The organism is Dickeya sp. Secpp 1600 (assembly GCF_003049805.1).
Taxonomy (GTDB): Bacteria; Pseudomonadota; Gammaproteobacteria; order Enterobacterales; family Enterobacteriaceae; genus Dickeya; species Dickeya fangzhongdai.
Genome location: NZ_CP023484.1, coordinates 1,554,875 through 1,670,217, shown reverse-complemented (window position 1 = coordinate 1,670,217; position 115,343 = coordinate 1,554,875). Strand labels below are relative to the sequence as shown.

Below are 115,343 nucleotides of genomic sequence, written 5' to 3'. Positions count from 1 at the left end.
GGATCATCGCACGAGCCAGCATCGGCCCAGTGCATGCACCCAGCGCCTGAAAGATACGCCAGAAAACAATCTGCGAAATAGTCGTTGAAAGTGCGCAGCCCACGGAGCCGATGATAAATAGCGCCATACCAATAAACAGCGGCGTCCGTCGCCCCCAGTGGTCGCTTAATGGCCCCCAAATCAGCTGTGCGATGCAAAAGCCGATTAAAAAGCCAGTAATGGTCAGTTCCACATCACCCTGTAAATCCTTCCCCATGATCGGCATGGCAGGCAGGTAAATATCTGTCGATAAAGAAGTAAACGCCATCAGGGCGCTAAGAATGGCAATAAAAAATAGCTCTGGGATTTTTTTCGATCGCATCTGGGGTTGAGTCATATCCGTCATGTAAGCGTAAATTCTTTGCGCTATATTACCGGCATTGAACCCGATGATAATCATACGCTACAGAATGGCTTTATGAATAAGACTCATGAATCAGGCATTACTGAGCAGCCCTGGCATCCAGGATAATAAAAGATGGCGCTATGACCACAAATTACAGGCCCAGTGAATTTAGAATTCCGAAACAAGGCCGCGGATCATAGCGCAATAATACTTAAACGGAGATTGACTGAACAATACCCCTCCACATCGAATAGATATATAAGGAGTATTTACTACCTCAACACGGCCCGCTACCAGCCGCAAACATTAGTTTCCTCGTCTGACTCGTAGCCTCGCACAATATTAATCAGTTCTTTGACGGCATCGGCGGCAATAGCCGGGTCTTTCAGTTCAGAAAGAGCAGCGAAATCTTTATCTACTGACACGCCATTATTTTGATTGGTAACGGTCAGCACAAAATCTTTACCCTTTTGACTTGTTTCCGACAGTTCGTCGATCAGCGCGGCAACCGCCTGAGCCGCGACGTCCGGCACATATAAAGACATGGGTTTCAAAAAAATCTTTTCTTTTTTTTCACTATTATCGCGATTAGCTATCGCTAAGGAATACCCTTTATTTTCGCTTTCCATTATTAACACCTCAGCCTTCGATCAAAATTTTTGGATCGACATAAAAATCAACGTTGAATAGCGTATCATCAGATAATGCTTCTATTCGGTGCCATTTTTCGGGCGGGAATACGCCAAACTGCCCGGCTTCTATCGTCAAGGTGTCAACAGGATCAGGGCTTGTCTCATCAGCGTAACCATAATAACGGATAGCCCCTTGCATCACGCATAAACGCGGGTAAACGCCCTGGCGGGTACCCGCATCCAGGTGTCGCTGCCAAATAGACGCAGGCGCAGTGTCCCTGGTCCAAAAAGGTGTTGTTCGTGTATGAACATAATTAGCAGGTATTACGATTCGTTGCATGTTTTAACCTCATTTTTCCCAGTTTAAAAGTGATGGGAGGATAAAGTCATATGATGCATATCATATACCTCTTTTTGGGTTTGTGGATTATTTTTTTCCGATCTATTTTTCACAGCAGCGCAACACGCATACCCCGTAAATACTCAATTGTGGTTATTGTTAAAGACAAGCTGGAAGAGTAGAAATGGACGCCATCTAAGCCTTCACATAATGGGTTCCATGCTGAAATGAAGAAGAATGTGAAATTAAGTTCATTTTATTACGGCTTCCCGGTTTTTCTTGTCACCACGACAGACAGCCGTAACGGAAATACCAATATCGCCCCCGTCTCCTCTTCGATCTCTCTTGGCGATAAAATTATTATCGGGGTCAGCAAAGGCAGCAAGACGCACAGCAACCTAATATCGGGGTCCGATGCGGTCATCAATATCCCTGATTCTACGCTTTGGGAAAAAGTGGAAGAAATCGGTAAGCTGACAGGTGGAGATACGTTATCTGAAAGCCAAATCAAATGGGGCGTTCAGGTATGTCACGATAAATTCGCCAGAACCGGGCTTCACATGGAAGAATCAGCCGGAATTGCACCACCGCGCGTAGTTGAATGCCCAATTCAGGCGGAATGCAAAACAGTAAGCACAACGGACAAAGGGCGTTTTATACTCGTTGAGCTTGATATTCTGAATATCTGGGTGGAAAGCCATCTATTGGGTCACAACGACACCATTGATTCGTCAAAATGGAAGCCGTTGATATATAACTTCCGCGAGTACGATACCACTGGCGATGCGCTAGGCTTTAATTTTAAATACGGTCACTAACCATGGCGCATTACCCCGACCAGACGCTATCAATGCCGCGCGCTGGTCGGGGATCTTCCGTCAGGAAATAAACTTCACGCCTTGCTTTAATACGATATCACACGCTTTGGCTTTGACTTTTTCCGCCAGCGGGGTATTGCCCAACGTACTCAGGTTTACCTGTTTCCCCTCCCCCGTATTCAGCAGGCCGGCCAACCCTTGCACATAATCGGTCTGTTTCTGCTGCTCCTGTTGCGAGCTCAGGCCCAGTTTATTCAGCAACTGGTTTTTGACATTTTCGGTGTTTGTCGCCGAAACCAGCTTCTGTTTCAGGCAATATTGCAGGATACCCGCCGCATTGTTCATGCTGCCGGCGCTCAACGACTGAGTTTCGCCATTAAGCAAGCCGGTCAGCCCACTCAGGTTGCCGGATGAAGCGCCGTTCTGGCTTAACTGGCTGGCAGCGCTGGAAAGGGAATCCTGCCAGCCGGCCGCCTGAACGTAACTCGCTGCCGTTATCAGAGCGGCCACACCCACGATGTTCACTGCACGTTTGATTAATGTCATAACACGCTTACTCTTTTGTGATCGAAAACTGCGATGCAGTATACCTTCGCAGCCATCAGGCACCATCCGATAAAACCGAAATCGCCCGCTGAAACAGCGCCATGATTATCCGATGCACGGTTTTCGCAATTCGGCACGCCAGCGCCGGTCCCATGCACATAATCGCTCCCCTTCATTACTGCACGGTGTTGCGCATTTCAATCGACTGAGAAATGGTGTGCAGTAAATCCGGTATATCCATCTTAGGTAAAACCACCTCGATAAACGACAGGCGATGTTCTCCCTCAATGTCGGCCAGAACCTGAGCCAGTTGGTCTGGCGTACGGGTTTGCTTGATGAACACCTTGCCTTCATCGCAGCCAAGCGCCATCGGAAGCTGCGTCCAGTTCCAGGCCGCGATGTCGTTATAGCGCTGTTTCGGGCCGTGTATCGCCCGTTCGACGGTATAGCCCTGATTATTCAGCACAAACACCACCATGCTGAGTTCGTTGCGAATAATCGAACCGAGCTCCTGCACGGTAAGCTGGAGAGAGCCGTCGCCAATCAGCAGGATGACCCGGCGATCGGGTGAGGCGGTCTTGGCGCCAAGCGCGGCGGGCAACGTGTAGCCTATCGATCCCCATAACGGCTGGGCAATAAACTGGCACCCCTGCGGCAGCGTGAGCATCGCCGCCCCGAAGCAGGAGGTTCCCTGCTCGGCCACGATGATGTCGCCGGGGCGAATGAAATGCTGAATTTGCAGCCAGAACTCGCGTTGGTCCAGTCGGTTTTTCGCCTGCGGGGAAGGCAGCGCCGGCGGCGTAATAAAGCCGGGGTTCCAGCGGGCCGCTTGCGCCGCGGTGATCGTTTCCAGCGCGTCAATCGCCTTCAGCATCGGAACGGCAGGAAACGTCTGATGCCCTACCCGTGCGAACGTCGGCTGAATATCAATGTTTTTTTCCGCGGGAATTCGGTGGCTGAACCCGGCGGTAATGGTATCGACAAACAGAACGCCGACGCTGATGATGACGTCAGCGTCTTCAATGCGCGACCTGACGCTTTCACTGCTGCCGCCCCCGGCATACGTGCCGATAAAGCACGGATGCTGCTCATTCAGCGTGCCTTTTCCCATCAGCAAGGTTGAATGCGGTAACGGCACACGCTCCAGCCAGCGTTGTAAGGCAGCCGACGCGCCAAAGCGGTGCGCCAGAAAATCCGCGAGCAGCGAAACCGTCCCGGCGCGGTCCAGCAGCGCGGTTGCCGCCGCGATGAACGCGTTCAGCGAAGCCTCATCGCACCAGGGGTCCGGCAGAGCCAGCGGAGAGGGGCGATCGTCGGTTGGCGCCGCAGCCACGTCTAACGGCAAAAACAAATAGACCGGACGGCGAAGCCTGAGCGCGGCGCTAACAACCCGATCGATTTCTGCCGTGGCGTTGTCGACGGTCAGGCTGGCGCTGACTGCGGTGACTTCGGCCGCCATGCGCAGAAAGTGGCGGAAATCGCCATCCCCCAGCGTATGGTGCATGCGTTCGCCTTTTTGTTGCGACTGTTGTCTCGGCGCCGCCGCGATATGAATGACGGGAACGTATTCGGCATAGCTGCCGGCAATACCGTTAATCGCGCTCAATTCTCCAACGCCGAACGTCGTCAGTAATGCCGCGGCGGATTTGCAGCGGGCGTAGCCATCGGCGGCATAGGCGGCATTGAGTTCATTGGCGCAACCTACCCAGGAAATAGCGGGATGGCTGATGACATGATCAAGAAATTGCAAATTGTAGTCACCGGGAACGCCAAAAAGATGCTGAATACCACTCTGCGCCAGACGATCCAATAAATAATCGCCAATTGTATAGTTTCTATTCGTCACGTTATCTTCTCCATGTTGTTCGTCCTGTTTACTGGAAAGTATTAACGATCAGATAAAAACTTCTCATATTTTTATTGCATGAGATGAATAAGACACGCTAAATATCGGATATTATGTCGTAAAAAATCACGACGGAAATTACTTTAACGTAAAAAATACATAGCCACACGGAGTAGCATTTATGACCAAAGCGGTTAAACGCAGAGACTTATATATCACTAATATTTACTGTTATCCCTCTACTAATTAGTCGCCACCCGGTTATTACCGCCGACTGGCAACGCTCCCCTTCCCCAGAGGAATAATGCAGATTCACTGTTTATCTTTTATTTTCGATCAAACGGAACATAATATTCCACCTCAAAATAGTCTTTATCCATCCCGCCTTGCGCGTCTTTCCTGCAATGAATAACCTCCAGATCGCCGCCATTCATGCGGGTATAAGACCGGCCGGGTAAAATATGATGGTAGATCGTCTTCAAAAACGATGTATATTCCTCCACATCTCCGGAAAACAGAAAGCGCAAATAGCGCTCTGTCGCGGCCGGCATTTGCCTGTAGTCATTATCAGCATCGACGCTATTGTACGGGTCGACGGCGCTAATATGGTATTCCATTCGCACATGGCGGTTAACCCGATTGGCATCCGGAATAAAGGTTGAAAAAGAATAGATCACCACCTCCGGTCCGCTATATCGACGACAGGTCTGTTCCCATAGTTTTATTCTTTGCGGAATATCGCTTGCCGAAATAAAGTCATCAATACTTTGGGTATGCTCAAAAAAGGAGGTGTTAGCCGGTCTGGCAGGTAAATCAACCACTTCGGGAATCGGCAGCCAGTCCACGCTAGCGTCTAATGACGGTTGCAGGCCGGTGAAATCCCAACGTAAAGCTTTACGATAATGCCCGGGCGACATCCCAAAATGTTTTTTAAAGGTACGGGTAAATGACTGCTGGGAATCAAAACAGTAACGTAGCGCCACGTCCTGAATGGTTTGATTGGTCAGCTTTAGCTCGACTGCAGCCCTGCTCAACCGCCGGCTGCGAATATACGACCCCAGCGAAACGCCGGTTTCTTTCTTGAATATGCGCTGCAAATGCCATTTGCTGTAGCCCGACTTCGCGGTGACGTCATTGATCATCAGCGGGCTTTCAAGATGGCTCTCTATCCAGCCAATTAGATCGGCGGTAAATCTCATCATGGACGGCATCGTTGATAACATCATGGCAGAACCCCCTTGCTGAACATCAGAAACATCGAAACTCACGCCGATAACGAACCTGCACCGGCATTAATTCACCCATCGGCGCCGCCGCAGACTAATGCCCGGCGGCGGCCGGCCCTGTTTTGGTAAACGGCGGTCTGGCGAACCAGATGATCACCACCAGCCCCATAAACCCCCAGCCCAGCAGATGGAAATAATCGATGGTGGACGCCATCCACGCCTGCTGCTGCACGGTTTTGTCCAACTGCGCCAGCGTGGTCTGACTGATGCCGCCCATCCGATTGAGGTAATCCACCGCCGCCGGGTTGTAGACGGAGACGCTTTCGCTCAGCACCGCGTGGTGATAGATCTCGCGATGCGACCAGATCCAGGTGGTGAGCGACGACGCAAAACTGCCGCCCAGCACGCGCAGAAAGGTCGCCAGCCCGGAACCTTCCGCCACATCCTTGCCGTGCAGGCTCGACAGCAAAATGGAGGTCAGCGGCACAAAGAAGAACGCTACGCCAATCCCCATAAACAGCTGTACGCCGGCCACCGTCATGAAATCGACGTCGATGGTGAACTGGGCGCGCATCAGGCACGACAGCCCCATGATCACAAACGACAACGTGGCGAGCAGGCGCAAATCGACCCGGTTACCGTAACGGCCGATAATCGGCGTGAGCAGCATCGGCAACATGCCCATCGGCGCGGCCGCCAGTCCTGCCCAGGTCGAGGTGTATCCCATCCAGGTTTGCAGCCACTGGGGCAAAATCACATTGATGGCGAAAAACGCGGCGTAGCCGAACATCAGCGATAGTGTGCCGATAGTGAAATTCCGATCGGCAAACAGCCTCAGGTTGACCAGCGGGTCGCGCTCTCCCAGCTCCCAGAGCACAAAGGACACCAGCGCGATGGCGGAAATCACTGACATCGTCACGATATCCGAAGAGGCAAACCAGTCCAGGTCGTTGCCTTTATCCAGCACCACCTGCAGCAGGCCGACCCCGAGAACCAGCAGGCCAATGCCGACGTAATCGACGCGAGCGCGCTCCGTCGAGTCCTGCCAGTCGCGCAGCTGCGCCATCACCACCCCGGCGGCGAACAGGCCGATCGGCACGTTGATGTAAAAAATCCACGGCCAGGCGTAGTTGTCGGTGATCCACCCGCCGGTAATCGGGCCGACAATCGGCCCCACCACCGTCACCATCGCCAGTAACGCCAGCGCCATGTTGCGGCGCGATGGCGGGAAAATCATCAGCAGCAGCGTCTGGCACATGGGGTACATCGGCCCGGCGAAAAAGCCCTGCAAAGCCCGGAAAACAATCAGTTCCGTCATGCTGCGCGAGAAGCCGCACAGAAAAGAGGCCAGGCTGAACAGCAGCACCGAAACGACAAACAACCGCCGTTGACCGACGATACGCGCAAGCCAGCCGGTCAGCGGCAGAGAAATGGCGTTACACACGGCGAACGACGTAATCACCCAGGTGCTCTGATCCGAACTGACGCCGAGGTTGCCGGCAATCGTCGGCAGCGACACGTTGGCGATGGTGGAATCCAGCACCTGCATGAAGGTCGCCAGCGATATCGCCAGCGTCGCCAGCCCCGGATTCGGCGGCGTAAAGGCGGCTTTATCGTTCATCACCGCCGCCTTAGCCACGCGAGCTCGTCAACGGCTGACTGTTGTCGCGAAGAATTTTCGCCACCAGTTTATCGGCCTGCAGGAGCGGATCGTCGTACACATCGGTGCGATAGCGCGGCGCACTGTTCGGCGCGGCCGGCAGCAGTTCGCCCTGGGTGTTGTGCAGATCCACGCTAGCCAGCATCGACAGGCCGATACGCAGCGGGCGCTGTTTCAATCCTTCCGGGTCCAGCGCGATGCGCACCGGCAGACGCTGCACGATCTTAATCCAGTTGCCGCTGGCGTTCTGCGCCGGCAGCAGCGAGAACGCACTGCCGGTGCCGATCCCCAGGCTCTGAATGGTGCCGTGGTATACCGTTTTGTCGCCATAGATATCCGCCGTCAGGGTCACCGGCTGCCCCAGCCGCATTTGCAGCATCTGGCTTTCCTTGAAATTGGCGTCCACCCATACCTGATCGAGCGGCACGATCGTCATCAGGGTCGCGCCGGAACTGACGCGCATCCCGACCTGAACCGCGCGTTTGGCGACATAGCCGCTGACCGGCGCGACGATGGCGCTGCGCGCCCAGTCCAGATATTTACTGCGCAGATCCGCCACCGCGTTTTTAATGTCGGGATGGTCGTCCAGCACGGTATTATCGACCATCGCCTGATTGGTGCGCAGCGCCTGTTCGGCCGCATCCAGCGCGCTGCGGGCGCTGTTGACCGCATCCTGATAATGCGCCAAATCCTCGGCGGAAATAGCGCCCTTCGCCACCAGCCCTTTGCGGCGGTTATAGTCGCCAATCGCCTGTTGCAGCGCCACCTGTCTGGACGCGACCTGCGCCTGATAGTTATCAACGGTGCTATACAGGCCGCGCACCTGACGCACGGCGCTAGCCAACTGCGCTTCCGATTGCTGCAACGCGATGAGGGTATCGCTCGGGCTGAGTTGCACCAGCAACTGCCCTTTTTCCACATAGTCGCCGTCGTCCACGCTGACCTGGGTTACGGTACCGCCGACCTGCGGCGTCAGCGTGATCAGATTGCCGCCCACATAAGCATTGTCGGTGGTTTCGTAAAAACGCAGGTAAAGCTGGTAATAGGCCCCGCCGCCGGCCGCGGCCAGCAGCAACACCAGCAGCAGGATGGCGAATTGACGTTTACGGCGGCCGTTGCGCGGTGCCGATGGCGTGGAGGAGGTATCCATGTAAGTCGTGGCCTTTGTTATTGTGGGTAGGTTAAGTGAGGGGAATAACGCGCTATCACGTCATCCGGCAACATCTTGATAAGCAGCCGCATCAGCTGCTCCGCTTCCTGATGAGTCAGGCGCGCAGTGGTTTGCGCCAGCACAATCCGCATCCCCTCCTGCTCGAAATGCTGGCAGATCGCCTGCCCTTTTTCGGTCAGCGCCAGAATCACCTGACGTTTGTCGTTGGGATGAGGCTGCCGCAAAATCAGCTCCCGCTTCACCATCCGTTCAATCATGCGACTGAGCGCGCCGCCGTCCATCATCACGTTTTTGCTCACATCCACCGGGCTGGTGAAGCCTTTATAGATACTGATCAAGACCTTGAACTGGTGCGCGGTGATGTCGCTGTCGGCAAAATAGTCATTCAGCAGGTTATCTTTGAACTGGTTTGCCAGGTGGATCAGCAAGCCAATCGGGTAAAGCGTGTCATTGACGGTATTGTTCATCACATAAAAACCTGACTAGGCATTAATTGAAAATGAAATTAATGCCTAGTCAGTAAAATGTCAATATCGATTCTTATTCACGCACATTCTCCCCACCGAAACGCCAACGCGGCGTGCCGAAGCGGCGATGCCCGGTCCGGTGATTCTCTGGCAGGGTAATTCTCTGGCAAAGTGAGCCGTGGCGCTGCCGGCGTGCAGGCGTCATGCGGCCGACATAACGCCATCACGCGTTAGCGAAAGGTCATGACCGCTTGCAGCAGCGATGCTGAGTATGGATGGGAAACCGTGGATAAATCGTTAACGGCGCAGGTTTCAACGATTTCGCCTTCGCGGAAAAAAATCACGTTATTGCACAGGTACGCCGCCGCCTGTATATCATGCGTAATAAACAGGCAGGAAAGGTTAAACCGCTTTCTCAGGTCGATGAGCAGATCCAGAATCTGCACCTGCGAGGACACATCCAGCGCGCTGATGGCTTCATCCAGAATCAGCAGTTGCGGATGCGTCGCCACCGCCCGGCAAATACAGACGCGCTGAATCTGGCCGCCCGACAATTCATGGACATAACGCCCGCTGAATTCCGGCGCTAACCCGGCCAGTGCTAATAATTCGGTTATTCGGCGATCCCGCCCGGCCCGGCCGGTGGTTTTCTGCAGCAGCAGCGGTTCGGACAGCGCCTGATACACCGTCATCAGCGGATTAATCGACGACGTATAATCCTGAAACACGGCGCTAATGCGGCGCCTTCTGTTTTCGGGGGAAAAGACCGGCTCGCCCGCCAATAATATTGCCCCCCGGTCGGGCCGTTCCAGCCCGCTAATCAGGCGAGCCAGCGTACTTTTTCCGCCGCCGCTTTCGCCGATAACGCCGAGACAATCGCCGTGCTCAAGCGAGAACGAGACATTTTTTATCACCGTGCGTTTTCTTTTCGAGAAAAACTGTCCGCGGTTTTCCCAATAGCTTTTTTCAACCTGCCGAACCTCAAGCAACATGCGTCATTTCCCCATCACCTGATTGAATGCCAGACTGAGTCGTCTGCGGGTATCAATCAGGCCGCGCGTATAATCCTGTTCGGGGTGGGCGAATACCCGTTCGGTTTCACCCTGCTCAACGATCCGGCCGTCTTTCATCACCACCACATACTGCGCCAGCGCCCTGACCAGCGCCAGGTCATGAGAGGCGAACAGCATGGCGCTATGACTGCTTTTTTGCAGGCGGATAAACTGCTGCACGATGTGATACTGGGTAATGCCGTCAAGCGAGGTGGTCGGTTCATCCGCAATAATCAACGCCGGTTGCGACGCCAGCGCGATGGCGATCATCACGCGTTGCAGCATCCCGCCGGACAACTGATGAGGATATTTAGCCAGTAATTCGGCCGCATCACGCAGCCCGACGTTTTCCAGCATCTCTTTCGCGCGGGCCCGGCGCTGCGCGCGCGTTAACGGGGTATGCCGTTTCAGGGTTTCATCAAGATGGTTGCCCACCGTATACAGCGGATCAAACGCGCTGACGGCATCCTGCATGATCAGCGCGATCTGTTTGCCGCGAATGGTCAGCCACGCGTTGGACGAGAGACGTTGCAAATCGCAACCGCGGAAAACCGTTTCGCCGCTGACGCGCAGCCAGGGCGGCAACAAGCCGAGCACGCTTCGGCATAACAGGCTTTTTCCACCCCCGCTCTCTCCCACGACAGCCGTACAGCAGCGTTCATGCAGCGTCAGGGTAATATCGTTGAGCAGGATGCGGCCTTTTCGCGTATCGGCAACCGAGAGCCGGTTAATCTCCAGCAATACCGGCGGCGTCATCGTGGTTCACGCTTCACAGCTTCTGCGCGGCTGGCATAACCAGTGGGATCCAGCGCGTCGCGCAAAAAATCGCCGACCACATGGCAGGCGGCGACCACCACGGCAATGGCGATGCCGGCGGGCAACATTTGTATCGGGTGAGTCAGCATGACGTTTTTCGCCTCGCTGAGCATATTGCCCCATTCCGGCAGCGGCGGCTGAGCGCCCAGCCCCAGAAAAGAGAGCGCGGAAATCATCAATATCACGCTGCCGATATCCGCGGAAGCCAGAATAACCAGGTCGGCGGCGGCGGCCGGCAATAAGTGCCTGCGCATGACATAGGCGGAAGGCGCGGCAATAACACGCGCGTAATTGACATAGTTTTTACTGCCGTACCGCAGCGTCATCCCTCTGACCATTCGCGCATACCAGGCCCATTTCGCCAGCACCACCGCCAGCAGGATATTTTGCATCCCCGGCCCGATAATCCCCACGATGGCGAAAATCATCACTTCGCCGGGAAAAGAGAGCATGGCGTCGCAAGCGCGCATCAAAAACCCGTCGATTCTACCTTTGCAATAGCCGGCGATCAGGCCGACGATAGCGCCGGTCAGCACGGTCAACATCATGGCCGCTACGCTATAAAACACCGTGGTTCTCACGCCAAAGACCAGACGCGAAAACACACACCGGCCCAGGTTATCCGTGCCGAGCGGATAGAGCAGGCTGGCGCCCTGATACTTATGCCTGACCGACGTCAACGCCGGATCATGCGGAGCGATATACGGCGCGAAGACACCGAAAATCAACACCGTCAGCAGCAACAGACAACACAGCAAAGCCAGTCGATCCTGCGTTATTTTTTTTCCGATATTCCACGCCATGATTAGCGTTCACCCTTGATGCGCGGGTCAAGTTTGACCTGCAACACGTCGGTCAAAAAATTAAACCCCTGGAACAGTAGCGCCATCAGCAACATGTAGGCTTGAATCATCGGATAGTCACGATTGAAGATGGCGGAAAGGCACAAGCGGCCGACGCCGGGCCAGGCAAAGATATTTTCGATCACCACCGTGCCGGCAATGAGTTTCGGAATGCTCATGCCTATCGCCACCAACGCCGCGTGCAGCGAGTTCACCAGCACATGTTTACCGATAATCAACGGCGCAGGCAGCCCCCTCGCTCTGGCGTACAACACGTAGTTTTGCTGCAAATTACCGATCATGCTGCCCCTGATCAGGCGGATATAGGTGCCGATGTATCCCAGCATCAACGTGCATGACGGCAAAATGACCGATCGTTCTTCCTGCATACCGCCGACCGGAAACAGGTCCATGTTGACCGCCAGTCCCCACATCAACAGCAAACCAATCCAGTAATTGGGGATGGCGACCGTCAGGAAAACCACGCTGCGGACCCCTTTATCGAACGGGGTATTTTCGGTTACCGCGCAGGCGATGCCCAACGTCAGCGACAGCGTGACGATCATCAACAGCGACACCGCGGCCAGATACAGCGTGGCGGGCAGCGCCTGCATAAACTCATGCCACACCGGCTGTCGGGTGATGAACGAGGTGCCGAAATCAAGGTGCAGCACCTGCCAGAGCCATAATAAATAGCGCTGGAGAAAAGGCCGATCCAGCCCTAACTCATGACGCATCAGTTGCACCGCCGCGTCGGTCGGCACGATGTCATTCACGCGCAAGGCCACTTCGGCCGGGTCGGAAGGCGCCAGATTCAGCAGCGAAAAAGCCAGAAACGACATCACCACGGCCAGCGGCGCCGTCATGAATAATCGTTTGATGAAATAAGCACGCATCAGATTCATTTTCCTCTGCATTGCCCCGGCGGGGATATCGCCCGGCGCTCAGAAATGCATGTTCTCAAAGGGAATCTCATACTGTGATGAGTTAAACGCCACCCCTTTCAGCCTGGGCGAATAGATGGCTTTGGTTCTTGAATAGGTCAGCGGGATATACACCGCTTCATCGGTCAGCAAGGTGAATAATTGTGCATAGCGATCCTGACGCTGTTTTTCATTCGGCGTCAGCAATATTTCGCCAATCAGGTTATCGATGTCCGGCTTGCGGCGTAATCCCTTCTGCGCCTGATAATCCGCATGGGCGGGAAGACGAAACGACGAAATATACGAAGCCGGGTCGTAAGGCGTTCCCCATGACAACGAATATTGCAGGTCAAAGTCGCCCGATTTTTGACGGTCCAGAAAAGCCTGCTTTTCTTCTCCCAGAATAGTCAGCTGCACGCCGACTCGCTTCAGGTCATCCTGAATCAGCTCGGCAATTTCCCTTTCCGCCGCGTTATTGCGGTTATAGGACAGCATCAGCGCCAGCGCCTTGCCCTGCTTTTCCCGCACCGTTTTTCCCACCGCCAGATGCCAGCCGGCCGCCTCCAGCAAGGTGCCTGCCTGCTGCGGATTAAACCGATAAACCGGCAAATCGATATCACAATAGGGCACACGGCGGGACAGCAGAGTATCGGCAACGCTCTCGCTATTGCCCATAATCCCGCTGGCGATCGCCGCTTTATCGATCGCGTACTGCAACGCCTGACGCACCGCTTTATCCCCGGTAATGGGACGAGCGCTATTCAGCGCCAGCGCGCGGGAGGCAACCGGCGGGCTCATCAACGTCTGGTATTTTCCCGAGGCCTGCAGCGCGGCGAAGCTGTCCATATCCAGCATATCGCCGTCGGCGCCGAAGATGAGCTGGACCGTTTCTTTTTGCAACGCCATCAGCATGGACTGCCGATCGGGCATCACGCGCCACACGACGCTATCAAGACGCGGCCGGGTTCCCCAGTAATCGGGGTTGGCGACAAACCGCGCGTATTGATTAGGTTTATGCTCCGCCAGCACCCAGGGGCCGGTTCCCACATAACCCGTTATCCCGTCTTTGGTTTTACCGCCGATAAACGCCCGGGGCGACACAAAACGGAACGGTCTGGTCAGCCCCAATTCGATTAGCGTCGGGTAATAAGGATGTTTAAGCGTGATGTCGACGCGGTAACGCTCCAGCACGGTGACCTTATCGATCTGCTGCACCAGTTCAAGCCAGGCATGGCGCTGATAATTGTCCAGCACCGCGTCAATGTTCTGTTTGACGACATCGGCCGTCAGCGGCTCGCCATCGGTAAACCGAACATCGCGGCGTAAATTGAAAATATAGTGTTTGCCATCGGGAGATATCGTCCAGCTTTCCGCCAGCCAGGGTTTCACCCCGTCGGGGGTATTGATGACCAGCGATTCAAACACCATATTCTGGGCGGCCATTTCGCCGGCGTAGAGATGAGGATTAATATCACGAATATCTTTGGTGCTGGCGTACGCCAGTTGATTCTCAGTCGCGCCGGCGCACGCCGGGAATATGCCGGAGAACCAACACAGTATTAGCCCCACCAGCGTTATTGGCCGTATCCTAAACATCACCCTCACCCTGAAAATAAACAAGAAACGCCAACGCGCCTGCATCTTGAATTATGACGGGCATAGCCGTTTTATTTTTCCGCAACAACCATAAACATCGGCGTAGACGCGTAATTAATTTTCTCTTCGTCATCCCATAGGTTTTCGGCAATATTTTCATCGATGAAAACCTGATTAAAACCGCACGCCAGCAGGGTATGTCGATCCCACTCCGGGCGTATTTCCCGGCTCAACGGCAGTGCTCTGGCAATATTCTCCATCGCTACCGTGTCCGTGTTTGCATAGTGGTCATTAATCTTCAGACGGCGAGCATTCTGTCGATCGCGCAAATAGCCGTCACGCGCGTCGGCATTAAAAAGATGCGCGTACCAATTGGCATCGAAATTAATCAACCGACCGCCGGGCGCTAATACCCGCCGCCATTCCTGATAGGCGGCCAGCGGTTGTTTCAGATTCCAGGTGACATTGCGCGTCACCAGCACATCGAAATGATTATCGGGAAACGGCAACGTATGAACATCCGCCGTCGCTAATGTGATGTCGACGCCATAATAATCGGCATTATTTTTAGCCTGCGCCAGCATGGCGGGCGTGGCATCCACTGCGGTAACGCGATGCCCCGCCATCGCCAGCGTGACGGCGAAAAAACCCGGCCCGGTGCCGACGTCCAGTATCGTTAATACCGGCTTTTTCGGGGCGTGATGTAAAATAACGTTCTGCCATAACAGGCGTTTGCCGCCGGTTAATTCAGCGACATTAACATCGTTATATCCTTGCGCCCTTTTGCTCCAGTAATGCTTTACCTCATTGAGTAAACCATCACACGTAATATCATCCGTTAATAGTGTCACAACAGGTAGCCCTATTATTACGACAAGTGAATCTCACCCAGAAAAAGCTGCGACTGCGTTCCGCCTTTATTTAATTACGCCCTACGCGCAGAAAGAAATAGTACACCGTGAAAGAAAGGCATACCCGCCCCGCGTATGAACTTTTATAAAAATCTCATACTTCATTGAGGTAGATCATGAAAGCCAATACGCGCCAACGCCGGCAAATGCGACTACCGGCGCGGCTAACGGCAATGATTTAGCGCCTATCCCAATAGGCTCTTATTGGGTGAGCGCGTCTGGCGCAATATCCATGTGGCGCAGCACGTCGCCCATGATGTGGCCGAAGACCGGGCCGGCGACCGACCCGCCGAAGTGTTTGCCGGCGTCGGGATGGTTGATCATCACCACCAGCGCCACCCGTGGCTGACTGGCCGGCGCCACCCCGGCGGTGTAGTTGACGTAACCGCCGTCGTATTTGCCGTCGGGCCCCATTTTCTCGGCCGTACCGGTTTTAATCGCCAGACGATAGCCGGGAACGGCGGCCGTTACCCCGCTGCCGCCGGGCAGAGCATCGCTCTCCATCATATGTACCACCGTCCTCGCCACATCCTCGTCGATCACCCGGGTGCCGAGCACCGGCGGCGTCACTTTGGTGATGGAAACCGGACGGAAGACGCCGAATGACCCAATCGTGGCGTACTCGCGCGCAATCTGCAGCGGCGTGACGCGCAGCCCGTAGCCGAATGAAAAGGTCGCGCGTTCAATGTCGGACCAGCGCTCACGATGCAGCGGAAAATAGCCGCTGGTTTCACCCTCGATCCCCAATCCGCTGGCAACGCCGAGCCCAAAGCGATGATAGAGATCGACCAGCACGCTTGCCGGCATCGCCAGTGCGATATGCGACACCCCGATATCGCTGGATTTTTGCAAAATGCCGGTGATGGTCAGCCGGCTCCAGTGCCCGACGTCTTTAATCAGGTGTCCGTTGACCGGATAAGGCGTGGTGTCGATGACCGAATCGGGCCGGATCAGATGACGTTGCAGCCCCGCCATCACCACCAGCGGTTTGACGGTCGACCCCGGCTCGAAGCTGTCCGACATCGCCACATTCCGCATGTTCTTCTGCGGCTCGCCTTCATAATTATTGGGGTTGTAGGACGGGTAGCTGGCCATACCGAGAATCTCCCCGGTGTTGACGTCAATCAGCACCGCGGCCCCGGAATCGGCCTTGTTCAGTTGCACGCCGTCACGCAGGTGCGAATAGAGAACGAACTGCAGATAACTGTCGATGCTCAGGGTCAGCGTCGGCGCCTGCTGCGCCGGATCGTCGGCCATCAGGCTGACCACGTTGCCGTAACGATCTTTGCGGTAAACCCGCAATCCCGGCTTGCCCAGCAGCAGCTTGTTGAAACTCCGTTCAATGCCGTCCAGCCCCTGCCCATCCAGCCCGACGATGCCGATAAGGTTGGATACCGCATCGCTCATCGGGTAGTAGCGGCTGGCATCGGCCGGGGTCGAGATGCCGCCGATATGCAATTGACGCACGTAATCAGCTATCCCAGCTTCGACCCGGCGTCCGATATAAAGAAAGTGACGGTGCGCATTCTCCTGAATCTTGTCTTTAATGGCGCTGAGCGGCAGCGATAACGCGGTAGATAGCGCGTTCCACTGCGCACCGGCCAGCGTCGGGTCGCTCTCCAGCACATGAATCGGATCGGCCACCACGTCATTGGAGGCCACGCTGACCGCCAGCGGATGACCGTTGCGATCGGTGATGCTGCCGCGCAGCGGTTGCATCACCAATTCACGTAGTGAACGCTGATTGGCTTCTTTCTCAAGTTGCAGGCTGGCCACTACCTGCAAATACCCGACGCGGGCCATCAACAGCACCAGGCAGACACTGATACCGACACACAATAAAACAAAGCGACCCTGAAAATAGGTCACACCCACACCTGTAGAATGTCTTTTGAGCATAAACCGCGCCAACTGAAATGAGGCTGTGTCCGCAGTGAAATCATCACCAACGATTGTCACGCCGCATTAGCGGACGCAGCCCAGAGTAAAAATACCGATTGATCGTGTGGCCGCACTATAAATGACATCGGCAAACGGTACAGAAGCAGGAAACATCCCTACGTAATTCATTAATCATTGAAATGAAAGATACAGATGAAAACAAACGCTGCCGGAAAAGCATACGCTGCCTCAACGCCGTACCCGCACAACATCCCTGGTTCCCGGCGGCCCGGTTTGCCATGTTACGCGCCTGCATACCGAGTACTAACAATTGCTTTACTTATTAATCCTCACGGTTAAATAGCTACTATCTATCACAATATTCATGTAATTCGATTTCATCTCTGACCAGACGCTGACTAAGATGAATAGTGAATTTCAACCGAAGGACGCGAAGAACCTATCCCAATAGGCGTAATCGGCACAGCCGGTTTGGATGCGGGAAGCCGCGCAGTACGTGAGGATGTCGAGCACTGTCCGGATCCCAAATGGCAAGTAGCATTGCCTATTGCGATAGGTTCTGAACCACGGATTGGCGAACGAGAATTATCCGATGAAATTCAAATTATTGCGTTAGAAACTGACGCAGCACCCAATGCCAGCATTACGAGCAATTTCCTGTCCACAGCTCACTACCCGGCGGTTTTGTTCGGCCGGGTCGATGGGGACACATGAGCATGAGGTAGAGAACGCATGACAACTGAAAGCAAATGCCCATTCCATCACCAGAGTACGCCGGTTACCGCCAGCGGTAGCGGCACCGACAACCGGGACTGGTGGCCGAATCAACTGAATCTAAAAATTCTGCACCAGCACTCTTCCCTGTCCGACCCGCTGGATAAGGGCTTCAACTATACCGAGGCGTTTAACAGCCTCGACCTCGATGCGGTTAAAAAAGACCTTCATGCCCTGATGACCGACTCGCAGGACTGGTGGCCGGCGGACTTCGGTCACTACGGTCCGTTGTTTATCCGTATGGCCTGGCACAGCGCCGGCACCTACCGCACCGGCGACGGCCGCGGCGGCGCCGGTGCGGGTCAGCAGCGTTTCGCACCGCTCAACAGTTGGCCCGATAACGTCAACCTCGACAAAGCACGCCGCCTGCTGTGGCCGATCAAGCAAAAATACGGCCAGAAAATTTCGTGGGCCGACCTGATGATCCTCACCGGCAACGTGGCGCTGGAATCGATGGGATTCAAAACCTTCGGTTTTGCCGGCGGGCGTCCGGACGTGTGGGAACCGGAAGAAGATGTGTACTGGGGCTCGGAAACCACCTGGCTGGGCGGCGACAAGCGCTACTCCGGCGAGCGCAGTCTGGAAAACCCGCTGGCTGCGGTGCAAATGGGCCTGATTTACGTCAACCCGGAAGGCCCGAACGGCAACCCGGATCCGGTCGCCGCCGCGAAAGACATCCGCGAAACCTTCAGCCGCATGGCGATGAACGATGAAGAAACCGTGGCGCTGATCGCCGGCGGCCATACCTTCGGCAAAACCCACGGCGCGGGCGACGCCGCGCTGGTCGGCCCGGAACCGGAAGCGGCCAGCATTGAAGAACAAGGTCTGGGCTGGAAGAGCAAATTTGGCAGCGGCAAAGGCGGCGACACCATTTCCAGCGGCCTGGAAGTGACCTGGACGCAAACGCCGACCCAATGGAGCAACTACTTCTTCCAGAACCTGTTCGGCTACGAGTGGGAACTGACCAAAAGCCCGGCCGGCGCCCATCAGTGGCAACCGAAAGGCGGTGCGGGCGCCGGTGAAGTGCCGGACGCACATGACCCGTCCAAACGCCACGTGCCTACCATGCTGACCACCGACCTGTCGCTGCGTTTCGACCCGGCGTACGAAAAAATTTCCCGTCGTTTCTACGAGAACCCGGAACAGTTTGCCGACGCGTTCGCCCGCGCCTGGTTCAAACTGACGCACCGCGACATGGGGCCGCGCGCCCGCTATCTCGGCCCGGATGTTCCGGCCGAAGAGCTGATCTGGCAGGACCCGATCCCGGCGGTTAATCACACCCTGATAAGCGAGCAGGATATCGCCACCCTGAAAGCCGGGGTGCTGGCTTCCGGTCTGAGCGTTTCCCAGTTGGTGTCGACCGCCTGGGCCTCGGCGTCCACCTTCCGTGGCTCCGACAAACGCGGCGGCGCCAACGGCGCGCGCATTCGCCTCGCGCCCCAGAAAGACTGGGCGGTCAACCAGCCGGACCAGTTGGCGAAAGTCCTGAGCACGCTGGAAAACATCCAGAACGAGTTCAACCGCGCCCAGTCCGACAACAAGCAAGTGTCGCTGGCCGACCTGATCGTGCTGGCCGGCGCCGTCGGGGTGGAACAAGCCGCGAAAGCCGCCGGTCATGCGGTCACCGTGCCTTTCACTCCGGGGCGGATGGATGCGTCGCAGGAACAAACCGACGTCGAGTCTTTCGCGGTGCTGGAACCGATCGCCGACGGCTTCCGCAACTACCTGAAAGGCCATTACAGCGTAGCGGCAGAAGCGCTGCTGGTGGATAAGGCGCAGTTGCTGACGCTGAGCGCGCCGGAAATGACGGTGCTGGTAGGCGGTCTGCGCGTACTGGGCGCCAATGTCGGCCAGGCATCGCACGGCGTATTCACCACTCAGCCCGGCGCGCTGACCAATGACTTCTTCGTGAACCTGCTGGACATGGGCACGACGTGGAAAGCGGCGGCAGGAACGGAAGGCGTGTTTGAAGGGCGCGATCGCGTTAGCGGCGACCTGAAGTGGACCGGCACCCGCGTCGATCTGATCTTCGGTTCCCACTCGCAACTGCGCGCGCTGGCCGAGGTCTACGGCAGCACCGACGCGCAGGCGAAGTTTGTACACGACTTCGTCGCCGCCTGGACCAAAGTGATGAACCTAGACCGTTTCGATCTGGCGTAATCATCACCCCGCCCCGGCGTTTTCCGCGCCGGGGCACACCAGACGACTATGTCTTAATAGCTAATATGACTTAACGGGCTGACGGCCATGCCGCCAGCCCGTTTGTTACGCCGGTCATAAGGTAAAACCGCGGGCCACGCCGTGAAAGGTTTCTGCGCCCGGGGTTAACGTATCGCGCCCCACAAATTGTCCAGACGCGCCAGCGGCCGCCTGATTTTCCGGCACAAATCCAGATAGCTGTATGCCAGCTTGATCTGGTGCTCGTCGCTGAAATCCTCCGCCCACACCGCCGCATCCGCCACGGAAAAAGGTTTGGGCTGCGCGCACCGGAGCGCCGTATCCGGCAACCGGTCATTCAGCGCCAGCTGCACAGCCAGTTGCGAGGCGGCCTGTGTCGCCAGTTCGTCATACCCCAGCGCACTGAGCAGATAAATGGCGTGCGCATGGGTGATACCGTGAATTTTCTCGCCGGTCAGAAAATACCCGTCGGCATCGTGATAGACCTGATGGGTGCTGCGCTTCACCGCCAGCACGCACAGCGCCTCGATATCCATCCCGACAGGCTCCGGCAGCCGAAACGTGCGGTAATCGGCGATCCCGGCGTAACGATCCCACTTGTCGCTGGCGCAGTTATCGATCAGCCGGGCGATATTCGCCACCGCATTCTTCGTCACCGCCACCGACGTGCGCTGCAACGTATCCAGCAGCAGCGCGCCGTAAATTACGCCGTGACCGGAGCGGCTGAGTTGCCGGGTGTTGCGCGCGATCGCGTTCAGGATCAGGCTATAGTCCGTGGCGACATCGCTGGCTGGCAACGGCGCCAGCAGCGCACGGTATTTTTGCTGCTGGCGTTCCAGCCGGGTTCTCAGGCTGTCAGCCGCCGCCGGCGGCAACAGGCCGCTCTCCAGCAAGGCGGCGCCAGCCAGAAACGACGCGCCGACATGCCCCTGAAACCAGCCCTGACCGTCCTGTTCCACCACGTTGGCTAATGCCGTTACTCCGCTTTCAATAAACATCGTCATTCCCTCACTCCATGCGGCAGGCATGTACCCCCAACATAATGTAACCGATTGATAGCGGCCGTCAGCGAGAAACCGCCTATAATTCACGATTCACGATTCACGATTCACGATTCACGATTCACGATTCACGCGTCGCACGACAGCCGGGTTATTCCGGCAGCGCCGACACCGTACTCCATTTTACCGAACTGATATTTTTTTCCAGACTGATGCGGCAAACGATAGCTTCAATATCTTTCTGCGACGAGGTTCTGGCGATAATTTCCGCGCTGACCTCCATTAAATTCTTATCCATATCCGAACTGCGTAATGAATGCAGATGCAGCGATACCAGATTAATCGCCTGTAATATCAGCGCACGGATAATAATTTCATCCTGCGAACCACAAATCGCTTCGACCCGATACCGGGTTTCCCGATCGGCTTCCGGCGGTTGTGGATGCTGATTCATGCGCTGAGCAAACTCACGCAATAATATATTGGCGCACAGAATAATCATGACTGCAATTACCGCCTCCCAATACAAACTTAATCCGCATAACAAACCAATCGCCGCCGAACACCATAATGTCGCCGCGGTATTCAGCCCCCGCACATTCATGCCGTCGCGCATAATCACGCCCGCGCCCAGAAAACCGATGCCGGAGACAACCTGGGCGGCAATCCGCCCGGCGCTCACCGGCTCAAACGACAGAGAGCAGAGAATAAAAGCGGCAGCGCCGGTGGCGACCAGCGCATTGGTGCGCAACCCCGCCATCCGCTGACGCCACTGACGTTCGGCGCCGATAATAGCGCCCAGCGCCATCGCCAACAGTAAGTTCAATGCGAAAATAGTCAGGTTCATGTTTATTCCCCCTGAAATTAAAATGCCACTAATGTTATTCGCCAAATCCGTTAATTCCCTGCGGATTCATGAAAAATTCATTAGAAATACAAACAAACATCATCAAAACCGTTCCAGCTGAATATCATTAAGGTAATGCTTAGCGAAAACCGCCATAAAACAAAACCATTCATAGCGATAAATCAGCCGGGAATAAGACTAAAAGCCATCCACTGCTATTTCAATTATGCAATCGTCTCACTGGAATATACTTTGGTATAGATGGCCTATACTTTTTAATCATGGACGCACCTTAGCGCTTATTATATTTTTCGCCATCATTCATCAGCGAATAAAACCGACCGATTGTTGTATTGCGACAGCGTATTGTAATGACCGTGCATTATTTCGGAAACATGACACGACGTCTGTCGCAAGACATTTTTCCGGCTAATGCCTGACATTACCGCGAGGAAAATCATGCATCATCCACTTCAGAGCATTATGACTGACCAGGCCGCGCGCCCTATCCGGCGGCATGCCGCGCCGTCCTATCGGGCGGACATGCTGTTTTTCACCCTGCTGGCGCTGGTGGCCGCACTGGTGGTGTACGGCATGGAACAAATGAGCCTGCCGCTCTCCATTCTGGATGCCAGCCCGGTCAGGCTCGATATCGCCCTGCTGCCCGAATACGCGCTACGCACCACCCTACGCATGTTCGTGGCGCTGGGGGTGTCGTTGCTGTTCACGCTGGTCATCGCCACGCTGGCCGCCAAGAGCCGCAAGGCCGAGATGGTGATCATCCCGGCGCTGGATATCCTGCAATCGGTGCCGGTGCTGGGGTTTCTGACCTTCACCGTCACCTTTTTCATGGGGCTGTTTCCCGGCCGCCAGCTAGGGGTGGAGTGCGCCGCCATCTTCGCCATTTTCACCAGTCAGGCCTGGAATATGGCGTTCAGTTTTTTCCAGTCGCTGCGCACCCTGCCCGGCGATCTGAGCGAGGTCAGCCAGCAATTCGGTTTCTCGCCCTGGCGGCGGTTTATCCGGCTGGAGTTGCCGTTCGCCACCCCCGGTCTGGTGTGGAACATGATGATGTCGATGTCCGGCGGCTGGTTCTTCGTGGTGGCGTCGGAAGCGATCACCGTCGGCAACACCACCGTCAGCCTGCCGGGGATCGGCTCCTGGCTGGCGCTGGCGATCGCACAGGAAAACCTGACCGCCATCGCCTGGGCGGTCGTCGCCATGACCGTGGTGATTGTGCTTTACGATCAATTGCTGTTCCGGCCGGTGGTGGCCTGGGCGGATAAGTTCCGTTTTGAGCAGACCGCCTCGCAAAAAAGACCGCGTTCCTGGGTCTACGACCTGATCCGCCGCACCCACATTTCAACGGCGATCGCCAGAGTAGTTAGCTGGCCGTTGCACGCGCTGGTGGCGTTGCGCTGGCCGCCGATGCCACGGTTTTTACGCCACACGCCCGGCCCCCGTTACAGCAAGATCACCGACCGGCTGTGGCTGGCGCTGGTGGTTATCGGCGTGCTGGCGGGCGTGGTGCAGTTGGTGCAATACATCGGCGCGTCGCTCGGCATGGCGGACGTCATCGCAGTGTTCGGCATGGGGCTGGCGACGCTGGCGCGGGTGGTGGTGCTGATCGCGCTGGCCAGCGTCATCTGGCTGCCGATCGGCGTGTGGATCGGTCTGCAGCCCAGCGTCGCCGAACGCCTGCAGCCGCTGGCGCAGTTTCTGGCCGCCTTTCCGGCCAACGTGCTGTTTCCATTCGCGGTCATCATTATTGCCGGCTTCAACCTCAATCCGGATATCTGGCTGTCGCCGCTGATGGTGCTGGGCACCCAGTGGTACATCCTGTTCAACGTGATCGCCGGCGCCGCCGCCCTGCCGACCGACCTGCTGGAAGCCGCGCGCATTTACGGTATCCGGCGCTGGCAGTGGTGGCGTCAGGTGGCGCTGCCCGGCATTTTTCCCTACTACGTGACGGGCGCGCTCACCGCTTCCGGCGGTTCCTGGAACGCCAGCATCGTGTCCGAATCCATTTCCTGGGGGAAACAGCATCTGGAAGCGACCGGCCTTGGCGCTTACATCGCCAACGCGACCACCGCGGCCGACTTTCCCCGGGTCGCGCTGGGCATCGCGGTGATGTCGGTATTTGTGATCGCTTTTAACCGCCTGCTGTGGCGCCCCCTGTACCAATTTGCCGAACGCCGTCTGCGTCTCGGGTAAGGAGAACCTCATGACTGCCCATCAACAACACTGCCTGGTGAAGGTGCAACACGTCCGGCATCTGTATGGCAAACCCGGGAGCGCCGAGCGGCTGGTGCTGGACGACGTCAACCTGACGTTGGACAACAACGAGATCGTCGGGCTGCTCGGCCGCTCCGGTTCCGGCAAGTCGACCCTGCTGCGTTCGATCGCCGGGCTGCTCACGCCGAGCGCCGGTCAGGTGGATTTTCCGCCGGGGCCGGACGGCAGGCCGACTACCGTCAGCATGGTGTTCCAGAGTTTCGCCCTGTTTCCCTGGCTGACGGTGCAGCAAAACGTCGAAGTCGGGCTGGAAGCGCAGAACGTACCGGTGGAGCAGCGCCGTAAACGGGCGCTGGCGGCCATCGACCTGATCGGCCTCGACGGGTTTGAAAACGCCTATCCCAAGGAGTTATCCGGCGGGATGCGTCAGCGCGTCGGGCTGGCGCGCGCGCTGGTGGTGGACCCGGACATCCTGCTGATGGACGAGCCGTTTTCCGCGCTGGACGTGCTGACCGCCGAAACCCTGCGCACCGACCTGCTGGACCTGTGGGGCGAAGGCAGAATGCCGATCAAGTCCATCCTGATGGTGACGCACAATATCGAAGAAGCGGTGCTGATGTGCGATCGCATCATCCTGTTTTCCATCAACCCCGGCCGGGTGGCCTATGAAATCCGCGTCGACCTGCCGCAGCCGCGCAACCGCCAGGACCCGGCGTTTCGCGCGCTGGTTGAAGACATTTACGTTAAAATGACTTCAGATAACGGCGCAGGCGCCGCACGACAGGGGATTTTCCCCGGCGCCGGGCTGGGCATGGTGCTGCCGCTGGTGTCCACCAACTCGCTGGCCGGACTGATCGAGGCGGTGCACGCTGCGCCGTATAACGGCAAGGCCGACCTGCCCGAGCTGGCGAATGCGTTGCAGTACACCGCCGATGAACTGTTCCCGGTGGCGGAGATCCTGCAATTGCTGCGGTTCGCCGAGCTGCAGGGCGGCGACATCCGGCTGCTGCCCGCCGCCGGCCGCTACGCCGACGCCAGCGTGGACGAACGCAAGCAGCTGTTCGCCCAGCATTTGCTCAATTACGTGCCGCTGGTCGCGCACATCCGACGGGTGCTGGACGAACGTTCGTCGCGCACCGCCCCAGCCCGCCGCTTTCGCGACGAACTGGAGGATTTCATGTCGGAAATCGACGCGGCGCGAACCCTGAATTCGGTCACGCAATGGGGACGTTACGCGGAACTGTTCGCCTATGACGAAACCCACGACCAGTTCAGTCTGGAAAACCCGTCGTAATCACGCGCCGCCGGCGGTGGGATCGACACAGAAAAGGGTCCTTGACGATGAGTGAGAAAACGCGCGTCGGCCACGCTGCCGCAACGCTGCGGGTGATTCCGCTGGTGCTGATGGCGGTGGGTATCGCGGTGGTGGATACCCTCACCAAGCTGGAGATCGCGGTGGGGGTGTTTCAGATCGCCATCGTACTGCTGGCGGTGCGCGTTCTGACCCCGCGCGGCGTTACCGCCATCGCGGTGCTGTGCATCGTGCTGACGCTGCTTAGTTATAAGCTCAGCAAGCCCGACGGCAGCGAATCCAGCCTGATCAACTGCGGCATCAGCCTGCTGGCGATCACGCTGTCGACCTATCTGGCGTTGAAAATGTCGGCCGCCATCAACGCGTTTCATGAAGCACGCGCCCAGTTGGCGCAGATCTCCCGCGTTAATCTGATGGGCGAACTGACCGCGTCGATCGCCCATGAGGTTAACCAGCCGCTGGCCTCCATCGTCACCAGCGGCAACGCCTGCCTGCGCTGGCTCAACGCCACGCCGGCCAACCAGGCGCGCGCGGAACTGGCGGTACAGCGCATCATCAACGACGCCAACCGCGCCAGCGAAATTATCGCCCGCATCCGCGGATTCGCCAGCCGCACGCCCCCGCACAAGGCCTGGCTGAACATCACCGATACCATCGACGAAATGCTGCTGTTGATTCGCACCGAACTGATACAGCAGCGTATTTTGTTTAGCTTCAACGTGACGGAAGGGCTGCCGCCCATTCTGGCGGACAAGATCCAGATTCAGCAGGTGCTGATGAACCTGATCCTGAATGCGGTGGATGCCATCGACGCCGCCAATACCGAACAACGCGCGCTCTCGGTCACCGTGGACCGCGATAACAGCGGTGATATCCGCTTTGCGGTCTGCGATCATGGCGTCGGGTTCAAACCGGAAGAAAGCGAGCGGCTGTTCGACACCTTTTTCACCACCAAATCGACCGGCATGGGCATGGGCCTGACCATCAGCCGATCAATCATCGAAACCCACGGCGGCCGGATCTGGGCCAGCGCCAATACCGACGGCGGCGCCACCTTCTACTTCACCCTGCCGGGGACGGAAAAAAAGCACCATGAACAACACCATTCTGAATGAACACGCGCCGATCGTGTATATCGTCGATGATGACGCATCGGTGCGGGCCGCGTTGGAAGACCTGCTGGCATCGGTCGGGCTGGAGAGCCATGCGTTCGAGTCGCCGCAACAGTTTATCAGCGCGCCCCGCCCTGACCGGCCGGGCTGCCTGATTCTGGATGTACGGATGCCGGGCATGAGCGGGCTGGATTTTCAGGATGACATGCACCGCCACGGCATCACGCTGCCGGTGATTTTTATTACCGCCCACGGCGACATTCCGATGTCGGTGCGCGCCATGAAAGCGGGCGCGCTGGAATTTCTGACCAAACCGTTTCGCGAGCAGGACCTGCTCGACGCCATCCAGAAAGGGCTGGAGCGGGATGGCGAACAACGCCGTCAGGCCGATATTCAGGCCAGACTACAGGCGTGCCACGACAGCCTGACCGCCGGCGAACAGCAGGTGCTGGAACAGGTGGTGACCGGGCAGTTGAACAAGCAAATCGCCGCGCAACTGGGCGTCAGCGAGGTGACGGTGAAAGTGCGGCGTGCGGCGGTAATGCGCAAAATGAACGCCGACTCGCTGGCCGAGCTGGTGCGGCTGTACGATGCGCTGAAGAAGAACGCACAGGGGTGATTTGGCTTTATTGCTTATCTGTCTTTATTTCGATAAACATCGTCCTGATTTGACAATACCAGCCACAGCGGAAGGCGCGATAATCAACGCCGTTATCCATTCACCTTCATCCGCTGGCAGACAATTTCATGCGTACGTTCATTACCCGCTTCTGGCACCAGGCCCGGGCGTTTTTACTGATTTATGCCTGTTTATACCTTGGTATCGGCGTGTCCGCCGTGTTGCCCATCACCTTGCCGGGCAGCATCATCGGCATGCTGATCCTGTTTCTGTTGTTGTCGTTGCAGATTATCCCGGCGCAGTGGGTCAAACCAGGGTGCCATGTGCTGATCCGCTATATGGCGCTGTTGTTCGTGCCGATTGGCGTCGGCGTGATGCAGTATTTCGACCTGCTGCGCGCCCAGTTCGCGCCGGTAATCATTTCCTGCGCCGCCAGTACGCTGGTGGTGCTGATCACCGTAAGCAGTTGCTCGCATCTGATCCACGGGCGTAAACCGGCTCGCCATCAGGCCGATGCGGAAAAAGGAGCCGACCATGCTGCATGATATCGTCTGGTCGCTGCCGCTGACGCTGCTGGTGTTCTTTCTGGCGCGCCGCCTGTCCATGCGACTGAATACGCCGTTGTTAAACCCGTTGCTGGTTTCTATGGTGGTGCTGATCGCGTTTCTGCTGGTCAGCCACATCCCTTACGAACGCTATTTCCGGGGCAGTTCGGTGCTCAACAGCCTGCTGCAACCGGCGGTGGTGGCGCTGGCGTTTCCGCTGTACGAACAACTGCACCAGATTCGCATGCGCTGGAAGTCGATCATCACCGTTTGCTTTCTCGGTAGCGTAGTGGCGATGGTCACCGGTACCTGGATTGCGCTGCGGCTGGGCGCGACGCCGGCGATTGCCGCCTCGATCCTGCCCAAATCGGTCACCACGCCGATCGCGATGGCGGTGGGCGGCAGCATCGGCGGCATCCCGGCCGTCAGCGCGGTGTGCGTGATCTTTGTCGGCATCCTCGGCGCGGTGTTCGGGCACACGCTGCTCAATGCGATGCGGATTCACACCAAAGCATCGCGCGGGCTGGCGATGGGCACCGCCTCGCACGCGCTCGGCACCGCCCGCTGCGCCGAACTGGATTATGAAGAAGGCGCGTTCAGTTCGCTGGCGCTGGTGATCTGCGGCATTATCACCTCGCTCATGGCGCCGTTGCTGTTTCCGCTGTTGGTCGCCCTCGCGCGCTAATCCAGCAGGTGGGGCTGTTAACAAACAGCCATGTTGTCTTATGAACGGTGAATGTTGTCCGGTAAGTGAATAGTTTCGTGCGGGATAAACGGTGTCATTTCTCTGCCATTGCATCGCTCGCACGACAAGGAGAGGTTCAGACGCCACCTCTCCTTGACCACTGGCTGAGGGCTAAACTGTGCCGCTTCGCGGTCCCTTCGGCGTTCGCCTTCGCTGTTCGGGCCGCCCGTGACGCGTTCCCGACGCGACACGAGCTTTCGCGGCATCCATGCCGCTCACCCGGCGAAGTCGCACACCTCAGCACAGTTTTAACGCCGGAAAATCCCTTTATTTTAAACTCATAGGGTTTGTCAGCGGTCTGACCGCAGACCGAAAAAGCGGGAATTAATAGCGCGTCGGCGGCACGCCGAACATCTGACGGAATGCGAAGGTAAACGAGGCGGTGCTGGCATACCCCAGTTCCAGCGCCACCTGCGTCACGCTGCGGTTGTTCTTTAGCATCACCACCGACTCCAGCAGCCGCATGCGTTTCTTCCACTCGCTAAACGCCACCCCGGTTTCCTTTTTGAACCGGCGTGAAAAGGTGCGCACCGACATCCCGGTGCGCGCGGCCCATTCCTCAATGCCGTGAGCCGCATCCGGCGTCTGCTGAATATCGCGGCATACCCGCATCAACGTGGCCGAATACGGCCACGACAGCGAAAACCCGGCATCCGGCAGCTGTCGCAGCAACGTGGTCAGCACCCGCACCAGCCTGGCGTCATCGCCGTCGTGGTCGTACTGTTCCGGCACATGCCCGGTGGCGTAGTGGATAAACTCACGGATGAAATCGCTGACCAGCACCACCTTGCAGCCGCTGTGGTCGATAGCCACGTAATCCGGCTCGATATACAGACTTTCCAGCAGTACGTCGCTGCTCGCCAGAACGCGGTGCGGCACATGCGCCGGAATCCAGACGCCGTACAGCACCGGTACGATCAGCGTCTTGCCTTCAATCTCCACCCGCATTCCCCCTTCCCGCGCATAGAGAAATTCGACAAACGGGTGCTGATGCAGCGCCACTTCCGTCTCCTTCGCCAGCGGGTAGGTGCGAAAGTAGACCGGCCGCGGCAGCGTGAGCAATACCGGCGCGGGTTGCCCGGCCACCGGCAAACGGGGGGGAGAAACAAACGAACGGGACATGACAGACTGGCCTCTACTCGATGAAGTTTGTCTCAATAGGGTAACGCAGGCCAGCCCGATTTGCCCGATAATCAGCATCTATTCAGCAGGCGCCAGCTCATGACCTGATGAACAAATTCTCTGTGATTGTACGATTTTTCAAACCAGAAAATGGATTGAGGAATAACTCATGGAAGCGACATTATTTTTATGTCACGGCCGTTCGCCGTTTTCAGTCACGCATTGTCCGTCTTTTGATGGAATACGTCATTTTGCCGACAGCAGCACGATGTCATCCGAAACAACAGTACCTCAGTAGTCATTAGCATTAGCGATAACCAATTGAATTTACTGTTAAGGGAGACATCATGAGTAATGTATGCATCGTTGATGATATCAGCGAGAAAAATGATTGGCGGCGTATTGCGCAGGAATTATTGAATCAGGCCGGCATTACCATTAACGGCGCCGAACCCTGGGATATTCAGGTTAACGATTCACGCTTTTTCAAACGAGTATTACAGCAGGGTTCTCTTGGTCTGGGCGAAAGTTACATGGAAGGCTGGTGGGACTGTCCGCGGCTCGATATGTTCTTTCACCGCATACTCACCGCCCGGCTGGATGAACAACGCCCGTCACGCTGGCGCGATCTGATGCGCATCGCACTGGCACGGTTGGTCAACCTGCAATCCCGCAAACGCGCCTGGCAGGTCGGCAAAGTGCACTACGACCTCGGCAACGACCTGTTCAGCCACATGCTCGACCCCTACATGCAATATTCATGCGGCTACTGGAAACAGGCCGACACGCTTGGCGACGCCCAGCAGGACAAACTGGCGCTGATTTGCGAAAAACTACAGCTCAAACCAGGCATGACGCTGCTGGATATCGGCTGCGGCTGGGGCGGACTGGCGGTGTACGCCGCCCAGCATTACGGCGTAACCGTACATGGCGTCACCATCTCCGCGGAGCAGAAAGCCTTTGTGGAAGCGCGCTGTTGCGGGCTGGATATCCATATTCTGTTGCAGGATTACCGCGATCTGCGCCAGCAGTACGACCGCATTGTCTCCGTCGGCATGTTTGAGCATGTGGGGCCGAAAAATTACGCTACCTATTTTGAGGTGGCGGATAGGTGCCTGAAGCCGGACGGCCTGTTCCTGTTGCATACCATTGGCTCGAATAAAACCGCTCATAACGTTGACCCGTGGATTAATAAATACATTTTTCCCAACGGCTGCCTGCCATCCATTAAACAGATTGCCAACACCAGCGAACCCTATTTTGTGATGGAAGACTGGCACAACTTCGGCGCCGATTACGATAAAACCCTGATGGCCTGGCTGGCTCGTTTTACCGAAGCCTGGCCGCAACTGGCTGCCGATTATTCGCCCGCATTCCGGCGTATGTTTAGTTATTACCTGACCGCCTGCGCCGGCGCTTTTCGGGCCAGAAACATTCAGCTATGGCAAGTCCTCTTTAGCCGGGGCGTCACACACGGGTTGTGCGTACCGCGCTGAGTGTTCAGGCCGTAGGTGCGGGCCAGTGAACTCATGACGATAAGCACCATACTTATTTTTAAACCGCTTGTTTAAACCGATACGTCGTTAACCCATACAAACTGGAAGCTAAAACAACATGAACGTTAATTTCTTTGTCACCTGCATCGGCGATGCGCTCAAATCGCGCATGGCGCGTGACAGCGTGCTGCTGCTGGAACAGCTCGGCTGTCGCGTTAACTTTCCCGAGCGGCAAGGCTGCTGCGGGCAGCCTGCCATCAACAGCGGGTATATCCGTGACGCGCTGCCGGGCATGAAAACGCTGATTGCCACGCTGGAAGAGAACGATGACCCGATTATTTCGCCCGCCGGGTCCTGCACCAACGCCATCCGCCATTATGCCGACTGGCTGACTGAAGAGCCGGAGTGGGCCCGCCGCGCCGAACGGGTCGCCGGCCGGATGGTCGACCTCACCTCATTTATCGTCAACCGGCTCGGCGTCACCGATGTCGGCGCCCGCCTGCCGGGCAAGGCGGTCTATCACCCCTCCTGCAGCCTGTTTCGCAAAATGGGCGTGCGCGAAGAACCGCTGACGCTGCTGCGTCAGGTGCGCGGTCTGGAACTGCTGCCGTTTCATGCGCAGGAAACCTGCTGCGGCTTCGGCGGCACCTTTTCCGTCAAAATGGCGGAGATCTCCGGTGAAATGGTGAAAGAAAAGGTGGCGCACATCATGGAAGCCAAACCGGACTACCTGATCGGCGCCGATGTCAGTTGCCTTATCAATATCGGCGGACGGCTGCGGCGTGAAGGGCACGCCGTTCAGGTATTGCATATCGCCGAAGTGCTGATGAGCCGTTAAGGAGACGCCATGTACCTCAAAACCAGCAACCTGCCGTTTCGCGAGCGTATCCGTCAGCAGATCGACGACCCTATCATGCGTCAGGCGGTCGCCAACGCGCAGGAACGCATCGGCGCCAACCGCCAGAAAATGGTCGATGAACTGGGCCAGTGGGATGTCTGGCGCACGCGGGCGGCGCAGATTCGCGCCCACGTGCTCGATAATCTCGATGCCTACCTGTACCAGCTGTCGGAACAGGTGACCGCCAACGGCGGCAAGGTCTTTTTTGCCGCAACGCGCGAAGACGCCACCCGGTATATTCTGCAGGTGACGCAAGCCAAACAGGCCCGCAAAGTGGTGAAATCCAAGTCCATGGTGACCGAGGAAATCGGCATGAACGCCGTGCTGCAGGACGCCGGGATCGAGGTGGTGGAAACCGATCTGGGCGAGTACATCCTGCAACTGGACAAAGACGCGCCCTCCCACGTAGTGGTGCCCGCCATCCACAAGGATCGCCATCAAATTCAGCGCGTACTGCAACAGCGGCTGGGCTACGACGGCCCGGAAACGCCGGAAGCGATGACGCGCGTTATTCGCCAGAAAATCCGTGCAGACTTCCTCAGCGCCGAGGTAGGGATCACCGGCTGCAACTTCGCCGTAGCGGAAACCGGCACCGTCAGTCTGGTGAGCAACGAAGGCAACGCCCGGCTATGCACCACCCTGCCCCGCACCCACATCGCCGTCATGGGGATGGAGCGCATTGTGCCCACCTTTGACGAGCTGGACGTGATCCTCACCATGCTGGCGCGCAGCGCGGTCGGCGCCCGGCTGACCGGCTACAACACCTGGCTGACCGGCCCCAAAGGCAGCGGCGACGTTGACGGCCCGGAGGAGTTTCATCTGGTGATCGTCGACAACGGCCGCTCGCAGGTGCTGGGCTCGCCGTTCCACGACATTCTGCGTTGCATCCGCTGCGGCGCCTGCATCAACACCTGTCCCGCCTACCGCCATATCGGCGGCCACGGCTACGGCTCTATCTATCCCGGCCCGGTCGGCGCGGTGCTGTCGCCATTGCTGGGCGGGTATGAGGATTTCAAACACCTGCCTTACGCCTGCTCGCTGTGCACCGCCTGCGACGACGTCTGCCCGGTGCGTATTCCGCTGTCCTCGCTGATCCTGCAACACCGGCGCGTACTGGCGGAACAGGGCATGACGCCCGCCGCCGAGCGCCGCACCGTTCGGTTGTTCAACTACGCCAACCGCCATCCGGGGATGTGGAAAGTCGGCATGGTGGCGGGCGCGCACGCCGCGCGCTGGCTTATTCGCGACGGCAAGATGCCGTTTAACATCGGCGCCATCAGCGAATGGACCGCCGCCCGCGACCTGCCGGACGCCGACGGCGAAAGCTTCCGCAGTTGGTTCAAACAGCATCAGCGCCAGACCAAGGAGAAACGCTAATGGAAAACCGCGACGCCTTTCTATCGACCCTGGCCCGCCAGCTCGGCCGCGAGCCACGCCAAACGCCGCCGCCGTTGCCGCCGCTGGACAACGACCCGGCCCGCACCCGCCTGACCGAACTGACGCCGCAACAACGCTGCGACGCCTTTATCGACTACGCCGGCAACGTGATGCAGGCGCATTGTGAGCTGACCCCGCAGGCAGAGGTGGCGCAGGCCGCCGGGCGGCTGTGCCAGCGTTATGGCGGCGCGCCGGTGCTGGTCAGCGGCGACGCGCGTCTGGCGGAGCTGGGCGTAACCGACCACCTGCGGCAGCTGTATCAGGCGCAGTGTTGGGACCCGACGGCCGGCGAGGAAAATCTGCGGCTGGCGACGCAGGCCCGCATCGGCGTGGTGTACGCCGAGTACGGGCTGACCGAATCCGGCGGCGTAGTGTTATTCTCCACACCGCAACAAGGGCGCGCCATCAGCCTGCTGCCGGAGTCCACGCTGTTTATTGTGCGCAAAAGCTGCCTGCTGCCGCGCGTGGCGCAACTGGCGCAGCATCTGCGCCGGCGGGCGCAACAGGGCGAACCGCTACCGTCGTGCATCAACCTGATCGCCGGCCCCAGTTCTACCGCCGATATCGAACTGATCAAGGTAGTGGGGGTACACGGGCCGCTGAATGCGGCGTACCTGATTATTGAAGACTGCTGATAACCGCGCCGCGTGACTCATCAGGCTGACCGCGAAGGGGTATGCGAGATTCACCTCCCCATTATTGCCCCCTCTAACGAGGGGGCAAGGTCAGATTTACTCCAGCCCCAGCCGCGCGTTAAGCCGGTCGATCTGCTCACGCCATTGCGCCTGCAGCGCTGGTTTCTGGTGTTTTGCCTTACGCGCCAGATCCTCGGCCAGCCGGTTTTCCAACTCAACCAGTTGCGCCAGCAGCACGTCTGCCGCATCGCCATGCTCCGGCTGCGCCGCTAACGGTTGCGCCGAACGTACCGCCGCGTCTTCGGGCTGTGCGCCCAGACGCTGATAGACCTGATCCAGGTCGTGCCACTCGCTCAACTCGCCCTGCTCAACCAGCCAGAAACGGTTGCAACTTTGGCTAATCAGCGCCCGATCGTGCGTCACCAGCAGCACGCCGCCGCCAAAGGTTTGCAGCGTGTCGGCCAACGCTTCTTTGCCCTCCATGTCCAGATGGTTGGTCGGCTCGTCCAGCATCAGCAACCCGTAGCGCGCCAGCGACAGCCCGACGAACAGTAGCCGGGCGCGTTCGCCGCCGCTCAGGGTCGCGACCGTCTGCTGATGGCGCGACCACGGAAAGCCGGCGCTAATCAGCGCCATCTTGCGGTCCTGCGCCAGCGGAGCGAACGGCGCCAGCGCATCAAACAGCGTATCGTCGTCACGCAGTTGATGCAGCGTCTGGTCGTAATACCCCAGCCGAACGCGCGGGTGCAGGCGAATCGCCTCGTCCGTCGTCGGCTGCTGGTACTGCCGCCACAGCAGACGCAGCAACGATGACTTACCACAGCCGTTGCGGCCGATAATCGCCACCCGGTCGCCGCTTTTCACCCGCTGCAACGGCAGGGTAAACAGCGGCGGGCACGCCGCCGCCGGGCTCACCGCCAACGCCGTCATTTCCAGCAGGCGATCGGCGGCCAGCGCTTCGCCGTGTAGCGCCAGCCGCCACTGGCTGCCGGCGGTCAGCTCGGTCTGCTCATCCTTCAGCCGTTCGATGTGCTTTTCCATCTGCTTGGCTTTGCGCGCCAGATCTTCGTTATCGTAGACCTTGCCCCAGATGGCCAGCCGTTTGGCGCTGGCGGTAACACGGTCGATTTCCTTCTGTTCCGCTTTGTGGCGCAACGCATCGCTGCGATCGCGCTCCGTCAGCGCTGCCCGGGCGGCGCTACAGGGCAGCGCAAAGTAATGCAACTGCCGGTCGCGCAGGATATAGCTGCCGTTAGTGACGTTATCCAGCAGTTGGCTGTCGTGGGAAACCAGCACAAAGCTGCCGCTCCAATGTTGCAGGAACTGCTCCAGCCACAGCAGCGTCGGCAAATCCAGATGGTTGCTCGGCTCGTCCAGCAATAGCAGGTCCGGCGAGGTGATCAATGCCCGCGCCAGCAGCAGCCGGGTGTGCTGGCCGCCGCTCAGGGTGCCGGCGCAAAGCAGCCAGTCCCGTTCGCCGAATCCCATCTCCGCCAGCAAGGCTTCGGCCCGCCAGCGATCGCTGGCGCGTTCAGCCTCGGGCAGACGGGCCAGCACCGCCTCCAGCATCGTCAGCGGATGCAACGCCGCCGGCAGATGCTGCTCAACGCGCGCCAACAGGCAATGATGGGCTTGCGTTACGCTACCGCGAACCGGCGTCAACGTGCCGTCCAGCAGTTTTAGCAGCGTGCTTTTGCCGCAGCCGTTATGGCCGATAAGACCGAGACGGTCGCCTTTGTTCAGGGTAAAAGAAACGTCGTTCAGCAGAGTGCCGAAAGGAGTATCCACGCTCAGGGCGTGTACTGTCAGTAAAGTGCTCATTGCTTACTCAAGAGTTATAGGCATAAAAATGCCTCGTCAACACATCGCTGACGATAACCCGGTAAGCCCGAGGGAAGGAGAAATGCGGTTTGCTTCGCTCAAGCCACCGTTATCGCAGCACGATATCGATAACGCTTGAGCAGCGGCGATCGCCAAAAGGATGTGAAGTGTTAAACATTTCACAGCGCAGCATGATGGTCCTCCTTATGTTTATCCGTAGGTTAATCGATGACCGGATTGTAGCGGCAACGGGCGGCCTTCGCCACCCGTCAGACGCCGTTCCCGCACGTTATTTCGTCACCAGCATCACCAGCGCCACGCCCACCAGCACCAGACAGAACGCCAGCCGCAATACCGCCACCGGCAACTTATGCGCCAGCGCCACGCCCCACGACACGCTCAGAATGCCGCCTACCGCCAGCGGGATGCCGGTCGCCCAGTCGACATTGCCGGCCTGGGTGTAAGACACCAACGCCGCCAGCGCGCCGGGCACCACCAGCGCCAGCGCGATGCCCTGCGCCTGCGTTTGAGTGAAACCGAACAGCGTCACCAGCGCCGGCACCACCACCAGCCCGCCGCCGACGGTGAAAATTCCGGACATAAAGCCGCTCGCCACGCCGAGCGCCGGCAGGTAGCGCTTGGACAATACCGAAGTCGGCGTACGGCTGCGCTGGCTGTTGATCCACTGCCAGATGTAATACGCCGCCAGCACCAGCAGGAAAATGGCGAACGCCTTTTGCAAATTATCCACCTGAATGGCCGAGGCGATATGCGCGGCGAGATAGGCCGACACCGTGGCGAAGGCGCACAGCATCAGCGTCATGCGGGTATCGATCTTATTGCGCTGCCGGTAGCGCAGAAAACCGATCAGCACGTTCGGGGTAATCATGATCAGCGCCGTTCCCTGCGCCAGGTGCTGGTTCATGCCAAACAGCATCCCCAGCACCGGAATGGCGATCAGCCCGCCGCCAATTCCCAGCATCCCGCCGCACACCCCAAGTCCCATCCCCAGAATCAAACACAACACCACATTAGTCATCAGCAAACTGGTCATAAACAGCAACTACATCCTGTTACATCGTTTTTAGAAATCATGAGTTGAATAAAACGCGTCTTCTATGATCAAACCACGTCATGGCGGAGATATTCCGCCATTTCGATCAGATTCAGGTCAGGGTCGCGCAGATAAACCGAGCGGATTTTCCCGGTCGCGCCGGTGCGCTCCACCGGCCCTTCGATAATCGGCCAGTTGCAGCGCTGCAAATGCGCCATCACCTGCTCCAGCGGCTCGCTGGCGATAAAACAGAGATCCAGCGCGCCGGGCGCCGGCACATGAGCGTGCGGCGCAAACTCCGCTCCGCTGACGTGGACATTGATTTTCTGCCGCCCGAAGCAAAACGCGATGCGGCCGTTGCCGAAGGTTTCCTGCCGCAGTTGCAGCACCTGAGTATAAAAATGCTGCGTCGCCGCCAGATCCACGCAGGTCAGCACAATATGGTCAATATGACTAATCAACAACGCGTTTCCTGTAATTGAGACAATATGATGACATCCTAGGCGCAGGCGACCCTTTTGATAATTCCTCAATCGTCAATCACCCTTTCCTGACAGGAAAGGGTCGCCGGTGTGTTACGCTGTGATGCCTGTGCTTTCGAGGACCGTCGCCTTCCCATGATCAATCCCGCGCATTTTGACCTGCAGTCATTACGCCTGTTTTTGCAGGTCGCCAAAATCGGCAGCCTGACCAAGACCGCCGAAGCCTTCCACATGACGCTGTCGGCCCTGAGCAAACGCATGGCGGAGCTGGAGCGCACCGTCGATTGCACGCTGTTCATCCGGATGCCGCGCGGTCTGGCGCTGACGGCGGCGGGAAAAGAGCTGGTGCACCACGCCCGTCAGGTGCTGAGCAGCGTGGAGCGCATGGCCGGCGAGATGCAGGATTACGCCGCCGGCGTGCGCGGGCATGTGCACATCTGGGCCAATACCTCGGCCATCATCGAATTTCTGCCGCAGGATCTGGCGCATTTCCTGCAGCGCCATCCGCTGGTGCGCATCAATCTGGAAGAAAAACTGAGCGAAACCGTAGTGACGGCGCTGCTCACCGGGCAGGCCGATCTCGGCATTTTCGCCGATAATGTGCCTTCCCCCGGCGTGGAAAAGATCCCGTACCGGGAAGACCAGTTAGTGGTGCTGGTGTCGCCCCGCCATCCGCTGGCCGAACACCGGGAAATCACCTTTGCCGACACCTTGCCGTACGATTTCGTCGGTCTTAACAACGGCAGTTCGCTGCTGAAACTGTTGCAGGACACCGCCGAAGAGCACGGAAAAATGCTGCGTCTGCGCATTCAGGTCAGCAGCTTTGACGGCGTGTGCCGCATGATCGAAGCCGGGCTGGGCATCAGCATCCTGCCCGAAGGCGCGATCCGTCCGGAAATCCTCGGCGTGGGGCTGCACGCGATCCGTCTGACCGATAGCTGGGCCACCCGCAAGCTGTGGCTGGGCATCAAGTCAGGCGCCACGCTGCAGCCCGAAGCCGCCAATTTGCTGGCGCACCTGCGCCAGCCGGTTTGATCCAAACCGGCGGTCAGTCGGCTGCCACGTCGGTATAAAAATCCGCGATCGCTCGCCACATCGCCACCGGGTTGGCGTACATCGGGAAATGGCCGCACTGGGGGATTTCCGCCAGCCGTACGCCGTGGCGCGCGATGTGGTCCAGATAAGACAGCGCCGTGGCCTGGCTGAAAGCCGGCGCGTCGCTGCCGTCAGACCGTCCCTGATGGCCCGTTAACCGATTGTCCGTTAATCGATTGTCCGTTAATCGATTGTCCACTAACCGATTGTTCACCGACCGATTGCCCACCGTTCGACGGTTCACCGATCGATTGCTCACCGAGCGGTTGTCCACTAATCGATGACCCACTGGTCGATGGCCCACTGGTCGATGGCCCACTAATCGATGGCCCGCCGGACGACAGTCCGCTGATGCGGCCGGCCGCCGGCCAGCGCAGCTCGAACAACGCGCCGCCGGATGGCGCGGGACGGCAGCTCGCCTGACCGCCGTGCGCCTGAGCAATCGCCTGCACCACCGCCAGCCCCAGCCCGCTGCCTTTGCTGTTGCCCGCGCGCGACTGTTCGCCGCGCTGGAACGCCTCAAAAATCTGTTCGGCTAACTGTGGGTCGATGCCGGGGCCGCCGTCTTCGACGCTCAGGAACGCCCGCCCGCCATCCACGCCCGCCCGGACGCATAACCGGCCGGGGTCGGCATGTTTCTGCGCATTCTCCAGCAACGCCAGCAGCGCCTGACGAATCCGCACCGGGTCGCACTGCACCATCTGGTCTTCCAACGCCAGCGACAGGGTAAATCCATCGCCCTGCAGCGCGGGTTCGAACGCGCTCACCACCGCCGTCACCTCGTCAGACAGGCGGGTTCGCGTCCAGCGAAGCTCCAGATGACCGCTTTCCGCCAGCCCCACCACCCGCAAATCCTCAATCAGCCGCCCCAGCCCTTCCACCTGCGTCAGCAAGTTGCGGAACAGCCCGATGTCAGGTTCGAACACGCCTTCGGTCAACCCCTGCAACCGGCCGCGCAAAATGGTGACCGGCGTGCGCAGTTCGTGCGCGATGGCCGCATTCCAGAACGCCCGCTCCTGCGCCATGCGCTCCAGCCGCTCCGCCATGGTATTAAAGTCACGCACCAGCAACGCCGCTTCGCCCAGCGAATAATCGTCGGTTTCAGCGCGCGCGTTCAGCTCGCCTTCGGCGATTTGGCGCAGGCTGTGCGCCACCGAATTCAACGGCACCAGAATGCGGCGCGCCAGCCGGATAGCCAGCACCACCGCGATAACCAGCGCCAGCAGCGTGGTGCCCACCATCCAGAACCATTCCATCGTCGTCGGCATCAACTGATCGTTCAGCGACAGACTTTCCGGCGAAATGGCCAGCATCAGCGAATAGAAGATGTAGGAACCAACCACCATCAGCAGGGTAACGGACAGCGCCAGCAGCGTCATGGAACGCACAATCTGGCGGCTCAGGCTGCCCATCGGCTTCATGTCGCCTCCCCCAGCCGGTAACCGACGCCGCGCACGCTGGACGGTACGCCGGTCAACCCCAGCCGCTCCAGTTTCTTACGCAATTTGCTGATGTGGCTGTCCACCGTACGCTCCAGCGAATCCCCTTCCGGCAGGCAGGAAACCAGCAGTTCCTCACGGCTAAAAACCCGGCGCGGCGCGCGCGCCATATGGGCGATCAGCCGGAATTCGGTCAGCGTCAGCTCCAGCGGCTGGGCGACGCCATTGAATTCCACCACCACCTCGTGGTTTTCCAGATCGATCTGAAAGATGCCGGTGCGCAGGAAGCGCTGCGGCTGACGCTCGGCGCGCAGGCCGGCGCGGCGCAGCACCGCCTGTACCCGCGCCACCACTTCGGCGGGGTTGAACGGCTTGACCACGTAATCGTCGGCGCCAATCCGCAAGCCCGTCAGCTTGTCGATATCCTGATCCAGCGCGGTCAGCATGATCACCGGGGTATCGCCGCGAAGACGAATCCCCGCCAGCACTTGCCAACCATCAACCTGCGGCATCTGCACATCCAGCAGCACCAGATCCGGTTTCATGGAGAGATGGAGCTCCAGCGCTTTGTGTCCATCCGCAGCATGGAGGGTGCGTAAACCACTGCGTGTCAGGTAAGCCCGGAGAATATCGGCGATTTCTGGCTCATCTTCGGCGATAAGCACCAATCCATGAGTATCGTCAGCCATCGGCATGGATTGTGTATGAACGGTCATCGGTCAGCTCATAATAAAAAAATGCAGGTCCTCCATCATATCTCCATCTTTCCCCAACGGAAACCGCACACAGCGGGCGCACACTCCCGCAGTCTGGCCTCCCTATGGCCGGTAAACAGGGATTACGAAGTGATATGAACACCAAGAAACCGTATCAATACCCGGCCGCCTGCATTTTGTCGGCCCTGCTTCTGGCAACGCCCGGTCAGGCGGAGCCGAACGGCAGAAACGCCCGTCTACCCGTTTCACTGAAACAACTGTGTCGCCACGGCGTGATACTGGCGCTGGTCGGCATGCTACTGACCGGCTGCGATCAAGCCGACGTAGCGGTCGAACCGCCGCCGGCGCAGGTCACCGTACTGACCGCCACGCCCGCGCCCATTACCCTGACCGACGATCTGCCCGGCAGGGTCGCCGCGGTGCGAACGGCGGAAATCCGCCCGCAGGTAGGCGGCATCATCCAACGCCGGTTGTTTGAACAGGGCGCCGAGATCCGCGCCGGACAGCCGCTGTTCCAGATTAACCCCGCGCCGTTCAAAGCCGACGTCGATACCGCCGGCGCGGCGCTGCAACGCGCCCAGTCGGTGCTGAACCGGGCGCAAATTCAGGTCACCCGTCTCAAGCCGCTGCTCAGCACCGGCGCCATCAGCCAACAGACCTACGACGATGCGATAGCCCAACGCGACCAGGCCGCCGCCGATGTGGCGCAGGCCCGCGCCACGCTGGCGCGCCGCCAATTGGACCTGACCTTCGCCACCGTCGAGTCCCCGATTGCCGGCCGCATCGATCAGGCGCTGATCACCGAAGGCGCGCTGGTCAGCACCAACGACAGCAATCCGCTGGCGCGGGTCCAGCAGATCGATCAGGTGTATGTCGATGTGCGGCAACCGGCCTCTTCGCTGGAGCGACTGCGGGAGATGCTGACCAGCCGCGACCGCGGCGGCGACGGCGTACCGGCGGTGATCCTGCGCAGCGACGGCCAGCCCTACCCGATGTCGGCGCGCATTCTGTTTTCCGGCGTAAATGTGGACGCCGGCACCGGCGACGTGCTGCTGCGCATTCTGGTGGACAACCCGCAGCGGCAACTGCTGCCGGGCATGTTCGTCCGCGCCCGCGTCCCGCTCGGTCACCACGCCGACGCCCTGCTGGTGCCGCAACAGGCGGTAACGCGCAACGCCGGCGAGGCCAAAATCTGGGTCATTGATGAGCGGAACAAGGCGCATGCCGTCGCGGTCGAGCTGGGCGAGTTGGTCAACCGGCAGTATCGCATCCGCGCCGGACTCAGCGCCGGCCAACAGGTGGTGATCGAAGGCGGGGAAAGACTGAGCGACGGCGCCTGGGTGACGACCCAGCACTGGAAAAAGGTGCCGTCCGCCACTGATGTGGCGTCACGCTAACCGCAAAGGAGCCATGCACCATGCCGCAATTTTTTATCCATCGCCCGGTATTTGCCTGGGTGATCGCCCTGTTCATCGTGTTGCTGGGAACCATCGCCATTCCCCAGTTGCCGATCGCCCGTTACCCGTCGGTGGCGCCGCCGACGGTGTCCATCACCGCCTCTTACCCCGGCGCGACGCCCCAAACCATGAATGATGCGGTGGTTGGGCTGATCGAACGTGAACTGTCCAGCGTCAAAAACCTGCTCTATTTCGAGTCGTCGGTAGACACCTCCGGCTCGGCGCAGATCAGCATCACCTTCAAACCGGGCACCGACCCGGAGCTGGCGCAGGTGGACGTGCAAAACCGCATCAAATCGGTCGAACCCCGGCTGCCGCAGACCGTCAGGCAAAACGGGTTGCAGGTGGAGTCCGCCTCATCGGGCTTTCTGCTGCTGGTCAGCCTGACCTCCGAGAACGGGCGCTTCGATCAGGTGGCGCTGAGCGACTACATGGCGCGTAACGTGGTCGAGGAACTGCGCCGGGTCGACGGCGTCGGGCGCGTCCAGCTGTTCGGCGCCGAACAGGCGATGCGCATCTGGGTCGATCCGAACAAGCTGTTGTCCTACGGCCTGACCATGAACGACCTGTCGACCGCCATCACCCAGCAGAACGCGCAAATCGCCCCCGGACGGGTCGGCGACGCGCCTTCTCTGCCGGGACAGCGGGTAACCATTCCGCTGACGGTGCAAGGGCAGTTGGAAACCCCGGAGCAATTCGCCGCCATCGTGCTGCGCGCCCGGGAGGACGGCTCGCGGGTGGTGCTGGCCGACGTGGCGCGCGTCGAACTGGGCGCGCAATCCTACGGCTTTTCCGTGCGTGAAAACGGCAGAGACGCCACCGCCGCCGCCGTCCAACTGGCGCCGGGCGCGAATGCGGTGCGTACCGCCGCCGCGATCGCGCAGCGTATGGCCGAGCTGAAACCGTCCATGCCCGCCGGGATGGGCTATTCGCTGCCGTTCAACACCGCGCCGTTCGTCAAAATCTCCATCGAGCAGGTGGTCAGAACGCTGGCCGAAGCAATGGTGCTGGTGTTTCTGGTGATGTACCTGTTTCTGCAAAACGTGCGTTATACCCTGATCCCGGCGATTGTCGCGCCTATCGCCCTGCTCGGCACCTTCACGGTGATGCTGGCGGCCGGTTTCTCCATCAACGTGCTGACGATGTTCGGCATGGTGCTGGCGATCGGCATCATCGTGGATGACGCCATCGTGGTGGTGGAAAACGTTGAACGGCTGATGGCGCAGGAACGGCTGTCGCCCAAAGCGGCGACTATCCGGGCGATGAAGGAGATCACCGGCGCGATTGTCGGCATCACGCTGGTGCTGTCGGCCGTATTTATCCCGATGGCGTTCGCCAGCGGCTCGGTGGGGGTCATCTACCGGCAGTTTACCCTGTCGATGGCGGTATCGATCCTGTTCTCGGCGTTTCTGGCGCTGACGCTGACGCCCGCGCTGTGCGCCACGCTGCTGACGCCGGTTGCCGACGGTCATCATGAGAAACGCGGCTTTTTCGGCGGCTTTAACCGCCGCTTCGAACAGCTGACGCAGCATTACGCCGCCGGCACCCGCGCGCTGTTGCGCCGTTCCGGCAGCATGTTGCTGCTGTTTGCCGCGCTGACCGGCGCGCTGGCGTGGATCTTCCGGGAATTACCGTCCGACTTTCTGCCGGAAGAAGATCAGGGATACTTCATGACCTCGATCCAGTTGCCGTCGGACGCCACCGAAGCGCGTACGCTGGAAGTGGTCAAAAGCTACGAACAGCATATCGCCTCGCGCCCCGGCATCGCGTCCAACATGTCGATTCTCGGCTTCGGCTTCTCCGGTTCCGGCCCCAACGCGGCGATGGCGTTCACCACGCTGAAAGACTGGTCGGCACGCGGCGGCGCCACCGCGCAGGGCGAAGTGGCACAGGCTCAGCAGGCGATGTCGCAGATTCGTGAAGGTACCGCCATGATACTGATGCCGCCCGCGATTGATGAACTGGGCACCTCGTCGGGCTTTACCCTGCGCCTGCAGGACCGCGCCGGTCAGGGTTACAACGCGCTCAAGGCGGCGGAGGCCAGGCTGCTGACGCTGGCGGCGCAGAGCCACATCGTCGCCGGCGTCTACCCGGACGGCCTGCCGCCCGGCAGCACGGTGCGGCTGAATATCGATCGCCAAAAAGCGGAAGCGCTCGGCGTGTCGTTCAGTACGCTCAGCGATACGCTGTCCGCCGCCATCGGCTCACTGTACGTGAATGACTTCCCGAACGCCGGCCGCATGCAGCAGGTGATCATTCAGGCCGACGCGCCGGCGCGTATGCAACTGGACGATGTGCTCAGGCTGTATGTGCGCAACACCGCCGGCGGCATGGTAGCGCTGAAAGAAGTGGTGACGCCGGTCTGGAGCGACACCCCGCTGCAACTGACGCGCTATCAGGGTTTTCTGGCGGCCAGAATCTCCGGCAGCGCCGCGCCGGGCGTATCCAGCGGCAAGGCGATGGCGGAGATGGAACGGCTGGCGGCGCAGCTGCCGCCCGGCTTCACCGTGGAATGGACCGGGCAGTCGCTGCAGGAACGGCAATCCGCCGCGCAGGCGCCGATGTTGCTGCTGCTGTCGATGGTGGTGGTGTTTCTGGTGCTGGCGGCGCTGTATGAAAGCTGGTCGATTCCGCTGTCGGTAATGCTGGTGGTGCCGCTGGGGCTGCTCGGCGCGGTGCTGGCGGTCATCCTGCGCGATATGCCGAACGACGTGTTCTTCAAGGTAGGGCTGATTACCGTCATCGGGCTGTCGGCCAAGAACGCCATCCTGATCGTCGAGTTCGCCAGACAGCTGCGCCAACAGGGGCATGAGCTGGTCGACGCCGCGGTGACGGCGGCGCGTCTGCGTCTGCGCCCGATCCTGATGACCTCGCTGGCGTTTGCGCTGGGGGTGGTGCCGCTGATGGTGGCGTCAGGCGCCAGCGCGGAAACCCAGCACGCCATCGGCACCGGCGTATTCGGCGGTATGGTCAGCGCCACCGTGCTGGCGGTGTTCTTCGTGCCGGTGTTCTTCGTGGCGGTCATGGGCGTGCAGGAACGCTATGACCGCTGGCGCGAAGCACGCCGGGCCATGAAAACGCCGACGGCGTCGGACGAAGGCTAATCCACGGCGGCGACGGTGGTCTGTCGGCACAACCGGCAGGCCACCGCACTGGCAATAACGCGGAAAACGGGGCATCGGTTTTATCCCCCAACCGTATGTCCCACCGCACTGACAAGGTGACGGAAAGAAATCATGCATAAAGAAACCATGCATAAAGAAATAACGGATAAACAACTATCAGGTAAAGCATGCACCGTTAAACATCATTTAATCTGCATAAATAATTCGGGCGGCGGGAAGGCAACAACGCGGCTTGCCGTGCCCCCATTAAAGCGCAAAGCTCATGGATGGACGCGGAATAAAACCAATACGCCTGCAACTTGAAGTATGACGGGTATATATTAATTTTATAAAGGATAACAACATGTCGCATAATACACGTTCCCCGCTTCGTCGAAATCATTTACGCTGTGATTCCTTTGCCCTGACGCTGAACTGAAAAAATCATGGATAAATTTTTTCGTCTGCCACGCTGGCTGTCCATTACCTGTGCCATCGCGTTCACCCTGCTCAGTTTTCTGCTCTATCAGAACTATTACAAAATACGGGAAGAGAAAGTCACTATTCCTACCCCGACGCAACCGCTGAACGCCATTCTGGCGATGCCGGCCACGCTGCCGCCCGGCCAAAAGCCGGGGGTGGTGATTTTCGTGCACGGCGACGGGCCGATTGAAGCGACCCACGGCGGTTTTTATCGCCCGATGTGGGAAGCGATCGCCAAAGCGGGCTACGCCAGCCTGTCGTGGAACAAACCCGGCGTTGGCGGCGCGCCGGGCAACTGGCTGCTGCAAAATATGGACGACCGCGCCAACGAGGTGATGGCCGCTATTCGCTGGGTGCAAGCCAACCCGCAACTGGACGGCACGCGCATCGGTTTGTGGGGCGCCAGCCAGGGCGGCTGGGTGTTGCCCAAGGTCGCGCGCCTCGACCCGGCGGTCTGTTTCATGATTGCCGTTTCCCCCGCCATCAACTGGCTGCAGCAGGGGCAATACAACACCATCGCCAGCATGAAGGACCAGCACGCGTCCGCGCCGGCGATTGAACAGGCGGTATCGCGCAATGCGATCATTCTGCGTTATTTGCAGCAGGGAAAAACGCTGACGCAATATCAGCAGGATATGCCGGGAAAAATTGATTTAACGCCGGATCGCTGGACGTTCATTCAGAAAAACTTTCAGGCCGACGCCACCGACGACCTGAAAAACATACACACCAACGTATTATTAATGCTGGGCGGCAAAGATATTAACGTGGACGTTAATAACACCCGCAACACTTATCAGGCGTTATTAACGCGACCGGGACAGCTGACGGTAAAATATTACCCGCCGTCAACCCATAATATGGTCGACAAATCGGTAGAAGCGTCGCTGATAAAATCCTGGACGCTGGGATTATTTTTCCCGCGCCAGATTTTCACCGCCGGTTATCTCGCCGACCAAACCCGTTTTATTGCCGATACCCGCTGCCCGCAATAATAAGGGCAGAGGCAATAAAGACTGAGGCGCAATAGCGCCTCAGATTGCTGACAACCCGCTTAAGTAAAAACGGATGACAAGGCCGGGTTGCCACTATCAATACCAGCGAAAAATTCGCTTGCCGACCGCGAAGCTGACCAGCCCGATCGCCGACAGCACGGCGGCGGCCGGCAACACGGCGACCACATCCGCGCCTTCGATGAACACCCGGCGCATCATGTTCGCCAGCATGGTCAGCGGCAACAGGTCGATGAGAGCGGCGCCGGGAAAATTCTTGTAGCTGAAGAAAATGCCGGATACCAGCACCTGCACCAGAATGATCACTTCCAGCAAGCCGTTGGCTGTCTGCGCTTTTTTGGCGCGCGACGCCGCCAGCACCGCTATTCCCGAGAAACAGAGATTACCGGCCAGATTCAGCAGCAGGAACGCGCCAAACTGCCCCTGAATGCTGACATCGAAATAGATTTTGGCGAACCAGTAGATAATCAGGATCTCGATAAAATTGATAATGAAGCAGGATAGGATGTGCGCCAGCAGGAACATGGACGGACTCATCGGCGTGATGCACATCTGCCGCGTCACCCGCGTGATGCGTTTCTCCACCAGCGCCCAGCCGACGGCGATCAGACAAGTCTCCATGATGGCCATCGCCAGTAATCCCGGCACCAGAAAATCGATGTACCGCAAGCCGGGGGTATCCAGCACCGACAGATTCTGCGCCACCGCCTGACCGAACGCCTGTTCCGATTCATTCAGCAGGTAGTAGGTCAGCATCGCTTCGCTATTCTGCGGATCGAGATAATACAGACGGCGTTGCGTCTGGTCCTTATCCGTCAGCGTTTCCACGATAATCTGAATATCGCCGCGCTTGAGCGCCAGAATGATGTCGTTGTAATCCTGATAGTAATTAACGGTGTACTTGATTTTGACCGTATTCTCCCGCTTCACCTCCGCCCGGTTGACGATCGAGGCGATTTCATGCGGTTTTTCCGCCAGCGTTTGCCCCCAGGCGCGGATCTGCGCCTGTTGCCCGGCATCCTTCGGCAACAGGATGCCGATATGCCGTTCCGGAATGTCCTGCATCGAGAACGACACCCCCAGCAGCCACACCAGCAGCAGTGGAAACCCGAACGACCAGAACAGAATCTGGGGTTCGCGGAAGTACTGCCGAAACTGCGTCAGCATCAACGAAAACAGTGCATTATTCATGGAACCCCCTGCCCGCCAGCGTCATGAAAAGGTCATCCAACGTTTTTTTCCGCACCACCAGTTCGATGATGTCGGTACGCGCTTCGCTCGCTATCGCCAGTAAATCGCCGAGAAACTGGGTGGCGTTAAAGGTCAGCAAATTGATGCGATGCGTCGTGGCGTCATAGTGGTAACGCAGCACTTTGGGGTGCTGATGCAACGTCTGTAAGCGTTCCGGATGCGAGGCCCGGCATTCAATCACCTCACCCACGCAGTGTTTCCTGAGCAGTTCGTCCATAGTGCCGTGGGTGAGGATCTCCCCCTGATTCATGATGCAAATGCGGTCGCACAGGTATTCCGCTTCCTCCATGTAATGCGTGGTCAGAATCATGGTGGCGTTATTCTCTTTGTTCAGTTTGCGCAAAATATCCCAGGTGTCGTGGCGAATACGCGGGTCCAACCCGGTGGTCGGTTCGTCCAGGATCATGATTTCCGGTTCATTGAGAATGGCGACCCCCAGCGCCAGCCGCTGACGCTCGCCGCCGGACAGCCCTTCCACATAGGTTTTACGTTTTGCCGTCAGTTCCACCATCTCCATCACGTCTTTCATGCGCTGGCGGGAACAACGGTAAAAACTGGCGAACAACGACAGGGTTTCCTCTACTTTCAGCTTGTTGATGAACAGGGTTTCCTGCAGTACGCCGCTCAGGCGGTGGCGCAGCCAGTCTTTGTCCCTGCTCCAGCTCTTGCCCAAAATCCTGACCTTGCCGCTGTCCGGCTGTTTCAACCCTTCAAGAATTTCCACCAACGTGGTTTTGCCCGCGCCATTCGGCCCCAGCAGGCCGAGAAACTCGCCGCGGTAGACATCCAGCGAAACCCCCTTTAGCGCCTGATGGTCTTTGTAGGTTTTCACCACCTGATCAAACTCGATCACTTTCTCTTTCTGTTTCATATCCATTGAATGTCCGGCTCATTTAACCAAGGGAAGAGAGCTGTTGACGGAGCAGCTGTAAAAAACGATCCATGCCGTCCTGATTAAAACAGCAGCACGTGATGTGCAGTTTTAACTGCCGGTCGGCCCCGCGGGTAATGTAGATATTGATGGTGTCGCTTTCCCAGCGGGTGGCGATGTCGGCGTCGGTAAAATAGTCCGACTCCCGGCAGTGGCGGATAGCCAGGGTTGCCGACTGCGCCTGCGGCGCGTCGGTCTTGAAGGCATCCTGCAACACGTTGATGTTGATCAGCGGGTCGGCCACGCCTTTGGCCCGCCACGCCGGATCGCGCGCCCACCACCAGCGGGGCGGTTTGGGCTCCATGAACAGGAAATCCGCCAGAAAGCGCGGATAGAGCCGGGCCTTGCGGGCGATGCCGCAATAAAGACGGCTCAACCATTCGATGCCGGTCACCAAAAAGCGGGGGCTATGCGACCAGCGCTGGCGGGCCAGAATGCCGATCGGCAGGCTCCACGAGTGCATATGCTCATAGGCTTGCAGCACATTCTGCCTCACCTGCTCCAGCAGAGAGGCGAGATCCGGCTGGCGGCTGAAATCCATCGGCACCGGCATGGCGCGCAGCTGCGGCGCCATCAATGTCTCGGACCCCGGCTGATTACGCCCTTCCAGCACCGAATTGAGGGCAAAACGCGACTCGCCGCTCAACTGATGCACCACCTGCCCGACGATCGCCAGCAACACCATCTGCACGCTCATGCGGTGCTGGCGCGCCAGTTGCTTTATGCGTTCCATATCGCTGTCTGCCAGCGGGATATCGCACTGGTGGTCAATCAATTCCCGCTGGTTGATCAACGACAGCGGAAAGTGGGCGTAGCGATAGCCCGCCAGATGCTGACGCCAGAACGCCAGCTCGGCCTGCAGCGCCTCGTCGCTTTGCACACGCTCCTGCGCCACCCACTGCTCAATCGGCGTCGCGTCCTGATTATCGTGCGGGGTGCGGCCGGCGTTCAGCGTCGAGTAAACCTGCCATAATTGCTGCTCAAACAAGTGAAAGGCGCCGCCATCGGCAATAATGTGCGGCATACTCAGCAGCAGCAGGTAGCGTTGCGGCTGCAACTGGAACAGTTGCGCCCGCAGATGGGGCGGCTTGTCCAGCGCGAACGGCTGCGCCATAAACCTTGCCGAAATGTCTGAAACACGCCGACGGCGTTCCTCTTCGCCGCACCCATCCAGCTTGATCACCGACAGGTCAAAACCGTGGAACGCCCGGCATTGTTGCACCGGCGTCCAGTGGCTGAAGGCCATACGCAAACTGCTGTGACGGTGGATCAGGCAGTTCAGCGCTTTTTCCAGCAGTTCCGGCTGCAGGTCGCCTTCAATCAGAATACCGGACTGATTGTTGGCGGTGTCCCCCAGCGTCATCGCCACAAACCAGAAGCAGTGCTGGGCATACACCAGCGGCACCGCCGCCCCTGAGGCCGCCGCGTTCACGACATGCTCCGATGACGCCGAAAACGAATTCAGGCTATTCATACGCTCGCCTCCAGCGCCGGTTCCTGACGCAATCGCGCCTGCCCGGCCAGTTTGGCGATGGTGGGATAGTCATAGATAAAACCCACCGGGAACGCCACCTTCAGCTGTTGCTTGATCTGGGCGATGATTTGCACCGCCATCAGCGAATGGCCGTTCAGTTCGAAGAAGTCATCGTCAACGCCAATCGGCCCCAGCCCCATTTTTTCCTGCCAGATACGGGCAATGGTCTGCTCGATGTGGTCACGGGGCGCCAGATAGGCGTTGCTGAGCGGCGGACGCGGGTACAGGCTGGTTTCCTGCCCGGTTTCCTCCGCCGGCGCGTCGTCCTCAGCCGGGGTATCGGCGTCAGGCAGCGGCAACCCGCGCGTCGATATCACATACTGCGGCGCCTGACGAACCAGCAGCCGGGCCAGCAGTTCGCAGCCCTCTTGCGGCCGGATGCCGTGACGGATCACGGCCTCGGTGTCGCCGCTGTTCCATTTTTTCAGGCTGTCCACCGCCATCCCGACTTCCTGCCAGGAGTCCCAGCCGATGGAAAGGTAACGGGTGTGCGTCCTGCGACGACTGCGGGCGGTGGCCCAGGCATCCTGATAGGCGTTGGCGGAACAGTAGGCGACCTGGCCCATCGGGCCGACCGCCGCCGCCAGTGACGAACACTGCACAAAAAAATCGAGCGGGCGGCGCTGGAAGTAGCGCTCCAGCACCAGCGTGCCCCACACCTTGGCCTTGAACACCGCCAGCGAATCCGCCGGGGTACGCTGCTGAATCAGGCGGCCATCCGCCACCCCGGCGCAGTGAAACACGCCATGAATCGCGCCGTGGGCATGAGTGACCGCTTTCAGCGCCTGGGTCACCTGACGGGCGTTACCCAGATCGGCGGCGATCACCGTCACCGTGCCGCCCAACTGCTGAATTTTCTGTAGCTGCCTGATTTTCAGCGATTTCTCATTACTGTCGTCGTGTTCGTCCAGCCATTGCTGCCAGCGCGACTGTGGCGGTACGTCGCCGCGCCCCAGCAGGATGACGTGCGCCCGGTAGTGCTGCGCCAGCCACTGCGCCACCGTCATGCCGATGCCGCCGAAACCGCCGGTCAGCAGATAACGGCCGTGAGTCAGCACCGGCAGTTGCGCCTCGTCCGCCGGTTCGGCCACCACCTGCTCCAGACTCGGGATATAGCGGACCCCGCCTCGCAACGCGACAAACTGCTCGTCGCCCGGCGCGCCCAGCTCCGCCAGCAGCGGCGCCAGATTGCGGTCAAAGGCCGGCGCAAACAGCACGCGCGACGGCGCATCGATGTCGATGCTGCGGCACACCACTTGCTCGAACTCTTTTTCCAGCACCCGGCAAGGCCCCACCAGCAGCGAACGCGCCGGGTCGCAACGATCCGTCGGCGTCACCGCATGCAGCCCATTGGACACCACATGCAGCAACAGCGGCGTCTGGCGCTCGGCGCCGGCGAACTGGCGGGCAATGCTCAGCAGGGTTTCGTAGTGACCGATGGCGGTATGCACCGGCAACGCCCGGCGCGACACCGGCCAGCACAGGATCAGGTGATCCAGCGGGAATTTCTGCTTCTCCAGCGAGGACGCCAGCGCCGCCAAATCCTGCGGCGCGTTGGGTTCGATCACCCAATTCAGCGGATTTTTACGGCTAAAGCGTTTGCCCGCCGTTACCCGGCACACCCGCGCGCCCTGCTGTTCCAGTTGCCCGGCCAGCCGTTCCGCCATCCCGGTTTTATCCATGAACAGCACGATGCCGCGACCGCGCCACGTCACACGCTGCACGGCGTTGAGCGGTTTCTGATGCCAGCAAGGCTGGCTGGCCCACTGCTCCAGCGGCAGGCGCTGACCGGCCGGAGCGGCCTGCGACGACAGCGTTGTCGCCGGGGCGGCAAGCCGGGACAGATCGTACACCTGACGCTGGAAGGCATAGCCCGGCAACGGGATACGGCAACGGGACTGGTGGCGGTAGAACGCTCGCCAGTCCGGCTTGACGTCCCACTGCCACAGTTGCCCCAGCGCGCTCAGCAACTGGCGATAATCGTTCTCGCGGTGGCGAAAATCGGGCTGCATGCCCAGCACGCGGCTATCCGAGCGCTCGCCGTCCAGTTGCAGCGTCGCCAGTCCGGTCAGCGCCTTGCCGGGGCCGACTTCCAGTAGCAGCGACGGGCCGTAACCCAGCAGGCTGGCAATCCCTTCGCTGAAGGCGACCGGTTCGCGCAGCTGGCGCACCCAGTAATCCGGGTCGGTCGCCTGCTCATCGCTCACCCAATCGCCCGTCAGGCAGGAGATAAACGGCAGCTGCGGCGCCTGCAGGGTCACGCTGTCGAATGCGCGCCGGAATGCTTCCAGACAGCCGTCCATCATCGGGCTGTGGAAGGCGTGGGAGGTATGCAGCCGTTTGGTTTCAACCCCGCGCGCTTCCATACGCTGCGCCATGCGGTCGATGGCCTCGGCCGGGCCGGACACCACGCAAAACCCCGGCGCATTGCTGGCCGCCAGCGTTACGCCGTCAATCAGCGCCTCACGCGCCTGCGCCGCCGGCATCGAGAGCGCCAGCATCGTGCCGGGCGGCATGGCGTTCATCAGTTCGCCGCGACGGCTCACCAGCGTCAGCGCATCCTCCAGGCTAAACACCCCGGCCAGACACGCCGCCACGTATTCGCCGATACTGTGCCCGATGCAGGCGGTCGGCACGATCCCCCAGTCCATCAACTGGCGACTCAGGGCGTATTCGACGACGAACAGCGCCGGTTGGGTAAAGCGGGTCTGGTACAGCGGTGAGCTCTGGTCCTGCCCGTCGGCCTCAAACAACAACGGGCGAATATCCAGCCCCAGCAACGGATGCAGCAAGGCAGCGCAGCGGTCCACCGTTTCACGGAATACCGGCGCCTGCTGATAAACCCCGGCCATCATGCCGGGGTACTGCGAACCCTGCCCGCTGAACATGAACACCAACGCCTTTTTCTCTTTGGCGACCTTAACCGTTGCCGGGCTGGCCTGCACCAGCAGCGACAGCGCCTGCTCACGGCCTTCCACCGCCAGACTGTAGCGATAAGGCAGATCGCTACGCCCCTGCTGGAGCGTATAAGCGGCATCGGCCAGCGATGCCTGCGGCGTGGAGGCGAACCAGTAATGAAAACGGGCGATGTTGTCGCGCAATGCGGTCGGCGTATGGCCGGAAAAGCATAGCAATTGCGTCTGCGGCGCGGGCCCGGACGAACCGACAAAGCGCGACTCCTCCAGAATGACGTGGGCGTTGGTGCCGCCGATGCCGAACGCGCTCACCCCGGCGCGGCGCACCTCGTCGCCGCCCCACTCTTTGCCTTCGGTCGGGATATAGAACTGGGTGCCGTCCAGCACGACTTCCGGGTTAAGACGGGTAAAGCTGATGGCGGGCGGAATATAGCCGTAGCGCAGCATCTGCGCCGCCTTGATGACCCCGGTCACGCCCGCCGCCGAATCGAGATGGCCGATATTGGCTTTCACCGACGCCACCGCGCAGCTTTGCGGCACCGGGTGGTCAATCTGGTACGCCTCCTTGAGCGCCTTGACCTCGATCGGGTCGCCCAGATGGGTGCCGGTGCCATGCGCCTCGATATAGCCGATGCTGCTGGCCGGCACGTCCGCCGCCAGCAGCGCCCGTTGCAGGGCATCCACCTGCCCGGCCACCGACGGCGCGCTGAAACCCAGCTTACGCGAACCGTCGTTGCTGATGGCCGAACCTTTGATGATCGCCGTAATGGTGTCTCCGCTATCCAGCGCATCCTGCAACCGCTTGATAACCACCGTCGCCGCGCCATCGCCGCCAATCATGCCGCTGGCGTCGGCGTCGAACGGGCGGCAATGACCGTCGTGCGACAGGATTCCGCTGTCGCCGAACCGGTAGCCGCCTTTATCCGGCATGCCGATATGCACCCCTCCCGCCAGCGCCATATCGCATTCGCCCATCAGCAACGCCTGACACGCGAAGTGCAGCGACACCAGCGAGCTGGCGCAGGCCGCGCCGATGGTCATCGTCGGGCCGTGCAGATTCAGCTTGTACGCCACGCGGGTGGAGACAAAATCGCGGTTGTTGCCGTTTTGCAGATCCGACAACGACACACGGCGCAGCACGTCAGGCCGGTCCAGCAGGCAATGGATCAGGTAACTGCTCTCGGCGCTGCTGGCATAGACGCCGATTTGCCCGTCGAACTTGTCCGGCGCGTAACCGGCGTTTTCCAGCGCATGCCAGCACACTTCCAGAAATACCCGCTGTTGCGGGTCAATCGCTTCCGCTTCCCGCGGCGAATAGCCAAAAAACGCCGCATCAAACGCGCAGGGTTGCGCCAGGTCCGCCGCCCGCGCCAGATAATCCTCCTGCTGACGCAGCGCCGCAGGAACGGCGGCGGCGTCCAGCTCGTCATCGCTCAGGGTGCGGATCGACTCCACCCCCTCCACCAGATTCCGCCAGAATTGCGCCACATCGTCAGCGCCGGGGAATACCCCGGCCATACCGATAATCGCCAGTTCATAACCGTGGGTTGATTGCACCATCTCCATTTACCCCATGCTCCTTTTGGCCTGCAACGCGGACAAACGACGCCGCCCTTCCTGAATACTGCTTTCCACCTGCTGGCGATCCCGCGTTTGCGCCGCCTTGTTGCCCCGGATGTGCTGCACCAGTTGTTCGATGGTGGTGAAGTTCAGCAGGTCCAGCACGCTCAGCTGCGGGAAGCCGATGGCTACCAGCTTGAGGTGCACCCGCGCCAGCAGCAGCGAGTCGCCGCCCAGATCAAAGAAGTTCTCCTGCTGATCCGGCAGCGGGATGGACAGCACCTCCGCCCACACCGCCTGAATCGTCCCGACCAACGGGTCGCTCTGCGGTTTCAGGGTGACGGGCGCCTGCAGGCTCTGTTTCAGGCTCGTCACGTCCAGCTTGCCGTTCATGGTCAGCGGCAGCGAATCGACAAAGCTAAACCGGCCCGGCACCATGTAACGCGGCAGACGCTCCAGCAGGAAGGTGCGCAGCGCGTGGCTGTCGGGCTGGCTGTCCGCCAGTCGAACCACACAGGCGACGATTTGCTTTTTGGGCCCATCGCTCACCACCACGGCGGCGGCGCGTTCGATGCCGGGATGCTGGCACAGCACCGACTCGATTTCCCCCAGTTCGATGCGATAACCGCGGATCTTGTTCTGATTATCCAGACGACCGAGGTATTCGATGTTGCCGTCTTCAAGCCAGCGGCCGCGATCGCCGGTTTTGTACAGGCGACGACCGGGTTGCTGCGGATGCGCCACAAACAACCGGTCGTACAGTTCGCGCTGATTGAGGTAGTCGAGCGCCAGACCATCGCCGCCGATGTACAGTTCGCCCGGCGTGCCCACCGGCACCGGCTGCATGAAGCGGTCCAGAATCAGCACCTCGTTGCCGGGGTTGGGGCGGCCGATAGGAATGCCCTGCGCGTCGTTCACCGCGTCGGCCCGGTAGCGATAGCAGGTGGTGAAGGTGGTGTTTTCCGTCGGACCGTAGCCGTTCACCAGCTCCAGCTGCGGGTACAGCGCCTGTATACGCGCCGCGTGGCTGGCGGACATCGCCTCGCCGCCGCTGAGCAGTTGCCTGACGCCCTGCAACGCCTGCGGTTGTTCATCCACCAACAGGTTGAACAGCGACGTCGTCAGGAACAGGCATTCCACCTCGTGCTGCTGAATCAACTGCGATAACCGGGGAATGTCCACGCCGTCATGCGGGTAGATGACGATGGCGCCGCCGTTGAGCAATGGCCCCCACATCTCCAGCGTAGAGGCGTCGAAACTCACCGCCGCCAGCATCAGAAAACGCTGGTACGGCTCCAGCTCGACATAATCCACTTCCCTGACCAGCCGCAGAATGCCGCGCTGACCAATCAGCACCCCTTTCGCCTTGCCGGTGGAGCCGGAGGTGTACATCACGTAGGCAGGCAGCGCGTTATCCGCCGAAACCGGCAGCGCGGTGTGCGGCATCGACAGCCAGGGACCCTGTTCCCCAAGATACAGCACCGGCACCGGCGTCTGCTGCACCTGCGCCTCGTCGCCCTGGCGGGCCAGCATCAGTACGCAGTTGGCGTCCTGCAGTTGTTCATGACGCCGGGCGAGCGGGTCTTCCTTGTTAAGCGGCACGTACACCGCCTCCAGCTTGGTCAGCGCCAGAATCGCCGCCACCAGCTCGATGCTGCGCCCCAGCCACAGCCCGACGCGATCGCCTTTTTTCACCCCCTGCCGCGCCAGCCAGTGCGCCAGTTGCGTGGTGTGGCCGTCCAGTTGGCGGTAGCTCAGCCGCCGCTCGTCCAGAATCACCGCGGTGGCATCCGGCTGACGCGCCACCTGTTCGGCGAACAGCGCCGCCAGCGTATCCGTTCCCTGGTAGCCGGGTTTGCCGTGGCTGAACGCCGCCACCTGCGCCCGTTGCGCATCGGTCAGGAACGACTGACGCGTATGAATGGCCTGCTCGTCGCTCACCATCGCCCGGAACACCGCCCGGTAGCAATCCGCCATATGCCGTACCTGTTCATGGCTGAGCAGGTTTTCGTTGTAGTCCAACTGGATGGAAACCTGATTACTGACCAGCGACGAGGTGAGCGTGTAGTGCTGGAAATGCACATTGAGCGCAAAGTGGGTGCCTTCGTGCACCGCATCGCTATTGAGGTTGCTGGCGACTTCAAACCCCAGCTCCGGCAGCAGGCGTTCGTAGACATGGAAATCCATGTAGTTGAACAGCACTTCGTCCAGCAGCGGTTGCGGGCCGAATTGCCGCTGGATGTCCGCCAGCGGGAAACTGCGGTACGGCATCATGCCGCTCTCGTTGGCGAAAGTCTGACGGATCAATTCCCCCCAGCTGTTCTCGGTTAATTGCTGCCGGAACGGCAGGATGTTGAGGAACAGGCCGTAGAGTTGGTCGCCGCCTTTGGCCTCCGGACGGCCGTTGGTGGGGATACCGGTCAACACGTCGTTTTCGCCGCTGAACAGGCTCATCACCTTGAGGTGAGCGCTCAGCAACACGCTTTTCATCGGTACCGCCAGGTTGGCCATCAACCGGCGGATGCCTTTATAGACCTCCGCGTCCAGCGTCAGCGATATCGAGCGCAGGCGCGGCGGTATGTCCGCGTACCCCTGAGCGCCCGCCTTACGCGGCAGTTTCAGCAAGGTGCAGTCCGCCAGCTTCTCTTGCCACCACTGCTGTTGGAGCGGGTCGTTGATCAGCCGTTGTTCCTGAGCGATGAAATCGCGGTATTCGATGCCGGTTTTCGCGTCCGGCAGCCAGTCTTTGACGCCGGTCAGCGCCGCATAGCGGTTAAAAATCTCGACAATCAGCGAATGGTAGCTCCAGCCGTCGTACACCGGGTGACACTCGGTGAGCGTGAACTGAAAACTGGTGTCGTCGCGCAGGTAGATGAAGAAACGCAGCAACGTGGGGTTGAGCAGGTCGAACGGCGTGACCCGCTCCGACTCCAGCAACGCCTTGATGCGGGCTTCCTGTTCGTCGGCGCTGAGGTGGCGCAAATCTTCAAACACGATCGGCAGTTCGGCATGCCGCAGCACCAGTTGCAGCGGCTGGCTGTAATTTTCCAGATCGAACGCGGTGCGCAGCACGTCATGGCGCGCCACCGCTTCCTGCACCGACTGACGGAACGCCTGCTGATCGAACGGCCGCGACAGCCGCAGATGCGAGGTGCCGGTGCAGTGGTAGACGTTGGCGTCCGGCGTCAGTTGCATGTGGTAGAACATCCCCGCCTGCATACGGCTCAGCGGATAGGCGTCCACCACCTCATCCGGCAAACGCGCCCGATCCTGCGCCGAAATCAGGCTGAACGGCTCGGTGCGCGCTACGCCGCCGCGCTGCCCGGACAGCGTCTGCTCAATCAGCGTCGCCAGTTCGGCGATGGTCTGATGCTGGAACAGGTCCACCAGCGACAGGTTCCAGTCCAGATCGTTGGCGCGCCCCACCAGTTGCACCCCGCGCAGCGAGTCGCCCCCCAGCGCGAAGAAATTGTCATGCACGCCGATGGCGTCGAGTTGCAGCGCCTGACGCCACAGATCGACCAACCGACGCTCCACCTCGGTGCGCGCCGCCACGAATTCGCTGGCGAGCTGCGGCCGGTCCTGTTGCAGCGCCAGCAGCGCCGCCCGGTCGATTTTACCGTTGGTGGTCAACGGCAGCGTCTCCAGGAAGTGAAACACCGACGGCAGCATGTAATCCGGCAGCGTTTCCTTCAATCCGGCGCGCAGCATTTCCGTGGTGCACGACTCGTCACTGACCACGTACGCCGCCAGCCGGGTCTGCTGCTGTTCGTCGCGCTGCGCCAGCACAATGGCCTGCTCCACCTGCGGCAGCCGTTTGAGGGTGGTTTCGATTTCGCCCAGTTCGATACGAAAACCACGAATCTTCACCTGATGGTCGCTACGACCGAGGTATTCCAGCGAACCGTCGGCATGGAAGCGGGCCAGATCGCCGCTGCGGTAGACCCGCTCGCCGCGTTGGTGCTGTGATAATGGATCTTGAGATAACGGGTCTGGCGGGAAAATATCCCGCAGCGGGATAAAGCGCTCCGCGGTCAGCTCCGGCCGGTGCAGATAGCCTCTGGCCACCCCGGCGCCGCCCACGTACATTTCGCCAATCGCGCCGAGCGGCACCAGGTTCCGCTGAGCGTCCAGCAGATAGATGCGCAGGTCATCCAGCGCCACGCCGATCGGGCTTTTGCCGCCCTGTTGCGCATCGGTCTGGGTAATTTTGCGCCAGGTGACGTGCACCGTGGTTTCGGTGATGCCGTACATGTTGATGATTTCAGGCTGGTCATCGCCGTATTTGTCGAACCACGCCCGCAGCGACGCCGGCTCCAGCGCCTCGCCCCCCAACACGATGTAGCGCAGGCTATCGCATCGTCCCGGCGCCTGGCTATCGGCGGCGATCAGTTGATAGAGCGCGGACGGTGTTTGGTTGAGCACCGTGACGCGCTCATCGTCCAGCCACTGGCGAAAACGCGCCGGCGTGCGGGTCACCCAATAGGGCACCACGCTCAGCCGGGCGCCATACAACAGGGCGCCCCAGATTTCCCACACCGAAAAGTCGAACGCGCAGGAGTGAAATAACGTCCACACATCCGCTTCGCTGAACTGGAAATGGCGTTCGCTGGCGCTGAACAGCCGCAGCACGTTCGCGTGCGGGATCTCCACCCCTTTCGGTTTGCCGGTAGAGCCGGAGGTGTAAATGATATACGCCAGGTCATCCGGCGTGACGGCGACCTCCGGGTTGGTTTCCGGCATGGTGGCAATCAGCCCGGCTTCGTTGTCGAGACTGATGAAATCGGCGTCGCTCCCGGCGAACAGATGGCGGAACGGCTCGCCGCCAATCACCCAGTTCAGCCCGGCGTCCTGCACGTAGTAATGAATACGCGCCTGAGCGTGACTGCTGTCGATCGGCACGTAGGTCATGCCAGACTTGAGGATGGCCAGAATCGCCACCAGCGTGTTGTCGTCCCTTTCCAGACAGAGGCCGACCCGCGACGGATGCTCCCCCGGCTGCGCTTTCATCTTCAGCAGATAATGGGCCAGTTGGTTGGCGCGCTGGTTAAGTTGCCGGTAACTGACGCGCAAACCGTTTTCGCCGCTGAGCGCCACCGCCTGCGGGCGGCGCGCCGCCTGCCGTTCAAACTGCTGATGCAGCGTGGCGGTGACCGGGTGGCGCTCGCGCTCGCGCTGCCAGTCATTCAACAATAGCGCCTTTTCCTCCGGCGTCACGCACTGGTAGGCGCGTAGCGGCGCCTCGGGCTGCGCGACGATCTCCGACAGCAGGAACATGAAATTACGGCTGAGACGCGCGATGGTGTCGTCGTCAAACAGGTCGGTGCTGTACTCGAAGGCGCCCAGCAGTTCATCGCCCTGTTTTTCCATCGATAACGTCAGATCGTATTTGGCATGCTCGCCCAGCGTTACCCGCGGCTGGCTGTCGATGCCGTCAAACCGCCACTGGCTTTGCTCGTATTCGTCAAACGAGAACATGATCTGAAACAACGGCGAATAACTGAGGTCGCGCGGCGGGTTGATCGCCTCCACCAGTCGGTCGAAGCTCACCTGCTGGTGTTCCAGCCCGGCCAGCACCGTCTCGAAAACCTGCTGCTGCAACTGGTCGAAACGCTGCTCCCGGTCAAGGTCAATGCGGTAGACCAGCGTATTGACGAAAAAGCCCACCACGTTTTCCAGCGCCAGTTGGCCGCGACCGGCCACCGGCGTACCGACAGCCAGATCGGTCTGGCCGCTGTAGCGGTGCAGCAGCAGATAAAATGCGCTGAGCAGGGTGGAATAGAGCGTGTTGTTGCGCTGCCGCGCCAGCTGCGCCAGTTTCTGGCTCAGTTCCCCGGGCAGACGAAAGCCGAGGGTTTTACCGCGGGTGCTGATGCGCGCCGGGCGGGCGTGGTCGGTGGGAAAGGCAATCGGTTCAATGCCGCGCAGCCGTTCCGTCCACCAGCGCAGCGACTGTCGATAGCTCTCCTGCTCCATCTCCTCCTGTTGCCAGGCGGTGTAATCGATGTACTGGATATCCAGCTCCGGGCGTGTCAGGGCCTCGCCGCGGCGGGCGGCGTTGTAGCCTTCCGCCAGCTCCCGGCTGATGATGCCCGCCGACCAACCGTCGGAGATGATGTGGTGCAGCACCATCAGCAACAGATAGCGCTGCTCGCCGCAATCAAACAGCGTAAAGCGCGCCAGCGGCCCCTGATGCAGGTCGATATTCTTGTCCCGCTCGGCGGCCACCCGCTGTTGCTGCTGCGCGTCATCGCAATCCGACACGTCCACCCAGTCGACCGGCAGCGCGCAGTGCTGATGGCAACGCTGCCACAAGACGTCCTGTTCAAAGGCGAAATCGGTGCGGAATGACTCATGGCGCGCCGCCAGCCAGTCGACCGACTGCTGTAGCGCCGCCCGGTCCAGCGGCCCGTTCAATTCCAGCAAGGTCGGAATATGGTAGTTGGCCGATTGCGGTTCCAGTTGTTGCAGTAACCATAATCTCTTCTGCGCCAAAGATGCAGGGTGTTGAAAAAAGGTCTCTTGCATGTTTTGCCTCCGTGCTTCTTTGTTTACACCGCGGTGGATGAGGAATCTGAGCGCCGCACGCGGGCGACGCGTTTAATAGCCGAGGTCACCGTTCCCGGTGCGGTATCGGCCGCGTTAATTTTTTCAGCCAGTTGCTGAATGGTCTGGTACTGGAGCAGGTCGGTCAGCGAAACCCGCAGCGCCAGCTGTTGCTCAATACGGGCGGCAATACGCAACGCATGCAGCGAATGGCCGCCCAGCGCAAAGAAGTTCTGATCGCAACCGATGCGGTCGTGTTTCAGCACCTCGCGCCAGATATCGCGCAGCGAGTGCTCCAGCGGGGTTTGCGGCGCCGCGCCCTCGCTCTGCGTATCCCACTGCGGCGCCGGCAGCGCACGATAGTCCACCTTCCCGTTGGCGGTTTGCGGCATCGTCGCCAGCACCTGAATCGAACCGGGCACCATGTGGGTCGGCAAGCGGCTCGCCAGGAACTGACGCAATGCCGGTTCGTCGACCTCCGCGCCCTCGCGCAACGCCACCCACGCCGCCAGCGCCTCCCGCTGCGGCAGGTACTGCACGGCGCTGAGCATCACCTGCGGGTGCAGCAACAGCTGCGCCTCGATTTCGCCCGGCTCGATGCGGTAGCCGCGCAGCTTGACCTGTCGATCGCAGCGGCCCAGATAGTGCAGCGTGCCGGCGGTATCGGCGCAGACGCGGTCGCCGGTGCGGTAAAACCGCGCCCGCCCGTTCGGCGTGGTCAGTTCCAGAAACCGCTCATCGGTCAGCGAGGCGCGATTCCAGTAGCCGCGCGCCACCCCGGCGCCGCCGATATACAGCTCCCCGGCCGCGCCCTGCGGCACCGGTTGCTGCTGCTCGTCCAGAATCAGCAACTGGGTGTTGCCGATGGGCAAACCAATCGCCACGCTGCCGCCGTGCTGTAGCTCCCGCGCCGTGACGCGGTGTACGCAGCAGCCCACCACGGTTTCCGTCGGGCCGTACTCGTTGAAAATAGGGCTGTCGGGCGCATCATCGAGCCAACGCCGTACCGCCGCGCTGTTCAGCGCCTCGCCGCCGACCACCAGCGCCGACACGCGACGCTTGTCGTCCGCCGTCAGCTGGTTTTCCAGCAGGTTGAGGTGCACCGGCGTGATTTTGAGCAGCACCCGTTCGCCGCTGGCGCGGATCGCCTGCTGTAGCGCGGCGATGTCGCCATCCTCGCGGATGATGTGGATGCAGCCGCCGGCCAGCAACGGCAGGTACAGGCTGGTGAGGGTGGCGTCAAAACTGATGGAGGAATGGAACAGACTGTCGGTGTCCGCATCAATCCGGTAGCGCGCTATCGCGTCCTGCAGATAGTTGCCCAGGCTGGCATGGTCGATCATCACCCCCTTCGGCGTACCGGTAGAGCCGGAGGTGTAGATGATGTAGGCCAGCGTATCGGCCGGCGATTCGCCGGGCAGCGTCACCGCCATCTCATCGGCGCACGGGCACTGCGCCGCGTCCAGTACCGTTATCGATGCCGGCGGCGTCAGGCGTGCGCGCAGCGTGGCGTCGGTGATCAGCGCCCGGCCATCGCAATCCTGCAACAGCCAGTTGACGCGCTCGTCCGGCCACTGACTATCCACCGGGATGTAGCACGCACCCAGCCGGTTTACCGCCAGAATGGCGCTCAGGTAGTCGATGCTGCGCGGCAGCCAGACCACCACGCGATCGCCGGCGCGCACCCCGGCGTGATGCAGCCGCATCGCCAGCTGTTCGGCGCGTTGGCGCAACTGCCGGTAGTTCAGTTGCGTTTCGCCATCCACAACCGCGATGGCATACGGCGCGTACTGCACCTGTTCGACAAACCGCGCATAAACATTCGATGCGCCGACATGCTGGGCTGGGCCTTGCCACTGGCTTAGCAACCGGGCGCGTTGCGCGTCGGTCAACGCCGACACCTCGGCAAGCGTGGCGGCGGCGTCAAGCTGCGTCAGGATACGCTGCAACCCCTCCGCCAGTTGCCGCACGGTGGTTTCTTCGTACAGGCCGTCGTCATACACCAGTTGGCCGTGCAGGCGCTCATGCAGCGACGCCACCAGCGTCAGCGCATAGTTGGTGCTTTCATGCGCGTCGGCAAACCGGAACAGCCGGGCTTCCTGCTCGCCCGCGCCGGGGTAGTTTTCGAACACCAGCAGCGTATCGAACAGGGCGTCGCTGCTGTTCAGGCCGGCGGCGGACTTGATATCCGTCAGCGCCACATCGCCATGACGCTCGTTCTGACGCTGTTGCTGCTGCACGTCACGCAGCCAGTCGCTGACCGGCCGGTCGGCGGGCAAGTCAATCACGGTGGGCACGGTATTGATCAGCAATCCGGCCATCTGATCCATGCCTGCCAGCGCGGCGTGACGCCCGGAGATGGTCATGCCGAACAAGACCGTTTCACCGCCGACGCAGGCCTGCAACAAGCGCGCCCAGGCGCCCTGCACCAGCGTGCTGACAGTAAGCTGTTCGCGCCGGGCGAAGTCCGACAGCCGCCGCGTGGTTGCTTCGTCCAGCGTGAACGGCAGCACCTGCTTGCGTTCGCTGGCCTGTCGCAGCGGCAGACCGAGCGGCAGCGGCGTGCGGCTCATCCGCCGGGCTTGCGTCTCCCAGTAAGCATCCCGTTGCGGATTGCGCTGACGGATCTGCCGCACATAGCGGCGGAATGAGGGCGGCGGCGGCAATACCGCGTCCGGGTTGTCCCAGCAGCGGGCTACCGCGTCCATCACCACCCGGACTGACCAGCCATCCAGAATGGCGTGATGATGACTGACCAGCAGTTGCTGGCCTGCCTGTCCGACGTCGATCAGCGTCAGACGCAGCAACGGCCCCTGTTGCAGGTCGAAACGGCGAGCGCGGTCGGCGTCCAGCACCTGCCGGCGGGCATCCGCACGGTTGAGCATCACCGTGTTCCAGTCCATCGGCAGATCACGGCGCACCACCTGCAACGGCTCGCTGCCGCTGTGCAGTTCAAACGTGGTGCGCAGCGCCGGGTAATGCTGTATGACCCGTTGCCAGGCCTGCCGCAGCGCGGCGATGTCCGCGCCGGCCGGCAGATCGAAACAGATTTGCTCATGGTAGGCGTCGCTGGTCAGCGAGTGGAACAGCATCCCCTCCTGCATCGGCGTCAGCGGGTAGATATCCTCAATGTCGCCGATGCGTTGCTGCAACGTATCGAGCGCGCCGGCGCTCAGCTCCGCCAGCGGGAAATCCGACGGCGTCCAATGGGTTGCGGTTTGCTGCCGGCAGTGCTGCGACAATTGCCGCACCCAGGTCAGCATCCGCTCGGCCAGTTGCCGGATGGTCGCGTCCCGATAGCACTGGCCGTTCCATGTCCACTCCAGATGCAGCTTACCGTCCAGCACGTAGCTGTCGACCTCCAGCGGCCAGACCCGCGGGCTGTGCGGCGCATAGCGATTCGCCAGATCGAGCCGCGCTTCCCCCTGAAACGGCGGGGCGTCAAACCCCTGGGTAAACAGACCGAGGTAGTTAAAACAGATATCCGCCGCGTCATGCACCTGCGACGCCGCCGCCAGCCGAATCCCATAGCCGGCGCCGCGATGCGGCACCTGACGAACGGCTTCTTTCACCTGACGAATCGTCCAGCCGGTATCATCCGGCCGATCCAGCTCGATATGCAGCGGATAGATGGCGGTGAACCAGCCCACGGTGCGGCTGACATCCAGCGCCTCGTGCAGCCGTTCGCGCCCGTGTCCTTCGGTATCGATGCGCAGGCGAGACTGCCCGCTCCACTCATGCAACGTCAGCGCCAGCGCCGTCAGCAGCAGGTCGCCGGGATTGGTGCGATAAGCGGCATGGGTATGCTGGACCAGCGCCGTGGTGGTGCTCTCCGGCAGGCTCAGCGCCAGCTTACGGGCATCTTCCCCACGGCCGGGCGTCGCCTGCGGCGCGCTATCGCACGGCAACCGCACCTCGCTCAGCGCCGGATAGCGCTGCCAGAAGGCGTCTTCCTGCTGTGCCGCTTCGCTGCGCGCATACTGATGCAAATGCTGCGACCAGCGCGGCAGCGACGCGGTTTTCGCCACCGCCGCCAGCGCATGCCCCTGCGCCAACCGCTGGTAGACCTGGCTCAGGTCGTCGGTAATGATGCGCCAGGAAACCCCGTCCACCAGCAAATGATGCGCGACGAATAGCAACCAGACGCCCTGCGGCGCACGGTACAATAGGGTTTTGAACAACGGCCCCCGGGCGATATCCAGCCCTTCCTGCGCGGCGGCGGCGGCGGCGTCCAGTTGTCCGGCGTCATCCAGCGACACCAGATCCAGTTCCACCTGCTCGACCGGTTCGCCTATCACCGCCTGCACACCGTCAAAACGCGCGCGCAGACCATCGTGTTGATTCACCAGCCAGATGAGCGCCGTTTGCAGATGCGCCGGCGCCACGTCATCGCGCAGCCGCCACAACATCGACTGGTTGTAGTGATGCGGATGCTCGGCGTGATGAGCAAAGAACCAGCGCTGCACCGGCAGCAGATCGTAAGCGCCGGTCACCGGCGCGGTATCGGCGACCATCGTCTGCCGGGGCATAAGGATATCCGCCAGCGCGGCGATGGTCGGCGCGTCGAACAGCATATCCACCGCCAGCGCCAGCCCGGCTTCCCGCGCCCGGAACACGATTTGCAGGCTGAGGATCGAGTCGCCGCCCAACGCAAAGAAGTCATCATGGGTGGAGATATCGTCACGCCCCAGCACCTGCTGCCAGATTGCCAGCAACTGCTGTTCCAGCGCCGACGTCGGCGCCTGATGCCGCTCACGCGCCGCCTGCTGCCACGGCAGATTTTGCAGTTGCTGACGATGCACCTTGCCGTTGCCGGTCAGCGGCAAGGACGCCAGCCATTGCCACTGGGTCGGGCGCATGAAGCGCGGCAAACGCCCGGCGACCTCGCCGCGGATGGCGGCCTGCTGCGTGCGATCGCCCACCAGCCAGGCCACCAGATGCAGCCGCCCTTCTACCTCGCGGATAGCGACGGCCGCCTGAGCGACCCCGGCGCAGGCGCTCAGTTGCGCTTCCACCTCTTCCAGTTCAATGCGGTAGCCGTTCAGCTTGACCTGATTGTCATTGCGCCCCAGAAAACAGAGGTTGCCGTCCGGCAGGTAACAGGCGCGATCGCCGGTGCGGTAGAGCCGCGCCGCCGGGTCGGCGCTGAATGGATCGGGGATAAAGCGCTGTTCGGTGAGGTCGGGCCGCTGGTAATAGCCCAGCGCCACCCCGTCGCCGCCGATGTACAATTCGCCGGGCGCGCCGAACGGCACCAGTTGGCGCTGTGCATCCAGCAGATACAGCCGGGTGTTGGCGATAGGCCGGCCGATCGGCACCGCGCCGTCGCCGCCGGTCTCACCGGCGGCGAAGGTATGGATACAGCAACCCACCGTGGCCTCCGTCGGGCCGTACTCGTTGACGATCAGCACCTGCGGCGCGTGCTGCTGCCAAAAGCGCAACGCGCTGGCGGACAGGCTTTCGCCCCCCACCACCAGCATCGCGGCATGGCCTGCCGCCCCGGCGGGCAGTTGCTGGCTGAGCAGTTCCAGATGCGCAGGGGTAATCTTGACCATCGTCAGCCCCGGCGTACGCTGCCACAGCTCGACCAGCGCGCCGATATCATCCTCGTCCGGCAGGATATGCAGCGTCTGACCGCACAGCAGCGGCAGGAACAGGCTGGTCAGGGTCGCGTCAAAAGAAATGGAGGCGTGCAGCGTGCTGCCCCGACCGCCGTGACGACCGTAGTCGCGGCAGGCATGGTCCAGATAGTGCCGCAGCCCGCGATGCGGGATCATCACCCCTTTCGGCACGCCGGTGGAGCCGGAGGTAAACAGGATATAGCACAGCTGTTCGCCGTCGATCGCCAACAGCGGGTTCGTCGCGTCGTCGTCGGGCGGCAAGGCGGCCACATCCAGCACCACCGCTTGCGGCAATGTCAGGGCGGCGATGTCCACATCATCCTGCGTCAGCACCGCCTGAACTTCCGCGGTCTGCATCATCAGGCTGGCGCGATCCGCCGGATAGCGCACGTCCACCGGCACCCAGGCGGCACCGCTTTTCATCACCCCGAGAATGGCCGCCGCCAGCGCCGGTGAGCGCGGCAGGTATACCGCCACCCGGCTGCCGACGCCGAATCCCTGTCGCAACAGCGCGTGGGCGATGCGGTTGGCCTGCTGGTTAAGCTGCTGGTAACTGATGGCGTGATCGCCGACGCGTAGCGCCACCGCCGTCGGCCGCAACGCAGCCTGCCGTTCGAACTGCTGATGCACCCAGGGCGCGTCAACGGCCTGCGCGGTATCATTGAGGGTATCGCGCAGCAGCGCCTGCTCGGAAGGCGGCAGCATCGGCAACCGGCCGATGGTGTGCGACGGCGTATCGATCAGCCGTTGCAACACGGTGAGGTAATGGTCGGCCAGCGAGCGAATACGGGCGGCGTTAAAACAGGCGACGCGATACTCCAGCACCAGGTGTAATTGCCGCTCGTCTTCCCGCACAAAGCAGGTCAGGTCGAATTTCGCCTGCGGCGTGTCGATCGGTTGATTATCTATCGCCAACCCGGTCGGTTTATCCTGCGCGGCGTTATAGACAAACATGACCTGGAACAGCGGCGAAGATGGGCGTTCGCCCGCCGGCAACACGGCATCCACCACCCGGTCGAACGGCACATCCTTATTGGCCAGCGCCCGCGCGCAAACCTGTGCGCTGGCATCCATGAACTGCTCCAGCGTCTGTTCGCCGTCCACCGTCTGGCGAATCGCCACCGTGTTGAGCAACAGACCGATGGTGGACTGGAGCGACGGCCAGTCGCGCAACGTCACCGGGGTGCCGACCACCACATCCTGCTCGCCGCTGTGGCGGTGCAACAGGATCTGAAACGCCGCCAGCAGCAGATTGAACAACGTGGTGTCGCGCTGTTTCGCCAGATGACGCAACGCGCCGGCGAGTTCCGGCGGCATAGCGACGGTGACGTACCCCGCGGTACGTTGGCTATCGCCCGCCAGCGCGGCCGGCGTCAGATTGAGCGCGGGCGGCAGCACGGCGAACTGTTGCTGCCAATAGCGCAGTTGCGACTGCCAGTGCCGCTGTACGTCTTCCCGCCGCTCCCAGGCGGTGTATTGCAGGTAGTTCACCGCCGCCGGGGCGGTCGGCTGCTGTTGATACAGCGCCAGCAGGCGCTCATCCAGCAGGCCCATCGACTGTTCATCCGCCAGAATATGATGCAGCACTAGCACCAGCGCGACCTCGCCCTGCGCCGACTCCACCAGCGTCAGCCGGTAAAGCGGGCCGTCCAGCATCTCGAACGGCTGGGCCAGTAACTGTTCGGCGTACTGTTGCAGCGCATCGCGCCACGCCGACCGGTCGCCCGGCGACCAGCGTTCATGGGCGCACACCAGCGGCTCATCCGACAGATACTGCTCCGCCACGCCCTGTTGCAGCCGTAACCGGGTATTGAGTACCGGCGCCTGTATCCACAGCTGCTGTAGGCTGTGCAGCAGCCGTGACGCCTCGACCGGCTGGCTGAAGGTTTTGATCTGCCCGATCAGGTAGCTGTTATCCCCCGCCACCTGCTGGGACAGGAACCACATCCGCTGCTGGGCGCTGCTCAGCGGCAGCGAGGCCGGCGCCGGTTCAGCCAGCAGCAGGCTCTCGCGCTCCTGCCGCGACGCATTGGCGGCCAACTGCATCGGGGTGCGCCAGGTGAAGATATCGCTGACCCGCAGGTTGATATGGTGTCGTTCGGCCAGCCAGGCCACCGCTTTGGCCGCCAGCAGCGAATGGCCGCCGGCAGCGAAGAACGAGGTATCGCGCCCGATGGCGTCATGTCCCAGCAGTTCGCGCCAGACGTCGATGATCGCCTGCTCGGCATCATTGGCGGCGGGCGTTACCGCCGGGGCATCGCGCTGTTCCGGCAACGGGAAGCGGTTACGGTCGATCTTGCCGTTGGGCAGATGCGGGAAGGCGGTCATCAACACGTAGCAGGACGGGCACATGAACGACGGCAGCCGCGCCGACAGCGAATCCGCCAGCGCCGACAGGTCCGGCTCCCGGCCGTCGTCGTGCAGCACATAGGCGATGATAGCGCTGGCCGCCAGATAATCCGGCCGCACCATCACCACCGCCTCTTTTACCGCCGGGTGCTGGCGCAGGGCGGACTCAATCTCGCCCAGTTCGACTCTGAAACCACGAATCTTGATCTGATGGTCGATTCGCCCCAGATAATCGAGGGTGCCGTCCTCGCGGTAGCAGGCCAGATCGCCGGTACGGTACAACCTGGCGCCTGCTTTGTCGCTCAGCGGGTGGACGATGAACCGGCTGGCGGTCTGCTCAGGCTGGTTGATGTACCCGTCCGATACCCCGATACCGCCGATGCACAGCTCGCCCGCCACGCCGATCGGCATCGGCTGGTGGAATTCGTCCAGAATCCACACTTCGGTGTTCGACATCGGGCTGCCGATGTGGATGCGCCCCTCATCCGGGTACAATTCGGCGTTGGTGACGCAGACGGTGGCTTCCGTCGGACCGTAGGAATTGAGAAAGCGGCGGCCGCGGCCCCATTTGCGCAGCAGATCAACGCCGCACGCCTCGCCGGCGACAATCAGCACTTTCAACGCCGGCAACGGCGCGTATGGCAAGGCCGCCAGCGCCGACGCGGGTAATGTGACATAAGAGATGTTCAGACGGGTCAACTGCTCCAGCAGGTCCGGACCGGGCATCAACGCCAGACGCGGCGCCATCACCAGCGTCGCGCCGTGGCACAGCGCCATGCTGATCTCCCAGACCGAAGAGTCAAAGCTGGTGGAGGCAAATTGCAGCACCCGCTCGCCCGCGCCGATGTCCATCAGCACCGGGAACTCCAGCGCCAGATTGCACACGCCGTGATGGCGGATCGGCACGCCCTTGGGCTGGCCGGTCGACCCCGAGGTGTAGATGATGTAGGCGGTATTGTAGACGCCGCAACGGTTGATCAGGTTATCGACCGGCTGCTGCGGCAACACCGGTTCCAGATCGTCCAGCAACAGGCGCCGGCAGGGAACATCCTGATAATGTTCCACGAATTTTCGCTGGGTCAGCAGCAGATGCAGCCCGGCGTCTTCGATCACGTAGCGGCTGCGGTTCAGCGGATAATCCGGGTCAATCGGCACATAGGCGCCCCCCGCTTTCATCACCGCCAGTATCGCCACCATCAGCCACGGCGAACGCTCCAGACTAATGCCGACCGTGACTTCCGCCCCCACGCCCTGCGCCACCAGCAGGTGAGCCAGTTGATTGGCGCGCTGATTGAGCTCCTGATAGCTTAACGTCTGCGACCCGAACTCCACCGCGATCAGCGCCGGCGTCCGCTGCGCCTGCTGTTCGATCAACTGATGCCAGCAGAGCTGATCGTCAAACGATCTGGCGGTCTGATTCCAGTGCAGCAGTTGCCGGTGGTCGGCCTCGGTCAGCAGCGGCAACGCCCCCAGCGCGCTTTCCGGCTGCTCCAGAAACGACTCGATAAAACGGCAGAAACTGGCGGCCAGCCGCGCGACCGTCGCCGGCGCCAGACGGTCGCTGGCGTATTCGAAGCTGCCGTGGATACGCTGCCCCTCCGGCCACATTTCCAGCGTCAGCTCATATTTCGCGGTCGGCATCGGATACGGATGCAGCGGGCTAACGCTGGCCGCGCCGATGCGTTGTTCCGCCTGCGCCGCCTCGCGCCAGACAAAAAACGCCTGAAACAGCGGCGATATGCCCGGCGTACGCGCTTCCTCGCGCAGCGCAGGCAGCAGGTTGAACGGCAGCGGGTGCTGTAACGCCTCGACAAAGCGGCTTCTGACCTGCTCCAGCAGCACCGCGAACGGGTGGCGTTTATCCACCTGGTGGCGCATCGCCATCACGGAAAACAGCAAGCCGAACGGATTGTCCTGCGCAACCTGATGATGGCGCGACACCGGGGTGCCCAGCAGGATGTCGGTCTGGCGGCAGTAACGCGACAGAAACGCGCTGTACAGCGTCATCAGACACAGATAAGGGGTGACGCGATACTGGCGGGAGACGTTCAGCAGCGCCGTACTCTGCAATGACGACAGGCTGAACGGTATGTGACCGCCGTGGTAATGCTGCACCGGCTGCGCCGGATAATCGTAAGGCAGTTGCAGCAGCGGCAACGGGCCGGTCAGTTGCTGCCGCCAGTAGTCGTGCGCCTGCTTCCCGGCGTCGCTGTGCAGCCAGCGATACTGCTGGCGGGCATACCCATACTGGCCGTCCTGCTCTGGCGCCACCGCGTCCGCCTGACCGCCGGCCATCAACCGGCGATAGTGATGCAGCACCCACTGCCACAAACGCTGCACCGAGTCCTCATCGGCGATGATGTGGTGCATCACCACGCAGATGTGGTAGTGCTGCTCGCGCAGTTGCAGGCACCCGACCCGCAGCAACGGCGCCTGAAACGCGGCAAACGGCCGCACCGCCGCTTCCGCCAGCCAGCGTTCGGCGGCGTCGCCGCTCTGCGCCGACAGGTCGACGAATTCCAGACGCAGTGCGGCTGACGGCTCCACCCGCGCCTGCGGTTCGCCATCCTGCGCGAAAAAGGTGGTGCGCAGCGCGTCGAACCGTTGCAGCGCCAGTTGCCACACCCGTTCCAGCACCGCCAGGTTGAGCGGCCCCTGCCACGGCGCGTGGTAGGCCATGTTGTAGACCGCACTGTCAGGCTGGCTCTGCTGGATCAACCACAATCCCTGTTGTTCGACGCTGAGCGTGACGGATGCCTCGTGGTCGGCCTGCAGGTCCGGAGCCGGTTCACGCAGCGCGGCGGCGCACTGCGCCAGCGTCGCGCCCTGATACAGCTCCCTGAACGCCAGCTCCAACCCCATTTCTTCGCGCACCCGGGCGATCATGCGGATAGCCTGCAGCGAGCTGCCGTTGAGTTGGAAGAAATCCTCATCCCGGCTGATGGCGTCCAGTTGCAGCACCGATTGCCAAATCGCCGCCAGTGCGCGCTCACGCTCGTCTTGCGGCGCCGCGCCGGTCAGGGTGCGGGCCGCCGCCAGCGGATACAGCGCCTGTAACGCGTTGCGGTCTACTTTGCCGTTCGGCAAACGCGGAAACAGATCGAGAATATGCAGATGGGCCGGGACCCAGGTGGCCGGCAGATAATGCGCTAACCAGTCCCGCAACGCTTCCTGGCGTAGGTCGCTTTGCGGCTGCGCCACCACAAACGCCTGTAGCCGCGCGCCCTGCGGGGTTGTCGCCACCATCACCAGCGCCTGACGCACCTGTTCGTGACGTTCCAGAACGCCTTCGATTTCACCGGTTTCCACCCGCTGGCCGTCAATCTTGATTTGCGTATCGTTGCGGCCGGCCAAAATCAGGTTGCCGTCGGCGTCGATCATGCCGAGGTCGCCGGTGCGGTAAGCGCTTTCCCCGTTATTGAGGGTGATAAAGCTACGGTTATCCCCCTCCAGATAGCCGGCGCTGAGCCAGGGGGTGACAATCAACACCTCCCCCACGACGCCTTGACTGAGCGGCTGCAACTGTTTGTTGACGATGAGCAGCCGGGTATCGTCGATAGGCTGGCCGACCGGCAGCACGGCGCGATCCACATCCGCGGGCGAGACCGGATAGCACACCTTCGCCAGCGTGGATTCGGTCGGGCCGTAGAAATTGAATAACCGGGTATCCGGCAGGCCGCAGTCGGCGAAACGCCGCACCAGCGCCCCCTTGAGCATCTCCCCGGCCAGCGCGACGCAGCGCACCTGCGCCAGCGCCTGCGACGCCGCCGGGCTTTCCAGCAGCACCTGAAACAGCGACGGAATCAGATGCATCACGCTGATCCGCTGCTCGCGGATCCAGTTCAGCAGTCGCGGCGCGTCATAAATCAGCTCGGACGACGGCGGCAGACACAGGGTGGCGCCGTTGAGCAACGGCAGAAGCAGATCGCGCAGGAACGGGTCGAACATCTGAGGCGTCAGTTGGCTAACGCGATCCTGCGATGTCACGGCCAGCGCCCGGCTTTCCCAGTGAATAAAGTGCAACAGGCTCTCGTCCCGCCCCAGCACCGCCTTCGGGGTGCCGGTCGAGCCGGAGGTAAAATAGACATAAGCATGAGGCTGCTCAATCGGCTGTTTCAGGTAACCGTGCGGCAACTGCTCCGGAACGCCGTCCTCATCCACCAGCACCACCCGGCGTTCCCCTCCCAGCGCCGCCACTTTGGGCAGGTGGCGGCGACTGGTGATCAACGTGGCGTCGGGAAAGCGCCCGGCCAGCAGCGCCAGCCGTTTTTCCGGCAGTTGCGGCGACAGCGGCACAAACGTGCGCCCGGCATGACGGACAGCCAGCACCGCGGTCACCAGATTCACGTCCTGCCCCAACAGGGTCAGGACAAACGGGTGGTCTTCGCCCTGTTCCAGAATGCCCTGACCCAGGGTGGCGACATGTTCCATCAGTTGCTGATAGGTCAACTGACGCTCCCCCTGTACCACCGCCAGATGCTGTGGAAACCGGGTAACGATATTTTCAAACTCGACAGAAATAGCCATGAGCAGCCCCTGCAACACTCACCAGATAGAAGACGTTATTGTCTGAACTCGAATTGATCCGCATCCTTCAGGAAGGGGAACCGTTCTCTGACGCCGTGCAGGTGCTCGCGCGACAGGGTGACGGTGAACACCGCTTCCTGCGGCTCCCCGTTCAACAGGGTTTCCCCCAGCGGATCCACCAGCATGGTGTTGCCGCTGTAGTTCAGTTGGTTACCGTCCTGACCGACGCGATTGACGCCGATCACGTAGCTCTGGTTTTCGATGGCGCGGGCCGGCAGCAGGGTTTGCCAGTGGTGGGAACGACCGGCCGGCCAGTTGGCGATATAAATGGCGGCGTCGTATTTGCCGTTCAGGTTGCGCGACCAGGCCGGGAAACGCAGGTCATAGCAAATGAACAGCGCAATACGCCAGCCGTTGTGGTCGACAATGCTCTGTACTTCGCCGGCGGTGTACTCCTGATGTTCGCCCGCATAGGTAAACAGATGCCGCTTGTCGTAGTACTGCACACACTCTTCGGTGACCCACAGCAGCCGGTTGTAGTAATGACCGTCGTTTTCGATGATCACGCTGCCGACTATCGCCGCCTGATATTCGGCGGCCAGTTTCTGCATCCAGTCCCGGGTCTTCCCTTCCATGCGCTCGGCAATGCTTTTGGGCTTCATGCTGAATCCGGTGGTGAACATTTCCGGCAGCACGATCACGTCGCTGCCCTGGCACTGCTTCAGCAATTTTTCCACCCGGCGACGATTGGCCGCCGCCTGCTCCCACACGATGTCCATCTGGACCAGCGACAGTGTCAAATCCTTCATATTTATCTTTCCTCCATAAAATGACTGGGCGCGCAACTAACGCAGATCGGCATCGAACAGTTGTTCAAGGAAACTGCTCTGGCGGGTGTGCTCGACAATCGTCGCCCGCACGCGCTGCTGTTCGGGCGGCACGATAAATCCTTCCTCAATCAGGTAATTGAAATAGCGGAACAGCAATGTGTGGTCGCAGGCGGCGCAGACAATGCCGCTGCCCGCCAGCCACTGCCGGGTCAGCCGGGTGGCGTATTTGGCCTTTTCGGTGATATCGCCGCTGCTGTAAAACAGCGCCATCAGGTCGGTGAACGAGGAACGATAGGGTTTGCCGTCGCGCAACATGCGGTTTTGCGTCAGGGCTTCGAAGTAGTCTTCGTTGATGACCACGTCCAGTTGGTAACCGAATTCCCGCAGCGCGATCACGATATCGTCGTAGGTGATCGGTTCCGGGTTGGTCAGATTGAGGGTTTTGCCGTGAAAGTCATCGCTGTGCAGGCTGGCGTACAGCGCCGCCTTTGCCACATAGTCTACCGGCGTGATGTCGAAATCTTCCGAAGAACGAAAGGTCAGGCCGGTTTCCACCAGCGATTTGATCATCTCGTAATAGATGCCTTTGACGCGGGTTTCGTTAAGCGGATAACGGCCGCTGGCGCTGTCGCCCCAAATATTGCCGGGACGCACGATAGCCCAGCGCAACCCGCGCTCTCCCGCCTGATGCACCGCCTTTTCCGCTTCGTATTTTGAACGTTCGTAGTCCATGTCGCGGTAGTTCTGCCCGAAATCGAGGTCGGTTTCCTGTAGTTCGAATCCGTCCTGATACAGCTTGTCGCCCACCACGCTGAAGCTGGAGGCGTACAGCAGCGGAATGTCGCCGCCGAGGCAAAAATCAATCACCTGCTGGGTGCCTTTTACATTGACCGGCTGCAGTTTGCCGTAGGACGCCACCAGGCTGACGTTGGCCGCACAGTGCAGCACCCGATCCGTCGTGGCCTGCAGCCGCTGATAATCCTGCGCGTTCAGCCCCAGTTGCGCCTGCGCGACATCCCCCAACACCGGAATCAGCCGCTCCAGTTGCCCGGCGCAGGTCCGCTCGACGTCATAGGAAAACAGGACGCTTTCCAACCGCGCTCTGGCCTGCGCTACCGAGTCCGCGCGCACCAGACAAAACACATTGGCTGACGTGGCGGTCAGGATTTCGAGTAATAACCGCCCGCCCAGCACACCGGTCGCCCCGGTGAGAAACAGGTTTTTTACCGCTGGCGCCACCCCTGTTGATACGCTCCCTGCTGACATAAATGACCTCCCGTTATTCCCATCAAAAAAAGCCGTCAAAACACGCGCATGACATACGCATAACTGTGGTTTGTGGTTGTATGACGCCGGCCTATAGCGTCCCGACCCGCATCCCGCCGTCCAGCGGGATCACCGTGGAGTTGAGGTAGTTGGTCTTGCAACTGGCCAGAAACCCCACCACTTCGGCGACGTCGTCCGGCGTGCCCCAACGCCCGACCGGCACAATGCTGCGGATGATCTTGTCTTCCTCCGGCGAGCCAATCATGTGCGGGTCGACAAACTTCGCCAGCATCTCGGTGCGGCAAATACCGGGAGCAATGGCGGTAACGCTGATATTCATCGGCCCCAGCTCTCGCGCCCAGGACTCGGTGGCGGAGATCAGCCCGGCTTTGGAGGCGGCATAGGCTGAACCACCCGCCGCGCCCCAGATGCCGGCAACCGAGGCGATGTTGATGATGCGCCCGTACTTCAGGCGCGCCATGTAACGTGCGAACACTTCGGTGCAGTTGAAGGCGCCGGTCAGGTTCACCGCCATCACCTTTTCGGTATCGCGCAGACCGCGGGCCGACAGGCAGTAACTGCGCTCGATCACCCCGGCGTTGTTGACCAGCGCCGTGATGGTTGACCCCAGTTGCCCGGCGATGGTTTGCGCCGCGGCGTTGACCGAATCAAACTGCGTGACATCCATCGTGAACCGGTGCAGCCCCTCGGGCTGCCCCAGTTGTTGGTGAAGTTGCTCCAGCCGTGATGCGCTGATGTCCGTCGCCGCTACCTGATAACCGATATCCAGCAAGGTGCGGGTGATGGCCGCGCCAAAGCCGCCGGCCGCGCCGGTGATAACCGCGACCTGCTGGCTCATGCTTCCACCCCCTCTTTAAAGGTGATGTCGATGACCTTGCGGGCGTTTTCCATCGCGTCAAAAATGCGTTCCTCGAAGAAGCGCACATCGTCCTGCGACATCAGCAGGTTGGAGTACATGCGCGACAACGGGGAGAACTGGATGCCATAGCGTTTGGAGATTTCGCGGATGATGATGTCGCAGAATTTCACCTTGTCGCTGTAGCCTTCGGAGCGGTCTACCGGCGTGGACTGCGAGTGGTAGACCAGCGCGGTCGGCATACCCTGAATCACCAGCGGCAAATCCACGGCTTCGGCGGCTTTGACGAATGCGCCGGAGATCTGGCGCATCACGTCGGCCATGCGGTCATAGCAGCCCGGGTCCTGTTCGATCAGGTCGTAGGTGGCTTTCACCGCCGCCAGCCCCAGCGGGTAACCGTTGAAGGTACCGGCGTGGATCACCTTGCCGCGGGTGTAGAGGTTCATGATGTCGCGACGGCCCATAATCGCGGAAACCGGCATGGAGCCGCCGGCCAGTGCCTTGCCGAAGGTGGCCAGGTGCGGCGTGACGCCGAGCAGTTGCTGCGCGCCGCCAAGACCGACGCGCACCCCGGTGATCACCTCGTCGAAAATCAGCACGATGTTGTACTTCTCGCACAGCGCCTTGGCTTTCTCCAGGTAGCCTTCGCGTGGGAAAATACCGCCGCCGTTGATGCACAACGGTTCCATCAGCACCGCGGCGATTTCGCCGTGATAGCGCTCAATGGTGGCGGTCAACACATCAATGTCGTTCCACGGCAGCATGAACGATTGGTCTTCAATCGCACCGGGAGCGCGCCCCCAGGTATCCAGCAGGTCACCCTTGAACTGCTCCGGCACCGGCCAGCTCAGGTCCTGCTTTTTGCGCCAGCCCATGATGTTGTCGGCGTTGCCGTGATAGTGACCGTGGAAACGGATGAAGCGGGTCTTGCCGGTAAAGCCGCGCGCCAGACGCAGCGCGTTCTGCACCGCTTCGGTCCCGCTCAGACAAAAGCGCACCATATCGGCACAGGGGATGTGTTTGATCAGCGTTTCGCACACCTCCACTTCCAGATCGCAGGTATCGACCGAAGTGACCTTGTGCATGTAATTGATCAGGGCCTCGTTGTAAGCCTCGTTATGGTGACCGGTAATCAGGGCGCCAAACTTGCAGAACAGGTCCAGATGCTCGTTGCCGTCCAGGTCCCACACCCGCGAATTACGGCCGCGATTGAAGGGGATCACCAGCGGGCGTTCCGGATCGCCAAAGTTGTAGTGGGTCCCGCCCGGGATCAGCTCCCAGCATTTTTTATAGAATTCTTTGGATTGGTCTAACGTCAGTTTGGTTTCCGCATCCATTATCTTGGTACTCCCTGTTTGTGGTTGAAATGACAGCGTCGGTTGAGATTCCGCGATGGCGCTGACGCCACAGCGTTGAAGATCGTCGGGGGTGCACCGTTGCAGCGTGTCGGGCAGCGCGATGTCCAGCGCCGACAGCCCGGTCACCCGGTTGAGGTAAGCGGCGCCCTGCATCAGCAGTACCGCTATGTCGCCGACGCGGCGATGCGCCACGTCTTCCAGCGCCGAGCCGCGCAGCCATTCGTTGAGCGCGCCCATCGCCGACCCGCACCAGACCTGATAGTCCAGCTGGCGCGACGGCTCGCTGTTGATAGCCCAGCGGGACGACTGACCGAGATACCACTGGAAAATCAGCGCCATCTTTTTCTTCGGTTGTTGTTCGGCTTTGACGATCGCCTGCGGCTGGTGATTGCGCTCGAAGTAAGTCACCGTTTGCTGCCAGACCTGCGCCAGCGACTGGTGAAAGATCTGTTTTTCAATCTGCGCGACATCCTCGGCGGGGATGTCTTCCAGCCGGTCGTACTGCTTGTACAGCGCGTACAGCTTCTGGGCGCGCACCGCGTACATGCTGCCCTGCTTCATCACCTGCACTTTGGCGCCCAGCTCGAACATGTCGGCGGACGGCGCGGTAGCGACATCGCCAATCTGTACCTTGCCCAGCATCTGTTTCACCGCATCCGAGGTGCCGGCTTCGACACAGGCCTGATTGACAGACCCGGTCACCACGTAAGCCGCGCCCAGCGCAAACGCCGCCAGCACCGCGTGCGGGGTGCCGAGGCCGCCGGCCGCGCCGATGCGCACCCGCCAGCCGCTGGCGCACTGCGCCTGCATCTCATCGCGCAACGCCACCACCGAGCGGAAAATACACGCCAGCAGCCCTTGATCGGTATGACCGCCGGAATCGCCTTCCACGGTGATGTCGTCCGCCATCGGCACCTGACGCGCCAGCTCCGCCTGCTGCGCGGTAATCAGCCCGTCATCCAGCAGCTTTTTCAGCAGGTTTTCCGGCGCCGGGCGCAGGAAGTGCTGCGCCACCTCGCGGCGGGACACCTTGGCAATAATGCGGTTTCGCGGCTGGATACGGCCATCAGCCCCGCGCGTCAGCCCGGCTGCGCGGTAGTACACCAGCGCGGCGCTCAGGTTGATGTAGGCAGAAGCTTCGATCACCCGTACCTGGCGTTCGATCAGCAGCGTAACGCAGCCCATCTCCCACGCCGGGTTGCCGGGGTTATGCAGCAGGTTGACGCCAAACGGCCCGGCGGGCAGTTGGCGCTGAATCTGCTCCAGCTCGGCGGCGATGCGCTCCAGGCTTAACCCCCCGGCGCCGAACATCCCCAGAATCTGTTGTTGCCCCAGCGCCACCACCATGTCGCTGGAGTGGATGCCGTTCGCCATCGCCCCGGCGTAGTAGGAAAAACGCACGCCATAGTCGCGCTGGAACTGCCGGTCGCCCAGACGGTCGGCCCCCATCGGCGGCAGCAGGCCAATCAGTCGCCCGTCTGGCGGCGCGGCATGACCGGCTTCAATTCGCACGTCGCGGTCGTACTCCACCACCGCCAGCGGCGTTTCCAGCGCGTAAAGCGCCTCGCCGCCCAGCAAGGGCTTGCCCGCGACAGCCGACGAACTGGCCGTATTGTGTTGTGTACTCATAGTCAGCTTCCCTGGCTTATCGGTTCGGCCGCGTCAACCTGAAGCGGCGTGGTGTGAGGGTGGGTGGCGGCGGCGTCCGACGCGTCACGGCTGAATCCGGCGCCGAGGTTGTCGCACAGCCCGATGACATTGCCGCGATACAGCATTTCCACAATGAACGTCAGCGCGATGTCTTCCAGCGTGTGTCCATCCGCCGCGTAGCGGGCGTTGACGGATTTGCAGGTCAGCCGGTAGCGCAGTACGTCGCGCTCGCACTTCACTTCACCGCGGAATCGGGCGCTGTAGTGGTGGTCGCACAGCGTGCGCGGCGTCAGGTGCGGCTGCGAGTTAAGCCCCAGATAGTGCAGGAACACCTTGACCATCTGCTCGCACCCTTCCACCAGGAAGGTGCCGGGCATGACCGGGTCATTCTTGAAGTGTGCTTTGAACACAAAGTGATCCGGGTCGATATCCACCTCGCCCAGCATCTCGCCCAGCCCGAATGCGCCGCCGTCGCGTGACATCGACACCACCCGGTCCAGCATGCGGGTATGCGGGTTGCAGATGTGGCCGATTCCCGGCCGGGCGTAGGCCGCGCCGAAACAGGCGGCGACGTCGCCCTGCAACAGCGCCGACACCTCGCGGTCCGACAGCGCGGTCTTGTCGCAGCGCAGCGGCGGCGTAAACCGCGTGGACGGGATCGTCTCGCGGAAGTAGGCGGCGGTATCCAGATGCTTGGCGCGCGCCATGTCGCGGGCGCTGAAGAAACCGGAGTTGGCTACCAGCTTGAACACCAGCCGGTCATCGACGTAGCAGAAATACTCGTAACCGATCAGCACCACCCCGCCCGCTTTCACCACCGAGGTGATGTTGACGCGGCCGCGCAGGGTTTCGCCCGCGACGGGCATCTCGCTGTAGACCGTGGTCTGGCTGTCCACCGCGCGGTAGCACAGTTGCCCCTTGAACATCATGTCGCAGCCGATGACGGTAAACGCCACGATCATGGCGTGAGACGACTCCAGCGACATAAACGCCGGGGCCTTGCCGTCCACCACGTACCAGGCATCGGGGGGAATATCGTATTCCCACTCGATAAAGCCCGGCTCCAACCGGTCCTTTTGCGCCGACAGCGCGGTAATGCGCGACACGAACAGGTAAGGCGGCGACGGCATACGGGTGCGGATCGGGTAGCTGTCCGCTTCCTGATATGCCTCGCCCAGCACACGGGCGATGCTGCCGTCGGTCAGTTCCAGCAGCTGTTGATAATCCAGCACCGGGCGCGGGCGCACCGGCGCGGACGGCGCCAGCTCGACGCCCAACTGGCGGGCGATCAGCCGGTGAAAGGTGTTTTCCAGCGTCAGATAACGCAGTTGGGTGTAAGCGTGACGCCACTGGTGCGCGGTGTCGTGCGGCACCCGCGAGGTGACGCTCAGCGCGACGGGCGGCAGCCGGGTAACCGGCGCGTTATCCGCCAGCGCGGCAAAACGAGCGATCGCCGCCTCGCTCAGTACAATCTCTTCCACCGTCTTATCGCGGCCGGTAAAGACGCTCACATTCAGCGATACGCTGGCCGGCGACGCAATATGGCCGGCGCTGGCCCGCCGCCCCTGGGTCGGCTCCCGCAGAATCAGATGACTGTAAGCGCGATCGACGCCGATGTGGCTGATGGCCGCCCGACGCGGTCCCTGCGCCGACGTCGGCCAGTCAGCCCCTTGTCGCGGTACCTGTAGCCCTGACCCAGAGGCGGCGGCGCGCAGCGGCTCGGCCAGCGTGAAGTCCGGCACCCCCGGCAGGTATGCCTGCGACAGCTGCAACGCGGCTTTGATGATCCCCAACAGCCCGCTGGCGGCGGACAAATGCCCGTAATGCGCTTTCAGCGTGCCCAGCGTCAGCGGCGTGGCACGATCTTCGGTGCGGTAAGCCTGACGCAGCGCCGCGCACTCGGCCTCCAGCTCGCCGGGGCGGGCGCCGGCGTACGCTTCCACATACGCCACCTGATGCGCGTCGCATCCGGCCGCGGCCAGCGCGGCGGTCATGTTTTCCGCCAGCGTCTGTGCCGCAGGCTTGAACGGCAGCGAACGGTTCGGCGCATGGGCGATCGCCAGGCCGTCCACCAGCGCGTAAATCGCGGTGTCGTCGCGCAGCGCATCCTGCTCGCGTTTGAGTACGACAACGCCGCCGCCGTCGCCCACATCCTGATTGGCCTGCAACGATTGGTGGTCCCACAGGACATTTTCCACGCCGCCGGCAAAGCTACAGCTGGCGATCAGCACCGCGTCCACCTGCTGGCGCGCCAGCATGAACTGCGCCAGTTCGATGGCTTTGAACGGCGCGCTCTCCTCGCTGTACAACGAGAAGGTCGGCCCGTTAAGCCGCAGGTGAGCGGCCAGCCGCGACGCCACGATATTGCCGATGCCGCCGGTAATCCCTTCCGGGTACGGCGCCGGAAACAGCCCGTCGCGCACGATGCTTTCCAGCGCGGCCTGATCATCGCCAGACAGCTCGATGCCGCAACGTTGCAGGCTTTGCGCCAGTTGCCAGCCGATTTCATTGCGCGCCTGATAGCGCAGACAGCCGTAGTCCACGCCGCCGGCGACGATCACCGCGATATTGCGGCGGCTGCCGTCCAACGTATAACCGGCGTCCAGAAAGGCGCGCTCGGCCACCGGCAGCAGAAACAGATGCGACAACAGGTGCGGGCCAACCACATTCGGCGGCAGCTTGAAGTGTTTACAGTCAAAGTCGAAACGTTCGATATAAGCGCCCTGCGGCGGCTGAGACACCCCGCGCTGTGCCAGCACGTCCGGCCGCTGTTCCATGCCGATCCAGCGGGTGCGCGGCAGGTCGGTAAAGAACTGCTGGCCCTGCTTTAGCGCCTGCGCCAGTCGTTCGTTCTGCTGGGTATGCGCCAGGTGTACGCCGATGCCGACCAACGCCAGCGGTTGCTGGACCTGCGCCGTCGGGGATGACGCGGCATGCCGGGCGCGCAACCCGGCGTGGTCTTCGCTCACCACCAGATGGGCATTGACCCCGCCGAAGCCAAAGGCGTTGATGCCGGCACGCTTCGGCCTGCCGGTGGCGGGCCACGCGCGGGTGCTGCGCACCACATGGTCCAGCGTCAGTTTGCCTTCCGGGGTGTTGACCAGCTCGGTTACGCCGGGCGTCGCGGGGATTTGACCGTGGTTAAGGGACAACACCACCTTCAGCAGGCTGCCCATGCCGGAAGCGGTCAGCATGTGGCCGTTGTTGGCCTTGTTGGCGCCGATCAGCGGAAGCGCGCCGTGGGCGGCGAAGAACCCTTCCACCGACGCCAGCTCTACCTGATCGCCGACCGGGGTGCCGGTGGCATGGCATTCCAGATAGTCAATGCGGGTATCGCCGTCCGGATAGGCGCGCGCCAGCGCGGTGCGCTGCCCCTGAATATCCGGCACCAGCATGTGCTTGGCGCCGGCGTCATTGGACAGCCCGACCGACTCGATCACCGCGTAGACGGTATCGTTATCACGCACCGCATCGCGGTAACGTTTCAGGGCGACGATACCGGCGCCCTCACCGGCTTTCAGCCCTTCCGAGGCGCGGTCGAACGGAATCGAGATCCCCTGTTTGGGGAACGCCTGCAGCACGTTGAAGCCGTGATTGATGTAAATGTGATCGGCGTGGCACACCGCCCCGGCCAGCATCAGGTCGGCCTTGCCGCTTTCCAGATAATCCGACGCCAGTTTGATGGCGTACAGCGCCGACGAACAGGCGGCGTCGAGGGCGAAGCTCGGCCCGGCCAGCCCCAGCGCCAGCGCCGCCACGGTGGCGTTATGGCCGCCGGTGATCAGGTTGGCGTCATCATACGCGGCCGGCGGCCAGATAGCGTCAAACCGGAAATCCGGGCGATGGAGCAGCGTCTGAATATAGGGCTGCAGCAATTGATGATAAAAAGGCGTCATCAAACGTTTTACCGCATGCGTCGGCATGCCGATATTACCGATAATTAACCCGGTTTTTTTCAGGAGTGCTTCATTATGGCGATACCCGCTATGACTCAGCGCCTGTTCTGCGGCATACAGGGTCCATTTAAATAATGCATCCAGAGAATTCAATTCGTCGGGCGATAAATAATACCCCTCGGAATTAAATATAAAATCCCTGACATAACCGTTGCGATTGTAATTAATCTTATCGGCAGTGCCTGGCACCGGATGATAATAATTATCCGGCGACGTTCCCAACTCCTGTTCGGACACAGGCGAGGCGCTATCCTTCTGCCGGCATAGGTTTTCCCAGTACGCCATAGGGTTATCCGCGCCAGGAAACAGGCATCCCAGCCCAACGATGGCTATCGGTTCCATGAAAACATCACTCCTGAATATCAGCCGGGGGGATCCTGAATATGCTCGCGCATGCCCTTCATCTTTTAAGTCGCAGCCGCTTTGGCTGCAACTCGAAATCTATTGGGTATCTATTCAGGAACCGGTTGGCTCGATTTAATTAAACGGTCATTTATTTGCGATGACGCTCTCGGCCTGCGAATAGCAGAATAATTTCCTTAATGCTGATGACGCGGTAAATTCCACCTGACTTAACCGGCTGTAAATCTGTCCCTGTTCATCATGCAGGACGATATCGGTAATAAACGACGACAGCGTTTGTTTAACGATACGCATCGAGGCAAAGAACGGCACACCGGCCGGTACCGGCGCAAGATGTTCAATGCGGCCAATGGCCGACGGCAAACCGGCCTTGTCGGAACGCAGCATCAGCCACATCAACGGCAGTTGCAGGCCGACGTCATGGACGAAGAAATCGAACGCCGTGGTGGCGAATTGCCCGGCGGTCGTCGCCTCCGGCAGCCGGCAGAACAGCGTCAGGCCTTCATCGTCAATGCTTACCCGTTCGTGAATGCCGCGGAACGCTTCGCCGTGAAACAACAGGCTGCCCTGCCGCATATCGCCGTACACCGGCTGCTCCAGCCCGGTTCGCTGGTTCAGATCCACCGTCACCCGCTGCTGTTGCGAAGCCGGCGCCTTGATGCCGAGCGTCAGTTTCGCCTGATAGTGTTTCTCGCCGTGATCGTTGAGAATCACCATCTCCAGCGCCAGCGCCTCATCGCCCGGCTGATAGCCGGCGGCGGGCTGCCACTGCACCTGCCAGTCCTCGCGCTGGCTGCCGTCAAACACGATGCCTTTCAGTACCGAAAAGGCGTCCACCGCGGTCACCCGATAGCCGGGGAAACGTTCCGCGGCGACGTGCGACATCCAGGCAATCGCCGCCGTGGCGGGCAGTACCGGCTTATCGTTGATGACATGGTGCAGCAGGAACGGGTTATGCTGCGCCAGCAGATGCCGCTGTACCGTTTCCCCCGGCCCCAGCGCCTTGACCGCCTGCACCGCCCGGTAACTGGCGCCGCCAATGGCGACCTGCCGGGTCGCGCCATCGCGGAACTCATCCAGGAAGCGGCGATACCCTTCCGCCGCCGGGATGATGATCATGTTTTGCGCATCGTAAGCCCGCTTCAGGGTGTCGTTGACCATCCCCCCGTCCCACGGTCCCCAGTTGATGGCGCGCAATACCGGACGATGCTTCCCGGCCAGCGGCAGCCAGCTGAACTTGTTGAGGATCTCGTTTGCCAGCGCATAGTCGGTCTGCCCCGCGTTGCCGAAGAACCCCGACACCGACGAGAACAGGATTACCTGGCGCAGTTGGCCGGGTTCCACCACCTGCAACAGGTTTTCCAGCCCGCGCACCTTGACGTCGAAGACCGAACGCAAGTCGCCCAGCGTCTTCTTCTCGATGCGTTTATCAGCCAGATTGCCCGCGCCGTGAATGATGCCGGTCACGGCGCCATACTGCGCCGCGATGTCGGCGAGAATAGCGGCAAGCTGGTCCCTGTTGGTGATATCGCACTGGCGGTACACCGCTTTCGCCCCGCACTGTTCGATAGCCAGCAGCGTTCGGCGCACCTCGTCGTTGTGCTCCAGTCCGCTCAACATGGCGCTGATTTTCACCGGCGTCGGCTGCACATGCTGCTGTTGCAGGCTGGCGATGGCCGCGGCCTTCCTGGCCTCCGGCGTCTGTGCGCCTACCGCCCATTCCGGCAGCGGCGCGTCGATGTCGGTTCGGCCCAGCAGAATGAACGTGGCGGGTACGCCCTGCGCCAGCGCCTGCACGCAGCCGGCGGTAATGCCTCTGGCGCCGCCGGTGACGACGAACACATCCTGTGCCGTCACCGCGCTTTCGCCCGCCGTCAGCGCGGCGGCGGCCGGGCGTAATGCCAGCGTCATGCGCTCGCCGCCCGCGGGCCGACCAACCTCGCCGATCGTCTGGTTGCTATCCTGCAACTCTTCGCAGACGATGCGCGCCACCGCCTCGTCGCCCAGCGACGCGGCGATATCCACCGTGCGGCAAAATACCGATTTCCATTCGATATTCAGCGCCTTGGTCAGGCCGGTAACGCCGCCGGTCACCACCGGCAGCATCTGGCGCTGTGCGGTGCCCAGTTCACCGTCCCCGCGCGCCACCACCAGAAAATAACCGTTGTCGGCCTGAGTCAGCGACGGTTGCAGGCGGCGGGCCAGCAGGAACAGCGTCTCGACGGCGCTGTAGTCCTGCGGCCGGAACACGTCCCGCAGCTGTTTGACCGCCGGGCGCGCCGCCTGCAGGTAAATCACGCCGCCAATGGCGCCATGCTGCGCCTCCAGCGTGGTGATGGCGTCGTCAAGCGCCGCCTCGTCCGGCTGGACCAGCGTCAGCGCGGCGCTGCTTTTCTTGCGTTTTTTCCCTTTCGGCGCGGCCGGCGACACCGTCATCCATACGGTACGCTGACCGTGTTGCGCCAGTTGCTGCAATAACGCCGTCGGCGTTTGCCCCTCTTCGTCGACAACCAGCCAGGTTCGCGCTGTCGCAAACGCCTGCGGCAGGCGATCCGGCAACGGTAACGGCTGTTGAACGACGTCATAACGCCCGACGCCATACGTGTCGGCAACCGGCGTTTCGACGATCGCGGCGTCAACGGTAGACGCGGCGAATTGAGCTGTGGTCGGCTGAATCACACCAGTAGCGCGTGATTCAGCTAGCGGCTTTTTTACCGTATTGTCCACCGTGGTGGTGGTGACAAAGCCCAGCGAACGCAGCGTCGCCTCAGAACCGGTATCGCGGCCGTCTTTGGCTTCCGATTCACGCAGGTTGTCTTCCACGAAGAACTCTCGCGCCGACTCGCTTTCACCCTCTGGCGTTCCGCCGCCGCGAATATCGGCGATAATTTCCGCGATCATGCCCATGAAGAAATCGGACATTTTATTGATGTTGCTGAGGGCTTCGATATCCAGCGTTTCCAGATCTTTGTTCTTGGAAGCGTCGTGATAGACGCCCGCATCAGCGGAGAAGGCATCGAACATCGCGCCGAAGATTTCCAGACGCTTGATGGAGTCGATGCCCAGATCGGCTTCCAGATCCATCTCACCGTCAATCATGTCCTGCGGATAACCGGTGCGGTCACTGACGATCGCAATCAGTTTGGCGGTGATCTCTGCCACCTGGATCGCCTCAAAACGGGCGACTTGCTCTTCTTCTTCCGCCGTCAGTACCTTAGCGGCTGGCGCAGTGGCGGCGGCTGGCGCAGCGGCAGCAGCAACAATCGGCGCGCTGTCCTGAACCGCAGCCGGTGCGGCGGCGGGTGCGGCGACCGGCGCCGGGCTAGCCGTCACCACCGGCTCGGGGATGGCAGGCAGCGATGGCGCGCTGGCGACAACCGGTGCAACCGGCGTTACAACAGCCGCCGGCACCGGCGCGGCAACCGCGGGCGCCGTTACCGGAACGGCGGTGACGGACAGGACGTTGTTCCCTGATACTGGCGCGGCAATTACCGCTCGACGAGGTTGCAAGACCGCATTGTGATTATCGTTTACGTCAAACAGATCCTGCTGGGTGGCGAAATAACGCTCATGATTGGCGTGGTACAGCTCCAGATTTTTGTTCAGCAACTGAACGCTCTGGCCCAGACTGGTCAGCATATGCGGCAGGTTCTGGTGATCGGGATATTTGTCCAGCAAAGTGAACTGCTTGTTCAGCAACGACTCCAGCAACGAGATGTACTCCTTCTGGTTGGTCTGGAATTGCTGATGCAGTTGACTCATCACCTGCTGGGCAGTTAGCAGGCCGTGCAAATTGCCGTTATCGTGACTGTGCGTCAAGGGAGCCTTGTTTTCCATTACAGTATCTCTCTCTGAGGTAGGTAAAGATGGTTTTCCTGTTTCCTGCGTCCTTGAAGCAGGCGCCTGGGGGGCGGGTACGGATGTTGCCGACGGGCCGATGCCGGTCTTCAACGTCTCGGTCGGTAGCACCGCTGTTTGGGGAGCCGCTGTTTTTAAAACATCTGTTTTTAGAACGTCTGCCTTTAAAACCTCGGTCTTTAACACATCGGCACTGGGACTGACATTGGCGTTGGGACGGGTATCCGCTTTCGGCGGGGTAGCAACGGCGGCGCGCTGGGCGATGAACTGATCCACGACGCGGGTATCGCCATCGCGCAGGGCGTTCTGGCGACGGGCGCGGTTTTTCGCCGACAGGAAAAAGCCGCCGTTCAAGCGCACGCTGACGCTGCTGCGTTTACGCGACGGCAGCGGCGCCGGACGGGCATAGCGATCGAAGGCGGTCAGCGGCAGCCCTTCAGCCACCAGACGCGCAATCGCCCGGGACAGCTGTACGCGTTCTTCACCCTTGTCGCTGGTGTTGAGCGACACCACGCTGTGCGGCCGATCCTTGAGAATATCCGCCACCAGTTTGCCAAGAACGCCTTTCGGGCCAATCTCGATAAACAGCCGCCCGCCTTGCTGATAGAGGGCTTCGATGGTCTGGCGGAACAGCACCGGCTGAATCAGTTGGTTAGCCAGCACCTCGGTGATGGCCGCCGGCGTATCGGGATAAGCCTGCGCCAGCGCGGTGGAATACAGCGCGCCGTGCGGGGCCTGAAAACTCACCGCCGCCAGCTTCTGGCGAAACGGCGTTGCCGCGGCGGCGATGTAGCGGGTATGAAACGCGGCCGAGACCTGCAACAGGCGGCAATGGACTTTTTTCGCTTCCAACTGCTGGTGCAATTGGCGGATCTGATCGCTGGCGCCGCCAAATACCACCTGAGAAGACGAGTTGTCGTTGGCGATGACGATATCCGGATACGCGGCCAGAATGGCTTCACGCTCGGCGGCGCTGAGCGACGCGGCCAGCATCGCGCCGGCATCCTGATTATCCCCCGGCTTGCTGGCTAACGCCGCCGCTTGCCCGCGAGCCAGCGACACCCGGTAAAAATCATCATCCGACAATGCGCCGGCGGCCCACAGCGCGGTAACCTCGCCGTAGCTATGACCGCAGAAGAAATCCGCTTTGAATCCGATATTCTTCAACAAATTGTAGTAACCGGCGCTGATGGCGCCGATAGCCGGCTGGGCGTTGGCGGTTTCCGTCAGGCGTTGCTGCTGCTTCTGCCGTTCAATATCGTTAAATACCGGAATCGGGTAGATAACCGGAGAGAGCGCGGGCAGGTTATCGTCCTGCGCCAGGGTATCGAGCGTTTCCAGCGTCTGGCGCAGTTCAGGAAAATCCACGGCCACGCCGCGCCCCATGTTGACATACTGGGAGCCCTGCCCCGGAAACATCGCGACTACCGTTCCCGCCGTCGCCTTCGCGCGCGGCTGATAGTAAATACCGGCCGGATGCTCCCACCCTTGTTCGCGCTGACGGGAGAGCTGTTTGATCGCCGAATCAAGGAACGACGCCACCTGTCCGGCATCCTCCACCACAAACAGCAGTCTGGCGTGTGCCGCCGGCAACGCTTCCGGATCCTGCTGTCGGAGGTGTTCGCACAACATGATGTCCGGCGACGACGCGGCAACCTGCGCCGCAGCCGCCTGGCAGACGGTCAGCAGCGCATCGGGCGTCTCGGCCTGGAACAGCAGCGTGGCGGGCAGGTCGTTGAGACGGTAGCGCCCCTGCGGCTCGCGCTCATACTCTTCCAGCACCGCATGGAAGTTGGTGCCGCCAAATCCAAAAGCGCTCAATGCGGCGCGACGCGGGGCATTATTCGCCGGACGCAGCCAGGGGCGCGCATCGGTATTGGCATAGAAGGCCGAGTGCTTGTCGGCCACCGCGTCACACGGCTGTTCGACGTTGATGGTCGGCGGCAGCACCTTGTGGGATAACGCCATCGCCACCTTGATCATCGACGCCGCGCCCGCTGCGCAGCGGGTATGACCGATTTGCGACTTAACGCTGCCAAGCGCGATCGACTTGGGCGCCAGCGCCATCTCGCCGAACACCGCGCCGAGGCTTTTCAGTTCGGTGTTATCGCCAGACGCCGTACCGGTACCGTGCGCCTCCACCAGTTGGATATCCGACGGCGCGATCCCGGCACGCTGGTAGGCGCGATGAATCGCTTTTACCTGCCCCTCGTAACGCGGCGCGAAGATGCTTTTCGCCCGGCCGTCGCTGGACGCTTCCACCGCTTTCAGCACCGCGTAGATCCGATCGCCGTTCAGTTCGGCATCTTCCAGGCGTTTTAGCACCAGCATCCCGACGCCGTCCCCCAGCATGATGCCATCCGACTGCTGATCGAACGGGCGCGACAGGTTGCTTTTGGAGAGCGCGGGGGTTTTGCTAAAGCACAGGAACGAGAAGGCCGAGTTCTCCAGATTGACGCCGCCGGTCAGCACCGCGTCGCAGCTGCCGGATTGCAGTTCGCCCACCGCCGACTTGATAGCGGCCAGGCTACTGGCGCAGGCCGCATCCACCATGTAGGAGGTGCCGCCGAGATCAAAGTAGCTGGCGATACGACCGCAGGCCACATTGCCCAGAAAACCGGGGAAGCTGTCTTCATTCCATTCCAGATACAGGTCGTGAACGCGGTTAATCACCTCATCGGCAACCGCTTCCGACAGCCCGGACTTGACCATGATGCGGCGCAGATAAGGCGCTTGCTGGCGGGCCGCCAACGAGAATGAGGTATTGCCGTTACCGCTCCCGCCCAGAATCACGCCGATGCGATCGCGGTCAACCGAGCTGCCGTCCCCAACCAGACCGGCATCCTCCATCGCCTGTTTGGCAACGTACAGCGCAAATAACTGCGCGGTGCCGATAGAGTCGACAATCGCGGGCGGAATCTTAAATTCCACCGGGTCAAAATCAATCGGCTGAATAAAACCGGCCTTGTAGCCGTAGGTTTTATCCGCCTGCGTAGGGTCGGGGTGATAAAAATCGTCTTTATACCAATAATCGTCTCCCGGCAGGGTATCGATATCGGTAATGGAACTCCTTTTCCCATTTATATTGCGCCAAAAATCATGCAGGCTGGCGGCATCGGGGAAATGGCTGGCCATTCCGACAATCGCAATATCACTCGACCCATTATTCAGGTTCAATATATCTTTCCCTAACATATATTCCCTCTTACACGAAGGCGTGGTCAGCCCTGGGCGGCATGAAATCATGCGCCTTATTCCGACCGGCTCCATTGCTAATCAAAGTTGAAGTTTATGCTCAGATGCCACAGTCATAAAAAAGTCAAAAACTAAAACAACGCCCATTCATTTCTTTGACAAAACCTCGGTTCTACCTCGCAGCATCCCTATGATAACGCCGATAATAGCGGCTATAGCGGCGACGACGATTTCAAGCGCTATCACCGAAAACATATTGGTTATGGTAAATGGGAAATACTTCACGATAATGAATATGCTCGCCACCACCGCGGCGCTGAATGCATGCAGAATGAAGTACATTGACCACTCATCCAGTTCATCCTCATCGTCGAAATGCAACATCCCTATTCGGGTGTCAATCACAGCCTGCTTTTTCGCAATATGCGTGATCCATATTGATATTATCCATGCGGTTCCCCCACAGCCGAAGGCAATGGTTTCCACATCCAGATTCGTTTGCTGGTGATAGTATTTCCATGAAATGAAACCCACCGTTAACATGGCGATAATCACCCAGGGAATAAAATAATTCACCACCAGGTGTTCGTCGCTAAACGCCTTATTTTCATTGCGCTTCCCGGCGAGCATCTGTTGCTGATACCACTGTTTCACCCTTGGAATAAAGGTCTTGTAGATCAACAGTATCGATAAAAAAACACCCCAGAATAGGCTACCGATCGCCAGCAGCGGAATCGCTTTATACCGCATAGATACAGTGTGATAAATCACGGAGGAAATTATCATCACAGGAATAGAAATCATCACCGCGGCAATAGCCAACCTGGCCCATAGCCTGGCCGGGCGATTATTTACAGGCAGGGAGGCTTGCGCCAGCGGCAATGATGGAACCGTACCGGTAAGACGGCTAATCTCCTCCAGCATCAACTCAACGGTAATGGAGAAGACGGCAATCATCGGAAAGAAAACACAGAATAGGATAAAGTGTATTCCTTTATCGGCATCATCACTGGCTGCGGATAGAAAGAATATAATGAAGAATATTGCCAGTTCGATAGCCACACGGATAAAGACAGCAATAGATAACCTAAAATTAATAATTCCTTGTCGCATAACGCTATCCATAAACATCTCCAGAAAAACCACCATCCCAGAACGGCATCAATTAACTGAAAAAATCATGAGCGTTTTTAATATTTAAAACACTGTTTTAGTTATTGAGTTTTGGATTGATTTAATTTTGATGACTTACTGTATACAGCAGCAATAGCACCTTTTCAAACCAGCCAGAAAGTAGAATCAAAAATTATCAAAATTATAATAATCATCCATTTAGGCGATAACCCCGTCCGATACGGACATAAAAATTTAAAAACAACCAAAAAATAGAATAAAAATCCAAAAAGATATAAAAAAACAGCTCATGTTACCGATAATTGTATAACAAGCCACTCTTGATAAAACCTTGATAAAAGATTCATGAATAATTGATAGAGTATTCACAGAAACAACAAGGCAATGGGTGCTTACAATATCTTTACATTCAGTTATATTTGAATTGATTGATAACAAATAGGTGTGTTATATAAAGTCGATGAGGTTTAAATAGCTAGAAAGCGTGCTATTAAATAATTACTACAACCGAAAATTAAGTTGTCTGGAATAATGAATTCTGACATATCTATATAAAGGGCGTTCGGATCGATTGATCTGTTCTGATCGATTGCTCTGACGGATTCTCTGACAGAGATTCTCCGACAGGCGCTAAGCCGCGCGCGTCTCTGCGTTTATTCTTGTATTTAGACAGAAAGGATTCTGTGATGCTTTCTCTTGCACGGTCGATTCTCATCCATGAATGGCGGCGCTTTCTGCCCGCGGTACTGGCGGTTGCTTTCTCCGGCTTGCTGGTGGTTGTGCAGTTGGGACTGTTGCTCGGCATGTTCGGCGCAGTCAGTGTCTATATTGACCGTTCTTCCGCCGATCTTTGGGTCGGCTTCCCCGATACGCAAAGCATCGATCTGCCAAGGCCGATTTCAGAAAAAGTTGAAAACACCTTACTGATGAATCCGGAGATCACCGCGGTCGAGCGGCTGTCGTGGACGCTGGGCGACTGGCGGCGGCCTGCCGGCGGCAGGATTTCAGCGGTTATCATCGGCATAAATCTGCAGCCGAACGCCATGACGTTCGCCAGCCTGCTGACGCCGGAAAAGAAACAACTGCTGCAGGTGCCGGGCAATCTGCTGGTGGATATCAGCGATCTCGACAAACTGGGCGTGAAGGTGGGCGACTATACCGAACTGAACGGCAAGCGGGTGCGCGTCGCGGGTACGGTCAGCGGCATGCGGTCAATGGGCGGCGTCAACATCATCACCTCGCTGTACACCGCCCGCACGCTGGACCCGGCGCTGCTGAAAAACAACCTGGACTATTTTCTGGTCAAGATCAGAAACCCCGCGGACGCCGAGCGCGTACGCGACCAACTGCAGCCAACCGGTGAAAACCGCCGCTTCCAGGTCTGGACCGCGCAGGAGTTTTCCGATCAATCGGTCGGCTACTGGATCTTCGAATCAGGTTCGGGCAGCGGCTTTCTGTTTTCCTCAACACTGGGCTTCGTCGTCGGCATCGTCATCACCAGCCAGACCCTGATGGCGGCCATTGTCGCCGCACTGCGCGAATACGCCACCTTACGCGCTATGGGCGTCCCCACTCGCGCGCTGCGCAAGGTAGTGCTGGAACAGTCGTTCTGGATTGGCGTGACCGGGCTGTTGCTGACCACCCTTATAACGCTGGCGCTGTCGGCCGGCGCCCAGGCGCTGTATGTCTCTTTTACGCTGCCGTGGCCCGCGCTGATCTTCCTGTACGGTCTGGTGATGACCATCACGCTCTTATCCGGACTGATGGCGCTGCGGGCGTTGAACCGCGCTGAACCTTTCACCCTGTTACGTTGAGACAAGCGGATGAGCACAACCATCACCATAAACGCCAGACACGTCAGCCACAGCTTCACCACCGGCAAGGTCGTCCAACCCGTGGTGAAAGAGGTGGATTTGCAGATTGCCGCCGGTGAACTGACCCTGATTATCGGCCCTTCCGGCTCGGGCAAAAGTACGCTGCTGGCGATCCTGTCCGGGCTGCTGCGCCCGCAATCAGGGCAGGTGTTTATCAACGGGCAGGACATTACCCAATATCACGATCGCGATCTGGAAAAATTCAGGTTGCATCATTGCGGCTTCGTATTTCAGGGCTTCAATCTGTTCGGCGCGCTGAACGCGTTGCAGAACGTGATGCTGCCGCTGACTTACGGCGAACAGCTTTCGCAGCAGGCGGCGAAAGAGCGGGCGTCCGCCACGCTGGATGCCGTGGGGCTCAGCAATCGCAAAACGCTCTACCCCGCCGAGCTGTCCGGCGGGGAAAAGCAGCGTGTGGCGATTGCCCGTGCGTTGGTCAAGCACGGCCAGTTCCTGTTCGCCGATGAGCCCACCAGCGCGCTCGACAAGCATAACGGTCAAATTGTTATCGACACATTGCGCCACATTGCCCACCAGCAGGGCTCCACCGTGGTGGCGGTGTCTCACGATAACCGTCTGATTGAACACGCCGACCGGGTTATTACCATCGAAGATGGCCGTATCACCCATGATTCCGGCTCTTCACTTCACGGAGTTTCACTGACATGAAAGTTATCCACCTGGCCAGTAGTCTCGTCATGGCATTGGCGCTCAGCGCCTGCGACGCCGAAAAACCGTCGCCGCCGGCAGCACAGTCCGCCCCCTGGGTCGCCATCGCCAAAGGCTACATCAGTATCGAAGGCGGCATGATCAGCATTGATGCGCCGCGCGCCGGCATCATCAAGCAGATCCTGGCGGAAGAAGGCGATGAAGTAAAAAAAGGGCAGTTGCTGGCGCAAATCGATGATAACGAGGCGGAGCTGTCGTTGCGGCAGTCGTTGACCTCGCAGGAGGAAGCCACGCAGGATGTCGCCACCAGCAAAACCAAGCTGGAGATTGCCGAACGGGAATACCGCCGGGTGCTGCCGCTCGGCACTCAGGTTATTTCCGATCAGTCGAAACAAAACCTGAAGGACCAGATGTCGCTGGCGCGCGAGGATCTGGCCGGCAAAAAAGCCGCGCTGGAAACGGCCAAAGCCAAGGTGGCGTCCGCCCAATTGGAAGTGGACAAGTTCAAGGTTCTCGCCCCTGAAAACGGCAAGATCGTACGGCGATACGCCAAACCGGGGGAAGGTTCCTCCACGCTCAATGTGACCCGCCTGTTCACGCTGGCGCCGGATGCGCCGCGCATTGTGCGCGCGGAAATCGAGGATATCTTTGTCGATAACGTACGCCCCGGTCAGTTGGCCGAGGTAACGCTGGAAAACAACGAGAAAAAGGTCTATCAGGCCAAAGTGCTGCGGCTTAGCGAAGTCTTCGGTCCCAGCGTACAAAATACGGACGATCCGACGGCCAAACAGGACACACGGGTGATTGAATGCGTGCTGTCGCTGGATGCGCCGAAGATCAAACTCGGTCAGCGGGTGATGGTTAAAATCTACCCGTTGGGCACGGTGCCGCCCGTCGGCACTCCCGCACCGGCCGCGGCGCCATGATATTCACAGTGCAAGACATTCACAGTGCGACATTCACTGTGCCATGACATTCGCAGCGCCATGACAATATTATTTGCAGCATTGCCGCACGCGTTACGGCGTCATCTTTACTTCGCCAGCCAGACGATCGAGGTCAGCGACGCCGCGCAGACCCGGCTGCTCAACAGCGGATTAACGCTGCCGGCGTCGCTTAACCGCGCCGTACTGAAACGCCGGGTGGAATTTCTGTCGGGGCGCGCCTGCGCGCGCGAGGCGCTGCGACTGGCGGGATTGACGGTCCCCGATTCGCTGCCGATTTCGCCCCATCGCCACCCGGTGTGGCCGGTCAACATCGTCGGCTCCATCAGTCACTGCAACCAGTTGGCGTTTGCCGTCGTCGCCCGTCGTCAGGCGTTGCACAGCGTGGGGATGGATATCGAGGAGTGTATGACCGAAAGCGCGTTGGATAGCGTGCGCGCGCTGATCGCCAAGCCGCAAGAGCTGCGCCTTGCGGCCCAGACAGGGCTTGCCGAGACGCTGGCCGGTACCCTGCTGTTCTCCGCCAAGGAGAGCCTGTTCAAAGCCCTGTTCGCCGACGTACAGCGGATTTTCGATTTTTCCTGCGCGCAGTTAACCGACTGGCAACCGTCGCGCCAGTGTCTTCAACTCACCCTGACGCAATCCCTTAGCCCCACTAACCCGCTGGGGAAACAGCTCTGCTGTTACTACCACTGTTTTGACAATCACGTTCTGACACTCTGTCTTGAGCCCCAGCCCGGCCTTGATCCGGCTTAAAACCCGGCTCAAACCGTGTTTTGCTTTCACGCGCCCGCGACCTGTTCCGTCCCCGGTGTGGCAGGCGTCATACCGCCTGCACCGGCCTCACGTCACAAGCATAAAAAACCAGTAAAATGCCAGTTAGTACATATTTAAATCCAGACAAACGGCGTTTAATTGTCATTAATTTTTATAATATCAATTTTTATGATATTATTGATGAATTCGTGCATCGCCGACCCCAACACTGCATCAACGCAGCGGCGAGATACGATCTGATGCTCAAGGGGGAGAATGAGACGGTGTTGCGCCACGCTGCAGGCGCGCCGACGTGAATAAACGTTTTGCGGGCTGATGTCCGACACACCCTCACCACACTACCCAATAGCACCTGACGTCATACCCGGCAAGACGGTGTTTTTCCCCACGCTTCACCTCCCTTTTCATGTCACGATAATAAAAGGTTAGTCACTTTATGAAATTGAAGAGAAAACGTGTAAAACCTATCGCGCTGGACGATGTCACCATCATTGATGACGGCCGTTTGCGTAAAGCCATTACCGCCGCCGCGCTCGGCAACGCCATGGAGTGGTTCGATTTTGGCGTCTACGGCTTCGTCGCCTATGCGCTGGGCCAAGTGTTTTTCCCCGGCGCCGATCCCGGCGTACAGATGATCGCCGCGCTGGCGACCTTCTCGGTGCCGTTTCTGATTCGCCCGCTGGGCGGCGTGTTTTTCGGCGCGCTGGGCGACAAATACGGCCGCCAGAAAATCCTCGCCATCACCATCATCATCATGTCCATCAGCACCTTCAGCATCGGGCTGATACCGTCGTACGAACGCATCGGCATCTGGGCGCCGATCCTGCTGCTGCTGGCGAAAATGGCGCAGGGGTTCTCCGTCGGCGGCGAATATACCGGCGCGTCGATCTTCGTGGCGGAGTATTCGCCCGACCGTAAACGCGGCTTCATGGGCAGTTGGCTGGATTTCGGCTCCATCGCCGGGTTTGTGCTGGGCGCCGGCGTGGTGGTGCTGATTTCCACCATCATCGGCGAACAGGCGTTTCTGGAATGGGGCTGGCGTCTGCCGTTCTTCCTGGCGCTGCCGCTCGGCATCATCGGCTTGTATCTGCGTCACGCGCTGGAAGAAACTCCCGCGTTTCAGCAACACGTGGAAAAACTGGAGCAGAACGATCGCGACGGGCTGAAAGCCGGGCCGGGCGTCTCTTTTCGGGAAATTGCCACCCATCACTGGAAAAGCCTGCTGGTGTGCATCGGGCTGGTGATCGCCACCAATGTGACCTATTACATGCTGCTGACCTACATGCCAAGCTACCTGTCGCACAGCCTGCATTACTCGGAAAACCATGGCGTGCTGATCATCATCGCCATCATGATCGGCATGCTGTTCGTGCAGCCGGTGATGGGCCTGCTCAGCGACCGCTTCGGCCGCAAACCGTTCGTGGTTATCGGCAGCGTCGCCATGTTTTTCCTGGCGGTGCCGAGCTTCATACTGATCAACAGCAACATTATCGGTCTGATTTTTCTGGGGCTGCTGATGCTGGCGGTGATCCTGAACGCGTTTACCGGCGTGATGGCGTCAACCCTGCCCGCGCTGTTCCCGACGCACATTCGCTATAGCGCGCTGGCCAGCGCCTTCAACATCTCGGTGCTGATCGCCGGCCTGACGCCAACCGCCGTCGCCTGGCTGGTGGAGAGCAGCCGCAATCTGTACATGCCGGCGTACTATCTGATGGTGATCGCCGTTATCGGCCTGCTAACCGGTCTGTTCATGAAAGAGACGGCCAACAAGCCGCTGAAAGGCGCTACGCCGGCTGCTTCCGACCTGTCGGAAGCGAAGGAAATTTTGCGGGAGCACCACGATAATATCGAGCATAAAATCGACGATATCACGCAGCAAATCGCTGAACTGGAAGAGAAACGCAAGCTGCTGGTCGCCCAGCATCCGCGGATTAATGAATAGTAATGAAGCGTGATGCGCGCCCGCCGGCCATACGGTCGACGGGCGTTTTTACGTCAGCGACAGACTATCAATAACCAACAACAACCAACAACCAACAACCGCGCTAACGGGCGAGCACCCGCCGGGTCGACGCCGGGTTATTGATGAGCTTTTCCGCCGGTCGGATCGGCCGGCGAACCAGCTCGCCGCCGCAGTTAGGGCAGCGACCGTTCAGTTTCTCCTGCGCGCAATCGGCGCAGAAGGTACATTCAAACGAACAAATCCGCGCCAGCAATGAATCCGGCGGCAGATCGACGTCGCAGCATTCACAATTAGGCCGCAATTCCAGCATGATGGCGCTCCTGTTTTCAGGTATCAACCCAGTTTATAACCCTGCCTGACTTACGCCGTCAACAACCCGCTCGCCAGCCAGTCGTCGGCATTTTTCACCCCCGGCAGCACGAAGAAATAACCGCCGCCGATCGGTTTGATGTACTCCTCCAGCGGTTCGCCGTCGAGCCGTTTTTGCACCGTCAGGAAGCCTTTTTCCAGGTCGGCCTGATAGCAGACGAACAGCAGCCCCATATCCAGCTGGCCGGAATTGGATACTCCCAGCGAGTAACTGTAGCCGCGGCGCAGCATCAGATTGGCCTGGGTTTCCCGCGTGCGCGGGTTAGCCAGACGAATATGCGCATCCAGCGGAATCACTTTGCCTTCCGGATCCTGACTGTAGTCCGGCTCGTCATGCTCATGAGCCATGCCCAGCGGCGCGCCGCTGTGTTTTTCCCGGCCGAAAATGGTCTGCTGCTCCCTGAGCGGCGTGCGGTCCCAGAATTCGACATGAAAACGGATGATGCGCGCCGCCTGATAGCTGCCGCCCACCGTCCATGCCGGTTCGCCGGACGGCGCGCCGACCCACAGGATCTGGTCCATCAGCGTATTATCGCCGGTATTGGGGTTAGCGGTGCCGTCCTTGAAACCCAGCAGGTTGACGGGGGTTTCCTGGCCTTTGCTGCGCGCCGCGTGCGCGGAAATAAACCCTTCCCGCTTCCAGCGCACGCTGAGCAGGTCCGGCGTCTGCTTGATGATATCGCGCAGCGCATGCAGCACCGTTTCGTTGGTGTTGGCGCAGATCTGCAACAGCAGGTCGCCATGACACAGACTGGCGTCCAGCGAGTCGTTGGGAAAGCGCGTCATGCGCTGCAGTTTCAACGGCTTGAGCGCCTGCAAACCAAACCGCTCGTCAAACAGCGAAGCGCCGACCGATACGGTGATGGTGAGATTATCCGGATAGATTTCCGGCCCCATGATGCCGGAATCCAGCGGCGGCAGACGCGGGTCGACGTCCGGCACTTTGCCGCCCTGCGTTAAAAACGCGATACGCTGGGTCAGCAACTGGAACAAGCGGGTCAGATCCGGTTTGCTGGTCGCCAGCACATCGAACGCCACCAGCATCATCGCCGCCTGTTGCGGCGTGACGATACCGGCCTGATGCGGACCGTAGAACGGCTGTTTTTCCCAGCGTTCATCCTGCGGCGCCTGCGGCTTGTCCTCCGCCTGCGCCAGCCGGTCGGCGCCGAGCGCCAGCGCGCCGCCCATCATCCCCAGCCCCTGCAACAGCCGGCGGCGTGAGGGGGAAGCGATGTCCGGCTGTGCCGGACAAGCGGAGGGGTGTGAGGAATGCGGCCCGTCCTGCGGGCCAGTGGTATCACTCATGATAGCTCGCCTCAATCCAGACCGAGCACGCCGCGCAATTGCGCCAGATCTTCCGCCAGCGTGGTGATCGGCCCTTTCAGCGCGGTGCGATCGGCATCGCTCAGCTTCTCGTAGGATTCAAAGCCGTCTTTGGTTTTGTACTTCGCCAGCACGCCGTCGACGGTTTTGAAGTTGGCGTCGATCTTGGTCAGCAGCGGCTTATTGGCTTTCTCCAGCAGCGGACGCAGCAGGTTGACGATCTTCTGCGCGCCGTCAACGTTGGCCTGGAAGTCCCACAGGTCGGTGCGGCTGTAGCGATCCTCCTCGCCGCTGATCTTGGTCGCCGCCACCTCTTCAATCAGCCCGGCCGCGCCGCCCACCACTTTACTCGGCGGGAAGGTCAGGCTGGCGATGCGTTTTTGCAGTTCCTGCGTATCGGCGTACAGCTGATCGGCGTAGTGCTCCATGCCTTTGGTGGCATTGTCGGCAAACAACGCTTTCTCCAGCCGGTGGAAGCCGGTGAATTTCGGGTCTTCCGCTTTCTTTTCGTAGTCGTCTTCACGGGCGTCGATGCTGCCGTCCAGATCGGAGAACAGCTCGGCGATCGGTTCGATACGCTCGTAATGCTGGCGGGTCGGCGCATAGAGTTTGCGCGCTTCATCCAGCTTGCCGGCCTTGATGGCGGCGGTGAACAGTTTGGTCTGCTGGACCAGCCCTTCCACCTCTTTGGTCACGTAAACCTTGTATTCGGCGATCGGCCCGACCAGATCCAGCACGTTGGTTTTCGCGGCGGCGGCCTCGCCGCTGGCGGTCACCACCAGCTTGCCTTTGGGGTTGCTGAGCAAACCGCAGGTCATGTCGTATTCGCCCGGCTCCAGATTGGCGGTCATTTTCTGGGTGAAGCCCGGTGCGATATTCTCACGCTCTTCCACCACCATCACCCCTTTGAGGATTTCCCACTCCAGGTTCTTCTGGCTGGCGTTGGCGACCACAAACTGCGTTTTACCTGCCGCCACCGTGACTTGCATCGGTTCGCACTGCTTGTCGTTAACCGTTATCTTAACCTGCGGAATGTCGGCAGCCAGAGCGCTGAACGTCGGCAGAGCCAGCAGAGCGGCGCACAGCGCCGTACGGCGGAAGAATGGTGTAGACATAGACCTATCCCTTTTTACATTGATTGTTGATGGTGGTCATCGTTGATGGCGATGATGATTAATGATGATGTTTACGCGACGCCGAAGCCGTGGCCGGCTCCATGCGCTGCGGCAGGAAAAAGAACGCCAGCGCCGGGATCAGGTACAGGAAATAGACCACCACTTCGCTGATCGTCGGGGTTTCCTGATAGCCGAACATGCCTTCCAGCAGCGTGCCGAATAGCGTATGGGTCGACAATGTGGCGCTAAAATCGAAGGCGATTTGCTGAAATTGATTCCACAATCCCGCTTCGTGAAACGCGCGGATCGCCCCGGCAGCCAGACCGGCGGCGACAAACAGAATGAACAGGCTGCTCCATTTGAAGAACCGCGCCAGATGCAGTTTCACCCCGCCCCAGTAGATCATCATCCCGACCACGACGGCGCACAGCAGCCCCAACACGGCGCCGATCGGCGCATAGATGCCGACATCCTGCTGAAAAGCGGCCAGCAGAAAGAACACCGACTCCAGCCCCTCGCGCGCCACGGCGAAGAACACCATCGCCACCAGCGCCCATCCCTGACGCTTGCTGGCGTTGAGCGCCTGATCGATAGCGCCTTCCAGATGCACCCGTACCGAACGCGACACTTTGCGCATCCAGAACACCATGTACGTCAGGATCACCACGGCGATCACCGCCACAATCCCTTCGAACAGCTCCTGCTGTTTCTGCGGAAATTCACCGGTGGTGGCGTTGATGAATACGCCAAGCGCCAGACACAACGCCAGCGCCAGCACCACGCCTGCCCAGACCGCGCCCAGCCACTGCTCGCGTTGGGTACGCTTCAGGTAGCTGGCGATCAGGCTGACGATCAGCGCCGCTTCCAGACCTTCACGGAACATGATGAGTAACGGAACAAACATGGATGGAAACTCCTCAGACAGACCGGGCGACGCGCCTCACAGCCCGGACGCGCCGCCGCAGGAATACAAATCGGATAAAGAATGATAATAGTTCTTATTAATAAAGAAATGTAAGGATTGGTAAAGCACTTTTTTCTAATCAAATATTTCAACGCCGCAGTCTGGCGCGGCGGCGCGTCACGGCAGGGAAAAGCGGGCGGTGTCTCACAATAATTCGGGTCGCGGACGCCGACTTAAAGCGCCGCTATCAGGGCGGAGCGCTACGCTCCCAAAAGGTTGGGGCATTTCACGACGGGAACGGCCTACAGCCGCACGCAGCGATCACGGCCTTTTTTCTTCGCCAGGTACAGCGCCTGATCGGCGCCCTCTTTCAGACGCTGAATATCGCAGGGGTTGTCGCTGGAGTGCGAATACACCCCCACGCTCACCGTCACCACCTGACGGGGCAACAGCGAAGCCTGATGCGGCACTGCGCATTTGCGTACATCCTCCACGGCCCGCTCGCCGTACACCGCCGCTTGCTCGCCGCTCATTCCCGGCAAAATAATGGCGAACTCCTCGCCGCCGTAACGGGCGGCCAATGCGCCGTCAGGCAACGGCAACCCGTTCAGCACGCTGCCAAGTTGGGTCAGGCAGCGGTCGCCCAGCACATGACCGTAGGTATCGTTGTAGAGTTTGAAAAAATCCACATCCAGCATAATCAACGACAAGGTTCCGCCCTCTTCGCGGGCTCGGGTCAGCGACTGCTCCAGATAAAGATCAAAACGCCGGCGGTTGGCCAGTTTGGTCAGCGGATCGACCATCGCCAGTTTTTGCAGCACTTTATTCTTGTCGCTTTCCTCCTGATGCAGGCGGCTGATCGCCTCTTTATTTTTCACCGTTAGTCGGATCTGCTTCAGGACGAAGCCGCCGAGAACAAACATGGCGAACAGCACCATGACGTTGAGCATCATGGCCGAAATATTTTCCGCCAGCCAGCGCGCCTGCAGCGCGCCCCGGTCCAGACTGGCCGCCACCATCAGTGGGTAACGCTTCAGTTTAACGTAACCGACAATCCGCACCCGGTTATCCAGCGTGGTGCGCCAGGTACCGCTGCCGCTGCCTTGTTCCAGCCGGGACTTTTCAAACAGGCCGCCGTCAGAAAAATTACTATTAATATATTGTTCGCGATTGGGGTAGAGATAAATCGCATGACCATCCGCATTCATCAATGACAGCACGCCGTCATAATCCAGGCTGAAATAACTGTAGAAATTACCGAAATAATTATGGTCGATAGTGGCAAGAAAAACGCCCTTGAATTCGCCATTCGGCCCATTTATCCGTTTCGCCACCGGAATAATACGTCTGCCGGTGATCGTACTGACGGTAACCTTACTGATAAACAATGATGCGGTATTATTGTCCCTGAGCCAGGTAAAATATTCCCGCCGGCCGGCATTATAAATATAGAGCGGCCCTTTGCCGGTGGAAGAAATCAGATTTCCCTTTTCGTCAAACAGGTAGAAACCGACCAGTTGCGGCAGCACCGCGCGATGGGTATCGAGAACGCTTTTCACTCGCGTGGAATCCAGCATGCCGGTTTGCGACAACTCCCGCAGCATGTCATCGATCGCCACTTCAATCGGCACAAAAGTATCTTCCGCCTGACGTGACATCGCCACGGACAGGTTAGTCACGTTTTTCTCCGCCTCCACCAGCATACGCTGATAGGAATCCAGAAAATTCCAAATACTGGTGGTAACAAAAATCAGGCTACAGACGGCCAGAAAAGCCATCATGGTAATACCGGGGGAAGAATAAAAAGGTAAAGAGCGAAGGAAACGCAGAGCGCTGGACGGAAAATTATTATTATTTGACATATGCGTTCTCAGTAAGGCTACAACCTTATCCATACCCTGCATGTTAGTTGCAGAAGGCGGCGACGCAGCGAATTCCCATCAGCCGGCCAGGCAGATAACCGGAGAGCGAGGAACGCCAATGCGCCTGCAACGTAATGTATGACGGGTACAAACATGCTACCTGATATTTCCGACGGTGTCTGCTATCGCCACAATGCTGTCTCCCATTTTCCTAAAAGACGCAACGGGGGGTATCCAGTCAGGCAACATGGGCCCCATCGGCACTCAGCGCACATCCGTAACGTCTTACCACATCGGTACAGGCTATAATAAATCTGTGACAAAACACGCAGGTCTGTAAAAAAGCCGGTTACCGTACCGGTATCCGCGCCCTCCTGACACCCGGTGTTACGCTACCGTATGAGTCGATATACGATCCATTGTAGTGCAACCGATTGTAGTGCAACCGTTCGCCCGACGTGAAAGCAACCTCCGTTTTGCGCGCTATTCGTGCTTTTCATTAACGTGATGATGAATATTATTTTGAGTTAATTTAACATTCCCCAGAAAAATACGATGACGCTTGTCCAATAATGGGCAGCGGCACCAAAATAACGCGAGCGATGCACTAAAATAACCACATTCATTTTTTATTCGCCTTTGTTTTTATAAAAATCGGTCGAATATTCATTTTTAAAAAAATAACAGACTTTTATTTTAAAAAACAACCAAAATAAGACACCAAAAACAAATAAAGACCACCAAACCCAGAATATAAATCTTATTTTTTGTCATTATTGACAACATAACACTACTTGATAATATCGAAAAATCTGACCTGTCAGCATTATTTCCTGGATATCAATACGTATCCAAAAAGTGGCTGGCGCATGCATTATCTTATTGATTTTAATTTTTTATTTCCTTACCAGCGGGTGAGACGGCGGCCCTTTGTCCTGCGTTTTTTATTTCAATGACGGAGTTTGCGATGAATATTAAAAAACCTTATTTGTTGTTCCTTGGCGATGCCCACGACCAGTTGGCCGCTAAAGTGGCGATCGGTATTAAACAGTGGCATCCGGAATACTGCGTCGGTCAGTATCGCATGGCGGGATGCCAGGCGGACTGCGGGCTGCCGGACCTGGATATCGCCGCTGCGCGGGCGGCGGGCGCGCAGACGCTGGTGATCGGCGTGGCGAACCGCGGCGGCATCATTTCCGATGCCTGGATCGCGGTGCTGCGTCAGGCGCTGGAGTGCGGTATGGATCTGGCCGCCGGTCTGCACAACAAACTGGCGGATGTGCCGGAAATCAGTGAACTGGCCGCGCGGCTGGGGCGCTCATTGTTCGACGTGCGTCACCCGACGCAGAGCTTCCCGGTGGCCAGCGGGCGTAAACGCAGCGGCAAACGTCTATTGCCGGTCGGCACCGACTGCTCCTGCGGCAAGATGTATACCGCGCTGGCGATTGAAAAAGCGCTGGTGGAACGCGGCGGCAACGCCACTTTTCGCGCCACCGGCCAGACCGGCATTCTGATTTCCGGCGCGGGCGTCAGCATTGACGCGGTGGTATCCGACTTTATCGCCGGCGCGGTGGAAACCCTTGCGCCCGATAACGACGCCGACCACTGGGACGTGATCGAAGGTCAGGGGTCGCTGTTCCATCCCTCTTTCGCCGGGGTCACCACCGGTATCATCCACGGCGCCCAGCCGGACGCGCTGGTGCTGTGTCACGAACCCACCCGCACCCGCATGCGCGGCGTGGACTATCCGCTGCCGGACCTGCAAGCCTGTATCGATCTCAATCTGGCGATGGCGCGGCTGACCAACCCGAACGCCCGCTTCGTCGGAGTCTCCATCAACAGCGCGCACCTGAGCGAAGCGGACGCGCTGGCCTACATGGCGAAACTGGAACATCAGTTGGGGCTGCCGGTAGTCGACCCGTTCCGTCAGGGCGTAGGCCGCATCATCGATAACTTGTAAGGACGGCATCATGGCGGAACTGATCGTCACTCATGAACGCTGGGCGTTAAAAGAAACCTTCACCGTTTCGCGCGGCAGCAAAACCCACGCCGATGTCATCAAGGTGACGGTGCGCGACGGGCGTTACGAAGGCCACGGCGAAAGCGTGCCCTACGCCCGCTATGGCGAAAGCATCGGCGATGTGGAAGCCCAGTTGCTGACGCTGCGGGACACGGTGCGACGCGGTCTTGACCGGAAAACATTGCAGACACTGCTGCCGCCCGGCGCCGCGCGTAATGCGCTGGACTGCGCGCTGTGGGATCTCGATAGCCAGCGGCAGGCCAAACCGGTGTGGCAACTGGCCGGGCTGCCGCGACCGGAACCGGCGACCAGCGCGTTTACGCTGTCGCTGGATACCCCGGAGCGCATGGCGCAGGCCACGCAACGCAACGCGCACCGTCCGTTGCTGAAGCTGAAACTGGCGGACGAACACGATATCGAGCGGGTTGCCGCGGTACGCCGCTGGGCGCCGCAAGCGCAGTTGATCGTCGACGCCAACGAAGGCTGGAACGCCGACCTGTACCTGAAACTGGTGCCGGAGCTGCAGCGCCTTGGCGTCAGCATGATTGAACAGCCGCTGCCCGCCCGCGACGACGACGCGCTGACCGCGCTGCCGCGCCCGATTCCGCTGTGCGCCGACGAATCCTGCCATGACCGCCAGTCGCTGCCGGGTCTGGCGACACGCTACGACATGGTTAACATCAAGCTGGATAAAACCGGCGGGTTGACCGAAGCGCTGCTGCTGCGTCAGGCGGCGCAAGCGCAGGGCCTGAAGATCATGGTGGGTTGTATGGTCAGCACCTCGCTGTCGATGGCGCCGGCCACGCTGGTGGCGCAGGGCGCGGACATCGTCGATCTCGACGGGCCGCTGCTGCTGGCGGATGACCGGGTCGGCGGGCTGGAATGGCGCGGCAGCCAGTTGTATTTACCTGAAGAGGGATTGTGGGGCCACCCCCGCCCTTGTTTAACGGGAGTTGCATAATGTCACGTATCCTTTACGTTAACGGGCGTTACCTGCCCGAGGAACAAGCGACGATTTCGGTGTTCGATCGCGGATTTCTGTTTGCCGACGCGGTGTATGAAGTCACCGCGGTGGTCAACGGCCGGCTGGCGGAATACGACGGCCACATGGCGCGTCTGGCGCGCTCCTGCCGCGAGCTGAACCTGCGTCTGCCGGTCAGCCCGGAGGAACTGCATCACATTCATCTGCGGCTTATCGAGCAAAACCGGCTGGAAGAAGGCGGTATCTATTTGCAGCTCAGCCGGGGCAGCACCGGCGACCGTGATTTCGCGTTCCCCACCGACGCCGAACCGACGCTGGTGCTGTTTACCCAGTCCCGCCCTGTTCTCCACCATCCCAGCGCGGAGAAAGGCATTCGCGTCATCACCTGCCCGGACCTGCGCTGGCACCGGCGCGACATCAAAACCGTCAGCCTGCTGATGGCCTGTATGGCGAAAGAGTGGGCGCACGCCAAAGGCGCCGATGACGCCTGGCTGGTGGAAAACGGCCTGATTACCGAGGGCAGCTCCAGCAACTGCTTTATCGTCGATGCCGACAACCGCCTGATCACCCGCCCGCTCAGCAACGACATCCTGCACGGCATTACCCGCAAAGCGCTGCTGCAACTGGCCGCCGACCATCATCTGACGGTGGAAGAACGGGCGTTCACGCCACAGGAAGCGCTCGCCGCCAAAGAAGCCTTTATCAGCTCCGCCACCACCTTTGTCTGGCCGGTGGTGGAGATCGACGGCGTCACGATTGGGGATGGTCGCCCCGGACCGCTGGCGCGCCAGCTGCGGGACATCTATATCGGGATGATTCGCGCCCAGACCGCGGGGTAATGCAGTCATCATCCGCTCTGCTATCTGAGAGCGGATGATGGCTTATCTCGTCACGCAGACGTTACAGGCTAGCCCTTGCGACACAACGGGCGACCGTTGACCTTGCCGGAGCCGCACAGCCAGCGGGTTTTGCCGTCGCTAATGGTGTAGCCGTTGGCGTCCGGCACCACCCTGACATGGCGCAGGCTCAGTCCGGCCAGTTGCACCGGCTCTACCCCCAGAAACCAGACATGCTCGCCGTCGGTAGCCAGTTTTTCATTATTCGGCAGCATGCGGATATCCGCCGCTTTCACCCCGTCCGGGATGCTCGGATACGGCCGCCCGAAGACATAAAAACCGTTTTTGTCCAGCGCGGTGCTGAACGTCAGGCAGCGGAAACTGGCGGCATCGCCATCGGCGCGCTGCTCGCCACGGTAGTAAAGATTGCCGTCAATGGTGGCCCAGCCAAAACAGTTGCCCGCGCTCGGCGCCTGCTTGTGATAGGCAACCACGCTGGTTTCATTCTCCACGAAATAGTAGTTCTGTTTGTCGAACGCCTGATTTCTGGCCAGCGTTTTGAAGCTGGCGATATCCACGCCATGCATCTCCTCACCGTCAGGCAGCCAGACATGATCGCGATCGCTGAAGAACGGAAAATCCAGCGCCTGAAAACTGTCGGCATCGATATCCTGCTTCATACGCTCACAGCCGACGAATGACCCGACATTGGTAATCAGAAAAGCGTCGTAGCGCAGTTTGGCGCTTTCAGGTTTGAAACCGTCCGGCAGAGGCTGCTGGTTGCAGTAGTAACGATGGCCGGATACCGCCAGCGCCACCCGTTTTTCCCGCAACAACACCCGGAAGTCTTCCGGTTTGGCTTGCGTCAGCACCTGCGGATCCGCATTCGTCGATACCCGGTACACCACCTTACCCTGCTCAACCTGATAGGGAGCCTTCACTTCCGCCTGCGACGACAGCGCCGCCATACCCAGCAGCAGAGCGAGATATCCGTTCCGTTTCATACGCTTTCCTTTAATTTTACCCATCGAATCACTTTACCCATCGAATCACTGTGTATCCGTCTCCTTGCCTGTCGACCAGTGCATGGCCAGTTTCTGCCCGGCCTTGATTTCATCCGGCTGCATGGTGGCTTCCAGATCATTGCGAGCCGCGATAGCCTCCGCCATGCCTTCGGTCGCCGCCAGCGAGTACCAGGCGTAGGAATGAATACGGTTGCGCGATGCGCCCAGCCCATCCTGCCGCATCATCCCCATACGATACTGCGCCATACGGTTGCCGTCATGCGCCGCGAAGCGATACTGTTTCATCGCTTCCACATAGTCCGCCTTGCCGCCCTGCCCCAGCCGCAGCATCTCGCCGTACGCCAGTCGGGATTCAGTATCGCCGGTCGCCGCCGCGTTGGCGAACACCTCGCGAGCCCGTTCCAGCTCGCCGCGCTTAAGCAGCCAGTCGCCCAGTTCGCGCTGCGCCGGCACATAGCCGGCCGACGACGCCAGCACCAGATACTGTTCCCGTTTGGCCTTATCGGTCTGTATCTGGCTCAGCTTGTAATCCGCCTCGCCATTGCCCTTGCCGGACGCGCGCTCCAGCCAGTAATTGGCCTGCTTGTCGTTCTGCAACAACCCGTGATCGCCACGGCGATACGCCTGCGCCAGCCACAGTTGCGCCGTCGCCTCGCCACCGGCCGCCGCTTTCTGATACCAGTCCAGCGCGTCTTTACCGTCGGCGTGTCGGGCCATCCACAACTGCGCCTGGGTTTGCCCCTTGTCCGCCGCCCGGAAATACCAGCGCTCGGCCAGGTCGGTCCGCTTCGCCACGCCTTTCCCTTGTTCATAACGCTGGCCGAGCTGGTACTGCGCGTCCCGGTTGCCCAGATCCGCCGCTTTCTCTACCCATCCGGCGGCCTCTTCTTCCGCGCCGGGATGGGCGGCATACCACTGCGCCACTACCAGCTGCGCCGGCGCATACTGGTTGTCGGCCGCGCGTTCGAACGCGTCCAGACAGGCCGCCACCAGTTTGCCCTGATGCTGCGCCTGACAATCGGTTCCCAGCCGGTAGCCGGCCTCGCCGCTGCCCAGTCGGGAAGCTTTCTGCCACCACTGGCGCGCCAGCGGCGTATTTTTCGGTTCGCCCAGCCCGGCCTGATACCAGTCGCCCACCTGCAGCGCCGCCAGCGCCCGGCTTTCCCGCGGCCCGGACAGGTCTGACAGATCCGCCGCTTTCTGCATCCACTGCATGGCTTCGCCATAGTGTGAACGGGAAGCCAGTTGCTTCGCCAGCCGGTACTGCGCTTCTCCGTTGCCGCTCTGTGCCGACTTACGCAAATCCGCGTCGGACAGCGACGACACCGGCGCCTGGCAGGCGGCCAGCAGACACACGGACAGCGCCGTCAATAATCGTATTTTTCTCATCATGTTACCGTCGTTACCCCTGGAGACATCCGGCGACGCCGCCGGGCAGCGCCATCCCGCCCGGCGCGGCGGCCTTAACTGCCGCTATCGCCTTGCTGCAACCGGTACAGCCGGATATTGAAAGCACGCAGTTCATCTTCCATGCCGCGCAGTTCCGCCGGGGTCAGCGGCTGGCGGGCGGCCTTGCGCGCCTCCATCGTCCGTAAACGGATGCTAAATGGCACATCGGAAGCAAAATATTTCTGAATATCATAAAGTTGTGACTTCAGATACGAAATGGTCACCGTGCGGCGCTGTTTCTCCAGATCCAGCAATTGCTGCAGTGTCTCGCCCACCCCGGCGCGCGCCTGCTCGTAGCCGCTGACGCGCGGCGGCTTGTCCCCTTGTTGCCGGTCGAGGGCGATCTGCCACTGACGGTCCATCTCCTTGACCGCCAGCGAATCCGGATACAGTTGTTGCATAACGCCTTTCAGCCCTTCGCCATACTGGTACAGATAGAACGGCGAGGCGTTCTTGACCTGCTCCAGTTGCGCCTGATAACGGTTGATCAGCTCCCCTTCCATGCCTTGCAGCTTCTGCTCGCCCAGCACGATGCGCACCCGGCGGATATCGTTGTGATCCGGCGCGGACGGCAGCGCATAGGCCGGCTGCTGCAACAGCGCCAGCGCCTCGGCTTTTTGATCCTGCCAGTACTGCCAACCGCTCACCGCCGCGACCGGCAGTCCGCAGGTCAGCACGCCGCAGACAAACCAGAACCAGGCCGGTTTCTGCTTACGGTGCGCTTCAATCTTCAATACCGTCGGTTTCATCTGCCCTTTCTCCCGCCCGACCAGAATACTGCCCGACGGCAGCGCCGGCTGGGCCGCCGCTGCCGCGGACGCCATCCCGCCCGGTTCCATGTCGGACTGGAAGAACACCATCGGCGGAATCTGCATATCCTGCTGTTTTTTCAGCGTCTGATCGTCAGAGACAATCACAATCTCGGTTTCGTCAAACAGGTGGGTGTAACCCTCGATAAAGTGCAGCAGGTTTTCCACCCGGGGGATGCGGCTCAGGCCGGAATTGTGCAGCTTTTCGCTCATCAGTTGCAGAGCGCGTTCGCAGCGATAAACCAGCCGCTTGTGTTCGTGGCTGATGGCGTACTGGCGAATCACCTCGCTGATGCGGGCGATAAACCAGTCCAGAATTTCGATACGCGCCCGCTCCTGATGTACCGGCGGCCAGAAGTTTTCCCACTGGGTCACGATCAGGTTGGCGAGAAATTCACAGCCCTCGGTAAAACCGTTCAGCCCGGCCAGCCGCGAACGCGCCAGGGTGAAATAGATGGCGGTTTGCAGGTCGACGCCCTGTTTCTCAAAAATAGCGGTCGCCATATCGTGCACCCGCATCCAGTCCACTTCCGGGCGGGAGGCATGGCTCAGCTTGTTGATTTCCGCGCGTAACGCCTCGTACTCAGGCAGCATCCGTGGATCGCGGCCCACTTTCAGGGCCTGTTGTGCATCTTGCATATCACATCATCCGACTACGGGCGCATTCGCATCGCGCATGCGCCCTCAGAGTTAATAGAGAGAATCAGGCAGTTTGAACTGGCTGAACAGACCACCGGCAAACGGGTTATGGCTGGCGTCGGTATAGACGCGATAGGTCATGCCGCCTTGTTCCAGCGAGAAACGCACGTCGAAGGTGTTGTCGTTCACCTGCGTCAGCTGGCCGTTGGTCAACAGGCGGAACATCGCCCACGGACCGGTGAAGCTCAGGCTGCGCGGCGAGCGCTCGCGGTCATCCGGCACCAGCGTCAGCTTGCTTTCGGCGCCGTCGCGCATGCTGTTCGGCCACACCAGCGGCGTTTTGGTCCGGCGTCCGTGGCTGTACTCCAGCAACTGTCCGTCAAGATTCAGTACGCTGCGGCGTTTGTTGGCGGTCAGTTCCACCGGTTCCACCACGAAGTGCACTTCCAGACTGCCCTGCGCATTGAACAGCGTCTGACGGATACGGGTAGCGCGGTCCAGCTGTTTCCCCAGTTCGGTCTGCAACGGCGACGCGCCTTCCCCTTCCAGCATGCCGCTTTCCATGATCGACTTGAGGTTGGTCTGGTAGAAGCTGTCCAGCGTACCGCCCGCGGCGAAGAAACGTTCCATCTCGGACAACGGCACATCCTTGTCGGAAGACGGATTGAACGGATAGCGATCCGCCAGTTTCTCGTTGAACGGCGTCACCACCTTGTCCAGCCATTCCTGATTGAGCGACGACATCGCCAGCCCGGTCACCAGACTGGCGCTTTCTCCCGCCAGTTGGCCGACCCAACGGTCCAGCGGCGCCGGCAGGCTGCGGGCGTATTGCTGCAACGCGAACACCGGATCGGCGAACTTGTTGCCCTGACGCGCTTGTACCGCTTTCAGCGCCGCCTGCCCCGGATCGGTGGCGTTCACGATCTGATCCAGATAGTGGTAGAGATCGGTCAGCTTCTGATTGACCTCCTGCACCAGCGGCCCCTGATCGCCCCGCCCGCTCAGCGCGGCGTTGATGGTCATGAACGGGCGACCGATGCGGGTATTGATGCCTTGCGCGGTGTCGTTCTCGTCATCCGCCAGCTTGCGGATACGGGTGTTGTCGCTCAGCGTGGTCAACACGCGCTGGAACGGCTGGTCGTTGCCGGTAATATCGGTCAGGACGTTAAGCGCCTGTTCCGGGCTTTCCAGCGGCTGTACATCAATATTCGCCAGCACTTTCTGCCACTGGTTGATGTAGTCGGTGATGTAGCGGTCGTTCACCTGACGCAGGATCTCCTTACGGTCGGCCTCGCTCAGGTGAGCGCGTTCACGCTGGCCCAGTACCCAGGCATCCAGCGCGGTCAGGTCCAGCAGCGCCTTGTCCTGCTTGAGATAGAAATCGCTAAAACCGGGATAGGTCAGCAACCGCGGCACCGTGCCCGCCTTGTCGTTACGCAGGGTGAATACCGAATCAAACGTCGGCCCCACCTCGTCGCGAATCGCCAGATCCGGCGGCAGCACCTGCGTCGCCTTCATCACCAGACTCTGGTAGACGCGCTGATACATCGGCAGCTTGCTCAGCTCGCGCTGGGCGCTGGCGATCGGGTCCACAAACGGCGCAAACGTGGAGATCGCCACCGTATCCTTCTGCTCGCGCGACTGGTGCCAGTCGGTATGATCCAGCGCGTAATCCAGATGCTGCATCAACTGCTCCTGCACCTTGCCCTGGCCCGGAAACGCTTTCTGCCAGCGCAGCGCCATAAACTGTTCCACCAGCGTCTTGTTGCGCCCGGACGCGTCGTCCAGCATCCGCATCACCCGCAGAATAGTCAGTTTCTGCTCGCTGCCGGCCGGCGCCTGATTCAGGTCCTCCAGCAGCCCTTGCATCACCGCCGGCAGGAAACGCTGGTTGAGCATCTGCAGATAGGAGCCTTCCACGTAAGGGCCGATCTTATCGCCCTGATACAGGCCGAGGTCGGCCAGCATCGGCGTACGTTCGTGGTAGTTGCCGAACGACAGGGTCGCGTCGCGGATCAGGTTCAGACGCGGCAGTTGCTGGTAACCGTACCCCGCCTGCCCTTCCAGTTCGTTGGTGCCGATGAACGCCTGCGCCTTGGTCAGCACGTTACGCCCGGCCTCTTCGTTCACCCGGTAGAAATGGTGCCAGCTGCCGATCATCGCCAGCCCGAACAGCACCATGCAGGTAATGCCGATGCTCATGCGGCGGCGGCGATAAAGGCTGTGCAGCCGGTTTTCCCCCGCCAGACTGGCTTCCGGGAAAATCACCTCCGGAAACAGCTTCTGGACGAAGAACGTATTGGACTCGCCGCGCATGGCGGCGTTGATCGGCTCCGGCAACTGATAACGCCGGGAGGCGGACTGGGCGAAGGCGTCAAACGGCACGCCTTGCTGGTACACCGAACTGACATACACGCCGCGCACCAGAAACGCGCGGTCGTCGCCGGTCGCCAGCGTTTCGTTCAGCACTTCCGTCACGTAATCCTTCAGCCCGGCCAGCTGGCGCACGAAGGTGAACAGCGTATTGCGCACGCCGCGCTCCGACTGCGTGAGCAGCATTTCCGGCAGATTATTGTTGAGGTTAGTGATCCAGTCGTCCCAGAAGCGCTCCAGCTCTTCCAGCCAGCCTTTGCCGTGGCTGGCCTGCGGCGTAAACGTCACCCCCAGCACCGCCTGACGCGCTTCCCGGTTCAGCGAGCGGTACACCACGTCAAAGCCGCGCAGCATATCCAGGCGAGTCAGCGCCACATACAGCGGCAGACGGGTGTTGATGTTAACCGCGATTTCCTGCAAACGGGCGCGCATCACCTGCGCATAAGCCTTACGCTCCGACACGCTGGCCTGCGACAGCCAGGACAAATCGATCGTCAGCACCAGCCCGTTCAACGGTTGGCGACGACGGTTGAGGCTCAGCCACTGCAACAGATGCTGCCACAGGCGGGCATGACGCCCGGCCGACGGCTCCGCCCCGACTTCCGGCTGGGCCAGCAGCTGACCGCTCGGGTCCCAGATCACCGCCGACTCGCCGACCCAGCTGTTGACCTGCTGACCGCCCGCCACTTCGCGCAGTTCCGCATCCAGTTTCGGGTTGAGCTTGTTGGCCGGATTGGCGCGATGAATCAGGCTGCTTTTGCCGCTGCCGGACAGGCCGATCGCCAGATACCAGGGCATGGCGTACAGCGCCTTTTTGCCCAACTGGGCCTGAAATGCCTGCAACCAGCGGTCCAGAAAGGTTTGCTGGCTGTCGACGTACACCTGCAGCGGGTCCTGCTCGATAATCTGCTGTTCACGCCGTTCCGCGCGCAATTG

72 protein-coding genes (2 of these 72 running past the window's edge) are annotated in these 115,343 nt (G+C 60.1%); 25 read left to right on the top strand and 47 right to left on the bottom strand.

The window, feature by feature from the left end; translation table 11 throughout:
• The 3 genes from CPA59_RS07470 to CPA59_RS07460 form a co-directional block, all read right to left on the bottom strand.
• Positions 1-376, bottom strand: partial view of a multidrug effflux MFS transporter gene (locus CPA59_RS07470; protein ID WP_174213763.1) — the 5' portion only. 824 nt of this gene lie to the left of the window's left edge; the window shows 376 of its 1,200 coding nt (coding positions 1-376); the start codon lies at positions 374-376; its stop codon lies beyond the left edge, outside the window.
• Positions 377-675: 299 nt separating this feature from the next.
• Positions 676-1,014 (bottom strand): DUF1869 domain-containing protein, encoded by a 339-nt coding sequence (locus CPA59_RS07465; RefSeq protein ID WP_038918468.1) that lies wholly within the window; start codon positions 1,012-1,014, stop codon positions 676-678.
• Between the two features lie 10 nt (positions 1,015-1,024).
• The gene (locus CPA59_RS07460; RefSeq protein ID WP_071605183.1) at positions 1,025-1,357 is read right to left on the bottom strand and encodes a DUF1971 domain-containing protein; all 333 of its coding nucleotides are present in this window, start codon (positions 1,355-1,357) and stop codon (positions 1,025-1,027) included.
• 227 nt (positions 1,358-1,584) lie between these two features.
• Between CPA59_RS07460 and CPA59_RS07455 the strand changes: the two genes are divergently transcribed.
• Positions 1,585-2,175 (top strand): flavin reductase family protein, encoded by a 591-nt coding sequence (locus CPA59_RS07455; protein WP_038918466.1) that lies wholly within the window; start codon positions 1,585-1,587, stop codon positions 2,173-2,175.
• 60 nt (positions 2,176-2,235) lie between these two features.
• Here the strand turns inward: CPA59_RS07455 and CPA59_RS07450 are convergent, their stop codons facing one another.
• The 13 genes from CPA59_RS07450 to ftsI all read right to left on the bottom strand — a co-directional run bounded on the left by CPA59_RS07450 (position 2,236) and on the right by ftsI (position 17,130).
• Positions 2,236-2,721, bottom strand: coding sequence for a DUF2501 domain-containing protein (locus tag CPA59_RS07450; RefSeq protein ID WP_038918465.1), 486 nt, complete (start codon positions 2,719-2,721; stop codon positions 2,236-2,238).
• Positions 2,722-2,896: 175 nt separating this feature from the next.
• Positions 2,897-4,567 (bottom strand): alpha-keto acid decarboxylase family protein, encoded by a 1,671-nt coding sequence (locus CPA59_RS07445; protein ID WP_107758983.1) that lies wholly within the window; start codon positions 4,565-4,567, stop codon positions 2,897-2,899.
• Between the two features lie 326 nt (positions 4,568-4,893).
• A complete protein-coding gene (locus CPA59_RS07440) occupies positions 4,894-5,793 on the bottom strand; it encodes a helix-turn-helix domain-containing protein (protein ID WP_049842687.1) in 900 nt (299 codons plus the stop codon).
• Between the two features lie 94 nt (positions 5,794-5,887).
• Complete coding sequence (locus CPA59_RS07435) at positions 5,888-7,414, bottom strand: DHA2 family efflux MFS transporter permease subunit (RefSeq protein WP_107758982.1); 1,527 nt, start codon at positions 7,412-7,414, stop codon at positions 5,888-5,890.
• A 10-nt stretch (positions 7,415-7,424) separates the two neighbouring features.
• Positions 7,425-8,603, bottom strand: a complete 1,179-nt coding sequence (locus tag CPA59_RS07430) for an HlyD family efflux transporter periplasmic adaptor subunit (RefSeq protein WP_107758981.1) — start codon at positions 8,601-8,603, stop codon at positions 7,425-7,427.
• 17 nt (positions 8,604-8,620) lie between these two features.
• Positions 8,621-9,091, bottom strand: coding sequence for a MarR family transcriptional regulator (locus CPA59_RS07425; RefSeq protein WP_038918460.1), 471 nt, complete (start codon positions 9,089-9,091; stop codon positions 8,621-8,623).
• A gap of 230 nt (positions 9,092-9,321) precedes the next feature.
• Positions 9,322-10,083 carry an ABC transporter ATP-binding protein gene (locus tag CPA59_RS07420; protein WP_107758980.1) on the bottom strand — a complete coding sequence of 254 codons (762 nt, stop codon included), beginning with the start codon at positions 10,081-10,083 and terminating at the stop codon, positions 9,322-9,324.
• Between the two features lie 3 nt (positions 10,084-10,086).
• Positions 10,087-10,899: an ABC transporter ATP-binding protein gene (locus tag CPA59_RS07415; RefSeq protein ID WP_107758979.1), complete on the bottom strand. Its 813-nt coding sequence runs from the start codon at positions 10,897-10,899 to the stop codon at positions 10,087-10,089.
• Positions 10,896-11,762, bottom strand: coding sequence for a nickel/cobalt ABC transporter permease (opp1C, locus tag CPA59_RS07410; protein WP_107758978.1), 867 nt, complete (start codon positions 11,760-11,762; stop codon positions 10,896-10,898). Before opp1C ends, CPA59_RS07415 begins: the two co-directional genes overlap by 4 nt.
• 2 nt (positions 11,763-11,764) lie before the next feature.
• Complete coding sequence (gene opp1B / locus CPA59_RS07405) at positions 11,765-12,697, bottom strand: nickel/cobalt ABC transporter permease (RefSeq protein WP_107760774.1); 933 nt, start codon at positions 12,695-12,697, stop codon at positions 11,765-11,767.
• Between the two features lie 48 nt (positions 12,698-12,745).
• The gene (gene nikA, locus CPA59_RS07400) at positions 12,746-14,320 is read right to left on the bottom strand and encodes a nickel ABC transporter substrate-binding protein (RefSeq protein ID WP_174213733.1); all 1,575 of its coding nucleotides are present in this window, start codon (positions 14,318-14,320) and stop codon (positions 12,746-12,748) included.
• A gap of 71 nt (positions 14,321-14,391) precedes the next feature.
• Positions 14,392-15,171 carry a class I SAM-dependent methyltransferase gene (locus tag CPA59_RS07395; protein WP_038918455.1) on the bottom strand — a complete coding sequence of 260 codons (780 nt, stop codon included), beginning with the start codon at positions 15,169-15,171 and terminating at the stop codon, positions 14,392-14,394.
• Between the two features lie 261 nt (positions 15,172-15,432).
• Entirely contained in the window at positions 15,433-17,130 is a 1,698-nt protein-coding gene (gene ftsI / locus CPA59_RS07390) for a peptidoglycan glycosyltransferase FtsI (protein WP_049842689.1), read from the bottom strand.
• A gap of 735 nt (positions 17,131-17,865) precedes the next feature.
• Between ftsI and katG the strand changes: the two genes are divergently transcribed.
• On the top strand, positions 17,866-20,067 hold the full coding sequence (gene katG, locus CPA59_RS07385) for a catalase/peroxidase HPI (protein WP_107758977.1): 2,202 nt from the start codon (positions 17,866-17,868) through the stop codon (positions 20,065-20,067).
• A gap of 164 nt (positions 20,068-20,231) precedes the next feature.
• Here katG and CPA59_RS07380 read toward each other — a convergent pair whose 3' ends face one another.
• Together CPA59_RS07380 and CPA59_RS07375 are read right to left on the bottom strand one after the other, a co-directional pair.
• A complete protein-coding gene (locus tag CPA59_RS07380) occupies positions 20,232-21,089 on the bottom strand; it encodes a hypothetical protein (protein WP_174213732.1) in 858 nt (285 codons plus the stop codon).
• A gap of 148 nt (positions 21,090-21,237) precedes the next feature.
• Positions 21,238-21,933, bottom strand: a complete 696-nt coding sequence (locus tag CPA59_RS07375) for an MgtC family protein (protein WP_038918453.1) — start codon at positions 21,931-21,933, stop codon at positions 21,238-21,240.
• Between the two features lie 459 nt (positions 21,934-22,392).
• On the opposite strand from CPA59_RS07375, the gene CPA59_RS07370 reads away from it, so the two are divergent.
• From CPA59_RS07370 to CPA59_RS07345, 6 genes are all read left to right on the top strand, one after another.
• Positions 22,393-24,147, top strand: a complete 1,755-nt coding sequence (locus CPA59_RS07370; RefSeq protein WP_107758975.1) for an ABC transporter permease subunit — start codon at positions 22,393-22,395, stop codon at positions 24,145-24,147.
• 10 nt (positions 24,148-24,157) lie between these two features.
• Positions 24,158-25,462 (top strand): AAA-associated domain-containing protein, encoded by a 1,305-nt coding sequence (locus CPA59_RS07365; protein ID WP_107758974.1) that lies wholly within the window; start codon positions 24,158-24,160, stop codon positions 25,460-25,462.
• A 47-nt stretch (positions 25,463-25,509) separates the two neighbouring features.
• Positions 25,510-26,595, top strand: coding sequence for a sensor histidine kinase (locus CPA59_RS07360; RefSeq protein WP_107758973.1), 1,086 nt, complete (start codon positions 25,510-25,512; stop codon positions 26,593-26,595).
• Complete coding sequence (locus tag CPA59_RS07355) at positions 26,573-27,211, top strand: response regulator transcription factor (RefSeq protein WP_038918449.1); 639 nt, start codon at positions 26,573-26,575, stop codon at positions 27,209-27,211. The genes CPA59_RS07360 and CPA59_RS07355 overlap by 23 nt, the downstream gene beginning before the upstream one ends.
• A 128-nt stretch (positions 27,212-27,339) precedes the next feature.
• Positions 27,340-27,756, top strand: coding sequence for a CidA/LrgA family protein (locus tag CPA59_RS07350; protein WP_038660347.1), 417 nt, complete (start codon positions 27,340-27,342; stop codon positions 27,754-27,756).
• Positions 27,746-28,441 carry a CidB/LrgB family autolysis modulator gene (locus CPA59_RS07345; protein ID WP_038660350.1) on the top strand — a complete coding sequence of 232 codons (696 nt, stop codon included), beginning with the start codon at positions 27,746-27,748 and terminating at the stop codon, positions 28,439-28,441. Before CPA59_RS07350 ends, CPA59_RS07345 begins: the two co-directional genes overlap by 11 nt.
• 384 nt (positions 28,442-28,825) lie before the next feature.
• Here CPA59_RS07345 and CPA59_RS07335 read toward each other — a convergent pair whose 3' ends face one another.
• Complete coding sequence (locus tag CPA59_RS07335; protein ID WP_038918448.1) at positions 28,826-29,623, bottom strand: AraC family transcriptional regulator; 798 nt, start codon at positions 29,621-29,623, stop codon at positions 28,826-28,828.
• A gap of 347 nt (positions 29,624-29,970) precedes the next feature.
• Here CPA59_RS07335 and cfa point away from each other — a divergent pair, with 347 nt between their 5' ends.
• The 4 genes from cfa (at position 29,971) to CPA59_RS07315 (ending at position 34,089) form a co-directional block, all read left to right on the top strand.
• Complete coding sequence (gene cfa / locus CPA59_RS07330) at positions 29,971-31,119, top strand: cyclopropane fatty acyl phospholipid synthase (RefSeq protein WP_038918447.1); 1,149 nt, start codon at positions 29,971-29,973, stop codon at positions 31,117-31,119.
• 118 nt (positions 31,120-31,237) lie between these two features.
• Entirely contained in the window at positions 31,238-31,957 is a 720-nt protein-coding gene (locus CPA59_RS07325; RefSeq protein WP_038918446.1) for a (Fe-S)-binding protein, read from the top strand.
• A 9-nt stretch (positions 31,958-31,966) separates the two neighbouring features.
• Complete coding sequence (locus CPA59_RS07320) at positions 31,967-33,394, top strand: LutB/LldF family L-lactate oxidation iron-sulfur protein (protein ID WP_038918445.1); 1,428 nt, start codon at positions 31,967-31,969, stop codon at positions 33,392-33,394.
• Complete coding sequence (locus CPA59_RS07315; RefSeq protein ID WP_038918443.1) at positions 33,394-34,089, top strand: lactate utilization protein C; 696 nt, start codon at positions 33,394-33,396, stop codon at positions 34,087-34,089. The genes CPA59_RS07320 and CPA59_RS07315 overlap by 1 nt, the downstream gene beginning before the upstream one ends.
• Before the next feature lie 96 nt (positions 34,090-34,185).
• Here CPA59_RS07315 and CPA59_RS07310 read toward each other — a convergent pair whose 3' ends face one another.
• From CPA59_RS07310 to CPA59_RS07300, 3 genes are all read right to left on the bottom strand, one after another.
• Entirely contained in the window at positions 34,186-35,910 is a 1,725-nt protein-coding gene (locus CPA59_RS07310) for an ABC-F family ATP-binding cassette domain-containing protein (protein ID WP_107758972.1), read from the bottom strand.
• 289 nt (positions 35,911-36,199) lie between these two features.
• Positions 36,200-36,964 (bottom strand): sulfite exporter TauE/SafE family protein, encoded by a 765-nt coding sequence (locus CPA59_RS07305; protein ID WP_038668700.1) that lies wholly within the window; start codon positions 36,962-36,964, stop codon positions 36,200-36,202.
• Positions 36,965-37,032: 68 nt separating this feature from the next.
• On the bottom strand, positions 37,033-37,425 hold the full coding sequence (locus CPA59_RS07300) for a VOC family protein (RefSeq protein WP_049855028.1): 393 nt from the start codon (positions 37,423-37,425) through the stop codon (positions 37,033-37,035).
• Between the two features lie 156 nt (positions 37,426-37,581).
• Between CPA59_RS07300 and CPA59_RS07295 the strand changes: the two genes are divergently transcribed.
• Positions 37,582-38,481 carry a LysR family transcriptional regulator gene (locus CPA59_RS07295; RefSeq protein WP_038660376.1) on the top strand — a complete coding sequence of 300 codons (900 nt, stop codon included), beginning with the start codon at positions 37,582-37,584 and terminating at the stop codon, positions 38,479-38,481.
• 13 nt (positions 38,482-38,494) lie between these two features.
• Here the strand turns inward: CPA59_RS07295 and CPA59_RS23015 are convergent, their stop codons facing one another.
• The 3 genes from CPA59_RS23015 to CPA59_RS07280 are packed head-to-tail and all read right to left on the bottom strand — an operon-like array spanning position 38,495 to position 40,696.
• Positions 38,495-38,740, bottom strand: coding sequence for an alpha/beta fold hydrolase (locus tag CPA59_RS23015; protein WP_222844074.1), 246 nt, complete (start codon positions 38,738-38,740; stop codon positions 38,495-38,497).
• Positions 38,673-39,962, bottom strand: a complete 1,290-nt coding sequence (locus CPA59_RS07285; protein WP_255412272.1) for an ATP-binding protein — start codon at positions 39,960-39,962, stop codon at positions 38,673-38,675. Before CPA59_RS07285 ends, CPA59_RS23015 begins: the two co-directional genes overlap by 68 nt.
• Positions 39,959-40,696, bottom strand: a complete 738-nt coding sequence (locus tag CPA59_RS07280) for a response regulator (RefSeq protein ID WP_049842686.1) — start codon at positions 40,694-40,696, stop codon at positions 39,959-39,961. Before CPA59_RS07280 ends, CPA59_RS07285 begins: the two co-directional genes overlap by 4 nt.
• A 134-nt stretch (positions 40,697-40,830) precedes the next feature.
• Between CPA59_RS07280 and CPA59_RS07275 the strand changes: the two genes are divergently transcribed.
• The 4 genes from CPA59_RS07275 to CPA59_RS07265 all read left to right on the top strand — a co-directional run bounded on the left by CPA59_RS07275 (position 40,831) and on the right by CPA59_RS07265 (position 46,735).
• Positions 40,831-42,093, top strand: a complete 1,263-nt coding sequence (locus CPA59_RS07275; protein ID WP_107758971.1) for an efflux RND transporter periplasmic adaptor subunit — start codon at positions 40,831-40,833, stop codon at positions 42,091-42,093.
• A gap of 20 nt (positions 42,094-42,113) precedes the next feature.
• Entirely contained in the window at positions 42,114-45,257 is a 3,144-nt protein-coding gene (locus tag CPA59_RS07270; RefSeq protein ID WP_100849234.1) for an efflux RND transporter permease subunit, read from the top strand.
• 132 nt (positions 45,258-45,389) lie between these two features.
• Positions 45,390-45,581, top strand: coding sequence for a hypothetical protein (locus CPA59_RS22845; protein ID WP_159077928.1), 192 nt, complete (start codon positions 45,390-45,392; stop codon positions 45,579-45,581).
• A 122-nt stretch (positions 45,582-45,703) separates the two neighbouring features.
• Positions 45,704-46,735: a S9 family peptidase gene (locus CPA59_RS07265; protein ID WP_107758970.1), complete on the top strand. Its 1,032-nt coding sequence runs from the start codon at positions 45,704-45,706 to the stop codon at positions 46,733-46,735.
• A 96-nt stretch (positions 46,736-46,831) separates the two neighbouring features.
• Here CPA59_RS07265 and CPA59_RS07260 read toward each other — a convergent pair whose 3' ends face one another.
• The 13 genes from CPA59_RS07260 to CPA59_RS07200 form a co-directional block, all read right to left on the bottom strand.
• Positions 46,832-47,944: an ABC transporter permease gene (locus CPA59_RS07260; RefSeq protein ID WP_107758969.1), complete on the bottom strand. Its 1,113-nt coding sequence runs from the start codon at positions 47,942-47,944 to the stop codon at positions 46,832-46,834.
• Entirely contained in the window at positions 47,937-48,881 is a 945-nt protein-coding gene (locus CPA59_RS07255) for an ABC transporter ATP-binding protein (RefSeq protein ID WP_049854990.1), read from the bottom strand. Before CPA59_RS07255 ends, CPA59_RS07260 begins: the two co-directional genes overlap by 8 nt.
• 16 nt (positions 48,882-48,897) lie before the next feature.
• Positions 48,898-50,409, bottom strand: a complete 1,512-nt coding sequence (locus CPA59_RS07250; protein WP_107758968.1) for a condensation domain-containing protein — start codon at positions 50,407-50,409, stop codon at positions 48,898-48,900.
• A complete protein-coding gene (locus CPA59_RS07245; protein ID WP_107758967.1) occupies positions 50,406-54,950 on the bottom strand; it encodes a beta-ketoacyl synthase N-terminal-like domain-containing protein in 4,545 nt (1,514 codons plus the stop codon). The genes CPA59_RS07250 and CPA59_RS07245 overlap by 4 nt, the downstream gene beginning before the upstream one ends.
• Positions 54,951-61,472, bottom strand: a complete 6,522-nt coding sequence (locus CPA59_RS07240; RefSeq protein WP_107758966.1) for a non-ribosomal peptide synthetase — start codon at positions 61,470-61,472, stop codon at positions 54,951-54,953. It abuts the gene before it with no gap.
• Positions 61,473-61,495: 23 nt separating this feature from the next.
• Positions 61,496-73,987 (bottom strand): non-ribosomal peptide synthetase, encoded by a 12,492-nt coding sequence (locus CPA59_RS07235; protein ID WP_107758965.1) that lies wholly within the window; start codon positions 73,985-73,987, stop codon positions 61,496-61,498.
• 35 nt (positions 73,988-74,022) lie between these two features.
• Entirely contained in the window at positions 74,023-74,796 is a 774-nt protein-coding gene (locus CPA59_RS07230; protein WP_038918432.1) for an amidohydrolase, read from the bottom strand.
• A 36-nt stretch (positions 74,797-74,832) separates the two neighbouring features.
• Complete coding sequence (locus CPA59_RS07225; protein ID WP_107758964.1) at positions 74,833-76,083, bottom strand: thioester reductase domain-containing protein; 1,251 nt, start codon at positions 76,081-76,083, stop codon at positions 74,833-74,835.
• A gap of 91 nt (positions 76,084-76,174) precedes the next feature.
• Positions 76,175-76,942, bottom strand: coding sequence for an SDR family NAD(P)-dependent oxidoreductase (locus CPA59_RS07220; protein WP_038660411.1), 768 nt, complete (start codon positions 76,940-76,942; stop codon positions 76,175-76,177).
• Complete coding sequence (locus CPA59_RS07215) at positions 76,939-79,947, bottom strand: PfaD family polyunsaturated fatty acid/polyketide biosynthesis protein (protein WP_107758963.1); 3,009 nt, start codon at positions 79,945-79,947, stop codon at positions 76,939-76,941. Before CPA59_RS07215 ends, CPA59_RS07220 begins: the two co-directional genes overlap by 4 nt.
• 2 nt (positions 79,948-79,949) lie before the next feature.
• Positions 79,950-84,266 (bottom strand): beta-ketoacyl synthase N-terminal-like domain-containing protein, encoded by a 4,317-nt coding sequence (locus CPA59_RS07210; RefSeq protein WP_107758962.1) that lies wholly within the window; start codon positions 84,264-84,266, stop codon positions 79,950-79,952.
• A gap of 147 nt (positions 84,267-84,413) precedes the next feature.
• A complete protein-coding gene (locus CPA59_RS07205) occupies positions 84,414-91,340 on the bottom strand; it encodes a type I polyketide synthase (RefSeq protein WP_107758961.1) in 6,927 nt (2,308 codons plus the stop codon).
• Positions 91,341-91,487: 147 nt separating this feature from the next.
• Positions 91,488-92,465 (bottom strand): hypothetical protein, encoded by a 978-nt coding sequence (locus CPA59_RS07200; RefSeq protein WP_159077927.1) that lies wholly within the window; start codon positions 92,463-92,465, stop codon positions 91,488-91,490.
• 695 nt (positions 92,466-93,160) lie between these two features.
• On the opposite strand from CPA59_RS07200, the gene CPA59_RS07195 reads away from it, so the two are divergent.
• From CPA59_RS07195 to proP, 5 genes are all read left to right on the top strand, one after another.
• A complete protein-coding gene (locus CPA59_RS07195; protein WP_049854999.1) occupies positions 93,161-94,288 on the top strand; it encodes an ABC transporter permease in 1,128 nt (375 codons plus the stop codon).
• Positions 94,289-94,297: 9 nt separating this feature from the next.
• Positions 94,298-95,017: an ABC transporter ATP-binding protein gene (locus CPA59_RS07190; protein WP_038918426.1), complete on the top strand. Its 720-nt coding sequence runs from the start codon at positions 94,298-94,300 to the stop codon at positions 95,015-95,017.
• Positions 95,014-95,943: an efflux RND transporter periplasmic adaptor subunit gene (locus tag CPA59_RS07185; protein WP_049855000.1), complete on the top strand. Its 930-nt coding sequence runs from the start codon at positions 95,014-95,016 to the stop codon at positions 95,941-95,943. Before CPA59_RS07190 ends, CPA59_RS07185 begins: the two co-directional genes overlap by 4 nt.
• A gap of 60 nt (positions 95,944-96,003) precedes the next feature.
• Positions 96,004-96,717 (top strand): 4'-phosphopantetheinyl transferase, encoded by a 714-nt coding sequence (locus CPA59_RS07180; RefSeq protein ID WP_107758959.1) that lies wholly within the window; start codon positions 96,004-96,006, stop codon positions 96,715-96,717.
• A 457-nt stretch (positions 96,718-97,174) separates the two neighbouring features.
• Positions 97,175-98,680, top strand: coding sequence for a glycine betaine/L-proline transporter ProP (gene proP, locus CPA59_RS07170; protein WP_107758958.1), 1,506 nt, complete (start codon positions 97,175-97,177; stop codon positions 98,678-98,680).
• Between the two features lie 103 nt (positions 98,681-98,783).
• Here proP and CPA59_RS07165 read toward each other — a convergent pair whose 3' ends face one another.
• The 5 genes from CPA59_RS07165 to CPA59_RS07145 all read right to left on the bottom strand — a co-directional run bounded on the left by CPA59_RS07165 (position 98,784) and on the right by CPA59_RS07145 (position 104,274).
• The gene (locus CPA59_RS07165) at positions 98,784-99,011 is read right to left on the bottom strand and encodes a DUF1272 domain-containing protein (RefSeq protein ID WP_038660434.1); all 228 of its coding nucleotides are present in this window, start codon (positions 99,009-99,011) and stop codon (positions 98,784-98,786) included.
• Positions 99,012-99,061: 50 nt separating this feature from the next.
• Entirely contained in the window at positions 99,062-100,375 is a 1,314-nt protein-coding gene (gene efeB, locus CPA59_RS07160; protein WP_107758957.1) for an iron uptake transporter deferrochelatase/peroxidase subunit, read from the bottom strand.
• Between the two features lie 11 nt (positions 100,376-100,386).
• A complete protein-coding gene (efeO, locus tag CPA59_RS07155; RefSeq protein ID WP_107758956.1) occupies positions 100,387-101,508 on the bottom strand; it encodes an iron uptake system protein EfeO in 1,122 nt (373 codons plus the stop codon).
• A gap of 58 nt (positions 101,509-101,566) precedes the next feature.
• Entirely contained in the window at positions 101,567-102,412 is an 846-nt protein-coding gene (gene efeU, locus CPA59_RS07150; RefSeq protein WP_038918420.1) for an iron uptake transporter permease EfeU, read from the bottom strand.
• A 302-nt stretch (positions 102,413-102,714) separates the two neighbouring features.
• On the bottom strand, positions 102,715-104,274 hold the full coding sequence (locus CPA59_RS07145) for a sensor domain-containing diguanylate cyclase (protein ID WP_038918419.1): 1,560 nt from the start codon (positions 104,272-104,274) through the stop codon (positions 102,715-102,717).
• Between the two features lie 967 nt (positions 104,275-105,241).
• Between CPA59_RS07145 and dgcN the strand changes: the two genes are divergently transcribed.
• The 3 genes from dgcN to CPA59_RS07130 are packed head-to-tail and all read left to right on the top strand — an operon-like array spanning position 105,242 to position 108,115.
• Positions 105,242-106,234 (top strand): N-acetyltransferase DgcN, encoded by a 993-nt coding sequence (gene dgcN, locus CPA59_RS07140; protein ID WP_107758955.1) that lies wholly within the window; start codon positions 105,242-105,244, stop codon positions 106,232-106,234.
• Positions 106,235-106,244: 10 nt separating this feature from the next.
• On the top strand, positions 106,245-107,255 hold the full coding sequence (gene dgcA / locus CPA59_RS07135) for an N-acetyl-D-Glu racemase DgcA (RefSeq protein WP_107758954.1): 1,011 nt from the start codon (positions 106,245-106,247) through the stop codon (positions 107,253-107,255).
• The gene (locus tag CPA59_RS07130) at positions 107,255-108,115 is read left to right on the top strand and encodes a D-amino-acid transaminase (RefSeq protein WP_038918416.1); all 861 of its coding nucleotides are present in this window, start codon (positions 107,255-107,257) and stop codon (positions 108,113-108,115) included. Before dgcA ends, CPA59_RS07130 begins: the two co-directional genes overlap by 1 nt.
• Positions 108,116-108,183: 68 nt before the next feature.
• Here the strand turns inward: CPA59_RS07130 and CPA59_RS07125 are convergent, their stop codons facing one another.
• The 4 genes from CPA59_RS07125 to tssM form a co-directional block, all read right to left on the bottom strand.
• On the bottom strand, positions 108,184-109,116 hold the full coding sequence (locus tag CPA59_RS07125) for a DKNYY domain-containing protein (protein ID WP_107758953.1): 933 nt from the start codon (positions 109,114-109,116) through the stop codon (positions 108,184-108,186).
• Between the two features lie 45 nt (positions 109,117-109,161).
• Positions 109,162-110,529, bottom strand: coding sequence for a tetratricopeptide repeat protein (locus tag CPA59_RS07120; RefSeq protein WP_107758952.1), 1,368 nt, complete (start codon positions 110,527-110,529; stop codon positions 109,162-109,164).
• 71 nt (positions 110,530-110,600) lie between these two features.
• On the bottom strand, positions 110,601-112,034 hold the full coding sequence (locus CPA59_RS07115; RefSeq protein ID WP_107758951.1) for a VasL domain-containing protein: 1,434 nt from the start codon (positions 112,032-112,034) through the stop codon (positions 110,601-110,603).
• A gap of 51 nt (positions 112,035-112,085) precedes the next feature.
• On the bottom strand, positions 112,086-115,343 hold the 3' portion of the coding sequence (gene tssM, locus CPA59_RS07110) for a type VI secretion system membrane subunit TssM (RefSeq protein WP_038918412.1). Its footprint extends 240 nt past the window's final position; only the last 3,258 of its 3,498 coding nucleotides appear in the window; its start codon lies beyond the right edge, outside the window; the stop codon is at positions 112,086-112,088.

What these genes read in the sequence shown, in the direction of transcription:
- CPA59_RS07465 (WP_038918468.1), bottom strand. Translation starts at nt 1,014, where the DNA reads ATGGAAAGCGAAAATAAAGGGTATTCCTTAGCGATAGCTAATCGCGAT.
- CPA59_RS07460 (WP_071605183.1), bottom strand. Translation starts at nt 1,357, where the DNA reads ATGCAACGAATCGTAATACCTGCTAATTATGTTCATACACGAACAACA.
- CPA59_RS07455 (WP_038918466.1), top strand. Translation starts at nt 1,585, where the DNA reads ATGAAGAAGAATGTGAAATTAAGTTCATTTTATTACGGCTTCCCGGTT.
- CPA59_RS07450 (WP_038918465.1), bottom strand. Translation starts at nt 2,721, where the DNA reads ATGACATTAATCAAACGTGCAGTGAACATCGTGGGTGTGGCCGCTCTG.
- CPA59_RS07440 (WP_049842687.1), bottom strand. Translation starts at nt 5,793, where the DNA reads ATGATGTTATCAACGATGCCGTCCATGATGAGATTTACCGCCGATCTA.
- CPA59_RS07435 (WP_107758982.1), bottom strand. Translation starts at nt 7,414, where the DNA reads ATGAACGATAAAGCCGCCTTTACGCCGCCGAATCCGGGGCTGGCGACG.
- CPA59_RS07430 (WP_107758981.1), bottom strand. Translation starts at nt 8,603, where the DNA reads ATGGATACCTCCTCCACGCCATCGGCACCGCGCAACGGCCGCCGTAAA.
- CPA59_RS07425 (WP_038918460.1), bottom strand. Translation starts at nt 9,091, where the DNA reads ATGAACAATACCGTCAATGACACGCTTTACCCGATTGGCTTGCTGATC.
- CPA59_RS07420 (WP_107758980.1), bottom strand. Translation starts at nt 10,083, where the DNA reads ATGTTGCTTGAGGTTCGGCAGGTTGAAAAAAGCTATTGGGAAAACCGC.
- CPA59_RS07415 (WP_107758979.1), bottom strand. Translation starts at nt 10,899, where the DNA reads ATGACGCCGCCGGTATTGCTGGAGATTAACCGGCTCTCGGTTGCCGAT.
- opp1C (WP_107758978.1), bottom strand. Translation starts at nt 11,762, where the DNA reads ATGGCGTGGAATATCGGAAAAAAAATAACGCAGGATCGACTGGCTTTG.
- opp1B (WP_107760774.1), bottom strand. Translation starts at nt 12,697, where the DNA reads ATGCGTGCTTATTTCATCAAACGATTATTCATGACGGCGCCGCTGGCC.
- nikA (WP_174213733.1), bottom strand. Translation starts at nt 14,320, where the DNA reads ATGTTTAGGATACGGCCAATAACGCTGGTGGGGCTAATACTGTGTTGG.
- ftsI (WP_049842689.1), bottom strand. Translation starts at nt 17,130, where the DNA reads ATGCTCAAAAGACATTCTACAGGTGTGGGTGTGACCTATTTTCAGGGT.
- katG (WP_107758977.1), top strand. Translation starts at nt 17,866, where the DNA reads ATGACAACTGAAAGCAAATGCCCATTCCATCACCAGAGTACGCCGGTT.
- CPA59_RS07380 (WP_174213732.1), bottom strand. Translation starts at nt 21,089, where the DNA reads ATGACGATGTTTATTGAAAGCGGAGTAACGGCATTAGCCAACGTGGTG.
- CPA59_RS07375 (WP_038918453.1), bottom strand. Translation starts at nt 21,933, where the DNA reads ATGAACCTGACTATTTTCGCATTGAACTTACTGTTGGCGATGGCGCTG.
- CPA59_RS07370 (WP_107758975.1), top strand. Translation starts at nt 22,393, where the DNA reads ATGCATCATCCACTTCAGAGCATTATGACTGACCAGGCCGCGCGCCCT.
- CPA59_RS07365 (WP_107758974.1), top strand. Translation starts at nt 24,158, where the DNA reads ATGACTGCCCATCAACAACACTGCCTGGTGAAGGTGCAACACGTCCGG.
- CPA59_RS07360 (WP_107758973.1), top strand. Translation starts at nt 25,510, where the DNA reads ATGAGTGAGAAAACGCGCGTCGGCCACGCTGCCGCAACGCTGCGGGTG.
- CPA59_RS07355 (WP_038918449.1), top strand. Translation starts at nt 26,573, where the DNA reads ATGAACAACACCATTCTGAATGAACACGCGCCGATCGTGTATATCGTC.
- CPA59_RS07350 (WP_038660347.1), top strand. Translation starts at nt 27,340, where the DNA reads ATGCGTACGTTCATTACCCGCTTCTGGCACCAGGCCCGGGCGTTTTTA.
- CPA59_RS07345 (WP_038660350.1), top strand. Translation starts at nt 27,746, where the DNA reads ATGCTGCATGATATCGTCTGGTCGCTGCCGCTGACGCTGCTGGTGTTC.
- CPA59_RS07335 (WP_038918448.1), bottom strand. Translation starts at nt 29,623, where the DNA reads ATGTCCCGTTCGTTTGTTTCTCCCCCCCGTTTGCCGGTGGCCGGGCAA.
- cfa (WP_038918447.1), top strand. Translation starts at nt 29,971, where the DNA reads ATGAGTAATGTATGCATCGTTGATGATATCAGCGAGAAAAATGATTGG.
- CPA59_RS07325 (WP_038918446.1), top strand. Translation starts at nt 31,238, where the DNA reads ATGAACGTTAATTTCTTTGTCACCTGCATCGGCGATGCGCTCAAATCG.
- CPA59_RS07320 (WP_038918445.1), top strand. Translation starts at nt 31,967, where the DNA reads ATGTACCTCAAAACCAGCAACCTGCCGTTTCGCGAGCGTATCCGTCAG.
- CPA59_RS07315 (WP_038918443.1), top strand. Translation starts at nt 33,394, where the DNA reads ATGGAAAACCGCGACGCCTTTCTATCGACCCTGGCCCGCCAGCTCGGC.
- CPA59_RS07310 (WP_107758972.1), bottom strand. Translation starts at nt 35,910, where the DNA reads ATGAGCACTTTACTGACAGTACACGCCCTGAGCGTGGATACTCCTTTC.
- CPA59_RS07305 (WP_038668700.1), bottom strand. Translation starts at nt 36,964, where the DNA reads ATGACCAGTTTGCTGATGACTAATGTGGTGTTGTGTTTGATTCTGGGG.
- CPA59_RS07295 (WP_038660376.1), top strand. Translation starts at nt 37,582, where the DNA reads ATGATCAATCCCGCGCATTTTGACCTGCAGTCATTACGCCTGTTTTTG.
- CPA59_RS07285 (WP_255412272.1), bottom strand. Translation starts at nt 39,962, where the DNA reads ATGAAGCCGATGGGCAGCCTGAGCCGCCAGATTGTGCGTTCCATGACG.
- CPA59_RS07280 (WP_049842686.1), bottom strand. Translation starts at nt 40,696, where the DNA reads ATGACCGTTCATACACAATCCATGCCGATGGCTGACGATACTCATGGA.
- CPA59_RS07275 (WP_107758971.1), top strand. Translation starts at nt 40,831, where the DNA reads ATGAACACCAAGAAACCGTATCAATACCCGGCCGCCTGCATTTTGTCG.
- CPA59_RS07270 (WP_100849234.1), top strand. Translation starts at nt 42,114, where the DNA reads ATGCCGCAATTTTTTATCCATCGCCCGGTATTTGCCTGGGTGATCGCC.
- CPA59_RS22845 (WP_159077928.1), top strand. Translation starts at nt 45,390, where the DNA reads ATGCATAAAGAAACCATGCATAAAGAAATAACGGATAAACAACTATCA.
- CPA59_RS07265 (WP_107758970.1), top strand. Translation starts at nt 45,704, where the DNA reads ATGGATAAATTTTTTCGTCTGCCACGCTGGCTGTCCATTACCTGTGCC.
- CPA59_RS07260 (WP_107758969.1), bottom strand. Translation starts at nt 47,944, where the DNA reads ATGAATAATGCACTGTTTTCGTTGATGCTGACGCAGTTTCGGCAGTAC.
- CPA59_RS07255 (WP_049854990.1), bottom strand. Translation starts at nt 48,881, where the DNA reads ATGGATATGAAACAGAAAGAGAAAGTGATCGAGTTTGATCAGGTGGTG.
- CPA59_RS07250 (WP_107758968.1), bottom strand. Translation starts at nt 50,409, where the DNA reads ATGAATAGCCTGAATTCGTTTTCGGCGTCATCGGAGCATGTCGTGAAC.
- CPA59_RS07245 (WP_107758967.1), bottom strand. Translation starts at nt 54,950, where the DNA reads ATGGAGATGGTGCAATCAACCCACGGTTATGAACTGGCGATTATCGGT.
- CPA59_RS07240 (WP_107758966.1), bottom strand. Translation starts at nt 61,472, where the DNA reads ATGCAAGAGACCTTTTTTCAACACCCTGCATCTTTGGCGCAGAAGAGA.
- CPA59_RS07235 (WP_107758965.1), bottom strand. Translation starts at nt 73,987, where the DNA reads ATGGCTATTTCTGTCGAGTTTGAAAATATCGTTACCCGGTTTCCACAG.
- CPA59_RS07230 (WP_038918432.1), bottom strand. Translation starts at nt 74,796, where the DNA reads ATGAAGGATTTGACACTGTCGCTGGTCCAGATGGACATCGTGTGGGAG.
- CPA59_RS07225 (WP_107758964.1), bottom strand. Translation starts at nt 76,083, where the DNA reads ATGTCAGCAGGGAGCGTATCAACAGGGGTGGCGCCAGCGGTAAAAAAC.
- CPA59_RS07220 (WP_038660411.1), bottom strand. Translation starts at nt 76,942, where the DNA reads ATGAGCCAGCAGGTCGCGGTTATCACCGGCGCGGCCGGCGGCTTTGGC.
- CPA59_RS07215 (WP_107758963.1), bottom strand. Translation starts at nt 79,947, where the DNA reads ATGAGTACACAACACAATACGGCCAGTTCGTCGGCTGTCGCGGGCAAG.
- CPA59_RS07210 (WP_107758962.1), bottom strand. Translation starts at nt 84,266, where the DNA reads ATGGAACCGATAGCCATCGTTGGGCTGGGATGCCTGTTTCCTGGCGCG.
- CPA59_RS07205 (WP_107758961.1), bottom strand. Translation starts at nt 91,340, where the DNA reads ATGTTAGGGAAAGATATATTGAACCTGAATAATGGGTCGAGTGATATT.
- CPA59_RS07200 (WP_159077927.1), bottom strand. Translation starts at nt 92,465, where the DNA reads ATGGATAGCGTTATGCGACAAGGAATTATTAATTTTAGGTTATCTATT.
- CPA59_RS07195 (WP_049854999.1), top strand. Translation starts at nt 93,161, where the DNA reads ATGCTTTCTCTTGCACGGTCGATTCTCATCCATGAATGGCGGCGCTTT.
- CPA59_RS07190 (WP_038918426.1), top strand. Translation starts at nt 94,298, where the DNA reads ATGAGCACAACCATCACCATAAACGCCAGACACGTCAGCCACAGCTTC.
- CPA59_RS07185 (WP_049855000.1), top strand. Translation starts at nt 95,014, where the DNA reads ATGAAAGTTATCCACCTGGCCAGTAGTCTCGTCATGGCATTGGCGCTC.
- CPA59_RS07180 (WP_107758959.1), top strand. Translation starts at nt 96,004, where the DNA reads ATGACAATATTATTTGCAGCATTGCCGCACGCGTTACGGCGTCATCTT.
- proP (WP_107758958.1), top strand. Translation starts at nt 97,175, where the DNA reads ATGAAATTGAAGAGAAAACGTGTAAAACCTATCGCGCTGGACGATGTC.
- CPA59_RS07165 (WP_038660434.1), bottom strand. Translation starts at nt 99,011, where the DNA reads ATGCTGGAATTGCGGCCTAATTGTGAATGCTGCGACGTCGATCTGCCG.
- efeB (WP_107758957.1), bottom strand. Translation starts at nt 100,375, where the DNA reads ATGAGTGATACCACTGGCCCGCAGGACGGGCCGCATTCCTCACACCCC.
- efeO (WP_107758956.1), bottom strand. Translation starts at nt 101,508, where the DNA reads ATGTCTACACCATTCTTCCGCCGTACGGCGCTGTGCGCCGCTCTGCTG.
- efeU (WP_038918420.1), bottom strand. Translation starts at nt 102,412, where the DNA reads ATGTTTGTTCCGTTACTCATCATGTTCCGTGAAGGTCTGGAAGCGGCG.
- CPA59_RS07145 (WP_038918419.1), bottom strand. Translation starts at nt 104,274, where the DNA reads ATGTCAAATAATAATAATTTTCCGTCCAGCGCTCTGCGTTTCCTTCGC.
- dgcN (WP_107758955.1), top strand. Translation starts at nt 105,242, where the DNA reads ATGAATATTAAAAAACCTTATTTGTTGTTCCTTGGCGATGCCCACGAC.
- dgcA (WP_107758954.1), top strand. Translation starts at nt 106,245, where the DNA reads ATGGCGGAACTGATCGTCACTCATGAACGCTGGGCGTTAAAAGAAACC.
- CPA59_RS07130 (WP_038918416.1), top strand. Translation starts at nt 107,255, where the DNA reads ATGTCACGTATCCTTTACGTTAACGGGCGTTACCTGCCCGAGGAACAA.
- CPA59_RS07125 (WP_107758953.1), bottom strand. Translation starts at nt 109,116, where the DNA reads ATGAAACGGAACGGATATCTCGCTCTGCTGCTGGGTATGGCGGCGCTG.
- CPA59_RS07120 (WP_107758952.1), bottom strand. Translation starts at nt 110,529, where the DNA reads ATGATGAGAAAAATACGATTATTGACGGCGCTGTCCGTGTGTCTGCTG.
- CPA59_RS07115 (WP_107758951.1), bottom strand. Translation starts at nt 112,034, where the DNA reads ATGCAAGATGCACAACAGGCCCTGAAAGTGGGCCGCGATCCACGGATG.